Annotated in this window: 109 protein-coding genes, 1 pseudogene and 1 other annotated feature; of the genes and pseudogenes, 54 read left to right on the top strand and 56 right to left on the bottom strand. The window is 62.9% G+C overall.

Features of this window, described 5'->3' with window-relative positions:
- The first annotated feature begins 56 nt into the window (after positions 1-56).
- From V1277_RS21305 to flbD, 8 genes are all read left to right on the top strand, one after another.
- Positions 57-1,775: a flagellar hook-length control protein FliK gene (locus tag V1277_RS21305; RefSeq protein ID WP_334417967.1), complete on the top strand. Its 1,719-nt coding sequence runs from the start codon at positions 57-59 to the stop codon at positions 1,773-1,775.
- Positions 1,776-1,785: 10 nt separating this feature from the next.
- On the top strand, positions 1,786-2,481 hold the full coding sequence (locus V1277_RS21300; protein ID WP_334417966.1) for a flagellar hook assembly protein FlgD: 696 nt from the start codon (positions 1,786-1,788) through the stop codon (positions 2,479-2,481).
- Positions 2,482-2,686: 205 nt separating this feature from the next.
- On the top strand, positions 2,687-2,962 hold the full coding sequence (sciP, locus tag V1277_RS21295) for a CtrA inhibitor SciP (RefSeq protein WP_002714638.1): 276 nt from the start codon (positions 2,687-2,689) through the stop codon (positions 2,960-2,962).
- 169 nt (positions 2,963-3,131) lie between these two features.
- Complete coding sequence (gene fliF, locus V1277_RS21290) at positions 3,132-4,757, top strand: flagellar basal-body MS-ring/collar protein FliF (RefSeq protein ID WP_334417965.1); 1,626 nt, start codon at positions 3,132-3,134, stop codon at positions 4,755-4,757.
- Position 4,758: 1 nt separating this feature from the next.
- Complete coding sequence (gene fliG / locus V1277_RS21285) at positions 4,759-5,844, top strand: flagellar motor switch protein FliG (RefSeq protein WP_028349460.1); 1,086 nt, start codon at positions 4,759-4,761, stop codon at positions 5,842-5,844.
- Entirely contained in the window at positions 5,844-6,470 is a 627-nt protein-coding gene (locus V1277_RS21280; protein ID WP_334417964.1) for a FliH/SctL family protein, read from the top strand. The genes fliG and V1277_RS21280 overlap by 1 nt, the downstream gene beginning before the upstream one ends.
- 40 nt (positions 6,471-6,510) lie before the next feature.
- Entirely contained in the window at positions 6,511-6,861 is a 351-nt protein-coding gene (gene fliN, locus V1277_RS21275) for a flagellar motor switch protein FliN (RefSeq protein ID WP_057847186.1), read from the top strand.
- A gap of 53 nt (positions 6,862-6,914) precedes the next feature.
- Positions 6,915-8,294 carry a sigma-54-dependent transcriptional regulator FlbD gene (flbD, locus tag V1277_RS21270; protein WP_334417963.1) on the top strand — a complete coding sequence of 460 codons (1,380 nt, stop codon included), beginning with the start codon at positions 6,915-6,917 and terminating at the stop codon, positions 8,292-8,294.
- Positions 8,295-8,407: 113 nt separating this feature from the next.
- Here flbD and V1277_RS21265 read toward each other — a convergent pair whose 3' ends face one another.
- Together V1277_RS21265 and V1277_RS21260 are read right to left on the bottom strand one after the other, a co-directional pair.
- Complete coding sequence (locus V1277_RS21265; RefSeq protein WP_334417962.1) at positions 8,408-8,563, bottom strand: hypothetical protein; 156 nt, start codon at positions 8,561-8,563, stop codon at positions 8,408-8,410.
- 65 nt (positions 8,564-8,628) lie between these two features.
- Positions 8,629-9,837 (bottom strand): LLM class flavin-dependent oxidoreductase, encoded by a 1,209-nt coding sequence (locus tag V1277_RS21260; protein ID WP_334417961.1) that lies wholly within the window; start codon positions 9,835-9,837, stop codon positions 8,629-8,631.
- Between the two features lie 199 nt (positions 9,838-10,036).
- On the opposite strand from V1277_RS21260, the gene V1277_RS21255 reads away from it, so the two are divergent.
- Positions 10,037-11,152, top strand: coding sequence for an ATP-dependent DNA helicase (locus V1277_RS21255; RefSeq protein WP_334417960.1), 1,116 nt, complete (start codon positions 10,037-10,039; stop codon positions 11,150-11,152).
- Between the two features lie 104 nt (positions 11,153-11,256).
- Here the strand turns inward: V1277_RS21255 and V1277_RS21250 are convergent, their stop codons facing one another.
- Positions 11,257-12,948, bottom strand: a complete 1,692-nt coding sequence (locus V1277_RS21250) for a caspase family protein (protein WP_334417959.1) — start codon at positions 12,946-12,948, stop codon at positions 11,257-11,259.
- A gap of 258 nt (positions 12,949-13,206) precedes the next feature.
- On the opposite strand from V1277_RS21250, the gene msrA reads away from it, so the two are divergent.
- From msrA to V1277_RS21230, 4 genes are all read left to right on the top strand, one after another.
- Positions 13,207-13,926, top strand: coding sequence for a peptide-methionine (S)-S-oxide reductase MsrA (gene msrA / locus V1277_RS21245; RefSeq protein WP_334417958.1), 720 nt, complete (start codon positions 13,207-13,209; stop codon positions 13,924-13,926).
- A gap of 9 nt (positions 13,927-13,935) precedes the next feature.
- Positions 13,936-14,346: a peptide-methionine (R)-S-oxide reductase MsrB gene (gene msrB / locus V1277_RS21240; protein WP_334370060.1), complete on the top strand. Its 411-nt coding sequence runs from the start codon at positions 13,936-13,938 to the stop codon at positions 14,344-14,346.
- A gap of 156 nt (positions 14,347-14,502) precedes the next feature.
- Positions 14,503-14,667: a DUF3309 family protein gene (locus V1277_RS21235; protein WP_065743452.1), complete on the top strand. Its 165-nt coding sequence runs from the start codon at positions 14,503-14,505 to the stop codon at positions 14,665-14,667.
- 225 nt (positions 14,668-14,892) lie between these two features.
- Positions 14,893-15,174, top strand: coding sequence for a hypothetical protein (locus V1277_RS21230; protein WP_057842144.1), 282 nt, complete (start codon positions 14,893-14,895; stop codon positions 15,172-15,174).
- Between the two features lie 55 nt (positions 15,175-15,229).
- Here the strand turns inward: V1277_RS21230 and V1277_RS21225 are convergent, their stop codons facing one another.
- Entirely contained in the window at positions 15,230-15,766 is a 537-nt protein-coding gene (locus tag V1277_RS21225) for a DUF4112 domain-containing protein (protein WP_213287941.1), read from the bottom strand.
- Positions 15,767-16,267: 501 nt separating this feature from the next.
- Here V1277_RS21225 and V1277_RS21220 point away from each other — a divergent pair.
- The 4 genes from V1277_RS21220 (at position 16,268) to V1277_RS21205 (ending at position 17,542) form a co-directional block, all read left to right on the top strand.
- Positions 16,268-16,465, top strand: a complete 198-nt coding sequence (locus V1277_RS21220) for a hypothetical protein (RefSeq protein ID WP_334417957.1) — start codon at positions 16,268-16,270, stop codon at positions 16,463-16,465.
- Between the two features lie 14 nt (positions 16,466-16,479).
- Positions 16,480-16,680 carry a hypothetical protein gene (locus tag V1277_RS21215; protein WP_334417956.1) on the top strand — a complete coding sequence of 67 codons (201 nt, stop codon included), beginning with the start codon at positions 16,480-16,482 and terminating at the stop codon, positions 16,678-16,680.
- A 339-nt stretch (positions 16,681-17,019) separates the two neighbouring features.
- Positions 17,020-17,253 (top strand): hypothetical protein, encoded by a 234-nt coding sequence (locus V1277_RS21210; protein ID WP_334417955.1) that lies wholly within the window; start codon positions 17,020-17,022, stop codon positions 17,251-17,253.
- Between the two features lie 46 nt (positions 17,254-17,299).
- The gene (locus tag V1277_RS21205; RefSeq protein WP_334417954.1) at positions 17,300-17,542 is read left to right on the top strand and encodes a DUF6719 family protein; all 243 of its coding nucleotides are present in this window, start codon (positions 17,300-17,302) and stop codon (positions 17,540-17,542) included.
- A gap of 80 nt (positions 17,543-17,622) precedes the next feature.
- On the opposite strand, the gene V1277_RS21200 is transcribed toward V1277_RS21205, so the two are convergent.
- The 5 genes from V1277_RS21200 to V1277_RS21180 all read right to left on the bottom strand — a co-directional run bounded on the left by V1277_RS21200 (position 17,623) and on the right by V1277_RS21180 (position 22,967).
- Positions 17,623-18,009 (bottom strand): BA14K family protein, encoded by a 387-nt coding sequence (locus V1277_RS21200; RefSeq protein ID WP_334417953.1) that lies wholly within the window; start codon positions 18,007-18,009, stop codon positions 17,623-17,625.
- A gap of 224 nt (positions 18,010-18,233) precedes the next feature.
- On the bottom strand, positions 18,234-18,887 hold the full coding sequence (locus tag V1277_RS21195) for a response regulator transcription factor (protein WP_334370064.1): 654 nt from the start codon (positions 18,885-18,887) through the stop codon (positions 18,234-18,236).
- Positions 18,884-20,977, bottom strand: a complete 2,094-nt coding sequence (locus V1277_RS21190; protein ID WP_334417952.1) for a sensor histidine kinase — start codon at positions 20,975-20,977, stop codon at positions 18,884-18,886. Before V1277_RS21190 ends, V1277_RS21195 begins: the two co-directional genes overlap by 4 nt.
- A 223-nt stretch (positions 20,978-21,200) precedes the next feature.
- The gene (locus tag V1277_RS21185) at positions 21,201-21,623 is read right to left on the bottom strand and encodes a DUF5413 family protein (RefSeq protein ID WP_334417951.1); all 423 of its coding nucleotides are present in this window, start codon (positions 21,621-21,623) and stop codon (positions 21,201-21,203) included.
- A 222-nt stretch (positions 21,624-21,845) separates the two neighbouring features.
- Entirely contained in the window at positions 21,846-22,967 is a 1,122-nt protein-coding gene (locus V1277_RS21180) for a DUF2336 domain-containing protein (protein ID WP_334417950.1), read from the bottom strand.
- Positions 22,968-23,763: 796 nt separating this feature from the next.
- Here V1277_RS21180 and V1277_RS21175 point away from each other — a divergent pair.
- Positions 23,764-24,033 carry a hypothetical protein gene (locus V1277_RS21175; protein WP_334417949.1) on the top strand — a complete coding sequence of 90 codons (270 nt, stop codon included), beginning with the start codon at positions 23,764-23,766 and terminating at the stop codon, positions 24,031-24,033.
- 164 nt (positions 24,034-24,197) lie between these two features.
- Here V1277_RS21175 and V1277_RS21170 read toward each other — a convergent pair whose 3' ends face one another.
- Positions 24,198-25,799 (bottom strand): hypothetical protein, encoded by a 1,602-nt coding sequence (locus tag V1277_RS21170; RefSeq protein WP_334417948.1) that lies wholly within the window; start codon positions 25,797-25,799, stop codon positions 24,198-24,200.
- A 37-nt stretch (positions 25,800-25,836) separates the two neighbouring features.
- Positions 25,837-27,129, bottom strand: coding sequence for an adenylosuccinate synthase (locus tag V1277_RS21165; RefSeq protein ID WP_334417947.1), 1,293 nt, complete (start codon positions 27,127-27,129; stop codon positions 25,837-25,839).
- Between the two features lie 290 nt (positions 27,130-27,419).
- Between V1277_RS21165 and ybaK the strand changes: the two genes are divergently transcribed.
- Positions 27,420-27,893: a Cys-tRNA(Pro) deacylase gene (gene ybaK / locus V1277_RS21160; protein WP_334417945.1), complete on the top strand. Its 474-nt coding sequence runs from the start codon at positions 27,420-27,422 to the stop codon at positions 27,891-27,893.
- A 22-nt stretch (positions 27,894-27,915) separates the two neighbouring features.
- On the opposite strand, the gene V1277_RS21155 is transcribed toward ybaK, so the two are convergent.
- A complete protein-coding gene (locus V1277_RS21155) occupies positions 27,916-28,389 on the bottom strand; it encodes a hypothetical protein (protein ID WP_334417944.1) in 474 nt (157 codons plus the stop codon).
- 68 nt (positions 28,390-28,457) lie between these two features.
- On the opposite strand from V1277_RS21155, the gene V1277_RS21150 reads away from it, so the two are divergent.
- Entirely contained in the window at positions 28,458-29,387 is a 930-nt protein-coding gene (locus V1277_RS21150; protein WP_334417943.1) for a DMT family transporter, read from the top strand.
- 43 nt (positions 29,388-29,430) lie between these two features.
- Here the strand turns inward: V1277_RS21150 and V1277_RS21145 are convergent, their stop codons facing one another.
- Positions 29,431-30,969: a L,D-transpeptidase gene (locus V1277_RS21145; protein ID WP_334417942.1), complete on the bottom strand. Its 1,539-nt coding sequence runs from the start codon at positions 30,967-30,969 to the stop codon at positions 29,431-29,433.
- A gap of 690 nt (positions 30,970-31,659) precedes the next feature.
- Positions 31,660-31,713: a sequence feature (sul1 is cis-regulatory element that is thought to sense ions involved in sulfur or methionine metabolism; They are found in Alphaproteobacteria), on the top strand.
- Positions 31,714-31,790: 77 nt separating this feature from the next.
- Here V1277_RS21145 and V1277_RS21140 point away from each other — a divergent pair.
- From V1277_RS21140 to V1277_RS21130, 3 genes are all read left to right on the top strand, one after another.
- A complete protein-coding gene (locus V1277_RS21140; protein ID WP_334417941.1) occupies positions 31,791-33,272 on the top strand; it encodes a SulP family inorganic anion transporter in 1,482 nt (493 codons plus the stop codon).
- 375 nt (positions 33,273-33,647) lie between these two features.
- On the top strand, positions 33,648-34,463 hold the full coding sequence (locus V1277_RS21135) for an MlaD family protein (protein WP_334417940.1): 816 nt from the start codon (positions 33,648-33,650) through the stop codon (positions 34,461-34,463).
- A gap of 103 nt (positions 34,464-34,566) precedes the next feature.
- The gene (locus V1277_RS21130; protein ID WP_442894593.1) at positions 34,567-35,721 is read left to right on the top strand and encodes an alpha-hydroxy acid oxidase; all 1,155 of its coding nucleotides are present in this window, start codon (positions 34,567-34,569) and stop codon (positions 35,719-35,721) included.
- Between the two features lie 3 nt (positions 35,722-35,724).
- On the opposite strand, the gene V1277_RS21125 is transcribed toward V1277_RS21130, so the two are convergent.
- The 4 genes from V1277_RS21125 to V1277_RS21110 all read right to left on the bottom strand — a co-directional run bounded on the left by V1277_RS21125 (position 35,725) and on the right by V1277_RS21110 (position 39,093).
- Positions 35,725-36,543 carry a hypothetical protein gene (locus V1277_RS21125; RefSeq protein ID WP_334417938.1) on the bottom strand — a complete coding sequence of 273 codons (819 nt, stop codon included), beginning with the start codon at positions 36,541-36,543 and terminating at the stop codon, positions 35,725-35,727.
- A 232-nt stretch (positions 36,544-36,775) separates the two neighbouring features.
- Entirely contained in the window at positions 36,776-37,366 is a 591-nt protein-coding gene (locus V1277_RS21120; RefSeq protein ID WP_334417937.1) for an amino acid synthesis family protein, read from the bottom strand.
- Positions 37,366-38,232: a fumarylacetoacetate hydrolase family protein gene (locus V1277_RS21115; protein ID WP_334417936.1), complete on the bottom strand. Its 867-nt coding sequence runs from the start codon at positions 38,230-38,232 to the stop codon at positions 37,366-37,368. Before V1277_RS21115 ends, V1277_RS21120 begins: the two co-directional genes overlap by 1 nt.
- A gap of 159 nt (positions 38,233-38,391) precedes the next feature.
- Positions 38,392-39,093 carry a GntR family transcriptional regulator gene (locus V1277_RS21110; protein WP_334417935.1) on the bottom strand — a complete coding sequence of 234 codons (702 nt, stop codon included), beginning with the start codon at positions 39,091-39,093 and terminating at the stop codon, positions 38,392-38,394.
- Between the two features lie 113 nt (positions 39,094-39,206).
- Here V1277_RS21110 and V1277_RS21105 point away from each other — a divergent pair, with 113 nt between their 5' ends.
- From V1277_RS21105 to V1277_RS21085, 5 genes are all read left to right on the top strand, one after another.
- Positions 39,207-40,202 (top strand): zinc-dependent alcohol dehydrogenase family protein, encoded by a 996-nt coding sequence (locus V1277_RS21105; RefSeq protein ID WP_334417934.1) that lies wholly within the window; start codon positions 39,207-39,209, stop codon positions 40,200-40,202.
- Positions 40,203-40,254: 52 nt separating this feature from the next.
- Positions 40,255-41,163 (top strand): VOC family protein, encoded by a 909-nt coding sequence (locus tag V1277_RS21100; protein WP_334417933.1) that lies wholly within the window; start codon positions 40,255-40,257, stop codon positions 41,161-41,163.
- Positions 41,164-41,225: 62 nt separating this feature from the next.
- Positions 41,226-42,236 carry a Bug family tripartite tricarboxylate transporter substrate binding protein gene (locus V1277_RS21095; protein ID WP_334417932.1) on the top strand — a complete coding sequence of 337 codons (1,011 nt, stop codon included), beginning with the start codon at positions 41,226-41,228 and terminating at the stop codon, positions 42,234-42,236.
- Between the two features lie 300 nt (positions 42,237-42,536).
- Complete coding sequence (locus V1277_RS21090; protein WP_334417931.1) at positions 42,537-43,469, top strand: DMT family transporter; 933 nt, start codon at positions 42,537-42,539, stop codon at positions 43,467-43,469.
- Between the two features lie 261 nt (positions 43,470-43,730).
- Entirely contained in the window at positions 43,731-44,657 is a 927-nt protein-coding gene (locus V1277_RS21085) for a Bug family tripartite tricarboxylate transporter substrate binding protein (protein WP_442894592.1), read from the top strand.
- A 121-nt stretch (positions 44,658-44,778) separates the two neighbouring features.
- On the opposite strand, the gene V1277_RS21080 is transcribed toward V1277_RS21085, so the two are convergent.
- The gene (locus V1277_RS21080) at positions 44,779-46,464 is read right to left on the bottom strand and encodes a methyl-accepting chemotaxis protein (RefSeq protein ID WP_334417930.1); all 1,686 of its coding nucleotides are present in this window, start codon (positions 46,462-46,464) and stop codon (positions 44,779-44,781) included.
- Between the two features lie 247 nt (positions 46,465-46,711).
- On the opposite strand from V1277_RS21080, the gene V1277_RS21075 reads away from it, so the two are divergent.
- The 4 genes from V1277_RS21075 (at position 46,712) to V1277_RS21060 (ending at position 51,181) form a co-directional block, all read left to right on the top strand.
- A complete protein-coding gene (locus V1277_RS21075; RefSeq protein ID WP_334417929.1) occupies positions 46,712-47,755 on the top strand; it encodes a C-terminal binding protein in 1,044 nt (347 codons plus the stop codon).
- A gap of 72 nt (positions 47,756-47,827) precedes the next feature.
- Entirely contained in the window at positions 47,828-49,174 is a 1,347-nt protein-coding gene (locus V1277_RS21070) for an ABC transporter substrate-binding protein (RefSeq protein ID WP_334417928.1), read from the top strand.
- 161 nt (positions 49,175-49,335) lie between these two features.
- Positions 49,336-50,292, top strand: a complete 957-nt coding sequence (locus V1277_RS21065) for a carbohydrate ABC transporter permease (protein WP_334366855.1) — start codon at positions 49,336-49,338, stop codon at positions 50,290-50,292.
- Complete coding sequence (locus V1277_RS21060; protein WP_057842177.1) at positions 50,285-51,181, top strand: carbohydrate ABC transporter permease; 897 nt, start codon at positions 50,285-50,287, stop codon at positions 51,179-51,181. Before V1277_RS21065 ends, V1277_RS21060 begins: the two co-directional genes overlap by 8 nt.
- Here the strand turns inward: V1277_RS21060 and V1277_RS21055 are convergent, their stop codons facing one another.
- From V1277_RS21055 to V1277_RS21030, 6 genes are all read right to left on the bottom strand, one after another.
- Positions 51,182-52,015 (bottom strand): energy transducer TonB, encoded by an 834-nt coding sequence (locus V1277_RS21055; protein WP_334417927.1) that lies wholly within the window; start codon positions 52,013-52,015, stop codon positions 51,182-51,184.
- Between the two features lie 4 nt (positions 52,016-52,019).
- Positions 52,020-52,463, bottom strand: coding sequence for a TonB system transport protein ExbD (gene exbD, locus V1277_RS21050; RefSeq protein WP_334417926.1), 444 nt, complete (start codon positions 52,461-52,463; stop codon positions 52,020-52,022).
- 3 nt (positions 52,464-52,466) lie between these two features.
- Positions 52,467-53,228, bottom strand: a complete 762-nt coding sequence (gene exbB / locus V1277_RS21045; RefSeq protein WP_442894591.1) for a tonB-system energizer ExbB — start codon at positions 53,226-53,228, stop codon at positions 52,467-52,469.
- A 55-nt stretch (positions 53,229-53,283) separates the two neighbouring features.
- Positions 53,284-53,799: a heme utilization cystosolic carrier protein HutX gene (hutX, locus tag V1277_RS21040; protein WP_334417925.1), complete on the bottom strand. Its 516-nt coding sequence runs from the start codon at positions 53,797-53,799 to the stop codon at positions 53,284-53,286.
- Between the two features lie 11 nt (positions 53,800-53,810).
- Entirely contained in the window at positions 53,811-54,146 is a 336-nt protein-coding gene (locus tag V1277_RS21035; protein WP_334366851.1) for an antibiotic biosynthesis monooxygenase family protein, read from the bottom strand.
- Positions 54,147-54,281: 135 nt separating this feature from the next.
- Positions 54,282-56,642: a TonB-dependent hemoglobin/transferrin/lactoferrin family receptor gene (locus V1277_RS21030; protein WP_334417924.1), complete on the bottom strand. Its 2,361-nt coding sequence runs from the start codon at positions 56,640-56,642 to the stop codon at positions 54,282-54,284.
- A gap of 262 nt (positions 56,643-56,904) precedes the next feature.
- Between V1277_RS21030 and hemP the strand changes: the two genes are divergently transcribed.
- From hemP to V1277_RS21005, 5 genes are all read left to right on the top strand, one after another.
- Entirely contained in the window at positions 56,905-57,111 is a 207-nt protein-coding gene (hemP, locus tag V1277_RS21025) for a hemin uptake protein HemP (RefSeq protein ID WP_028349405.1), read from the top strand.
- A gap of 19 nt (positions 57,112-57,130) precedes the next feature.
- Positions 57,131-58,081: a heme/hemin ABC transporter substrate-binding protein gene (locus V1277_RS21020; protein ID WP_334417923.1), complete on the top strand. Its 951-nt coding sequence runs from the start codon at positions 57,131-57,133 to the stop codon at positions 58,079-58,081.
- Positions 58,078-59,169 (top strand): FecCD family ABC transporter permease, encoded by a 1,092-nt coding sequence (locus V1277_RS21015; protein WP_334417922.1) that lies wholly within the window; start codon positions 58,078-58,080, stop codon positions 59,167-59,169. Before V1277_RS21020 ends, V1277_RS21015 begins: the two co-directional genes overlap by 4 nt.
- Positions 59,166-59,966, top strand: coding sequence for a heme ABC transporter ATP-binding protein (locus tag V1277_RS21010; RefSeq protein WP_334417921.1), 801 nt, complete (start codon positions 59,166-59,168; stop codon positions 59,964-59,966). The genes V1277_RS21015 and V1277_RS21010 overlap by 4 nt, the downstream gene beginning before the upstream one ends.
- Positions 59,967-60,080: 114 nt before the next feature.
- A complete protein-coding gene (locus tag V1277_RS21005; protein WP_334417920.1) occupies positions 60,081-61,433 on the top strand; it encodes an esterase-like activity of phytase family protein in 1,353 nt (450 codons plus the stop codon).
- Between the two features lie 235 nt (positions 61,434-61,668).
- Here V1277_RS21005 and V1277_RS21000 read toward each other — a convergent pair whose 3' ends face one another.
- From V1277_RS21000 to V1277_RS20950, 11 genes are all read right to left on the bottom strand, one after another.
- Entirely contained in the window at positions 61,669-63,327 is a 1,659-nt protein-coding gene (locus tag V1277_RS21000) for a mucoidy inhibitor MuiA family protein (protein ID WP_334417919.1), read from the bottom strand.
- A 159-nt stretch (positions 63,328-63,486) separates the two neighbouring features.
- Positions 63,487-65,076 carry a phosphoglycerate dehydrogenase gene (serA, locus tag V1277_RS20995; RefSeq protein ID WP_334417918.1) on the bottom strand — a complete coding sequence of 530 codons (1,590 nt, stop codon included), beginning with the start codon at positions 65,074-65,076 and terminating at the stop codon, positions 63,487-63,489.
- A gap of 166 nt (positions 65,077-65,242) precedes the next feature.
- A complete protein-coding gene (locus tag V1277_RS20990) occupies positions 65,243-66,415 on the bottom strand; it encodes a phosphoserine transaminase (RefSeq protein WP_334417917.1) in 1,173 nt (390 codons plus the stop codon).
- A gap of 79 nt (positions 66,416-66,494) precedes the next feature.
- A complete protein-coding gene (locus V1277_RS20985) occupies positions 66,495-66,731 on the bottom strand; it encodes a hypothetical protein (protein ID WP_334417916.1) in 237 nt (78 codons plus the stop codon).
- A 131-nt stretch (positions 66,732-66,862) separates the two neighbouring features.
- On the bottom strand, positions 66,863-67,333 hold the full coding sequence (locus V1277_RS20980) for a GNAT family N-acetyltransferase (protein ID WP_334417915.1): 471 nt from the start codon (positions 67,331-67,333) through the stop codon (positions 66,863-66,865).
- Between the two features lie 17 nt (positions 67,334-67,350).
- Complete coding sequence (locus tag V1277_RS20975; protein WP_334417914.1) at positions 67,351-67,941, bottom strand: glutathione S-transferase family protein; 591 nt, start codon at positions 67,939-67,941, stop codon at positions 67,351-67,353.
- An 81-nt stretch (positions 67,942-68,022) separates the two neighbouring features.
- Complete coding sequence (locus V1277_RS20970) at positions 68,023-68,847, bottom strand: outer membrane protein (protein ID WP_334417913.1); 825 nt, start codon at positions 68,845-68,847, stop codon at positions 68,023-68,025.
- 211 nt (positions 68,848-69,058) lie between these two features.
- Entirely contained in the window at positions 69,059-69,895 is an 837-nt protein-coding gene (locus V1277_RS20965; RefSeq protein WP_334417912.1) for an outer membrane protein, read from the bottom strand.
- Positions 69,896-70,182: 287 nt separating this feature from the next.
- Complete coding sequence (locus V1277_RS20960) at positions 70,183-71,442, bottom strand: MFS transporter (protein WP_334417911.1); 1,260 nt, start codon at positions 71,440-71,442, stop codon at positions 70,183-70,185.
- A 145-nt stretch (positions 71,443-71,587) separates the two neighbouring features.
- Positions 71,588-72,934 carry a phosphoglucosamine mutase gene (gene glmM, locus V1277_RS20955; protein ID WP_334420422.1) on the bottom strand — a complete coding sequence of 449 codons (1,347 nt, stop codon included), beginning with the start codon at positions 72,932-72,934 and terminating at the stop codon, positions 71,588-71,590.
- 207 nt (positions 72,935-73,141) lie between these two features.
- Positions 73,142-73,321, bottom strand: a complete 180-nt coding sequence (locus tag V1277_RS20950) for a hypothetical protein (protein ID WP_334417910.1) — start codon at positions 73,319-73,321, stop codon at positions 73,142-73,144.
- Positions 73,322-73,426: 105 nt separating this feature from the next.
- On the opposite strand from V1277_RS20950, the gene V1277_RS20945 reads away from it, so the two are divergent.
- Entirely contained in the window at positions 73,427-74,563 is a 1,137-nt protein-coding gene (locus tag V1277_RS20945) for an alpha-hydroxy acid oxidase (RefSeq protein ID WP_334417909.1), read from the top strand.
- Positions 74,564-74,669: 106 nt separating this feature from the next.
- Here V1277_RS20945 and V1277_RS20940 read toward each other — a convergent pair whose 3' ends face one another.
- The 7 genes from V1277_RS20940 to V1277_RS20910 all read right to left on the bottom strand — a co-directional run bounded on the left by V1277_RS20940 (position 74,670) and on the right by V1277_RS20910 (position 82,693).
- Positions 74,670-75,296, bottom strand: a complete 627-nt coding sequence (locus V1277_RS20940; RefSeq protein WP_334417908.1) for a hypothetical protein — start codon at positions 75,294-75,296, stop codon at positions 74,670-74,672.
- 128 nt (positions 75,297-75,424) lie between these two features.
- Positions 75,425-76,264, bottom strand: a complete 840-nt coding sequence (locus V1277_RS20935) for a shikimate dehydrogenase (RefSeq protein ID WP_442894590.1) — start codon at positions 76,262-76,264, stop codon at positions 75,425-75,427.
- 127 nt (positions 76,265-76,391) lie between these two features.
- On the bottom strand, positions 76,392-78,440 hold the full coding sequence (locus V1277_RS20930) for an elongation factor G (RefSeq protein ID WP_334417906.1): 2,049 nt from the start codon (positions 78,438-78,440) through the stop codon (positions 76,392-76,394).
- Positions 78,441-78,787: 347 nt separating this feature from the next.
- A complete protein-coding gene (locus V1277_RS20925) occupies positions 78,788-79,852 on the bottom strand; it encodes a DUF6161 domain-containing protein (protein ID WP_334417905.1) in 1,065 nt (354 codons plus the stop codon).
- 222 nt (positions 79,853-80,074) lie between these two features.
- Complete coding sequence (locus V1277_RS20920) at positions 80,075-80,554, bottom strand: DUF992 domain-containing protein (protein WP_334417904.1); 480 nt, start codon at positions 80,552-80,554, stop codon at positions 80,075-80,077.
- A gap of 290 nt (positions 80,555-80,844) precedes the next feature.
- Positions 80,845-81,357: a DUF992 domain-containing protein gene (locus tag V1277_RS20915; protein ID WP_334417903.1), complete on the bottom strand. Its 513-nt coding sequence runs from the start codon at positions 81,355-81,357 to the stop codon at positions 80,845-80,847.
- 133 nt (positions 81,358-81,490) lie between these two features.
- Positions 81,491-82,693: a pyridoxal phosphate-dependent aminotransferase gene (locus tag V1277_RS20910; RefSeq protein WP_334370119.1), complete on the bottom strand. Its 1,203-nt coding sequence runs from the start codon at positions 82,691-82,693 to the stop codon at positions 81,491-81,493.
- 791 nt (positions 82,694-83,484) lie between these two features.
- Between V1277_RS20910 and V1277_RS20905 the strand changes: the two genes are divergently transcribed.
- The 3 genes from V1277_RS20905 to V1277_RS20895 all read left to right on the top strand — a co-directional run bounded on the left by V1277_RS20905 (position 83,485) and on the right by V1277_RS20895 (position 85,731).
- Entirely contained in the window at positions 83,485-84,138 is a 654-nt protein-coding gene (locus tag V1277_RS20905) for a glutathione S-transferase family protein (RefSeq protein WP_334417902.1), read from the top strand.
- A 186-nt stretch (positions 84,139-84,324) separates the two neighbouring features.
- Positions 84,325-84,498 carry a hypothetical protein gene (locus tag V1277_RS20900; protein WP_176721808.1) on the top strand — a complete coding sequence of 58 codons (174 nt, stop codon included), beginning with the start codon at positions 84,325-84,327 and terminating at the stop codon, positions 84,496-84,498.
- A gap of 72 nt (positions 84,499-84,570) precedes the next feature.
- Positions 84,571-85,731, top strand: coding sequence for a PQQ-dependent sugar dehydrogenase (locus V1277_RS20895; RefSeq protein ID WP_334417901.1), 1,161 nt, complete (start codon positions 84,571-84,573; stop codon positions 85,729-85,731).
- A 21-nt stretch (positions 85,732-85,752) separates the two neighbouring features.
- Here V1277_RS20895 and V1277_RS20890 read toward each other — a convergent pair whose 3' ends face one another.
- Entirely contained in the window at positions 85,753-86,103 is a 351-nt protein-coding gene (locus V1277_RS20890; protein WP_334370122.1) for a DMT family protein, read from the bottom strand.
- A gap of 202 nt (positions 86,104-86,305) precedes the next feature.
- Between V1277_RS20890 and V1277_RS20885 the strand changes: the two genes are divergently transcribed.
- From V1277_RS20885 to V1277_RS20875, 3 genes are all read left to right on the top strand, one after another.
- Positions 86,306-87,118 carry a PAS-domain containing protein gene (locus V1277_RS20885; RefSeq protein ID WP_334417900.1) on the top strand — a complete coding sequence of 271 codons (813 nt, stop codon included), beginning with the start codon at positions 86,306-86,308 and terminating at the stop codon, positions 87,116-87,118.
- 105 nt (positions 87,119-87,223) lie between these two features.
- Positions 87,224-87,685: a GNAT family N-acetyltransferase gene (locus V1277_RS20880; protein ID WP_334370124.1), complete on the top strand. Its 462-nt coding sequence runs from the start codon at positions 87,224-87,226 to the stop codon at positions 87,683-87,685.
- Positions 87,686-87,951: 266 nt separating this feature from the next.
- Positions 87,952-88,893, top strand: coding sequence for an aldo/keto reductase (locus V1277_RS20875; protein ID WP_334417899.1), 942 nt, complete (start codon positions 87,952-87,954; stop codon positions 88,891-88,893).
- Here V1277_RS20875 and asnB read toward each other — a convergent pair.
- The 3 genes from asnB to V1277_RS20860 form a co-directional block, all read right to left on the bottom strand.
- Positions 88,880-90,811, bottom strand: a complete 1,932-nt coding sequence (gene asnB, locus V1277_RS20870; RefSeq protein ID WP_334417898.1) for an asparagine synthase (glutamine-hydrolyzing) — start codon at positions 90,809-90,811, stop codon at positions 88,880-88,882. The two genes, V1277_RS20875 and asnB, sit on opposite strands and share 14 nt — an antisense overlap.
- A gap of 96 nt (positions 90,812-90,907) precedes the next feature.
- A complete protein-coding gene (locus V1277_RS20865; RefSeq protein ID WP_334417897.1) occupies positions 90,908-92,575 on the bottom strand; it encodes a hypothetical protein in 1,668 nt (555 codons plus the stop codon).
- Between the two features lie 128 nt (positions 92,576-92,703).
- Entirely contained in the window at positions 92,704-93,435 is a 732-nt protein-coding gene (locus V1277_RS20860; protein ID WP_334417896.1) for a class I SAM-dependent methyltransferase, read from the bottom strand.
- A 322-nt stretch (positions 93,436-93,757) separates the two neighbouring features.
- On the opposite strand from V1277_RS20860, the gene V1277_RS20855 reads away from it, so the two are divergent.
- Genes V1277_RS20855 through V1277_RS20845 form a run of 3 tightly spaced genes read left to right on the top strand, consistent with a single transcriptional unit; the run spans position 93,758 to position 96,135 of the window.
- Positions 93,758-94,540 carry a class I SAM-dependent methyltransferase gene (locus V1277_RS20855; RefSeq protein ID WP_334417895.1) on the top strand — a complete coding sequence of 261 codons (783 nt, stop codon included), beginning with the start codon at positions 93,758-93,760 and terminating at the stop codon, positions 94,538-94,540.
- A gap of 9 nt (positions 94,541-94,549) precedes the next feature.
- Entirely contained in the window at positions 94,550-95,275 is a 726-nt protein-coding gene (locus V1277_RS20850; protein WP_334370130.1) for a class I SAM-dependent methyltransferase, read from the top strand.
- Positions 95,272-96,135 carry a glycosyltransferase family 2 protein gene (locus V1277_RS20845; RefSeq protein WP_334370131.1) on the top strand — a complete coding sequence of 288 codons (864 nt, stop codon included), beginning with the start codon at positions 95,272-95,274 and terminating at the stop codon, positions 96,133-96,135. The genes V1277_RS20850 and V1277_RS20845 overlap by 4 nt, the downstream gene beginning before the upstream one ends.
- A gap of 26 nt (positions 96,136-96,161) precedes the next feature.
- Here the strand turns inward: V1277_RS20845 and V1277_RS20840 are convergent, their stop codons facing one another.
- Positions 96,162-97,406 (bottom strand): DUF1501 domain-containing protein, encoded by a 1,245-nt coding sequence (locus tag V1277_RS20840; RefSeq protein WP_334417894.1) that lies wholly within the window; start codon positions 97,404-97,406, stop codon positions 96,162-96,164.
- A complete protein-coding gene (locus V1277_RS20835; protein WP_334417893.1) occupies positions 97,403-98,971 on the bottom strand; it encodes a DUF1800 domain-containing protein in 1,569 nt (522 codons plus the stop codon). The genes V1277_RS20840 and V1277_RS20835 overlap by 4 nt, the downstream gene beginning before the upstream one ends.
- Positions 98,972-99,069: 98 nt before the next feature.
- Between V1277_RS20835 and V1277_RS20830 the strand changes: the two genes are divergently transcribed.
- From V1277_RS20830 to V1277_RS20815, 4 genes are all read left to right on the top strand, one after another.
- On the top strand, positions 99,070-99,273 hold the full coding sequence (locus tag V1277_RS20830) for a cysteine-rich CWC family protein (RefSeq protein ID WP_334417892.1): 204 nt from the start codon (positions 99,070-99,072) through the stop codon (positions 99,271-99,273).
- Positions 99,270-99,956: an HAD family hydrolase gene (locus tag V1277_RS20825; protein ID WP_334417891.1), complete on the top strand. Its 687-nt coding sequence runs from the start codon at positions 99,270-99,272 to the stop codon at positions 99,954-99,956. The genes V1277_RS20830 and V1277_RS20825 overlap by 4 nt, the downstream gene beginning before the upstream one ends.
- Before the next feature lie 102 nt (positions 99,957-100,058).
- Positions 100,059-100,238: a hypothetical protein gene (locus V1277_RS20820; RefSeq protein ID WP_334370136.1), complete on the top strand. Its 180-nt coding sequence runs from the start codon at positions 100,059-100,061 to the stop codon at positions 100,236-100,238.
- A gap of 1,033 nt (positions 100,239-101,271) precedes the next feature.
- The gene (locus V1277_RS20815) at positions 101,272-101,568 is read left to right on the top strand and encodes an addiction module antidote protein (protein WP_334417890.1); all 297 of its coding nucleotides are present in this window, start codon (positions 101,272-101,274) and stop codon (positions 101,566-101,568) included.
- 10 nt (positions 101,569-101,578) lie between these two features.
- Here V1277_RS20815 and V1277_RS20810 read toward each other — a convergent pair whose 3' ends face one another.
- The gene (locus tag V1277_RS20810) at positions 101,579-101,854 is read right to left on the bottom strand and encodes a hypothetical protein (protein ID WP_334417889.1); all 276 of its coding nucleotides are present in this window, start codon (positions 101,852-101,854) and stop codon (positions 101,579-101,581) included.
- Between the two features lie 11 nt (positions 101,855-101,865).
- A complete protein-coding gene (locus V1277_RS20805; RefSeq protein WP_334417888.1) occupies positions 101,866-102,633 on the bottom strand; it encodes a DpnI domain-containing protein in 768 nt (255 codons plus the stop codon).
- 63 nt (positions 102,634-102,696) lie between these two features.
- On the opposite strand from V1277_RS20805, the gene V1277_RS20800 reads away from it, so the two are divergent.
- Both V1277_RS20800 and V1277_RS20795 read left to right on the top strand, forming a co-directional pair.
- Entirely contained in the window at positions 102,697-104,007 is a 1,311-nt protein-coding gene (locus V1277_RS20800) for a hypothetical protein (RefSeq protein ID WP_334417887.1), read from the top strand.
- Positions 104,008-104,109: 102 nt separating this feature from the next.
- Positions 104,110-105,240: a hypothetical protein gene (locus tag V1277_RS20795; protein WP_334417886.1), complete on the top strand. Its 1,131-nt coding sequence runs from the start codon at positions 104,110-104,112 to the stop codon at positions 105,238-105,240.
- Positions 105,241-105,260: 20 nt separating this feature from the next.
- Here the strand turns inward: V1277_RS20795 and V1277_RS35025 are convergent.
- A pseudogene (locus V1277_RS35025) lies at positions 105,261-105,485 on the bottom strand (hypothetical protein); the annotation flags it as partial.
- 693 nt (positions 105,486-106,178) lie between these two features.
- Here V1277_RS35025 and V1277_RS20790 point away from each other — a divergent pair.
- Positions 106,179-107,165 (top strand): transporter substrate-binding domain-containing protein, encoded by a 987-nt coding sequence (locus V1277_RS20790; RefSeq protein ID WP_334417885.1) that lies wholly within the window; start codon positions 106,179-106,181, stop codon positions 107,163-107,165.
- A gap of 228 nt (positions 107,166-107,393) precedes the next feature.
- Here the strand turns inward: V1277_RS20790 and V1277_RS20785 are convergent, their stop codons facing one another.
- The 5 genes from V1277_RS20785 to V1277_RS20760 all read right to left on the bottom strand — a co-directional run bounded on the left by V1277_RS20785 (position 107,394) and on the right by V1277_RS20760 (position 113,662).
- A complete protein-coding gene (locus V1277_RS20785; RefSeq protein ID WP_334370140.1) occupies positions 107,394-107,582 on the bottom strand; it encodes a hypothetical protein in 189 nt (62 codons plus the stop codon).
- 181 nt (positions 107,583-107,763) lie between these two features.
- On the bottom strand, positions 107,764-110,724 hold the full coding sequence (gene uvrB / locus V1277_RS20780) for an excinuclease ABC subunit UvrB (protein WP_334417884.1): 2,961 nt from the start codon (positions 110,722-110,724) through the stop codon (positions 107,764-107,766).
- Between the two features lie 355 nt (positions 110,725-111,079).
- A complete protein-coding gene (locus V1277_RS20770) occupies positions 111,080-111,292 on the bottom strand; it encodes a hypothetical protein (protein WP_057842216.1) in 213 nt (70 codons plus the stop codon).
- 254 nt (positions 111,293-111,546) lie between these two features.
- Positions 111,547-112,767, bottom strand: coding sequence for an NAD(P)-binding domain-containing protein (locus V1277_RS20765; protein WP_334417883.1), 1,221 nt, complete (start codon positions 112,765-112,767; stop codon positions 111,547-111,549).
- Positions 112,757-113,662, bottom strand: coding sequence for a LysR substrate-binding domain-containing protein (locus V1277_RS20760; protein ID WP_334417882.1), 906 nt, complete (start codon positions 113,660-113,662; stop codon positions 112,757-112,759). The genes V1277_RS20765 and V1277_RS20760 overlap by 11 nt, the downstream gene beginning before the upstream one ends.
- Between the last annotated feature and the right edge of the window lie 2 nt (positions 113,663-113,664).

Here is a 113,664-nt window from a genome sequence, read left to right as displayed (position 1 = left end):
AGCGGCTGGCCCGGTCCTTGCTGAATGGTAGCCGAGAGCTCAGCGCGAGGGTTACCGTGGTTAGTGTCACGTCAGAAGTATCGGCAAATGCATCTTTCCAGAGCGCGGCGGCGAGGTCCGCCCGGCCGGATTCCGATCCGCCGGCCGGGAACGACAGCTTCGCGGCGCTGGTCGACAGTAACACGGCCGCGAGCCACAACGACCGCGCGCAGGACGCAGCGCCCTCCCCGCGCCGCTCCGACGACGCGCAATCAGCTTCCGACAACCGTTCGCGCGACAGCGCCGCCGCATCCGACAAGGCCGACAAGGCCGCGCGCACCGATTCGAATAATCGCGACGCCGCGGCCAAGATGCGCGACGACAAGACACGGGACGACAAGATAAGGGACGGCAAGACACGCGACGACGGCAAGGTCGACACCGACACCAACGCCGATGCCGAGACTAAGTCCGCAAAGACCGGCCGCGCCAAATCGAAGTCCGACGCACCGAAGTCCGAGAAGGCGTCCTCCGACGAAGCGACGCAGGTTTCTTCCGGAGACGCCTCACCCGCGACCGATCAGACCGAACTGGCGCAGGATGCAACGGCCGTGGTAACGGCCGACGCGATTGCCGCCGCCATCCCTGCTGCCGCAACGCCGCCGGCGACGACGGCTTCCGCCGCACCCGCGACCGATAAGGCGACCGCGCCGCTTGCCATCGCGGCGGCTGCGATCGCAGCCTCCGCTTCGCTCGCCGCCGAGACTGCGCCAGCCAGTCTCGCCGGTGAAAGCGCCGAAGCGACCGCCTCCACGACCGCGAACGCTGCGCAAGGGGACGGTACCAAGACCAACGCGCAGGGCATCGGCCAGGCCGTCAGCGCCCAGGCCACATCCGTCGACCCGCCGGTCACAACCGGCATCGCTCAGGCCGCCGCCGTGGTTGCAGCGACACCCGCCGCCACCAAATCGGCCGTGCCGCTCAAGAACCCCGATCTCGCCAGGAAAAGCGCGACGACGGCGGTCACGCCGGAAAACACCGCCGGGACCACGACCACTACCGCACCCGCAGCACCTGCCGCTGATACCGTCGTGCCTGCCGTCACGCCGCCGACCGAAGCCGCAGGCAAGCTTAAGTCCGAGAATGGCATCGCCGAGGCCGTGAAGGCCGACGCATCAGGCAATTCCATCGTGCCGTCGGCCGCCAACACCAACACACATTTTGCGGCCCCAGATGTCGTCGGCCAGACGCCGGTCAACGCGTCCGGCAACGGCCTGCAGGCTCCTGGTGCGATCCAGACGCAGCAACCGGCCGCTCCCACCACGACGGCGGCTGCCGCTACCCAACTCACCGCCACGGCAGCCACAAGCGGGGCAGTGCCGGTGAGCGGGCTTGCGATGGAAATCGCCGCGTCCGCCAAGAGCGGCAAGACCCGCTTCGAAATCCGGCTCGATCCCGCTGAACTCGGCCGCATCGACGTCCGCATCGATGTCGATCGCCACGGCCAGGTGACGTCGCATCTGACCGTCGAACGGCCGGAAACGCTGTCGATGCTGCGTCAGGACGCCAACCAGTTGCAGCGCGCACTCGACAACGCCGGCCTCTCGACCGGCAACGGCGGCCTGCAGTTCAGCCTGCGCGACCAGTCTTCGCAGGGCCAGAACGACGGCAACCAATCCAACCCCAACGCCCACCGCCTGGTGGTGGGCGAAGAAGACAACGTTCCGGCCGTGGTCGCCGGCCGCAGCTATGGTCGCATGCTCGGTTCGAGCGGCGGCGTCGATATCAGGGTTTAAGGAGATCGCCATGGCAGTCGATGCAACCATGCCGACGACCGTCGTTTCGGCGCCGGGGACCGGCACCGCGACGAGCAACAAAACCGCGTCGGAGAAGACGACGGGAATCGCGGATAATTTCCAGACCTTCCTGACGCTGCTGACCACGCAGTTGCAGCACCAGAACCCGCTCGATCCGCTCGACACCAATCAGTTCACCCAGCAGCTCGTGCAGTTCGCCGGCATCGAGCAGCAGCTCAAGTCGAACGAACAGTTGAAGGCGCTGGTGGAGATCGAAAAGAGCGCCCAGGCGACGCAGGCGCTGGTCTATGTCGGCAACACGGTCGCCGTCGACGGCAGCAAGGCGCAGTTCGACAAATCTGCGACCTGGAATTTCAATTCCGAGAAAGACACCAGCGCGACGATCACGATCACCAATTCGGCGGGACAGACGGCCTATACAGGCAACTATACGCTGAAGAAAGGCGGCTCCAGTTTTGTCTGGGACGGCAAGGGCAATGACGGCGTGCAGTGGCCGGCCGGCACTTACACCTTGACCGCCACGGGCAAGGACAGTTCGGGCAACAACGTCGCGATTTCCACCGAAGTCCAGGGCATCGTCGATTCAGTCGATCTCAGCGCCTCCCCGCCGCTGCTGTCGATCGGCGGCCAGAGCTACACCACCGACAAAATCAAGCGCGTGGTCCGTCCGAGCTCTTCCAGCTAAGCCCGGCCCACTCGCCTCGGTTGATCCGCCGCTCCCGGCCCGGCAATCCCTGATTGTACGCAAAAGCGTCACAGGGAACCGGGCCGGAGCCATTTCGATCATTTTCAAGGAGATTCGTATTGAAGCCGCAGGCTTAGGCAAATTTTAAGCCGAGGGGCGTAGGTTACCATGGTGAGTTCAGTGGTTGAGAGTTTGTGAGTACACCATGACAGAACCCCATCGCCCGAGGGTGAAATACGTCATCGGGCCTGACGGCAGTCCGTTAACAATTGCTGACCTGCCCGCGCCCGGAACCAAACGTTGGGTGATCCGCCGCAAGGCCGAAGTCGTCGCCGCGGTCCGTGGCGGCCTGCTCTCCCTCGAGGAAGCCTGCAGCCGTTATACGCTGACCGTCGACGAATTCCTGTCCTGGCAGTTTTCCATCGACCAGCATGGCCTGGCAGGCCTGCGGACCACCCGGATCCAGCAATATCGCCAGTAACTCTGGCGAACCGAAAGATTTGATGAAAACCGGCTTCGTTTTACGAAGCCGGTTTTTTTCATGCCGGAACTATTCGCGGCCGCCTTAAAGGTTGTTAACCATATGGAAACCATCCCCTAGGCAATAATTGCCCAGTCGGTCCCTCGGGCCGAATCCCTGGGGGCGGTTGGTGCAAAGTCTCGTTGCTTTCCTGAAAGGCCTGGGCGCAGCGCGACTGATGGCCATGGTTGCGGTGACGACCGCGCTGATCGGCTTCTTCGCCTTCGTCATCATGCGCGTCACCACGCCGCAGATGACCACCCTGTTCACCGACCTCTCCACCGAAGATTCCTCCGGCATCATCAAGGATCTGGAGCGCCAGGCGATTCCCTTCGAGCTGCGCAACGAAGGCGCGGTCATCATGGTGCCGAAGGACAAGGTCACGCGGCTGCGGATGAAGCTGGCCGAAAGCAACCTGCCCAAGGGCGGCGGCGTCGGCTACGAGATTTTCGACAAGTCCGACGCCCTCGGCACCACGAGCTTCGTCCAGAACATCAATCATCTGCGCGCGCTGGAGGGCGAACTCGCCCGCACCATCCGCGCCATCGACCGCATCCAGGCCGCCCGCGTCCATCTGGTGATGCCGGAACGGCCGTTGTTCGCCCGCGAGGCGCCGGAGCCGTCGGCTTCGATCGTAGTGCGGGTGCGCGGCAGCCTCGAACCCCAGCAGATCCGTGCCATCCGTCACGTCGTTGCCTCCGCCGTCAACGGACTAAAGCCGCAGCGGGTGTCGATCGTCGACGAAGCCGGCCGGTTGCTGGCCGACGGCGCCAGCAAGGACCCCGAGATCGCCGTCGGCGACGAGCGCCGCACCGCCTTCGAGAAGCGCATGCGCAACGAAGTCGAGGCGATCGTCTCCTCGGTGGTTGGCCAGGGCCGCGCCCGCGTCCAGCTCACCGCCGACTTCGACTACAACAAGGTCACCCAGACTTCCGACAAGTTCGATCCCGAGGGCCGCGTACTGCGCTCCACCCAGACCCGCGAGGAATCTTCCCTCACTGCCGAGAACAACGGCCAGGTAACGGTCAACAACGAACTGCCCGGCAATCAAACTAACACCACGCCGGCGGCCCGCGACCAGAGCAAGAAGAGCGAGGAGACCAACAACTACGAGATTTCCCGCACCACCAAGACCGAGGTCACCGAGGCCGGACGGGTCAACCGGATCTCGGTCGCGGTGCTGGTCGACGGCGCCTACACCAAGAACGAAAAAGGCGAAATGGTCTATCAGGACCGCAGCAAGGAGCAGCTCGACCGCATCGCCACGCTGGTGCGCTCGGCAATCGGCTTCGACCAGAAGCGTGGCGATCAGGTCGAGGTCGTCAATCTCCGCTTTGCCGAAGCGCCCTCCGTTCCACCGGTCGTCGAGCCGGGCGGGCTCCTGGGTATGCTGCAATTCACCAAGGATGACGTCATGTACGTCATCGAGCTCGGCGTCATGATGCTGCTCGGCCTCGTGGTGCTGTTCCTGGTGATCCGCCCGCTGGTCAAGCGCATCCTGGCTGCCGAAGTCGTTCCCGCGCTGACCGAACCGACGCCCGCATTGATCGAGGGCAGCGGTCCAAACGGAGAACTCGGGCCCAATCAGGCCTTGATTGCCGGCACTAGCGGCACCGCTCAGTTGATCGACGTCGCGCAGGTCCAGGGCCAGGTCCACGCCCAGGCCGTGCACAGGGTCGGCGAACTGGCCGAACGAAATCCGAACGAGACCGCCTCCATTGTTCGCCAATGGCTGAGCGAACCCGCCGAGAGCTGACATGGCCGCCGTACCGCAAACCTCAAACGCCAACGACATCACCACCGTCATCTCGGCGCTGGCGAGCCGTCAGAGCAACCGGCCCAAAGGCAAGCCGTTGAGCGGCCCGAAGCGCGCCGCCATCCTGATGCTGGCGCTGGGCGAGCAATATGGCGGCAAGGTGTGGTCTCTGCTCGACGACGACGAGGTGCGCGAACTGTCGATCCACATGTCGACGCTCGGCACCGTCGAGGCCGATGTCGTGGAAGACCTGTTGCTCGAATTCGTCTCGCGGATGTCGGCCTCCGGCGCCCTGATGGGCACCTTCGACGCCACCGAACGGCTGTTGCAACAATATCTGCCCTCTGAGCGCGTCAGCGGCATCATGGATGAAATTCGCGGCCCCGCCGGCCGCAACATGTGGGAGAAGCTCTCCAACGTGCAGGAGGAGGTGCTCGCCAACTACCTCAAGAACGAATACCCGCAGACCATCGCGGTGGTGCTGTCGAAGCTGAAGCCCGAGCACGCCGCGCGCGTGCTGGCGATCCTGCCCGAGGACCTCGCGCTCGATGTGGTCGGCCGCATGCTGAAGATGGAAGCCGTCCAGAAGGAAGTCATCGAGCGCGTCGAGCAGACGCTGCGCACCGAATTCATGTCCAACCTGTCGCAGACCCGCCGCCGCGACGCCCACGAGGTGATGGCCGAAATCTTCAACAATTTCGACCGCCAGACCGAGACTCGCTTCATCACCTCGCTGGAAGAGGAAAACCGCGAATCCGCCGAGCGCATCAAGGCGCTGATGTTCACCTTCGACGACCTGATCAAGCTCGATTCCGCCTCGGCCCAGACGCTGATGCGCAACGTCGACAAGGACAAGCTCGGCATCGCGCTCAAGAGCGCCAATGAAGAGGTGCGCGCCTTCTTCCTCGGCAACATGTCCTCGCGCGCCGGCAAGATGCTGCTGGACGACATGGCCGCGATGGGACCGGTGCGGCTGCGCGATGTCGACGAGGCGCAGGCGCTGCTTGTCAACCTCGCCAAGGACATGGCCGCCAGGGGCGAAATCACCCTGACCAAGAACCGCGCCGACGACGAATTGGTGTACTGATGGCCGCGCCCGCAAAATTCCTGTTCGACACCGACTTCGCAGCGCCCGACAGGACGCGCGAGCGTGCCGCCACGGCCGCCGAGATCGCGCAGAAGGTCGCGGAGGCCGAGGCACGTGCCTACCGCGCCGGCTACGAGGCAGCCCAGCACGAGGCCAAAGTCGAGAGCGACCGCCGCTCGGCGCTGGCGCTGGAAGAGATCGGCATCGCCATCAAGGGCATCGCCACACGTGTCTCCGGCATCGAGGCCAGGATGGAAACCGAGGCCGTCGATGTCGCGGTCGCGGTGGCACGCAAGCTGTGTAGCGAACTGATCGCCCGCGAACCGCTCGGCGAGATCATGGCGCTGGTCAGCGACTGCTTCTCGCATCTGGTCGCTACCCCGCATCTCGTCGTCCGCATCAACGACCAGCTCTACGAGGCCGCCCGTGAGAAGATCGAACGCCAGGCGGCCCAAAGCGGCTTCGAGGGCCGGCTGGTGATCCTGGCTGAGCCCGGCATCGCTACCGGCGACTGCCGGATCGAATGGGCCGACGGCGGCGTCGTGCTGGAACGCGCGGCCATCGAAGCGAAGATCAGCGAACTCGTCGGGCGCTATCTGGCGTCCCACGATCAGGCCGCAATGTGAAGGCCATGAGGACTGAACCAAAGGCCATGAGGACTGAACCATGAGTGACACCGACGCACAGGTACCACTACCCGATCTCAACGCCGCGGACGCGCCGCCGGTTGACGATCTCGCCTACAACGAGGACGAACAGGCCTCGCGCATCGCAGCCGACCTCGAGGCCGTATTCGACGTGCCCGTGCAGGTCTCGGCCGTGCTCGGCCGCTCCAAGATGGACGTCGGCGAGCTGTTGAAGCTCGGACCCGGCACCGTGCTCGAACTCGACCGCCGCGTCGGCGAAGCCATCGACATTTACGTCAACAACCGCCTGGTGGCGCGTGGCGAAGTCGTGCTGGTCGAAGACAAGCTCGGCGTGACCATGACGGAAATCATCAAGGCAGAACGCAACTAACAATTTTGACAATACGCGCGCGTGAGGCGCGAACAGACGGACAGGAGACAGACATGCGGCTTCTCATCGTTGGCACATTGAAGGGCCAGCTCACGACCGCCACCAAGATCGCGATGGAAAACGGAGCTTCGGTGACCCATGCCGAGGGGACCGAACAGGCGATGGCCGTGCTGCGCGGCGGCAAGGGTGCCGACCTGCTGCTGGTCGACGTCGCCCTCGACATCCGCGACCTGGTGATGCGGCTGGAAGCCGAACATATTCACGTGCCGATCGTGGCCTGCGGCATCTCCAACGATGCCCGCGCCGCGGTCGCCGCGATCCGCGCCGGCGCCAAGGAATACATCCCGCTGCCGCCGGATCCGGAACTGATCGCCGCCGTGCTTGCTGCCGTCGCCAATGATTCGCGCGATCTGGTCTATCGCGATGAAGCGATGGGCAAGGTGATCAAGCTGGCGCAGCAGATCGCGGGCTCCGACGCCTCCGTGATGATCACTGGCGAATCCGGAACCGGCAAGGAAGTGCTGGCGCGTTATGTCCACACCCGCTCGACCCGCGCCAAGCGGCCGTTCATCTCGATCAATTGCGCGGCAATTCCCGAACACCTGCTGGAATCCGAACTGTTCGGCCACGAGAAGGGCGCCTTCACCGGCGCGGTCGCCCGCCGCGTCGGCAAGTTCGAGGAAGCCACTGGCGGTACGCTGCTGCTCGATGAAATCTCGGAAATGGACGTGCGGCTGCAATCCAAACTGTTGCGCGCGATCCAGGAACGCGTGATCGACCGCGTCGGCGGCACCAAGCCGGTGCCGGTCGACATCCGCATCATCGCGACCTCGAACCGCAACCTCGCAGACGCCGTGCGCGAAGGCACCTTCCGCGAGGATCTGCTGTTCCGCCTCAACGTCGTCAACCTGAAGATCCCGCCCTTACGCGACCGTCCGGCCGACATCCTCGAGCTGGCGCAGCACTTTGCCAAGAAATACGCCGACGCCAACGGCGTGCCGCTGCGGCCCATTTCCGCCGATGCGCGGCGGGTGCTGACATCAAACCGCTGGCAGGGCAACGTTCGCGAGCTGGAAAACACCATCCACCGTTCAGTGCTGATGGCGCAAGGGGACGAGATTGGACCTGAGGCCATCCTGACCCCCGATGGCGACCGCCTCGACCTCGCCAAAACCGCGCCCGCCGTGGCCCACGCCACCTTTGCCGCCGAACAGGTGACCCGGGCTCTCGTCGGCCGCACCGTCGCGGACGTGGAGCGCGACCTGATCCTGGAGACGCTGAAGCACTGCCTCGGCAATCGCACCCATGCCGCCAACATCCTCGGCATCTCGATCCGCACGCTGCGCAACAAGCTGAACGAATATGCCGACGGCGGCATACCGATTACACCGGCCGGCTCCGGCGACAGTCAGCGGTTTGTCGTGGCGGGGTAAAGCGCAAAGCGACGATGATCGCGTCTCTGTCATTCCGGGATGGTCCGAAGGACCAGACCCGGAATCTCGAGATTCCGGGTTCGATGCTGCGCATCGCCCCGGAATGACGGCATCTACGAATAACTCGGCGCGTCGGGCTTACGGAAAATGTGGATGGGGTCGCCGGGCTGCAGGTCGTGCCCGGTGAAAACAGCATAGGCATACAGCGCGAGATAGGCGATCGCGAGCGCGCCGATGCCGTAGAAAACCCAAATAGCCAATCGCTTCATCAGATCGCCGTACCGCGTTGAGTCATCGGCCGAGGCTAACATAGCGCGCGGTACCGGCCCAGCCTCTAACCCGCCGCCACTTTCTGCGCCGGCGCGACATTGATCGCGAGCTTGCCGTAGCGATCCGTAAAGGCCTCGGTGTCGATCTCCTCGAGCTGGATCGCCCCGCTTATCACGCCCTGCTTCCAGGCGTCGTGTTCGGGGTCGTTCTGGAATTCGGGCATCACCTCTTTGGCGAACAGTTCCAGCGACTCGCAGATGTGCTCATGGGTATTCTTGCCCGCCTGATTGAGCAGGATCACCTGGTCGATGTGGGATGAGCGGAAACGTCTTAGCTTTTTGCGGATGGTTTCCGGCGACCCGATCAGGCCGCCGCGCAGCGCCGCCTCCTGCGCCTCGGGATTTTCACGCTTCCATTTGTTGTACTCGTCCCACATGTTGACGGTGCCGGGGTCGGGACGCTGGCGGTTCTGCGAGGCGCCGTAGTAACGCAGCGCGAACTGGAAGAAGGTGGCGCCATCGGCGCGGGCCCGGGCCTCCTCATCGGTCCTGGCGCACATGAAGAACGACACCAGCGCCATGTTCGGATTGATCTCGTAGTCCGCGAGTTTCTTCAGCCGCTTGGTGATCGCATTGTAATAGGCATGCACCCAGGCATGCGCCGCTTCAGCGCTGACGAACTGGAAGCCGAGCGCGCCGAAACCGTTCTGGCCGGCGCGCTCAATGGTCGGGAGCTGCGAGCACGCCATCCACAGCGGCGGATGCGGCTTCTGCACCGGCTTCGGCACCACATTGCGCAGGGGGATGTCGAAATACTTGCCGTGATGCTCGGTGCCGACCTTGGTGAACATCGGGAAGATCGCCTGAACCGCCTCCTCGAACACCTCGCGCTTGGTCTCCATGTCGCGGCCGAACGGCGTCAGTTCGGTGATGGAGGCACTCTCGCCCATGCCGAATTCGCAGCGGCCGTTGCTGAGCAAATCAAGCACCGCGACCCGCTCGGCGACGCGCGCGGGATGGTTGGTCGTGAGCTGGAAAATGCCGTGGCCAAGTCGGATGTTTTTGGTGCGCTGGCTGGCGGCGGCGAGAAAGGATTCCGGCGCGGGCGAGTGCGAATATTCTTCCAGGAAATGATGTTCGACCACCCAGGCGTAGTCATAGCCGAGCCGGTCGGCGGTCTCGAGTTGCGTCAGCGCATTTTGGTAGAGCCGAAGTTCGTCGCCCTCTTCCCAGGGGCGCGGCAGTTGCAGCTCGTAAAAAATGCCGAAGTTCATGACGCCTCCCAGGACCGTTTGTTCAAGACCGTTTGTTGTTTTCGGGGCAGTGTATGCTCCGCAAATCGCAAGTCTAGCCTTGGTCTTGAAGGGACAATTCCGTGTCACGGAAGTTGTCTTGCATGGAACGCGCGAATGGTTAGCTTTACAGTCCGTTGAGTCGCGGCCTTCCGCCCGCTCTTCTCTCCATCTGGACCCCATGACGATTTTTACGCCGCATCAGGATTCCGCGCTGAAGGCCGTTGCCGACTGGCTGAAGGCAAAGCCGGGCCGCAACGGCACGCCGCCGGTGTTTCGCCTGTTCGGCTATGCCGGCACCGGCAAGACCACGCTGGCGCGGCACATCGCCGAGGGCGTCGACGGCGAGGTGAAATATGCCGCGTTCACCGGCAAGGCGGCGCTTGTGATGCGCAACAAGGGTTGCGACAACGCCTCCACCATCCACTCGCTGATCTATCGCGCCAAGGAATCCGGCGTCGAGCAGCCGAGCTTTGAGTTGTGGGACGACGCACCGGCTTCGAAGGCAAAGCTGATTGTGATCGACGAATGTTCGATGGTCGACGCCGAACTCGGCCGCGACCTGATGTCGTTCGACTGTCCACTGCTCGTGCTCGGCGATCCCGCGCAGTTGCCGCCGATCCAGGGCGGCGGCTTCTTCACCAATTGCGAGCCCGACGCGATGTTGACGGAGGTGCATCGCCAGGCCCAGGACGATCCGATCGTGAGGATGTCGATGGACATCCGCGAGGGCCGCGAGCTCGAAATCGGCCGCCACGGCGAGAGTGAAGTGGTGCCGCGCAGCGAGCTCGATCCCGACCGCGTCATGAGCGCCGACCAGGTGCTGGTCGGCCGCAACAATACCCGCCGCGCCTACAACATGCGGATACGGCAGAAGCAGAGCATCGAGGATCCCCTGCCGGTCGCTGGCGACAAGCTGGTGTGCCTGCGCAACAACCGCAAGAAGGGCCTGTTCAACGGCGGACTGTGGCGCGTGAAGTCGCGCACCCAGCCGCGATCGAAATCGCAGATCCTGACCATGCGGCTGTCGCCCGACGAAGAGTTCGGCCATAAGGTCACCAAGGTTTCAGTACGCCATGATTGCTTCCAGGGCGGCATTGAGGCGATCCCGTGGGAGCAGCGCAAACCCTACGACGAGTTCGACTATGGCTACGTCCTCACCGTGCACAAGTCGCAGGGCTCGCAATGGGACGACGTCGTGCTGTTCGACGAGAGTTTTGCGTTTCAGGACAGTAGGGCGAGATGGCTGTACACCGGCATCACGCGCGCGGCGAAAAGGCTGAGTGTGGTGGTGTGACGGTCTCTTCCGTCATTGCGAGCGAAGCGAAGCAATCCAGAATCTCACCGCGGAGTCAGTCTGGATTGCTTCGTCGCTTCGCTCCTCGCAATGACGGCAGCGACCTATTTCCCCGCCACGAAGTAGAAATCCTCGCGTCCCGGCAATGAGCCGTAGGTGAACGGCTGCTGCGTGCGGTTGGTCGCCATCCAGACGTCATCGCGGACGATGTCGAACAGCTTGCGCACCTCGATCTTCGGCTCCTTGATGACGCGCGCGAGCACCGTGGCGAACGGGCTGTTGAGGGAATCGCCGTCAAGCGCGGTCTCGCCATGCTTGGCGGCGTAGACCACCATGAAGCCGGCTTCCGGCTCGATGTTGGAGAAGCCGCGGTTGACCAGTTTTAGCGAAATCGTCCGCTGCATGGACTTTTCGAAGGGATTGTCGCGGCAGGCATCGAGCATCACCAGTCGCAGTTTTCGCGCGCCGGCGACCGCGGCGATCACCTGCTCGAGCGCGACCGCCTGCGTCTCCGCGTCACTGTCGGCCTTCAGCCTGGCGTCGACCGGGATCAGATAATTCACGCCGCCGATCTCCATGCCGTGACCGGCATAATAGACGACGGCCCAATCCGCCTTTTCGGCCTCCAGGCCGAACTGGTGCAGGGCGGCGAAGAATTTGTCGCGGGTGAGATCGGGTGCCAGCGTCACCGTGGCAAAGCCGAGTTCGCGAAAGGTCGATGCGATCAGTTTGGCGTCGCGCGGCGGATTATCCAGCGGGGCGACATTTTTGTAAGCGCCGTTGCCGACGATCAGCGCGACCTTGCGCGGCCCCGCCAGTTGTGGCGTCGACGGCGCGGCGGTGCCCAGCAGGGCTTCCAGCCGCTCCTTGGCGATACCGCGCGCAAGCGTAGTATCGATATCCTCGCGTCTTGCCGCGACGGCGTTGGCTGCCGAGCGATAGTCGGCGCGTGCGGCGGCAAGGTTGCGGCGTTTCTCGAAAAGCTGCCCGCGGCCGACATAGGCGCGGACGTAGTTCGGATTGATCTTGAGCACCTGGTTGTAATCGCTGAGGGCGGCGTCGAGATTGCCCTTGCCGAGATAGGCATTGCCGCGGCTGGTCAGCGCGTAAACGTTGTTCGGCGACTTGGCCAGCGCCGCATTGCAGTCAGCGAGCGCGTCATCGAACCTGCCCATGCTGGCGTAGGTAACGCACCGGTAGCCCGGAACGTGCGGACCGTCCGGATTGACCTTTTGCGCCTCGGCATAGTCGGCGAGCGAGGCGTCGTACAGCTTCATCAATCCTTGCACGCGGCCCCGGTTGTAGTGGTGCAGATAGCGGCTCTGGTCATTGAAGATATGTTTGACCGCCAGGTTGAACTCATCGAGCGCACGCTGCAGCTCTCCCCGGCGCATGAAGATGACGCCGCGGTTGTTGTAGGCACTGCCGAAGCTCGGGCGCAACTGCAGGCACAGATCGTAGTCGGCGAGCGCGCGCTCGTCGTCGCCCTTGTGGCTGTGGGCAATGCCGCGTGCGTTGATGACGTTGATATTCTGCGGCGCGATCTCGTGGGAGGCGGTGAACGCCGCGATCGCGCCATCGTAATCGCGCTTCTTCACCAGGGCATCGCCGCGATACCAGAAGGCGGCTGCCCTGGAGGTCCCCGTGATCTTCTCGTCGGCAATCACGCTTTCGCAGGCTGCGAGCCGGGCTGCCGGTTCCGCCGCGTTATTTCGGCAGGTCTCGACATCGCCCGCGGCCCGCGCGGGACCGGCGGCGACAAGCAAGACGAGACCCAGCAACAAGTGCCGCAACATCAGCGGAACGCTCCGGCGCATGGATTTTGGTCACGGCGCGACCACCGATTCATTGTGGAAAGGCAGGCCCGCACTGGTCAAGTGATCGAGATCACCCCTCCAAATACTTGCGTAGATGGCCCTATTCACGAACTCGTGTGGCGCACGCCGTAACAATCCGCAGCCAGCGCCGTATCATGGGCATCGGCGAGAATTGAGCCGATTGCAGAACGCCGGTCCCGCTCTAGACTGCCCCAACCAACGCCGAAAGAGGAAACCATGTCCCCTCGCCATTTCAGCCGCCTGTCGTTCGCCGCTGCCGCCATCGGCACGCTGGCCATCGCTGCCTTCGCCGCCTCGCCTTCGCGCGCCTCGGAAGAGGCCGTCGTGATTCCGGCCCCGGCCGTCGACGTTCAGGCTGCCGACGGCATCCAGACCGCCGTGATCGCCGGCGGCTGCTTCTGGGGCGTGCAGGGCGTGTACCAGCACACCGCCGGCGTGCTCAACGCGGTGAGCGGCTATTCCGGCGGCAGCAAGATGACCGCGAACTACACCATGATAGGCACCGGCACGACGGGACACGCCGAGGCGGTTGAGATCAAATACGATCCGAAGAAGATCAGCTACGGCAAGATCCTGCAGATCTTCTTCTCCGTCGTACACGACCCGACGCAATTGAACCGCCAGGGCCCGGACATCGGCACGCAATATCGCTCGGCGATCTTCACCACCAATGACGATCAGAAGAAAGTGGCGGAAGCCTATATCGCCCAGCTCAACGCCGCCAAGGTCTACAAGAAGCCGATCGCGACCAAGGTCGGCCCGCTGCAGGCGTTCTACCCGGCGGAAGACTATCACCAGGACTACCTGACGCTGCACCCGAACCAGCCCTATATTGTCTTCAACGACATCCCGAAGATCGAGAACCTGAAGAAGATCTTTGCGGAGAGCTATGTCGAGCAGCCGACGCTGGTGCGCAACGCGAAGGCTACCAATTGAGGAGGGCAAATGTCCGATACCAAGACATCCGGCAAGGTCGTCAAGAGCGAGGCCGAATGGCGCAAGGAATTGACGCCGATGCAGTACGCCGTGCTGCGCGAGAAGGCGACCGAGCGGCCGTTCTCGGGCGAGTATGAGCACGAGCACCGCAACGGCACCTATACCTGCGCCGGCTGCGGCCAGATGCTGTTCGAATCCGATGCCAAGTTCGATTCCGGATGCGGCTGGCCGAGCTTTACGCGGCCTGCGGTGGACAGCCATATCGATGAGGAGCGCGATTTCAGCCACGGCATGATCCGCACCGAAGTGTTGTGCTCGAAATGCAACGGCCATCTCGGCCACGTCTTCAACGACGGCCCCGGCCCGACCGGCCTGCGTTACTGCATCAACTCGGCGGCGCTTAAGCTGCAGCCGAAATAAGCTCCGATCCATTCCGATCGACGAGACGAAGAAGCCGCATCCCGCGCGCCTCTCCACTTCGGCGGATCGACCAAGGACGTGCGGCCCGGAATATGCTTTGATCCAGGCCGCGGGGCGCCATTTTCCGCGTGCCCGCGGGCCTCGGGGGAGCGTGCGATGTCGCTTGGAACGATACTCATCATTATTCTGATTATTTTCCTGCTGGGCGGCTTTTCCGGCCGTTTCGGCGGCTACGGCTATGGTAGGGGCCATTCCGCGATGGGGCTCGGTGGCGTGATTTTAATCGTGCTTCTGATCCTGCTCCTGCTCGGCAAGCTGTAAGTCGGGGAACCCATTGAAATAACTTGATTTAATTTATGGATCCCGCAGCCATGCGTGGATTCATCATCACCCCCGATGTCGGGCTTCAGGGGTCGCATTTTCGTCAAAGAAGCTTATATTGGGCTCTGAAATGACGTGCACGGCGTGGCCCGCCACTGTGGCCCACCGTCATCCAATCCCCATTGCTCATACGAAAAGAGCCGAAAAAGATTGAGGTCACCGTCCATGCGTCCATTCAGCTACAACACCGCCGCCGAACTGTTTCCCGCCGCGATCCGCAAGAAAAAGCGGGCCGGGTTTGCCTATCGGCGTTTTGGCACCGCGGCGGAAGCTGTTCGCTTCGCGATCGAGGAGCTGCCTGCGGACTCGCTGAATGGCGCCTATCTCCAGGTCGAGGAAGCGCGCTTTGACCAGAGCGGCATCCGCTCGCTCTATGAAAGCGAGGCGTTCCCGCTGCCGCGTCGTCCGCGCCCGGCCGCCACCGACGACAAGGCCGACGCCGCCTAAAGCTTCACTTTTTCAAACAGCACGTCCCCGGAAATCATTTCGGGGGCGTTTTTCTTTAGCGCGGCTGCTTATCGAGCCAACGCTTGAGCATGCGCACATTGCGGACGTTGGCGCGGAACATGACGTCGAAGGCGTCGCCCGCGACCGGCACCAAGCCAACCGCGCCGTCAACCGCAACATTGGCAAGCATCCGCGCCGTGATGTGCCAGGGGGCGCCAAGCGCACGCGCCTCGCGCACCACCCACAGCGAAATCGCCGTCGTGATAATGTCGCCGACCACCGGGATCAGGCCGATCAGCCCGTCGATGCCGTAGCGGAAATTGGTGCCGGGCACGATGAAGGCGACATCCAGCAATTTGGCGATGGCATCGAGCCGCGCGATCCGCTGCTCACGCGTCAACTCGCCGAACGGATTGGCGGCGGAATGGCCGAAATCGAACCGCATTCCCTCGAACCGCGTATGCAGGTTCGGCTCGGGGAGTTCGCGCCCCTCCTGGTCGATGACCGGCCCACGTCCGGGCGCGCGCGTCCGGGATGATGGTCCGGAACGCGAACGGGGCGGCGTAAAGATATCGTCGTCTGGCATGGCCATCAGATGGTAACGCGAATGCGAGGCGCAAGTTGCGTCATGCGGTCGCTGCTTGGTCGGATCCGAAAGATCAACGCTGTCATCTCCGCCAACGGGTCGCGCGAATGCGCGCCCGATGACAGGCTCCGGCGGAGGATCCAGTACGCTGCGGCTTCTCGGTTCTATCATTGACGTCTCTGGAATACTGGGTCGCCCGGTCCCGGCTACGCCAAGGCTTCGCCGAGGCTTTCTCTCTTGGCTCGCCGTAGCTTTAGCGGAGGCGGCAAGCCGGGCGATGACGACTGAGTGTGAGGAGCCGATCTCGCGACGTGTCGCAGGCCGCTGCACGAAATTGCACTTGCGCGCGCGCATGCGCGCCTTTGCTCGTGACGGGCTTTTCCTGACATCCCCGAACGAAGCATGATTCTAATATGCGGTTGCGCGCGAAGCAGGTGGGATGCGCGCAGCGGGCCGACCCGCCATTGAGACGCCTTCGGACAAATCAACGGCACGAAGTCAAGACAGATGAAGCGATTCGTCCATCTCGCGACTGGTTTCTTTCTCGCACTGGGAAGTGCGGCGATCGTGGCCTACGCGATGGCGCACCTCGCGCATCATAGCCTGGGCTTTGCCCGATCCGCACTTCGAGAGCAGGCGCTGATCTGCGCGGCTATTCTCCTTGGCCTCGTCACGATCGAACTCCTCGCAAGCAGAGAGAAATAGCAAGGTAGCCGACGATGAGGATCATAGACCTGGCTGTTGCCGTCATCTTCTTTATCGCGAGTGCCGGCGTGACCGCACTCCTGATGGCCGTGTTCATTCACTACGGATTGGGAGTCCCTCCGGCGGCATTGAGGATGAACGCCCTCATCTCGGCCGGCGCCCTCAGCGTTGTGCTCCTGGTAGCGATCGCGGGGGCGCACGAGAGCGAAGACTAGTTGCTACGGGGAACGGGGGCTGGAATGTTCGGTGGCAGGACAATCGATAATCGACCTTTGGCGTATTGCGTTCCTTGCTCGGAAAGGACGCCGCACCGATACGAACGATGGGGCGTTAACCGACGTCTCACATCGAAAGCCATCTGCCTGGTCTGCAACAATGATTCGCGCGGCGGCGCGGGTCACAACAGCGCCACCGAAATCGCATCCGCAAAAGTAGGTACATTGTAAGCATCATTGCCGTTGACAGGTTTTTCCTGACGCGCCGGAGCAAGATTGCATTCTAGGATGGCGATCATTTGTGGAGTCGCATGCGCAATGGGACAGGGAGCAAGAAGGGTGGGTCGAACCAAACGCAAATTGATCAAGCTGTCTCGGGCCGAGCTGCTGCATGAGCGCGCTGTCTTTTGCAAGCGTCTGGCGATTGGCGCGGCCGATCCAGGATTTGCCGAAAAACTTCAGATATTGGTCGACGAATACGAGGCCGAGGCCGCGCAGGCAGCTTTACAAGCCAGCCCGCAGGCTGGATTCGGCGAGGCCCTCAACGCCCAGCCGCAGCATCAGACAGGTTGACGGATTCCAGTGCAGACCAATGAAGGTGCGAAGGATTTCCTGAAAGATGGCAGGCTGGGGTGCGTTCCTGACGGCTTTGTTCATCGTCCAGCCGTGCATGGCCCAGAGGCTCCATTCTTACGAACCGCTGATGATGGATCCATACTCCACCATCTACGTCGATGACGGCTCCTGTTCGGCTGGCAAGGTCTTGAAGGTGCAGGGCGCAGCGAAGAATCATCGCCGGAAAAAGAGCTGCGTGCCACTGAGTGATCTGCAGCCCGGCGCGCGCACAGGGGCGGCAAAGTAGCCGGCTGCGAGACAAAGCCGTCGTCCCGACTTCGAACGCCATGGGCCGCGGACCTTCATCCGCGACCCCAGCGCCTGTCCCTATGGGCAGGGATGCCGATAGCCGTCATATCCGAGATAGGTGCCGGATGCGGGATCATAGGAGCGGTATCGTTGCGCGCAGTAGGCCACTGCATCATTTGCCCGGGCCTGACTGTTGGCGATGGCGCCTCCGATGATAGCGCCAGCGGCCAGTCCGCCGAGCACCGCCGCGCCGGTGCCGTGGTGACGTCGATGCCAGCCGTGGCGGTGATAGTGCGGCCCACGATGCCAGCGACGATACTGCACGGCCTCGACCGGCTGAATCGATGCGGCCAGCCGCTCTGCCCCGGCCACCGCCATCGTCGGCGATGCCGCGGCCGGCTGGAGCGGGATCAAGGGCGACGCTCCGAGCACAATGGCTGCCGAGACAATTTTCCATGATTTCATCTGATTGCTCCTGTCCTGTGCTCTCGTCCAAGCTCGACCGATAACGCGTCCATGGCGGGATCGTTCTGACAGGTTAATCCTGACGCCTGATGTGCCGCGGGCAGGAATTGGGGTTTCGCCTAGAGCGTTTTCAAGCGAAGTGGACACCGGTTCGCGTCAAGAAAACGCGTCAAAACAAGAATCTAGAGCCAGGTTCTGATTCAATCAGAACCGGGCTCTAGCGCTCAGTTTGGAGCAGCGAGCCAGCCCCGCCTGATGCCGTAGCGGACGATATCCGCGCGGCTATGCAGGCCCTTCTTTTCGGATGCTCGCGCCTTGTAGGTCTCGACGCTTTTGACGCTCACCTCCAGCTCGCCGGCGATTTGCTTGTTGCTGAACCCTTGAGCGACCAGCTTGAGCACATCCTCTTCGCGCCGGCTGAGTTCGCCGCCATCGCCGTTATCGGCGGACGTCAGTTCGGGAGCGCTCGTTGACGCCTTGTCGGCGATAGCGGGATCGAGGTAGATGACGCCCTCGTTGACGGCCCTGATCGCGCGAAGCAGTTCGTCTCCGGCGGATCGCTTCAAGAGATATCCCCGTGCGCCAGCCTCGAGAGCCGGATGAATATACGCGCGGTCTTCATGCACGGTCAGCGCAATGATCTTTACCGCCGGGCATCGCTTGCTCAGCCTGCGCGCGAGTTCCAGGCCGCTGATGTCAGGCAGCGAAAGGTCGATCACCGCAATGTCGGGGGAGCATTCGCAAATCGCCTTCAGTCCGGTTGTCCCCGTATTCGCCTCGCCGACGAGTTCGACCTCGGGCACGCCCTGAAGCAGCGCGCGTATGCCGGCGAGCACGACCGGATGGTCATCCACGAGCGCAATCCGAATGGGCGTCATGTGCCGGTCTCCTGCACTTCCATCTCCTGCACTTCCAGCGGGATCTGGACAAAGATCGTGCTGCCTCTTCCCGGCGTGGATTCCACCGCGATCGTGCCGCCGAGCAGCGCGACACGCTCCTTCATGCCGGAGAGGCCAAGTCCGGACGGTTGACCGCCGCGCATCGCATTGCGGCTGACGCTTTCCGGATCGAAGCCAACGCCGTCATCCTCGAGAACAAGGGCCAGCCCGTCCGATTTCTTCTCGAGCACGATACTGACCTTGCTGGCGCTGGCGTGCTTCAGGACGTTGGTCAATCCCTCCTGGACCAGTCGATACAGCACCGCCGCGACATCGGGAGGCAGCGAATTGTCCCGCCCGAACGTCTGGATATCGATACGAACGCCATAACGCTCCTGCCACTCCGCGACGTAGGCTTCGATCGCCCTGAAGATTCCGAGGTCGTCGATCGCGGTCGGCCGCAGGTCCGACGCGGTGCGGTGAATGTCCCGGCCGATCTGCGCGGCAAGCTGTTCGAGCCATCGCACCTGCTCGGTCGCTGCTTCCGTATTGCCGCCTTTTGCCAATCCCTGTTCAAGCGCCTTCAGGCCGAGAGACAATCCCGTCACCGTCTGGCCGATCTGATCGTGCAGTTCTCGCGAAATCCGGCGCTGCTCTTCTTCCTGGGCCGAAGCCAGGCGACGAAGCAAGTGAGAACGCTCGGCCTCCGCGCGCTTGAGGATATCGATGTCGGCGAGCACGCCGTGAATCACGTGACGCCGGTTGGGCGGACCTTCCGCCCTGCCTGCCGCACGCAACCAGTATTCACCGCGATCGTCGGATTGAACCGGAAATTCGACGCTGCCTGATTTGCCGCTTTCGAGGCAAGCGCCGCCGAACGAGGCCAGAGCCGCGCGGTGCGGCGGTTCGAGCAACGCAAAGATCCGGTCCGCGGACCATCTGGTTTCGCCCGATCGGGCGCTCGGCAAACCCAGCAATGCGCCAAAGCGGCTGCAACCACTGAACTCGTTTGCGGTCAGATCCCAGCGCCAGGTACCGAGTTCGGCGGCATCGATGGCAAGCGCGCCGCGTTTTTCGCTGTCCAGCAGCGCTGCGGCCGACTGAAGTGCCTCCATGCGACGCCGCTGCGCGATCTCGCGGGCGATCACCAGTCCAAGCGCGATGGCGAGCCCGACACTCGCCGCCGTTCCTCCGACCAGCAGCCGCAACGAGCGGGATACGGGAGCGTTCAGCTCAACGACGGGAACGCCCACGTGAACCGACCATCCTTCCGTTCCCGCCAAGCCGCGATGGACGGTTTCGACATCCATTCCCTCCCGCGTCTGGGTGCGCAGCGAATTCGAGCCGCCGCGGGCAATGGCTTCCTGCACCGCGGGCGTCTTCGCGCTTGTACTGACGGCTCTGGCATCAGGCGTTCGTGCGACAATCTCGTCCTTGGCGTCAACGACGGTGCCGGCCCATCCAGCGGGCAGACCGGCCTGACCAAGAATGGTACCGATCTGATCGGGCAACAGCCCGACGGTCAGGACGTAGCGAAGTTCGCCCTCTCGAACAACCGGCACACGCAGTGCAACGAGCCGCTTGCCGATGGAGGCCTGGTACGGCCCTAGCCCGCCAAGGACTGGCTTACGTGTGCGGAGCACGGCGTCGAAGCTTTCGCTGTCGGTCACCGGCCCAAGCGGCGCGCCGAGCGGCCGCAATACGTTGAGGACCTGTTCCCGGTCCGGCTTGGTCAGGAAGGCGGTCTCCCACAGCGGACGGGCGGCGACTATTCGTTTCGCCTCGCGATAGAAGTCGCCCAGGTTGCCATCGTCGAGCGCGGCCGAGCTTGCAAGCGTCTCCGCGACTTGTATTTCGTGGGAAATTTCGCCCTCGATCCGGTGCGCCACTTGCGTCAGCGCCTCGGTGGCGGCTTGGCGGGCGTAGCTTCGTTCCTGGTCGGCGGTGATATAGGCCATCCATCCCCCGAGCAGCAGGACTGGAATGGCGGCCGTCAGAACCAGCGCGGTGAAAAGCCAGACAGCTTCCTTGCTTCGGCCCGAACCGGAGGAGAGCCTGTTACTTAACTCCGCGATCATGGACGCGCGCATGTTGGTTCGCCGGCGAAAACTGACAACGCCGTGGGCTCCTTTACGTTGCATTCGCCGATCGGACCAGCCTGACATTCGTCTGCCAAGCGTCAACTTGACGGCGGAGGTCAGGTAATTCCTGACGCTCAACCGGCGGAACGAACATTGGCGCGCCGATGATAGATGGTGGGCACGGCGCAAGCGCGCCTTTGCCCACCCTGCGGAGCTGCGGAGCGCTGCACACTTACGTCGAATGCACTGGCTGCGGCTCGTCCACGTATCGGTGCGCGAGCCACGACGACAGCGCCGCAGGCACCATGCCGACGATGCCGTAGAGCAGAAACTGCACCACGCCGGTATCCGGTCCGCGCGAACCATAGAGCAACTCTGACGCGGCAAATCCGATGGCGCCCACGATCAGGATGCGCGCTACGAAAGGAATGCGCTTGACGTGACACAGAATGTCGTCGATGGCGCCGATCATCAGCGCAGGCACGATGCCGAACAGATAGCTGTATTGCAGCGTCTTGGCGAAAGCGCCGAGGAATTTCCCGATCTCCGACCAGTTGGTGTCGGTCCAGTAGCCCGAGGCCACCGTGGTCGCGAACAGCATCAGGAATCCGCCGACGAACGGGCCGATAGCTCCGAAGATCAGATAGCGTTTCATGGAACTGCCTCCTGGCGCTGGTTACCCAATACAGCAGCTCAAGGGCCAAGTAAATTTGGCCGCTCCACCTTCCCATTGCGCGAGAACTACTGACAGCACCAGCATCTGAATCAGGTTGCGCTGAGGGCGGATGAACAGCGTTCAGCAACATGAAAATGGCTGGACGCAAGAAATGCCTGGACGCAAGGCTGGTTCGGGTAGTCCGATCGGTGAACGACGCGGTTACCTTCTGCCGGCAGCCGCTACAGCCGCCGCGGGCTCATTGTTCTTCCCAAGAATCCGGTCGGAGCCGAAACGAATGGTCCACTGCGCCACCGACAGCAGCAGCGATTCATAGATCGCCACGCACTGCTCGAGTTCCCGGTCGGTGGATGGCGGACAGTTCGGACGGTTGCGGACGATCATCGTCGTTGTCGACCAGCTCAGCAGCGCCGCCTTGCACGCGACGATCAGGCCGTATACCCGGTCGGGCTCGAGCAAGGGTTCGATGGCCTCGACCTTGACGTCGGCCTTCAGGGCGAGCGCTGCGACGACGTGGGTGTATTCACCCCGCACCGCAAACCGGTTCACGATCGAATCGTTGAGCTTGCCCGTGCGATTGAGCGCGACGACTTCGCTTTGCGCCTGGGTATAATCAATCGCCTTCCGGGCCGCGTCACCCTGTCCGGCAGCCCCGGCAGAACCTTGGGTTTTCTTCCGTGCAACAGGTCGCGACGCCGTCAAGAACCGCGCGCGGACCACGTCGGCAACTCTGCCCAGAAGCTCCCGAAGCAGGTTGCCGGGAATGTCCAATCGAAGCCCGAGCTTTTCCGCGAGGACTTCGTCACGCTCGGCCCGCCCCACCAGCGTCGCGTAGCCGCATTCGGAGAAACGCGCGCCGGCGTTGCGCGCGAGCGCGCTGGAGACGTGGACGTCGCCAAATCGCATCAGCGCGTCGGTGAGCGCCTCATTGAGGATCTTTCTGTCCGATATTGCCAGCAAATGCTGCTGGCTGCGGCTTTTGACGATGTCAAGGAGGTCGGCTTCCGACAGACAGTTGGAGCATCTGAGAACCGGTGCCGCCAGCAAGTGGTTTTCGTGAAATGCAAGCTTGCGGATGGTCTGGCGCGGGGCGCGGTCGATGGTGGAAAGGGCCTCGCTGAGCTGGACCACGGTTTTCGCGTCCACCCGCTCGATCAGGTGGGCGAGAACGCCATCGACGGCTGCGATCTGCGATTCACCGAGACGATCGACATTGGACAGGAACAGGTCCGTCACCTCCCCGAAAATCCGGGCGTCGTGCTCGGGTCCCTCCTTTTCGGCGCCATTCAATTCCGCGCGCAAATTCGGCGATGCAGCAGGCATGGCTATGCCGCCTCCGCACCGGTCGTGCCGGCTCGCCGCGTCACCTTACGGTCCGCCGTACGGATGGCCGGCATCTTCGCAAATCCATCGGCAGCGGCATGAACGCGCATTTGAGTGCCATTCGACAGGCTGGTCCCGGCAGCCTTTTTCACTTCAACGACAGCAATGAGGCGGGTGCGAGTAGCCGCTGATCGTACTCAGCCTTCCCTAACGGGTGGTTGTTCCGGAACGCTGATTTTGCGCATTTTTACGGAGTTTTGGGGAGGTGAAGGCGGGCACGGCCATCTGCCGAGCGTTCGGGCCAAGCAGCATCGGCTTCGGGAGGCCTCCCCCGAATCCCATGGTTGCCGTGTCATGAACGGGGCGGCCGCGAATGACGTTTCGGCGCGGAACGCACGGCCGTTCGCCGGCCTGTTCGATCACGGCTGAGACGGCGTCCGGAAGACTCGCATCTGTTCCTTCTCCGGAACCATCAGGCTGACACAAGAAGCGCAGCGCAAAACCGAGTCGTTTTCACTTTCGCGCTTCGCTCGACGTGGCGCGCACGCAACAGTCTTGAGAAGTGTTGGTGCGAGCCATTACAGCTTCGCTGCGAGCCATTGCAGCTTCGCAGCATTGGCGCATAATTCGCGTGGGGCCGCGCAGCACTTTTCGATTCGGACATCGGCAGAAATCGAGCAACCACACCGGGTGAGTTCCCGGTGACGGACGACGTGTGCGGCAGCGCAAACCGCGTGCAGCGCCCCCAATGAAGAGCGGCCAGCACCGCACGCACGCAACCCTTGGGGAACGGCTCATGACTATCCATCGTACAAGCAAGATCGCACTTCTCTTCGCCATCGCTCTCGCGGCGACGACGCTTTCCGCACGCCCAGGCCTCGCCTTCTCGGAGGCGCAGCAGATGTGCACCGGCGATGCCATGCGGCTATGCGGCCATGAAGTCCCTAACGTCCAGCGAATCACCGCCTGCATGGTCAGGAACCGCGCGCATGTCAGCCCGGGCTGCCGCGCCGTGATGGAGCGCGAAGGCGCCGCACGGCGACGAGCCGCCTCCGCAGAGCGATAGGCTGCTTCGCTCGAAGACGAACGCAGAAGGGCCTCGGCAGAGCTGCGAGCAATGCTGAGGCCGTTCTTGTGTTGGAGTGTTTGGCGATGCCCGCGGCAATCGATGGCTTACCGCGGCGGATATCAGCTCACGATTGAGCGCATCGGGGGCGCTCTCCGCAGCAGCTACTCTCCCCACAATGCGAACGCGTCATTGAACGCGCGTTCGCCCGGAGAGCCCTTTTCGATCGCAATGATGGCGCGGCGCTGGTTGACGTAGACCAGCGGCACGTCGAACCAGGAGCGCTCCTTGAGGAGCTGCAAATTGCGGGCGCGGTCGGAATCGACGTTGGAGAGGCCGACCAGGAAGAAGCCGTCGGTGACTTTCACGGCGAGACCCGCCAGCGGCGTGCCGCGCGCCTGCTCGTTGGACTTCATCAAAATGCCCGGCACGTTGCCGACGCCGCCACCGGAAAAATCCTGCGGCAGGATGAAGGTCAATTCCGCGGTGTGGCTCGCCGGCAGCGAGGTATCGGTGTTGCGGCGGAACGACATCGTCATCTTGAACTTGCGGTCGGGAATCTCGATGTCGGCGCGCACGGCAACGTCCGGCTTCTGATTGCCGCTCGCCTTGATCGGTTCGGTGCGCCAGATCACCGAGCCGACATATTGCTTGCCCTTGGGATCGGACGGATCCTCGTCATACAGCACAACGCGCTGCGCCACGGGTGCCACGTTCTCGCTCGACGACGGCTGGCCGACGCGGTCGGGAATCTTCGGGCGCGACTGCGGCGCGGCCGGATCCTTCGGCGCTTCCACCACAGATGAGGATTTGAACAGGCCGCTCACGGCTGTCACGACCGACTTGCCCCACAGGATGCCGGCGCCGACCAGAATGAGCACGATGCCGACCGCAATTGCGCTCTTGAACGGAAACGCGGCGCCCGCGCGGGCGGGCTTTTTCGGCTGGTCGCGATCCTGCGACAGACGCGGACGATCGCGCAGCGGTGGCTGCGGCGCGTAGCGGTCGGCTTCCTCCGCCGACTCGTCATACGAATAGGGCACCTCGGGATCGGCGCCGCGGTCTTCCATGCTCGGCTCAAGCCGGTCGAATTCCGGCGAGGGCGACGGCACGTTGGCATAGGTCTTCCGCGCGTTGCGGTTGGCTTGCGCCGCGGCGCGGCCAAGATCGTCTGCGTCGGCTGCGATGTCGCGGAAGCCGCGCATGCCGGGCGGCTGCGGCGGCGTCGGCGGGCCACCATTATCCGGGCCGCGACGGGGGCCGCGCTCGCGAGGCGGCGGTGGCGGCAGGCCAGCATCCTGCGTCGGAATCTGCGGCGGCTGCGGGCGCGGCGCGCCGGGCGGTGGCGCATCGGCGCGCAGATTGCGCGGCGGGCGTGGCTCCTCGCCAAGCGGCGGACGGCCATCGCGCGAGGGGCCTTGAGATGGCGGACGCGGGCGCGGCGTACCCGGCGGCGTGGCAGCCGCTTCCGGCGGGCGGGCATTGGCGCGGCGGAAGGCATCGCCGCCGCGCGCCGCCCCGCCACCGCCGGGCCGCGAAGCCTCGCGGGCGCGCTGGGCGGCTTCCGATTCGACCTTGCGCACGGCCTCTTCCAGCGACAGCCGTTCGCGCGTGATTTCGGATTCGGAAAGCGGCGGCTGCACGCTGCGCAACTGCGCGATCAGCGCGGTACGCGCCCGCTCATAGAGCGCACGGCGGCTCTCGCCTGGAGCATTGGGGTCCAGGCCGGCGATAGCGCGTGCGATCAGCGGGTAATAATCAGCCATTTCTCTTCAATACTGCAGCCCCGGCGGTAACATCCCGTTAAGCCTCAAACGGGTTCTGCACCAGTATAGTATCCTCGCGTTCGGGGCTGGTGGAAAGCAATGCGATCGGACAACCCACGAGTTCCTCGACCCGGCGGACATATTTGATGGCCTGGGCCGGCAGATCCGCCCAAGAGCGGGCATTGGCGGTCGGCTCTTTCCAGCCCTCGATGGTTTCGTAGACCGGCACCACCCGGGCCTGGGCACCCTCGCCCGCCGGCAGATGGTCGATTTCCTTGCCGTCCAGCATATAGCCGGTGCAGACCTCGATGGTGTCGAAGCCGTCGAGAATATCGAGCTTTGTAAGCGCCAGACCCGTGATGCCGCAAGTGCGGACTGTCTGCCGTACCAGGGCGGCGTCGAACCAGCCGCAGCGGCGCGGGCGGCCGGTGTTGGTGCCGAACTCGCGGCCCCGCTCGCCGATCTTGCGGCCGATCTCGTTGTCCTGCTCGGTCGGGAACGGGCCCTGGCCAACTCGCGTCGTATAGGCCTTGCAGATGCCGAGCACGTAGCCGACCGCACTCGCGCCCATGCCGGTGCCGGTTGCCGCTTGCGCTGCCACCGTGTTGGACGAGGTGACGTAAGGATAGGTGCCGTGATCGACATCGAGCAGCGCACCCTGCGCGCCCTCGAACAGGATGCGCTTGCCCTCGCGTCGCTTGATATCCAGCAGCCGCCACACCGTCTCCGCATAGGGCAAAAGCTTCGGCGCCAGCGCGGTAAGCTCTTTCAGAATGCCGTTGCCGTCGATCTCCTCGAGATTGAGCCCGCGGCGCAGCGCGTTGTGGTGCGCCAGCAGCCGATCGATCTTGTGCGGCAGCGTGTCGAGGTCGGCCAGGTCCATCAGGCGAATCGCGCGACGGCCGACCTTGTCCTCATAGGCCGGGCCGATGCCGCGGCGCGTGGTGCCGATTGCGGTGGCCGTGTTGGCGGATTCGCGGAGCGCATCGAGCTCGCGGTGCAGCGGCAGGATCAGCGTGACGTTTTCGGCAATGCGCAGGTTTTCCGGACTGACGGCGACGCCCTGGCCCTTCAGCCGCACCACCTCGTCGAGGAAGGCTTGCGGATCGAACACCACGCCATTGCCGATCACGGCAAGCTTCGACGGCCGCAGCACGCCGGACGGCAGCAGCGCGAGCTTGTAGGTCTCGCCATTGATGACGAGCGTATGGCCGGCATTATGGCCGCCCTGGAAGCGCACGACGATATCGGCCTGCTCCGACAACCAGTCGACGATCTTGCCCTTCCCCTCGTCACCCCATTGGGCGCCGACGACGACAACATTGGCCATTTTTAAGATGTTCCCTGCAAATCTCTTGGTTCCAGCATGATTTCACCGGAGAACCGGTACCTATGTTTCCGGACCATGCCCTAAGCTCGCCCAGCCAAAATCACGGCCGGGGCCGCTCGCGTGCAGGGCGCCCCACCGGATAAAGGAAGCAGGTGATCTAGGCAAGCAAGAAGGCGGCTTTAAGGGGGCCTTAGAACAGCTCCAACCCATTGATATCCCCGTAAAATCCTGGCCCTCCCGGTCTTGCACGGGCGAGAAACGCATTAATGTTCGGCAATGATGGAAAGGCCATGTCCAAAACCACCCGTGCGACGCTAGCGCTGGAAAAGCTCGGCGTGAAATTCGCCCTGCACGCTTACGACTACGACCCGGATGCAGCGAGCATTGGGCTGCAGGCGGCGGAAGCGCTCGGCGTAGAGCCCGCGCGCGTGCTGAAGACGCTGATGGCCGAGGTCGACGGCAAGCCGGTCTGCGCCGTGGTGCCGTCGGACTGCGAGGTCAGCATGAAAAAGCTCGCGACCGCGTTCGGCGCCAAGTCGGCGAAGATGATGCGGCCGGCCGATGCCGAACGGCTGACCGGCTATCATGTCGGCGGCATCTCGCCGTTCGGACAGAAAAAGCGCGTGCCGGTCGCGATCGAAGAAGCCGCGCTCGGCCATACCAGCGTATTCCTCAATGGCGGCCAGCGCGGCCTGCAGGTCGAACTCGATCCCAACGACGCCGTGAAGGCAGCGGGTGCGATCGCGCGCGCGCTCGTGGCGTGAGCGGCCTTCGCCGCGGCGAAGCCTATTCGGCGAGTTTGGGCTGCGCCTGCGCCCACAGCATCGCCTCGATGATGGCCTGGCGCAATTTCGGGCGCTGCTCTTCATCGCATTCGATGAACGCCAGAATGGAATTGGCGCGAACGGCAAACTGGTGACGTGTTTCGGCTTCGGCTTCTTCGGCCGACATCGGCTTGTTCACGGAATGACCCATCATCTGCAAAAATTCAGTGTCACGGACAGGCGAAACGCTAGAGAGCGGAGTCGCGCAAACCGTGGTCCCAACGATCGAACGAACGCCCAATACTGAAAGTAGCCCGGAATAACTCACTGCATGTGCCCCCGAAAAACAAACCAAGGTTGGGTCACATGAAACAATCGTCCTTTGATTGCAAATTTGCCTGCCTGCTGGCAACCCCAAACAGCCAGCAAGGCGGGCTGCATGGTCGCGATGCATCTGCACCATTGATGAGCGGCGCAAATCGGTGTCTGTGACCAAGGCCGGGCCACATTCCGGCCCGGCGTCGATCGCCGGGCGGGCCGCGGCGCCATGAACCGGTCCCTCGAATGTCGGCTACCGAACAGACTTCACCCGCACGATCCGGGAACTGGCTCGCCAATCAGCCTTATCTGCTGCTCAGCATCACCGCGCTGTGCTGGGCCGGCAATGCCATCGTCGGGCGACTGGCCGCCGGCCACATTCCGCCGGTGACGCTGTCGTTCCTGCGCTGGTCGTTCGCGTTCCTGATCATCTTGCCGTTTGCCTGGAAGCATCTCGTCAAGGACTGGGCTGCGATCCGCGGCCGGCTCGGCATCATGGTCGTGCTCTCGATCACCGGCATCGGCGCCTTCAACACGCTGCAATACTGGGCGCTCGAGCACACCCAGGCGCTGAACACGCTGTTGTTGCAGTCGGCGGGACCGCTGGTGGTCGCGGTGTGGTCGCTCGTACTGCTCGGCGTGCGGCTGACGCTGGCGCAGGCGGCCGGCGTTCTGCTCTCGATGGCCGGCGTGCTGGTGATCATCCTGCACGGCGATCTCACCACGCTGTCGAAGATCGACTTCAATATCGGCGACCTGATTTTCCTGGTCGCGCTCGCGATCTTCGGGATCTATTCGGTGCTGTCGCTGAAGCGTCCGGATATCCACGGCCTGTCGTTCGTCGCCTTCACCTTCGGCGCCGGCGCGGCCTGCCTGATTCCGCTGTTCATCTGGGAGCTGTTCGTGCGGCCGCTGATGCAGATCGACGCGGCGAACCTCTTGACCCTCGCCTATGTCGCGCTGTTCCCGTCGACGATCGCCTATCTCTGCTTCAATCGCGGCGTGCAGATGATCGGCGCAAACCGCGCAGCACCCTTCTTTCACGTGGTACCGGTGTTCGGCACCGTCATGTCGATCATCTTCCTCGGCGAGCACCCGCAGGCGTTCCACTTCATCGGCTTTGCGCTGGTGCTGACGGGAGTGTTTGTCGCGTCACGAAAGCCTCGAACTGCCTAGGACCTGTGAGCGAACATACGGCCTGCGCGCGGCGTGCCGCGTCTCACCACGTCCAGCCCGGTTGCACCTGTTGATAGTACTGCCCGCCGCGCCGGCGCGTAGTGCCAGGCTGGGGGTTCGAATTGGGCGAGAAGAAGGGGAAGAAGCTATCGCCACCCCAGTCGTTGCCGCTTGCAATGACATCGGGCGTAGGCTGGCGCGTAATGAAGCCGCCCTGCGGCTGGTTGCTCAGCACCGCGACGAACTCGGTGCGATAGTTGGTCTCGCGGCTCAACGGCTCGTCCGAGACGATGATCGAGGATCGCGGCAATGCGGTCGGCGCGATGCGATCGAGTACATCCTGCGGGATGGCGATGCGGTCGAGTGCGCTTTTGGCGTCATCGGCGTCGTCGATCGTGACCGCGGTCCAGCGCAAGCCCTTGTCGCTATGCGCCACCGCCGTGAAAACATGCGTGCCGATCCGCTTCTCGGGATTGCGGATCGTGACCGGAACCTCGATGGACGCATCGAACACCTCGCCGCCGCCGTCCGGCGCCGGCTTATGCGTGTTGCGCCGCACGTAAAGCTTCTGTGTCGCGCGGCTGATGTAGACCGAGACCGGCTCGAGCGCGAGCTTCGCCTCGCCCGCCGCCTTGGCGGCGTCGGCCTTCCTGGTCGCGGCAGCCTTGGCTGCGTCCTTGGCCGCGGCGGCGGTGGGCTTCGACTTCGCATCGGCCTGGGCGGTATCGAGCTGCGTCCCCAGGTCCGCGGTCTTGGCGGCGGCCCTTTGCTTGAAGTCCTCGGCTCGCGCCCTGGCCTCGTCCGTCTTTGCGGCGCCGAGCGCCTTGTCGGCTGACGCGAGCTCGGCGTCGGCGCGCTTCTTGAGCCCTTCCAGCTTGCGCAGCGACGCTGTGAGCGATGCTGCCTCGCGTGCCGCTGTCACGGCGGCTTTCTTCGCCTCGTCGGCTGTCCTGGCGGCCTCCGCGGCCTCGCGCGCGAACGTCTCGGCACGCACTGGCGCGGCTGCGACGGTCTGCGCGTTTGGCACGAACAGCGCGGGGTGAGAAAACTCGACCGGAGCCGCGTCGTTTGGCGAGATGATGACCCGCATTCCGATCCGCGTCTTGTCGAACAGCTTTTCCGCAAAGCCGTAGGGCATCCGCACGCAGCCATGCGAAGCCGCATACCCGGGCAGCGGCCCGCCGTGCAGTGCGATACCGTTCCAGGTGATGCGCTGCATGTTCGGCATCTCGGCATCGTCATACATGTTCGAGCGGTGGTCCTTGTTCTTCTCGACGACGGTGAAGACGCCGGCCGGCGTCTCTCGTCCCGTGGTGCCGGTCGACACCGGCGCGCGCAGGATCCAGCCGTCGGCGTCGTAGAGAGTGACCTGCTGGGACTTGATCGACACGATCGCCATGATCGGCTCGCCTACATCGCGCGGCGCTGTCGCCTCGGTGGGTGCCGCGGGGCGCGCTTGTCTCGCCGCGGCGTCGGCGGTCAACGCCGTCAGTGCGGCCATCGCCACGAGCGCCGCATTGGCGGGAGGCCCCCAGCGCCGCATCGCCACTCCGGATTGCGCCGTCGTAAATCGAGTTACCATGCGATGCCCCGGTTGAAATGCCTGCCCGCGCTTACATCGATGAAGTGTCGGATTTTGGATCAACTAACCGCCGCCGCCTCCACGCCGCCAATTCGCTCCTAAAGGAACTATCGGCGCGTTCCGGTGGCAAATCTCTCATATACGACAGCCCGCGCAGGAGGAAGCATGGGCCCAAACGAATTTCGCTGTCCTGTCGGCGAATGTGAAGGGGTTCGGATGCCGGCCCCATGAAGGTAGTGCCGCGCACATCGGGTCGGCGTCCGAAAGCCTCCAAGGGAGGAAACCGCGCTTAGGGAAACGTAAGGCGGTGCGGCAAGCGCTATGGGGATTTGAAGTGCCGCGGGCGACGTCTGTGATGGGGGTCGAGTCGACCCAACGAGCTGGCGGGCGGTGATGTGACCGATGAATGAGCGGCGGGTCGCATCGAACGTCGTGAACTGTCCGCTGATTTGAGAAGATATCTGGATATCTGAGCGCGCGCTGCCGTGGCCGGTCGAGAGGCGGCGAGCGCGATGAGCAGATTTGCGGGATAGGGACGCGGTCATCAGGTGTCGATCCTGATGACGCTCGTTGGAGCTGTCGGCAGAACCTCAATTAACGTCTGCCCTCTGCTCGTCAGATTTCAGTGAAGTCCGCTGATCAAAACTCGCTCTTGATGTTGCGGCGCAGCGAAGGCATTATCCAAGTCTCGTCGGACCCGATTTGATCGGGTGGCTCGGCCGGGCGCCTATCCCCCGGAAACCCCCAGCGCATAGCGATCTACCTATTCAAGGCCGATCGGGCATGTCCCGTCGCCTCGCTGGTCATATTGGTTCTAGAAAATGAGATTCCTCCAATCGTCGCGCCGCGAGTGGCTGACGAACATCCCAACCGAACTGCTGTCAGGCGTGCTAGTCGCACTGGCCCTTATTCCAGAGGCAATCGGGTTCTCTATTGTTGCTGGTGTTGATCCTAAGGTCGGCCTCTACGCCTCCTTCTCGATTGCGTGCGCAACCGCCATTGTAGGTGGCCGACCGGCCATGATCTCGGCGGCAACCGCCTCTACTGCGGTGCTCATGATCACGCTGGTGCGAGACCACGGCCTGCAATACCTGTTTGCAGCCACGGTCCTCATGGGAGTGATCCAGATGGTGGCCGGAGCCTTGCGCCTCGGTCTGCTAATGAAGTTTGTATCGCGCTCGGTGATGACTGGCTTCGTCAATGCGCTTGCCATTCTGATCTTCCTGGCCCAGTTGCCGCAACTGATGCATGTCGGTTGGGAAACCTATGCGATGGTCGGCGTCGGCCTCGCGATAATCTATCTTTTCCCGTACGTCACAAAACGGGTGCCGTCGGCGCTTGTCAGCATCGTGGTCCTGACTGCCTTCACGATCTATTCCGGCATCGAACTGCGCACTGTCGGAGACATGGGTGAATTGCCGTCAAGCCTACCCTTCTTCGCGGTGCCTCAGGTCCCGCTCAATCTGGAGACGTTTAAGATCATCCTGCCTTATTCGCTGACGATGGCTGCGGTGGGATTGCTGGAGAGCCTTCTGACCGCTTCGATCGTGGATGACCTGACCGACACCGGCAGCAACAAGAACAGGGAATGCGTCGGCCAGGGCGTCGCTAACTTCGTCACCGGCTTTCTGGGCGCGATGGGCGGGTGTGCGATGATCGGCCAATCAGTTATAAACGTCACCGCGGGTGCCCGGACGAGACTTTCAACATTCTTCGCCGGTGCATTCCTGCTGTTCCTGATTGTTGTTCTGGGCGATTGGGTCAAGCAAATCCCGATGGCGGCGCTAGTCGCTGTGATGATCATGGTCTCGATCAGCACCTTCAACTGGTCGTCCGTCACCAACTTGCGGTCGCACCCATTGAGTTCAAGCGTGGTGATGCTGTCGACCGTCGTGGTTGTGGTAGCCACCGGCGACCTTTCGATGGGTGTTCTCACCGGTGTCGTCCTGAGTGGTGTCTTTTTTGCCGCAAAGGTTGCCCGGTTGCTCGGGATCATCACGGAGCTGTCGGAAGACGGTCGCGAGATCACCTATTTTGTAACCGGACAGGTGTTTTTCGCGTCGTCCAATAGCCTCGTCGATGCCTTTGACTATCAGGACGTGCCCGAGCGCGTTCGCATTGACGTGAGCGACGCGCATTTCTGGGACATCACCGCAATCGGCGCGCTGGACGACATCGTCCTGAAGCTTCGTCGCCACGGTGCGCATGTTGAAGTGATCGGCTTGAACGAGGCGAGTGCAACCATGGTCGAGCGGTTCGGGACTCATCATAAGCCGAATGTGCGGCAGAAGCCTGCGCACTAACGTGTCTGATTCAAGTATCGAGTGCTCGTAGTCGAAGTAAAGTTGGGACCCGCATGGGACGTTGCCCGGCACCTTGCGACGTCGCCTCTTGTGAAGGGTTTCGGATGCCGGCCCATGACGGTAGTGCCGCGCACATCGGGTCGGCGTCCGAAAGCCTCCAAGGGACTAAACCGCTCGCGCGGTAGGCCTTTTGCCCAAGCCCGACATGCCGGCAGGCTGTCCCAATGTCTGCTTCCGAGGGAAAAGGCGGAATCGCACCGCCTGCATCAGTGCAGCCGATTTATGAGTGCACGTCGCAGTTCCGGGTGGTTCGCGGCGGTGACTTGCCGTCATAAAACCGTTATCTCTTAGGCCTGCTTCGTTAAGGCATCTTCGATGAAAGTCCGCGCCAGCAATGTGATGATCGGCACCTTGACCCTGGCCCTGATCGCCGGGTCGCTCGGTGCGTGGCTCGGCTATCAGAAGCTCGCCGGGATCAAGCAAAGGGTGCCGTTCCGCGTGATCTTCGAAGGCTCGGCCTCCGGCCTGCGCAACGGCGGCAGCGTGAATTTCGCCGGCATCCGGGTCGGCGAAGTGGTGTCGCTGAAGCTCGACCATCCGCGCCGCGTGGTCGCGCTCGCCATGATCGACGGCAACACGCCGGTGAAGAGCGACACCCAGGTCGGCCTCGAATTTCAGGGGCTGACGGGGATTGCCGCGATCTCGTTTACCGGCGGCACCGATGAGGCGCCGCCGCCGCCAAAGGGCGCGGACGGCATTCCGGAGCTCACCGCCGATCCGGAAGGAACGCTCAACACCCAGGAAAAAATCCGTGTGGCGCTGCGCAACGTCGACCGCGTGATCGCCGACAACGAGGTGGCGATCAAGGATACTTTGCGGAATTTCGAGACGTTCACCGCCTCGCTCTCAAACAGTGGCACGAAAATCACGTCCATCATCGCAACCGCCGAATCCGGCATCGGCGCGGTCGACGGCGCAATGGACAAGACCAAGGATTTCCTCGGCAGCCTCGCCAGCGACAAATATGGCGGCGAACTGCTGCCGACGGTGATTTCGCTGCGCGAGCTGATCGAAAGTTTCGACAAGAAGTCTGGGCGGGTGATCGCCGAGACGCGAAAAATGCTCGGCGACGTCAGCGAATCCGTCAACAAGGCCGGCCAGAAATTTGGCGGACCGCCTCCCCGTCGCTAACCTGCCGCTCGCATAACAACCAAAAAATGGAACGCCCGACGTGCTTGACAAATCCACAAGCTTGGCTGCGCCGCCTCCGACCGTGACCCGCACCGAGAGCGCGGTGCCGCGGGCTCTGCAGAAATATCTTTCGCTCGACGATTTCGAATCCGTGGCGCGGCGGCGGATTCCAAAATTTCTCTACGGCTATATTTCCGGTGGCGCCGAGACCGATGCCGCGCTGTGCGACAACCGCAAAGCCTTCGACGAATACGGCTTCGTGCCGCGCGTGCTCAACGACGTCTCCGGCCGCGATCAGACGACGACGTTGTTCGGCAGGACCTACGCCGCGCCGTTTGGCATTCCACCGATGGGCTCCTCGGCGCTGTGCGCCTACCGCGGCGACATCGTGCTGACGCAGGCCGCTAGGTGCGAGAACGTGCCGATGATCTTGAGCGCCTCCTCGCTGATCACGCTGGAGGATGTCCGCGCCGCCAATCAGGCCGCGTGGTATCAGGCCTATCTCGCAGGATTGCCGGAGCGGATCGAGCCGCTGGTCGATCGCGTGGCGGCGGCCGGCTACGACACCTTCGTCGTCACCGCCGACGTGCCGGTGCCGCCGAACCGCGAGAACAACATCCGCAATGGTTTTCAGGTGCCGCTTGCGATCACGCCGCGCGTGTTCTGGGACACGGTCACGCATCCGCACTGGCTGTTCGGCACTTGGGCGCGCACCGTGATGAACCACGGCATGCCGCATTTCGAGAACATGGACGCACAGCGCGGCCCGCCGGTGCTGGCGAAAAACCTGATGCGCAACATCGGCGCCCGCGACCAGCTCGCCTGGAAGCACGTCGAGCTGATCCGCAAGAGGTGGAAGGGCAAGCTCGTCGTCAAGGGCCTGGTCTCGCCGGCGGATGCTAGAATCGCGCGCGAGAGCGGCGTCGATGGCGTGATGCTCTCCAATCATGGCGGCCGTCAGCTCGATTACACGATCTCGGGCCTGCGCACGCTGCCGGAGATCGCAAGCGAGGCGAAGGGCATGACTGTCATGGTCGACGGCGGCATCCGCCGCGGCACCGACGTGATCAAGGCGCTCGCGCTCGGCGCCCATTTCGTCTGGGTCGGCCGGCCCTTCCTCTATGCCGCGATCGCCGGCGGCCAAGCCGGCGTGCAGCGCGCGATCGCGCTTCTGAAAGCCGAGATCGACCGCGATCTCGCGTTGCTTGGCATCCGCAAGCTCAGCGAAATCACGCCGGATCTGGTGCGGAAGTTTTAGGCCCTAATTGCGCAAACCGAAAGTTGGCAGGAACGACGGGGCCGGCAACAACGGTGCTTGCACCGACGATGCCTGGGCATTTTGCACACGCTGGTCCTGTTGCTGGGCTCGGGCGTCCTGTGCGGGCGGGACCAGTACCCGTGCAGTTCGCTCTCGCCGGAGCTTTTTTCGGGAATTGTGCACGGCCCGTATCTCTGCTCGCGCATTATGGACGGCGCGGGCGTTTCGGCGCTTTTGCACGGGCCGGGAAGATGCCCCGGGATTATCCGCAACCTGTGCCAGGGAATTTTGCACGGCCTGTGTCGGGGCATCCTGTATGGAATGCACGGGCGCGACCTGTGCCTGCGCATCTTTCTCGTCCGCCCAAGCCTGGAATTGCTTGAACAGGGCTTCAGTTACCGGCTCACTATTTTCTGCCTGACTATTTTCTGTCTGACTCTGACCGGCGGGTTCAGGGGCGGCAGCAATTTCGTCGCGGGTTGGCGCGTCCGGTGTGGTCGGCGGCAAAGCTTGAGCATCGGCGGTCTGTTGAACTGCCGGCGTCGACTGATCGGTGCCGGGTTTGAGCGCCGACTTGTCGACCAGCGATGCCGTAACGTCTGCAAAGGAAGCCGTCACGTCTGCAAAGAGCGTCGATGGATTTCCCACCGATAGAATTGCGATGCCGATAGCTGTCGCCGCTGCAACCCAAATACTCGCCTTGAGGACCAGCGACGAGACAGCAGCTGTGTCCCAGGCTTTTCCGATACCCTGCTCCTCAAGTTCATCGGCGAGAAAGACAGGCAAAGGATGACCCGGACTAAAACCGTCTTTCGTCGGCATTGGGTGATCCCTCCCCTTGATGTCCTTGTTATCGAGTACCCTCTATCGAAGTCCAAAACGCGGAGGAATCTTGACTTCACTCGGGCCGGGGAACCCTCACTGTCGGTGGAACCGACACGATTTGCTGTTGGTGCCTCGGCTTTCGGGAACTCGCGTTGCGCGCGGTAGGCTTCCGCAGCGCTGTCCGTTTTTGTCGAGTGAAGGCATCGGTTTGGGCGTGAAAGGGCGACGCTCACCGCTGCCCGTCGTGCACTGAAATCTGATCCACCGAGAGGCCGCCGATGCGCGCGTGGGTGCGGCCGCCGGTCGCCATGACAAACCCGAACACGATCTCGTCGCGCCGCGGCGCGTCCCAGATCGTCATCTCGGCGGTGCCGAAATGACTGCGGACGTAAGCCGCCTCGATATGGCCGAGCGGCACCATCAGCCGCGTGCCAATCGCGCCGATGGTCTTGGCCGCCGGCACGATCGCCTTGGCCTGCGCGATCACTTCGCGGATCGCAGCGCCACCCGCCTCATGCCAGACCGCGCCGTGCTCGAGCTCGCCGTCGCCGCCGACGATCGCGCCCTTGCCATAGGCTTCGATGATGTCCTTGCCGCCCAACCGCTCGCACAACGTCCGCGCCAATTGCCGGCCGAGATCGCGCAAGCCGGCCTGAAACGACATCAGGTCCGGCTCATAGCGGCCGGCATAGGGATTGTTGATCACGGCAAGCGCGGTGCCGATCAATAGCGGCTGTGTCCGGCGCGGCCCGCGCTCGTGCCAGACTTCCTCGATCGAGACTTGCGTCTTCCTGATATCGTAAACCGTCCTTTGGGCCATCACTGCGCGGCCTCATCGACCACGGGGTTACGCAGCACGCCGATCTTCTCCACCTCGACCTCGACGACGTCGCCCGGCACCAGGAACATCGGCGGCTTGCGTGTAAAACCGACGCCTGCAGGCGTGCCGGTGGCGATGACGTCGCCCGGCATCAGATCGAAGATTTCGGAAGCGTAGTTGATCAGCCGCGGAATCGAGAAGATCAGAAACGAGGTGTCGGACTTCTGCACGGTCTTGCCGTTGATGCGGGTCTCGAGCTTCAGCTTGGTCGGATCGGGCAATTCGTCCGTCGTCACCATCCACGGCCCGAACGGCCCGGTGCCGACGAAATTCTTGCCGGCCGCAATCTGCTGCGCATGCATCTGATAGTCGCGCACGCTGACGTCGTTATAGATCGAATAGCCGGCGACATGGGCCATGGCGTCGGCCTCGGAAATATAACGGCCGGGCTTGCCGATGATGACGGCGAGTTCGCCTTCCCAATCGAGATGCGTCGACACTTTCGGCCGGATCACCGGCGCGTCGTGCCCGACCTGGGAACGCCACACCCGCAGGAAGATCGGCGGAAACGCCGTGATTTCGCGCTTCATGCCGTGGGCCACCGCCTCCTGGTGGTGGTCGAGATAGTTGCGCACGGCGCAGACGATCTTTTCGGGACGCGGGATCACCGGAAGATATTTGACGTCGGCGAGCTTCAGGTCCGGTTTGAAGCCGGCCACGATATGATCGCGCTTTTCGAAATCGGGGCTTGCGATGAAGTCCTGCAGCGTGGCGTGGGACAGCTTGCTGCCGAGGTCGACCACGCCATCGCCGACGATCGCTCCCCAGGTCTCCCTGCCATTGTTCAGAAATGAAAGCAGCCGCATGGGACGTGTATCCTTCTCGGTTGGGACGGGCTGATGACTGGAATTTCGTCGGAGGTCACTATTTTCGAAAATTTTTCCGAAAGCAACCAAAATCCGCCGCCGGGGCGGCATCCACCGAGCACTTTATGAGGAAGGCCGCTGCCAGCCGGCCGCAGGCGATCAGCCGGCGCTGATCACGCCGGAAGCGTATTTTGCGACGTTGTTGGAGGTGGTCTGGATGTGGCTGGCGATCAGATTGCACGCCTGATCGGCATTGCGCCCGATCGCGGCCTGCATCAGCGCGCGATGCTCGCCGGCCTTGTCGCGCGGGTGCGGCCGGAACATGGCCGACAGATTGCGGTAGCGCTCGGCGCGGTCGAACAGCGAGTTTCGCACGGCAAGCAGCGTCGGCGATCCCGATGCCGAGACCAGCGCCTCATGGAACTGGCGGTGCGCCGCCTTCCATTCGGTATTGCTTGCGTAATCTTCCGGGGCCCGCTCCTCGATCCTGGAGAGCCGGTGAAGTGACGAGATAACCCTTATTTCCCAGTCGTCATCGCCCTTCTCGATCGAGCGTCGCATCAGATCGACCTCGATCAGGATGCGGGCATGCGTCAGGTCGTGCAAATCCTCGAGCGTCACCGGCGCGACCTTGTAGCCACGCTGCTCCTCGGCGACGACGAGCCCTTCCGCCGCCAGCAACGTCAAGGCTTCGCGCAGCGTCGTGAAGCTGGCGCCGAACGACAGGCGCAGCGCATCGAACTTCAGCGATTCATTCGGCTTGAGCTGGCAGGTGACGATCTCGTTTCGCAGCCGGTGTGCGATGTCGGAGGCGAGCGTCTTGCCGAATTCCTTGCGCGCCTTGAGGGCTGTCGTTGTCATTGATTCTCTCGCGACCCCGAAGCCTGCGATCCTAACCAAAAAGAATCCCGTTGCAATGATTTTCGTAATGAGACATATTTTCGAAAATATGTAAAAATTGAGGAGCCGCTCGGATGAAGGCTGTACTGGTGCATCGCCCTGGAGGCCCGGACGCGCTCGACTATGTCGAGGTGCCGATGCCGGCGCTGGGCGAGCGGGATGTTCTGATCCGCGCCCAAGCCTTCGGCGTTGGCCAGCCTGACAAGCTGATCCGCAGCGGTGTCTACAAATGGATGCCACCGCTGCCGGCGAATCCCGGCAATGATGTCGCCGGAATCCTCGAAGCCGTCGGTGCGCAGGTGAGCGGGCTGGTCGTCGGCCAAAGGGTGCTCCTGAGCGCGCGCGACCTCGCCCAGCGCGGCGGCTGCTACGCCGAATATGTCGCCGCGCCTGCGGACGCGGTGCATGTACTGCCCGGGAACGTCGCGTTCGAAGACGCGGTGTGCCTGCCGAACTACCAGGTCGCCTGGGCACTGCTGCACAATTGCGGCTCCGCTACGCCGCCCCACTCCGCCCTCGTCATCGGCGCGGCCGGCGGGGTCGGGACGTCGCTGGTGCAGCTCGCAAAACTGGCCGACATGAAGGTGATCGGCACCGTCTCCACGCCGGAGAAGGCCGCCTTCGCGCGAAAGATGGGTGCCGACGAGATCATCTATTATCGCGATGAGGACGTCGTCGCCCGCACCCGTGCGCTGACCGCCGGACGCGGCGTCAGTCTCGTCCTCGATCACGTCTGCGGCCCCGAATTCTATTCCTATCTCGGCGCGCTCGATAAATGGGGCACCATCGTCTCCTACAACGCGTTTGCCGGACTGCCGACCGAAAACCTGATGGGCGAGATGCGGAAGTATCTCGACATCTGCCCGGCGATCCGCTGCTTCTCCTTTCACATCTACGATAACGACCGCGAAGTCCGGCGCGACATCATGCGAAAGGTGATCGGCTATCTCGCCGAGGGCGCCATTCGCCCGTCGATCTCTAGGCGCTTCAAGCTTTCCGAAGTTCGTGCCGCGCATGAACTGCTCGATTCCGGTGCAGCGTTCGGCAAAATCGTGATGACCCCGGATTGAGCTGGATGCCCGCACAGCCCAAACATTCTGCCTGAATTCAAGAGGTCACGAGATGATCAAGGTCAAGCGGCTGCGACACGTCACTTTCACCACTCCAAACATCGAGGCGCAGCTCGACTACTACCAGTCCATCATCGGGCTCGGCGTCATCCAGCGCAGCGATGGCCGGATCCTGCTCGGCACCGAGTCCGAGGAGCTGACGCTGGTTCTCGAACGCGGCGCAGCCTCGCAACTGACTTCCATTGCCTGTGAAGTTGCGCCCAGCCTCGATCCGGCCGACCTGCAGAAATCGCTGGCAAGCCTCGGCATCAAATCGGAGATCAGGAGCGACACGGCGCCGGGAATAGCGAAGGCACTCGTCTTCGACGATCCGGACGGACACCGGATCGAATTGTTCTCCGGTTGGGAGTTCTGCAAGGCCATCGAGCCGATCCGTGGCCTTGCCGTCGCCAAGCTCGGCCACGTCGCGCTCCATACGCCCGATCCCGAGCGAACCGCCAAATTCTTTGGCGACGTTCTCGGCTTCCGCGTCTCCGACCGCATCGAGGAGAACTTCGTCTTCATGCGCTGCGGCCCCGAACACCACGCGATGAACTTTGCGCGCGGCACCGACGGCCGTCTGCATCATCTCGCCTTCGAGCTGCGCGACGCCTCGCACATGCACCAGGCCTGCGACCTGCTCGGCCGCAACAAGTTTCAGATTCTCTGGGGACCGGTGCGGCATGGACCCGGCCACAACGTGGCGGTCTACCATTACAACCCCGACGGCTACCTGATCGAGCTCTATTACAGCATGGATCTGATGCTCGACGAAGAGCTCGGCTATTTCGAGCCGCGTCCCTGGCATCATGATCGTCCGCAGCGGCCGAAGACCTGGATCGGGTTGCCGCGCGACGTCTGGGGCGTCGGCCCGGCCAAGGAAGCGAACGAATTTTCTCCGGCGATGCGCGGCGTGAAGTAATCGCGCACGCCACCACCAGCCGGAACTGACGTTCAAAAAACGAAACACGAGGGATGAAACAGATGGCTCGATCGTTGAACGTCCTGCGCGGACGGTTGCGTGCCCTGCGTTGCTGCATCGCTGCCGCAGCGCTCAGCCTCACCTGCCTGGCGCCCTCCATCGCCGCCGCGCAGACGTATCCCAATCGGCCGATCCGGCTGCTGCACGGCTTTGCGGCGGGCGGCGCCGCCGACACCATGGCGCGCATCGTCTCCGACGGACTTTCCAAGCGCCTGGGGCAGGCGGTGGTGGTGGAAGCAAAGCCGGGCGCCGGCGGCAATCTCGCTGCGGACGCCATCGCCAAGTCCGCGCCGGACGGCTACACCATCGGCCTCGTCACGGGCGCACATGCGATCTCGGGCGCGTTGTACAAGCAGCTCGCCTATAGCCCGATCGATAGTTTCGATATGCTGTCGACGATGGTCTATTACGCACTGGTGATCGCGGTTCGCGCCGACCATCAGGCGAAGACGCTGGCGGACCTGGTTGCGCTGGCCAAAGCCAAGCCCGATGCCTTGAGCTACGGCTCGGTCGGTTTCGGCAGCACGCATCATCTCGCGGGTGAGCTGTTGAACGTCACCGCCGGCACCAAGATGGTGCACGTCCCCTATCGCGGTGACTCACTGACCGTCACCTCCCTGCTCGCCGGAGACGTTCCCGTGATCGTCGGGACAACCGTGCTGCTCGCAGGCCAGATCGAAAGCGGCGCCATTCGCGGCCTCGCCGTTACCTCGCCTGCGCGCACCAAGCTGCTGCCGAACGTGCCTTCCGTACAGGAAGCCGGCGTTGCGGGTTTCGACGTTCGCACCTGGGCCGGGCTGGTAGCTCCGAAGGGCACGCCGCCCGATATCGTGAAGCGGTTGAACACGGAGATCCAGTCGATGCTGGCCGACCCCGCAACGAAGACGGCGCTGGAGACGGCAACCGGCGGCGAGGTCCGCGGCAGCACGCCGCAGCAAATGCGCGCGCTGATCACGTCGGAGATCGACAAGTGGTCGAAGGTCATCAGCGACGCCGGTATCCCGCGCATTTGAGGGGTTGCGGCGAGGTTGGTGGAAAGCTCTGAGGCACCGCGCTCTCAGCCACAAGGCTGTCGTCACCCGCGAAAGCGGGTGATCCAGTATTCCAGAGACGTTCGCGGTCAATCGAGAAGCCGCGGCATACTGGATACCCCGCTTTCGCGGGGTATGACAGCGGGGGTGCTTCGCGCAGTGCCGTCGCAGTTTCCCAGCGCCATGAAGGAAAAGGCGCAAAACTGATGCGCAAGGCATTGTAGCATTGCGCGCGCGGGACTTGTCGTGCGGCGGAATTTTCGCCCTACTCGCCTCGCGACCATGACCAAGCCCGCACCAGTGCCGCCTGCCTTCCATCCGGTCCGGTGGCTGACCAACCAGCCTTACCTGCTGCTGAGCCTGACTTCGCTGTTCTGGGCCGGCAACATCGTGCTGGCGCGCCATGTCGCCGGGCACGTACCGCCGTTGACGCTGTCCTGTGTCCGCTGGATCGGCACCTTTCTGATCCTGCTGCCGTTTGCCTGGCCGCATCTGAAGCAGGACTGGCCGGTGCTGCGCGCGCATCTGCCGATGATGCTGTTCCTGTCGCTGGTCGGATTTGCCTACAACAATGCGATCTCCTACTGGGCGCTGCAATATACCGAGGCGCTGAATGCGCTTCTGATCCAGTCGGCGGGACCGCTGTTTGTCGCGCTGTGGTCGCTGGCGCTGTTCGGCGTCCGCCTGACGGGTGCGCAGCTTGCCGGCATCACCATCTCGCTCGCCGGCGTCCTGACCATCATCCTGCGCGGCGATTTTGGCGCGCTCGCCGGCATCAGCTTCAACCGCGGCGATCTGATGTTTGCAAGCTCGCTGGTGTCGTTTGGCCTCTATTCGGCGCTGATCCCGCGCCGGCCGGTGACGCGCGCGCTGTCGCTGATTTCATTCACCACCTGCTGCGGCGCGCTGATGCTGGTGCCGTTCTCGATATGGGAATTTTCGACCGGCGCGACGCTGAAGTTCGACATGATCTCGATGGCGACGCTGGGCTATGCCGTGATCTTTCCCTCGACGCTGGCGTACCTGTTCTTCAACCGCGGACTGGCGCTGATCGGGCCCAATCGTGCCGCGCCGTTCTTTCACCTGGTGCCCGTGTTCGGCTCGGCGATGGCGATCCTGCTGCTCGGTGAGCAGTTGCGGTTATTCCATCTGGTGGGCTATGCGCTGGTGCTGGCCGGCGTGGTGATCGCATCAAGGCGGGCATCGGCGAAGTGAGAGATCATGTCCCGTACGCGTTGCAGCGCTACTTCAGCGCTGCTACGCAGAGCCGGGACCCAGCGCAATGGGCCCCGGTTCAGCGGCGCATCACTTTGTGCTGCGCCGCGCCCGGGGCACGCGTGACGTGTTACCGCCTTCCACTTTCGATCCCGGCAGGCTAGCTTGCCGGCCATTTTCAACAGAAGAACAAACCGAGGAAACAACTATATGTTCGCGTTATTGAAGCGGTATCGGCCTGTCGCCGCAGCGGCTCCCCTAATGCTGGCGATGATCGCCACGGCTGCCGCGCAGGCCCCCTACCCGAACCGCAACATCACGCTGGTGCTGCCGTTCGCCGCCGGCAGCGGCACCGATACCACCACGCGCATCATTTCCAAGGAGCTCGGCACCGCGCTCGGCGCCGGCATCGTGATCGAAAACAAGCCGGGCGCCAACGGCTCGCTCGCGGCAAGCCAGGTCGCCCGCTCCGCGCCGGACGGCTACACGCTGATGGTGTCGACCAACACACCGCATTCGGCAAATCCTTATTTGATGAAGAACATGACCTACGACCCGGTCAAGGACTTCACGCCGATCGCGCGCAGCGGCGACCTGCCCTTCATGCTGGTGATCCACCCGGATATTCCGGCGAACTCGGTGGCCGAACTGATTGCGCTGGCGAAGAAGGAGCCGGGTAAATACTCCTATGCCAGCGGCAGCTCGGCTGCGATCGTCTCCGGCGCAACGTTTGCCCGCCTCGCCGGCATCGATCTGCTTCACGTCCCCTACAAGAGCTCGCCGCCCGCCTTGACCGATCTGATCGCCGGCCGCGTCTCAATGATGTTCATCGACGTCCCGACCGGCCTGCCCCACGTCAACGCCAAGGCGCTGAAGGCGCTCGCGGTCACCACCAAGCAGCGCTCGGCATTGTTGCCCGATCTCCCGACCATGAACGACACGGTGAAGGGTTTTGATATCACCTCGTGGCAAGGCTATTTCGGCCCCGCCGGCATGCCGAAGGATATCGTCGCCAGGCTGAACGCGGAAATCCGCAAGGTCGTCGAGCGCCCCGACATCAAGAGCCAGCTAGCGGAGCGCGGCATGGAAGCATTCTCCGGCACGCCGGAAGAGTTCGACGCCTTCGTGAAGGAGCAGCTCGTGGTGTGGGAGAAGCTGATTGCGGGCGCGGGAATCGAGAAGCAGTAAGGCGGCTGCCGCATTGTGTAGGGTGGGCAAAGGCGCCTTAGCGCCGTGCCCACCATCTATCCGTTGGACCGTCTTTGTGAATGGTGGGCACGCTACGCTTTGCCCACCCTACAATTCTGCCTTACGCCACGCGCACCTTGCCTAGGAACTCATCCACCGCGCTGCGCAGCATGCCGGACTGGGTGTCGAGTTCACGGGCGCTCGCCAGCACTTCGGATGCGGCCTTGCCGGTTGCGGCTGCCGCCGTGGTGACACCGCCGATATGCGTGGAGATTTCGTTCGATCCGGCCGCCACCGACTGGATGTTGCGGGCGATTTCGCGGGTGGCGCCGCCCTGCTGCTCGACGGCGGTCGAGATCGAGACGGTGATCTCGCTCATCTGCGCGATGGTCTCAGAGATGCCGCCGATCGAGGCCACGGCTTCGCTGGTGGACGCCTGCATGGCCGCGACCTGCGAGGAGATTTCCTCGGTCGCTTTCGCAGTCTGGTTGGCGAGCGCCTTCACTTCCGACGCCACCACCGCAAAGCCGCGGCCGGAATCGCCGGCGCGCGCCGCTTCGATGGTGGCGTTCAGCGCAAGCAGATTGGTTTGGGCAGCGATCGAGTGGATCAGCTTGACCACTTCGCCGATCTTCTCGGCGCCGGTCGAGAGCGCGCCGACGGTGGCGTTGGTACGCTCGGCGTCGCTGACCGCCTTGGCGGCGATCTCGCTGGAGCGCGTCACCTGGCGGGAAATCTCGGTGACCGAGCTGGAGAGCTCCTCGGCGGCGGACGCCACCGTGCCGACATTGTCGGACGAACGCTGCGACGCCGCGCCGACGGTCGCCGCCCGTGCGCTGGCGTCGCTGGCGGTCGTGGTCATGGATTGCGCGGTGCTCTGCATACCGGCGGCCGCCGTCGAAACCGAGCGGACGATGCCGGTCACGCTGCGTTCGAAGTCGCTGGCGATGCTTTCCATCGCCGCTCGCCGTTCGGCCTCGGCGCGCGCCTGCACCTCGGCTTCCTTCTGCTCCAGCCCGCGGATGCGAACCGCGTTGTCCTTGAAGATCTGCACGGTCGCGGCCATCGCGCCGATCTCGTCGCCGCGGCCGATGCCGGGAATTTCACCGTCGAGCCGGCCCTCGGCGAGGTCCTGCATGCGGGCGCCGAGCTGACCGAGCGGCTTCGAGATACTGCGGCCGATCATCCAGGCGATGCTGCCTGCAACCAGCGCGATGCCGAGAATGGCAAGCCCGAGCACTGCCGCGATCGGCTTCATTTTGGCGTCGAGGTCGTCGAGATAGGCGCCGGTGCCGACGAACATGTTCCAGCCCGGGATCGGAACAGCGTAGGAGAATTTGCGGATCAGCTCTTCTTGTCCGGGTTTGCGGAATTCATAGCGCAGCATGATTTCGCCGTTCGCCGCGATGCCGTCGCGCAGTTCGCGCACCAGCTTTCGGCCACCGGTGTCGATATCCATACGGTTCTGGCCGATCTGGCTGGGAACCGGGGCCAGCACGGCGACGCCATCCATCGTGTAGGCGAACACGTAGCCGTTGCCATTGTCGAAGGTCAGCGTATTGCCGCGCTTGCTGAACTCGGCAATCGCCGCCTCCTTGGTCATCTGGCCCGCGGCAACCTGCTTCTGCAGGCCGAGCGCCATGTTGCGCGCCATGTCGACGATCGCCTTGGTCTGCTCGATCCGCGCATTGAGCATCTCACGCTGCATCAAATAGCCCGCGAGCACACCGGCGGCGCAGAGGCCGAGCAGGGTCACGCCCACCAGAATACCGAGTTTGGGGGTGATCTTGAGATTGGTCAGCTTCACGGGGATCTCCGGAAATAGGCGCGTGGCACGCGATTGGCCGATTGATTCGGCGCACAATATCGTGAGACCCTTTAGCGCTTTGTTACGAAGGCCAGCGGAAATCCGGCAGAAAGCGATGCTGCCGATCAAGCAGCAACCGGCAATTGTAGCCGAAGCAAGTCAAGTCGCGTAAAAGGTGAAAAGTACGATGAAAGTGGCGGCGCCCGCCGCCTCAACCAACACCGAAAAATAAAATCGGGAGCAGGAAATGCCGAAATTCAGGGTGGTGACGCCGAAGGGCGCGAGCTTCACGGTCGCCGGCGGCGGCTATGACTATGAGAAGGAAGCGCTCGATCCGATCGGGGCCGAAATCATCGAGGCGCCGGCCAACGAGGCGGAATTCATCGCTGCCGCAAAAACCGCGGACGCGATCTACGCCAAGGGCATGCCGATTACCAAAGCCGTCATCGACGCGCTCGAAAATTGCAAGGTGATCACGCTCGGCAGCGTCGGCGTCGACAGTGTCGACGTCAAGGCCGCCACCGCCCGCGGCATCCCGGTCACCAACATTCCCGACACCTTCATTGAAGAGGTCGCCGACCACGCCATGATGCTGCTGCTGGCGGGTTTTCGGCGGCTGGTCGAGCAGGACAAGATGGCGCGCACCGGCCGCTGGTCCGAGGGCCGGCCTGCGCTTTTGAAGATCCCGCGGCTGATGGGCCAGACGCTCGGCTTCATCTCGTTCGGCCGGGTGGCGCGCGCCGTTGCCAAGCGCGCCGCCCCCTTCGGCCTGCGCATGATGGCCTATGACCCGTTCATCCAGGAAACGCTGATGTACGACCACGGCGTGATCCCGGCGACGCTGTCGGAGGTGCTGCAACAGTCGGATTTCGTCTCGATGCACGCGCCGGCCCGGCCCGAGGTGCATCACATGCTGACCGAGAAGCATTTCCGCCAGATGAAAAATTCGGCCGTCTTCATCAATACCGGCCGCGGCGCCACCGTGGACGAGGAAGCGCTGATCAAGGCGCTGCAGGAGGGCTGGATCGCGCACGCCGCCCTCGACGTGCTGGAAAAGGAGCCGCCGTCGCACAACAATCCGATACTTTCGATGGAAAACGTCACCCTGACCGCCCATGTAGCGTCGGCCTCGGCACGTTTTGACGAGGCGCGCAAGCGCCGCGTGGGCTACGAATTGTCACTGGTCCTGTCCGGCATGTGGCCGGTAAGCTGTGTCAATCCGTCGGTGCTGCAAAACACCTCGCTCCGCCGCTGGCAACCCGTCAGCATGGACCGAGGGCCCAACAGCTAACACGGCGAAAGCGTTTCGAACGACAGGGTTCACCGGCGATTCAACGCCGGGAACCGATACAGGGAGAGCACCATGAGGAACGACATCACCCGTCGCGATGCGTTGGCTTTGGGCGCCTCGGCAGCGGCTCTGGCCGTGACCGGCGCATCGGCGCAAACCGCATCCACCATCAAAGCCGCCGACGTCCCCGCCCCCAAGTTCGCAATCGAAAAAGGCGCATCCTTGCGCATGCTGCGCCCGGTCCGCTTCGTGCAGGCCGACGAGGACGTGTTCCGCGCCAACGCGGCCAAATTCTCCAAGGAGACCGGCATCGAGGTCAAGGTCGACTTCGTCGGCTGGGAAGACATCAGCCAGCAGACCGCGGTGACCTCGAATTCCGGCGCCGGCCCGGATATCATCATCGGCTTCTCCGATGCGCCGCATATCTATGTCGACAAGCTGGTCGAACTGAACGACGTCACCGATTATCTCGGCAAGCGCTACGGCGGCTGGCTGCCGCTGGCGCAGACGTACGGCAAGCGCAGCAAGAGCGACAAATGGATCGGATTGCCGTTCGGCGCCACTGCCGGCCCGCTGATCTACCGAAAATCGGTGCTGCAATCGATCGGCTACGACAAGGTCCCGGAAGACAGTGCCGGATTTGTGGACCTTTGCCAGAAGCTGCACAAGGCCGGCAAGCCGGCCGGCTTCGCGTTGGGCAACGCCAAGGGCGACGGCAACGGTTTTGCCAACTGGGCGCTGTGGTCGCACAACGCTTCGCTGCTCGATGAAGAGGGTAATATCATCATCAACAGCAAGGAGACCATCGAAGCGCTGAAGTGGGTCAAGGCACTGTACCCGACCTTCATCGCCGGCACGTCATCGTGGAACGACGTCAGCAACAACCGCGCCTACTCCTCGCAGGAAATCTCGCTGACCGCCAACGGCGTCTCGCTGTACTTCTCGCTGAAGAACGATCCGGCGACCAAGGCGATTGCCGAGGACAGCGAGCATCAACTGCTGCCGAAGGGCCTCGCCAAGGTCTCGCCGATGGCCGGCCTGACGCTGAACGCGATGTTGTTCAAGCACAGCCCCTATCCCAATGCCGCAAAGGCGTTCCTGCAATTCATGATGGAAAAGGAACAGTACGAGCCGTGGCTCAACGCCAACTCCGGCTACTGGTCGCAGCCGCTTGCCGCCTATGCCGACGCCGCGGTCTGGTCCAGCGACCCCAAGGTCTCGATCTTCAAGAACACCATGCAGAGCACCTACTACGATGGCTACAAGGGGCCGATTTCGACCGCAACCGGTGCGGTCAGCGCCGACTACGTGCTGATCCAGATGTGCGCCGCGGTCGCGACAGGTGCCCAGACGCCGGAGGCCGCCGCCGCGGAGGCGGAGCAGCGTGCGAAGCGGTACTTCCGGCGCCAGGGGCGGTAGGGCAAGTAGAGCGGCGTCAGCGATTGACACGCCGTCATTCCGGGATGGTGCGTAAGCACCAGACCCGGAATCTCGAGATTCTCAGGTGCGCAATTGCGCACCATAGTTCGATGCTGCGCATCGCCCCGGAATGACACCGACCAAGTCAGGACAAGTATCTGATGTCCGTAACCACTCTACCATCGCGCGGCATCGCGCTCCGGCAACCGGGCTGGATCGCGCGCCTGTTCGACTACAAGCCGTTCCTGATCGTGATGTGCCTTGCGCCAGCGATCGGGCTGTTGACGGTGTTCCTCACCTACCCGCTCGGCCTCGGCGTCTGGCTCGCCTTCACCGACACCACGATCGGCCAGCGCGGCATCTTCATTGGCCTGGAGAATTTCCAGTATCTGTGGACCGATCCCTTGTGGTGGGGCGCGGTGTTCTACAGTGTGTTCTACACGGCGATCGCGACCTTCGGGAAATTCGCGCTCGGCTTCTGGCTGGCGCTCCTGCTCAACAACCACTTCCCGCTCAAGAGCCTGTTGCGCGCCATCGTGCTGTTGCCGTGGATCGTGCCGACGGTGCTGTCGGCGCTGGCGTTCTGGTGGATTTACGATCCGCAGTTCTCGATCATCTCCTATCTCTTGGTCGACGTGCTGCATATCCGCTCGACCAACATCGACTTCCTCGGCACGCCGTGGCCGGCGCGCTTCTCGCTGATCGCAGCCAACATCTGGCGCGGCATTCCGTTCGTGGCGATCTCGCTGCTGGCGGGCCTGCAGACCATCTCGCCCTCGCTCTATGAAGCTGCGATGCTGGACGGCGCCACCGCCTGGCAGCGCTTCCGCTACATCACCTTGCCGATGATGATGCCGATTCTGGCGATCGTGATGACGTTCTCGATCATCTTCACTTTTACCGACTTCCAGCTCGTCTATGCCATCACCCGCGGCGGTCCGGTCAATTCCACGCACCTGCTGGCGACGCTGGCGTTCCAGCGCGGCATCGCCGGCGGCGAGCTTGGCGAGGGTGCAGCGATCGCGGTCTCGATGATCCCGTTCCTCGTGTTCGCGACGTTGTTCAGCTACTTCGGCCTGGCGCGCCGCAAATGGCAGCAGGGAGAAGCCAATGACTGACGTAGCTGCCCAATCCACCAACGCCGCCAGCGCCACGCCGGACACCATGGCGTGGGATTCCCGCGCGCGGCGGGTGATGATGATCTATCTGCCGCTCGCCTGCTTCGTGCTGATCCTGCTGTTCCCGTTCTACTGGATGGCGATCACCTCGTTCAAACCGAACGCGGAGCTTCTGAACTACAAGCAGCACAATCCGTTCTGGATCTCCTCGCCGACGCTGGCGCACATCAAGCATCTCTTGTTCGACACTGCCTATCCGACCTGGCTCAAGACCACGATGTTCGTGGCGATCGGCTCCACCTTCCTGTCGCTGTTCGCTTCGACGCTCGCAGCTTACGCGATCGAGCGCTTGCGCTTCCGCGGCAGCCCCTATGTGGGCTTGGGGATCTATCTCGCCTATCTGGTGCCGCCCTCGATCCTGTTCATTCCGTTAGCCACCGTGATCGTGCAGTTCGGCCTGTTCGATTCACCGATGGCGCTGATCCTGGTATATCCGACCTTCCTGGTGCCGTTCTGTACCTGGCTATTGATCGGCTATTTCAAGTCGATCCCCTATGAGCTCGAGGAATGCGCACTGGTCGATGGCGCCACACGGCTGCAAATCCTGCGGCGTATCACGCTGCCGCTCGCAGTGCCCGGGCTGATCTCGGCCGGCATCTTCTCTTTCACGCTGTCGTGGAACGAGTTCATCTACGCGCTCGCCTTCATCCAGAGCGGCGCCAACAAGACGGTGCCGGTCGCGATCCTGACCGAGCTCGTCACCGGCGACGTCTACCAGTGGGGTGCCCTGATGGCCGGTTCGCTGCTCGGCTCGCTGCCGGTCGCGCTGTTTTATTCGCTGTTCGTGGATTATTACGTGTCGTCCCTGACCGGCGCGGTGAAGGAGTAACTAGCGAAGCCCAAACGACACCGGCATGGTGAAGCTCATCGAAGCCTGCTTCATGTCGGGCGGAAACGGCGGGAATGGTTGCGCCCGACGAAGCGTCGCCAGACTCTCCGCATCGAGCGCCGCATGGCCGGTTGATCCGACCAGTTTGCTCGCCATCACCTGACCGCTGCGACTCAGGGTGAAATTCACCCGGCCAACGCCCTGTTTGCCGGCGGCCTTGGCCTCCGGCGGATATTGCTTGAAGCGACGCAGGTGGGCGAGGACGAGTTGGTTGTAGGAAGCAATGGCCGCCGCTGACGCGCCAGAGCTGACCGCCGACGCAGCCGGTGCCTGACGCTCAGCCCGAGGGGAAGCCGTTGTGCGCGGCGCGGGCGGAGCCTCCGTCGGCTTCTTTGCCTCCGCACGCACTACCTTTGGCTTTACCGGAGCTGGCTTTTTCTCGGGCTCGACCTTGGCGGGCTCGGGCTTCGGCGGGATAGGCTCGGCCTTCTGCTCCGGCGGGGCGACGACCTCCGGTTTCTCCTGTGGAGGTGTCGGCGCAATCTGTTCCGGCACGACCTCCTGCTGCGCCGCCTCGGGCGGCGGCGACGCGTCGGCCTGCTGCATCACCGGTCCCGGCGCGAGGTCCATCGGTGTCGGCTGCGGCGCGGAAGAGACCGGCGCCATGTCGACCATGATCGCCGGCATCGAGACGCCAGGCGTGGGCCGCTGCGTGGTCCAATTTATCGCCACGGCGACCAGCGCGGCATGCGCCGCCACGATCGCAAACGCCGATGCGCCCCAGCGCCGGACGGCGACCTGGTCGGAGACATCGTGGAGCGCGAACGCGTTCATGGCCTTAGCTTCGGCCGTCGAGGCCGACCAGCGCGATCTTGAGATAGCCGGCGTTGCGCAGAAGGTTCATCACCTCCATCAGGTCGCCATAGCTGACCGCCTTGTCGGCGCGCAGAAAGATACGCTCGTCCTTTTTCCCCTGCGTGGCGCTATCGAGCGTAGAGGTCAGCGCATCGCGCGCGATGACGTCCTCGCCGACCGCAACCGACAGGTCCGGCTTCACGGTGACGAACACAGGCTTGTCCGGGCGCGGCGACGGCTCGACCGCGCTGGCCGGGAGATCGACGCCGAGATCAACGGTAGCGAGTGGCGCGGCAACCATGAAGATGATCAGCAGCACCAGCATTACGTCGATGAACGGCGTGACGTTGATCTCGTGATTCTCGACAAGATCGTCGCCACCGCCGCGCGCCCGTCCGCCGACTGTTTGCCCGAGCTTCGCGCCCATTGGCTACTCCGCAGCGCGCGCCAGGCGGAACGAACCGCGGTCGCCCTCGCGGCTGATCAGGAGCAGCACCAGCGCCGAGGCATCGCCGAGCAGCGCGCGATGGGCTGAGATCGTGCGGGTGAGATGGTTGTAGATCACGACTGCCGGGATCGCCGCGACCAGACCGAGCGCGGTCGCGAGCAATGCCTCCGCAATGCCGGGCGCGACCACGGCAAGGTTGGTGGTCTTGGCCTCGGAAATGCCGATGAACGAATTCATGATGCCCCAGACCGTCCCGAACAGGCCGACAAACGGCGCGGTGGCGCCAATGGTCGCGAGCACGCCGGTGCCGCGGGCGATCTGCCTGGACATCGCCGCCTCGACCCGCTCCAGCCGCAGCGCGACACGCTCCTTGAGACCGTCGTCGAAATGTCCGCCGGAGAGGCTGGCTTCGCGCGCGGCGGACTGAATGATCTGCGCCACCGCATCGTTGCCGCCGCGGGTTTCCTGCTCGGCCTTGGCCAGCACCGTATCGGTTTCCAGCATGCTCAAGCGCCGTTTGGCCGTCGCGGTCTTGCGGCGGATTTCGATGGTCTTGGCCAGCCAGATCGTCCACGTCACCAGCGAGGCGAAGGCCAAGCCCACCATGACCGCCTGCACCACCACGTCCGCATTCACGAACATGTTCCAGGGCGACAGGTTGCGCGGCAGCAGCGCAACATCGGTGGCGGCCAGCGCCGCGCCCGGCATTCCAGACACACCGGCAACGCCGCACCAACGGATCATAACGTTCAGCATCGTTCGCTGCATGATCGTCTCCCGGGCTGACAATGCGGATCGGTTACGCCGCGCGGGCGGGCGCGATCCTTTCCGCCAACGCATGAAAGCGCTGCAACTGGTCGCCGCGCAGCGCGCGCTGCTCGTCGCGGCCGACAAACACCTTGAACATGATGCCGCCGTCGACATTGACGAATGCAATGAAGGCCGACGACTTGCCCATGAAGGGCCGCTCGACAAAAGCGATGGCTCCGCAGCGCTCGTGCCGGAGATGGCCGTGCAGCCCCTTCGGCTGCATCAGGTTGAAGTAGCCGCGGCCGATCTCGCCGGCGGGGATGGCGCCGGTAAACTCGAAGATCGCATCGTCGGTGTGGACGATCAACGTCACCTCGCCCCATTGCGCGACGTCGGCCATCGCGCCGGCGAATTCGCCGCCGGGGCCGAGGCGCACCATCGTGTCGGGCAGCGCTTCGAGCACGGCGCGCGGCGTGACCTTGCGCTCCCGCGCCACGTCCTCGATCACCGCACCCGGATTCTCCGCCATATGCGCCTTGAGGTCGGCAAGCTCCGTGCTCAACATTGCAACCTCCCTTACGCAGCAGCGCTGGACTTGCGCTCGCTGAGGATCACTTCAAATCCTTCGAACTTGGGGTGGCCGAGATAGAGGCTTTCGCCGGTCTGATTGTCCGCGCGGGCATGCGCGCGGCGGAACTCTTCCGAACGGGTCCAGGCTTCGAAGGCCGCCTTGTCGACCCAGACCGTGTGCGACGAATACAGCGTGTGATCCTCGGCGACGGGTCCCTTCAGCAGGTGAAACTCGACGAAGCCGGCCATGTTGCTGAGATAGGACTCGCGCGAGCGCCAGACATTCTCGAAGGCCGCTTCAGAGCCAATCTTCACCTGGAACCGGTTCATCGCGATAAACATTTGAAATCTCCTTGCTGGGTTGCTGGGGTGCGCCTGGCGTACCGTTTGAGTTGGTTGGAAACATGGATGCACCGAAGCCGCGCTGGAGCATCAGCGCGGCCCGGTGCAACTTGATCGGTTTGTCAGCTCGTCGAACTACACTCCGCCAAAGTGAATTTTCAATCCGGCCTTGTAGACCCTGCCCGGTCCGGGGCTGGACCACAACACGTCGTTCTGCGGCGTGCCGTCGTTCGAACCGCGAGGGATCGCATAGGGCCGGTAGTACTGGTTCAACAAATTGTCGATCGACGCCGAGAAGACGATGTCCTTGGTCGCATTCCAGGTCAGGTAGAGATTGACCAGTTCATAACCGGTCGAGGGCAGATAGGTTGCGGGCACGTCGTTGTTGGCGCCGAACGAGGACCACTGCGCCGCCAAGATCAGCCTGCGGTCGAGCAGCCGGACGCCGCCGGTCGTGGTGATCTTGCGCGGCGTGATGGTCGAAAGGCCGATATTGGTCGCGACGTTCTTGCCGCGGATCAAATGGCCGGCGACGCCGACATACCACAGGCCGGCATCGTACATCGTTTCGGCCTCGAAGCCCTCGATCCGGGCCTGCGCTATGTTCTGGTACTGGAAGAACTGGCTGAAGAGGCCCGGAGCAGGGACGAGGATGGGCGGCCGCGGTGTCGATCCAACGAGATCGATGTAATCAGAGACATCGTTGCGGAACACGTTGAACTTGGCGCGGAAGCTGTCGCCGGTGGTAAACACGTCATTGTACTTGAGGTTAAGCCCTGCTTCCTTGTTCTTGCCGACCTCCGGCCGCAAATTCGGGTTGGGTAGGAAGCAGAACAGCCCCGCTGTGCCGCTCGGACAGGGAAAGAGCGCCGGACCACCGCCGGTGGCGTGCTCACCAGCGATCAGCGTTTCCGTGATCGAGGGCGCACGATAGCCTTCGGCATAGCTGACATAGGGCGTGAAGCCCGCCACCGGCGTCACACCGATGGTGATCTTCGGTGAGAAGCGGTCGCCGCCACCTCCGGTCGCTACCGTCGGCGAATGCAGATCGTAGCGATCATAACGGATCGCGCTAACGGCCTCGAACCAGGTCGAAAAATTCTGCTTCAACTGGGCGAACCCGCCGGAAACCGTCCGCAGGCCACTCGGCGTGGTGATATTGGAATTGCCGCGGCTGTCGAAGGTTTTCACGTCGTCCTGAAACGCATCGAGTCCGAACGTGACCGCGTTGCGCCAGTCGCCGACATTGAACCGCGTCGTATTGTTGACGTCGATCCCGAGCGTGTCGAGCACATAGCCCCGCCTGTCGCCGACGCAGCCGGAGATGTTGTTGCCGAAAGCGCCGCCACAGATCGCTGGCGCGCCGGTGCTGTTATGATGGGTCTTGATTTGGTCGTTGTCGGTGCGGTTGCCGTAGAGCGACAGGTTCCAGTCCCACAGATTGTCATCCGGCCTGCTGTATTTCCAGGTCAGCGTTCCTGTGTAGTTCTTGACGTCGGAGGCGTAGACCGACGACCCCTGAAACAGCGCGCGTTGCGCCGGAGTCAGCACCGGCCCGCGATTGAACTGGCCGATGCTGTACTGGTAATCCTGGAAAATGCCGCCGAGCTTGATCTCGTGGCCGTCGGCCGGCCGCACCGTGAGCTTCATCAGGCCGGCCGCGATCTCGTTGCCGGTGTTGCCGATCTCGGTGCCGTTGCCGTCTTTGTAGTTGCCTTGCGTGCGGTAGACCGCGCCGCCGAAGACGTCGACGTTGGGATCCGCGCGCACGCCACCGAAGATCGAGCCGAGGCCGCGAGCGTTGTTAGTACCGCCGGAGCCGGTCATGTCGACGCCCCAGCGCTCGCCCGGACGCACGACGTCGTCGATGTCCTTGGTGCGGAATGAGACTACGCCGCCGATCGCGCCGGAGCCGTAGATGTTGGCAGTTGGCCCGCGCACCACGTCGACGCCGCCGACGAGCTCCGGATCGAGGAAGAACGAGCCGTTGGCGTTGTGCCCGGTACGCTGGTAGTTCTGCCGCGCGCCATCGACGACGACCGCAACGCGACCGAAATCCTGCAGGCCGCGGATGTTGATGACGGTCGAGGGATCGTCGCCGCGCTCCTGGAACGACACGCCGGGCACATTGTAGAAGATGTCGGACAATCGGTTCGGCTGCAGGCCCTGAATCTGCTCGAGCGTCACCACGCTGACCGGCGCCAGCGCGTCGATGGCGCGCTCCTCGGTCTTCGACGCCACGACCGTGAGGGTATCGAGCGATTGCACCGGGCCGGTCCCAATCTGCGCGCGCGCATTCATTACAGGCGCAGCGGCCTGCTGGTCCGCTTGCGGCTTCGCCGGCTTGCGCCGCGCTTGCTTCTTCTGCTCAGGCGAAGACGTAGCGGCCTGCGTACCCGCCGTCTGCGCGTTGCCGGCTTCCCCGACCAGCAATGCAATTGAAAACACCGACGCGCCCAACAAGAAGGCACGCGAAATCCTAGCCCCGTCAGCCATACAACCCCAGCCCCGATATCTGTTCTTTTGGGTCTGGCTGGCGGGCGCTACGCGTAACTTGCGAGCTGCTTGCTGGCTGCCACATTCAGGATGCAGGCATTGTGCCAGCATCGCATCATGCTTGGTTACGTGGCGGTTTCCGGGCGGTCAAGAACCGCATTCGGCACTTTATATCAATTGTAAAGTGCAGCGGTTGGATTGCGGCCCCGCCCAACTATACAAGCGTAGATCGATTGAATTTTTCGGGGCACCAAAGCGCAAAATGTCCGCGACAACAGGAGACAAGCTCGGAGCCGCCCGGACGCAAGCCGGCAATCCCGCCTCCGCAGCCAGATCGCTTGCCATCAGCGGCAACCGGATCGACAGCCGCGAACTGTTCGCCACCGAGCGCGAAATCATCATCGCGCATGGCGAGGAGCATTACCGTCTGCGGCTGACGTCGCAGAACAAGCTGATCCTGACGAAGTGACCTACCTGGTGAACCGGAAATGACAGTTTGTCGCACGCTCGCAGTGTCGGCCGCCGCGAGCTGCTTCCTGCTCGGCGGCGTCGCGCTCGCTGCGGGCGTTAAGGTGCATGATGCTCGTAATCGCGACGTCACGATCGCAGACCCCGCGCGGATCGTCTCGATCGGCGGCGCGATCACGGAAATTCTCTATGCGCTCGGTTTCGAGGACCGTCTCGTCGGCGTCGACTCGACCAGCCTCTATCCGGCCGCGGCGCGCGAGAAACCCGATGTCGGCTACATGCGCCAGCTTTCGGCCGAGGGCGTACTCGGGCTCAACCCCTCCCTGGTGCTGGCGGCGCAAGGGTCCGGGCCGAAGGAAACCATCGACGTTCTGGAGGCTGCCAAGGTGCCGCTGGTGCTGGTGCCGGACACGTTCTCGGAAGCAGGCCTGCTCGACAAGATTAAGCTGGTCGGCCACGCCATGGACGCGGACAAGCGGGCCGAATGCCTGACCGCGGCGGTGTCAGACGACTTGGCGCAACTGCGCGAGCTGCGCGCCAAGGTAACGAAGCCGGTGCGCGTGATGTTCGTGATGTCGCTGTTGAACGGCCGGGCGATGGCCGCCGGAAAGAACACCGCGGCGAACGAGATCATCGCGCTGGCCGGCGGCGTCAACGCCATTGACGGCTATGACGGCTACAAGATCATCAATGACGAGGCGATCGTCGCGGCGAAGCCCGACGTAGTGCTCTCGATCCAGCGCGGCAAGGATTCGGTGGTCGCGGAGACGGTGTATCTTCATCCGGCTTTCGCGCTGACCCCTGTTGCGGCGAACAAGGCCTTCATCTCGATGGAAGGCCTCTATCTGCTCGGCTTCGGGCCGCGCACGGCGGCCGCCGCCCGCGACCTCTCGATCAAGCTCTATCCGGCACTGGCGCCGCAGGCCGAGAAATTCAAGCCTGCGGCACTCAACGCCGACTGCCGGAAATGACCGTTCTGACCGAGGGTAACGCCAAGCGCCGCAGCGGATACGCGTTGCGCCCTCCGGCCTCAGTGACCCTCATCTGCCTGTTCGCCGCGCTGGCCGGCGCAGCGCTGATCGCGTTGACGGTTGGCGCCGCCGGAATTCCGCTGGCGCGGCTGCCGGCCGCGCTCGGCCTGTGGGGTGACGCTGGGGCCGGTCCAAGCCTCGCGCGCGACCAGCTCGTGCTGTGGTCGATCCGAATTCCACGGATCGGCGCGGCCGCGATGATCGGAGCGCTGCTCGCGGCATCGGGCGCTATCATGCAGGGGCTGTTTCGCAACCCCCTCGCCGACCCCGCACTGGTCGGCGTTTCCTCCGGCGGCGCGCTGGCGGCGGCGGCTGCGATCGTCTTCACCGACAGCCAGATCGGCCAGAACTTCCGCTTCATGCAGCATCAGTTGCTGCCGATCGCGGCCTTCGCCGGTTCGCTCGCGACCACCGTCATCCTTTATTCGATCGCGAGCCGCTCCGGGCGGACGTCGATCGCGATTTTCCTGCTGGCCGGCATTGCCATCGCCGCCATCGCCAATGCCGGCATCGGGCTCCTCGTCTTCATCGCCGACGATCGCCAGTTGCGCGACATCACGTTCTGGCTATTGGGCTCGCTGAGCGGCGCGACCTGGCCCAAGCTCGCCACGCTGGCGCCGGTGCTGGGGTGCGCCGCTATCGCCTGCCTCTCGATTGCGCGTGGGCTCGACGTGCTGGTGCTCGGCGAGGCCGAGGCGTTCCATAGCGGTGTCGACGTCGAACGGCTGAAGCGGATTTCGATCATATTGGTGTCGGCGATGACGGGTGTGGCGGTTTCGGTCTGCGGCGTCGTCGGCTTTATCGGCATCGTGGTGCCGCATCTGTTGCGGCTGGTGATCGGGCCGGCGCACCGGTTGCTGCTGCCCGCTTCCATGCTGCTGGGCGCGGTGCTGCTGGTGGGCGCCGATACGCTGGCCCGCACCATCGTCGCGCCCGCGGAAATGCCGATCGGCATCCTGACGGCTGCGATCGGCGCGCCGTTCTTTCTGGCGATGCTGCTCCGCCAGCGCGGGCTGGTTTCGCTATGACCGTCATTCTCGAAGCGCAGTCGGCTTCAATGGTCGTTGGCGGCGCCACACTGGTCGATGGCATCGATCTTTGCGTTACCCCCGGCGATATGGTCGCGATCGTCGGCCCCAACGGCGCCGGCAAATCGACGCTGCTGCGAATGCTGTCCGGCGATCTCCGCCCGACGCGCGGCCAGATCAGGCTGAAGCAGCGCGACATTCAAAGCTATCCGCCGCGCCTTCTCGCTTTCCACCGCGCGATGCTGTCGCAGCATGTCAACGTCACCTTCCCGTTCACGGTCGAGGAGATCGTTCATATGGGCGCGGGTGATGCCGGCCGCGCCGCCGCGCAACGGCTGGTCGATGCGGCGCTCGGTGAGGTCGATCTGGCGCATTTCAGCCAACGGCAATTACCGACGCTCTCCGGCGGCGAACAGCAGCGTGCGCATTTCGCCCGCGTGCTGGTGCAGCTCGCCTGCGGCGAGGCGCAGCATGGGCCGGGCCTCTTGCTGCTGGACGAGCCGACCTCGAGCCTCGACATGCGCCACCAGATCGACTTGGTGGAAACCGCAAGGCGGCGCGCGCAGAACGGCACGGCCGTCATCGCCGTGCTGCATGACCTCAATCTCGCCATGCGGTTCGCCGACCGCATCGTGCTCTTGCATCGGGGTAAGCTCGCCGTCGATGGCGGCCGCAGCGATGCGATCACGGCCGAGACCATCCGCCGGATTTTTGAGGTCGATGTGAAGATCGACTATACTGACGCCGGCGTGCCGTTCCTGCTGCCGCAAACCATGCGGCCGGCTGCAGCGCAGTAACACCTAAACCGCAGCCTTATCCAACGCCGTTACGCGGCTTTCACAAAACTGTCAGCCGGCTGTAACAGCCGCTGCGCAAGACACACCGCATCGCTATTCAACAGGAGATCCGCCATGCGCGTGTCATTGCTCTGCTCCGTCGCATCCATGTTTCTGGCCGGCGCTGCCTTCGCTCAAGGTGAAGGCGAGTTTCCCGCCACGCTGAAGGGCCACGCCGTGCTGCCGGCGCAGACCTTTATCGACGCGCCCGCTGATGCGCCTGACGATCTCAAGACATCAGGCAAATACACCACCGGCCGCCGCGTCGACGCTCTGGGCACCGTGACGGGCAAGTCCTACGAACGCCCGACCGGCGTTTCGCTGCCGTTCAAGGGCCAGCCGCTGCAGGGCCATTCCGGCATCAAGGTGATGCCGGACGGCTCGTTCTGGGTGCTCACCGACAACGGCATGGGCTCGCGCTACAACTCGGCCGACTCGATGCTGTATCTGAACCGTCACAAGATCGACTGGGCGAGCGGCAAGATCGAGCGACAGGAAACCGTCTTCCTGCACGATCCCGACAAGAAGGTGCCGTTCCGCATCCTCCATGAAGACACCGCCAAGCGCTATCTCACCGGCGCCGATTTCGACACCGAAGGTTTTCAGATCATCGGAGACACCTTCTGGATCGGCGACGAGTTCGGGCCCTATGTGCTGAAGGCCGACAAGACCGGCAAGGTCCTGGCGGTGTTCGAAACCACCGCCGACGGCAAGCCGGTGCGCTCGCCCGATCATTGGTCGGTGCAGTCGCCTGCAGCTCCAGGCGCGAGCTACACCACCGTCAACCTCCGCCGCTCCAAGGGCTATGAAGGTTTTGCCGGCTCGAAGGACGGCAAGTTCCTCTATGGCCTGCTCGAGGGCCCGCTGTGGAATGCCGAGAAGAAGGACTTTGAGAAGGTCGACGGCAAGGAAGCCGCGCGGATCCTCGAATTCGACGTCGCAGCCGAAAAATTCACCGGCCGCTATTGGCACTATGTGTTCGAGCAGAACGGCCACGCCATCGGCGATTTCAACATGATCAACGCCTCAAACGGCCTGATCATCGAGCGCGACAATGGCGAAGGCACCGCCGACAAGGCCTGCCCGGCCGGCCAGCGCGGCGAGAACTGTTTTCCGGACCTCGCCAAATTCAAACGCGTCTACAAGATCGAACTCTCCGACGCCAATGTCGGCAAGCCGGTGCGCAAGATCGCCTATGTCGACCTGATGAAGATCAAGGATCCCGACAAGAAGGCGCGCAAGCCGCTCAATGACGGCGTGCTGACGTTCCCCTTCTTCACCATCGAGAACGTTGATCGGATCGACGACACCCACATCATCGTCGGCAACGACAACAACCTGCCATTCTCGTCGAGCCGCGATCCCAACAAGGCTGACGACAACGAGTTCGTGCTGCTGGAGGTGGGGGAGTTCTTGAAGGCGAAGTGACGAGTATTCGCAGAGTGTTTGGCTGGGAAGCGAAGTTGCGCGCGAGCAAGAGCAAGCAACTCTTCGCCAGCCTTCGTGTCCCGGACGCGGAGCAGCCTAGGCGATGCGAAGCATCGTCCGGCAACGCTGCTCCGCAGAGCCGGGACCCACTATCCCAACGCATGGACCCCGGCTCAGCAGTGCACCACGCCGCAAGTGCGGCGCGCTGCACAGCAGCCGGGGAACGCGAGTATCGCTAGCCCGCCGGCACCATCACCACGCCCTTGTCCTTGGGCCAGCGTATGCGCCACGCGAAGTTGATATCCCTCACCTCGCCGGGCTTGGCCTCGAACGCCCATTCCAGCACGCCGCGTCTGTCGCGGATGTTGCTTGCGGTCGGCGGCGTCGTGGACGACAGCATCTCGACCTGGATTTCCTCGTTCTCGCTGACCGGCAACTGATCCTCGACCGCGATCCGGATCGGGAAATCATGGCCGTTGCGCACGGTGGTCTTGAACGTGCGCTCGTCGGTCTTCGACGTCGTCACGATCAGGCCGGCCGATCCCTCGTTGCGCTTGAGAACCGCGCGTTCGATCTTGATCTTGTCGTCGGCGCCGAAGCCGAGCCGCACGGTCTCGTCCTTGGCCGCGGCGGCCATCTGCCCGCGGCCGACGAACACGCCATCGCGGTAGATCGAGACTCGGCCGGGCAATAGCGGCGCGTCCTCGTTCTGCTTGAAGTTCGCCTCGAGGAACGCGGTCGAGTCTTTCACCGGGGCGGCGCGGACCGCGAGATCAGGCGCGAGCGTTACGCTAGAGACGCGCAGGCTCTTGGCGCCTTCGCTGGCACCGAGGCTGACGCGGCCGGGAACTTTGAACACCACCTGGAAGCCGCTGACATCAGCCGTGGCCTGCTGTTCGTCGGCACGTTCGGCGAGGGATTCCGCCACCTTCGCGGCAGGCGCTGGCGCCGAGCGGAACCTATTATCTATCGCACCGCTGACGGACGCCTGAGGCCGCGGCGGTTGCGGATACTGCACGATCAGCGGATTGAGTTCGGGCGCGCTGCCGCCGCGCGCCGTGCGCACGGTGGAGACGCTGAGCGCGACGTTCGACCAATCCTCTCCGGTGGCCTGCGTGATTTCGGCGCGGCGCACCAGTTCGAGCGCGGGCTTGCGGTCTTTCGCGCCGGTATCGAGACGGGCGTCATAGAGCGGCGTCCAGCGCGCGCTGCGCACCGCATAGGTCACCCGCAGCGTCGCCTTGGTCGCGGCAGCCGCTGCGAGCTCGATCCGCACCTCCAGCTTGTTCGGCGGCTTCTGCGCCTTGTCCTGCTCGAGGCGCGCGATTTCGCGGTCGAGGTCGCGCTGCTTGCGTTCTGCATCGCGGACCGTGGCCTCGGTGCTGGCGACTTCTTCGCCAACCGCGGCAAAGGCCGCGCGCCATTCGGATATCGGCCGCGCCTCGCCCTTGTCGCCGATCCCGACCGGCGCGGTATCCGCAAATCGCTCGGCGAATTTGCGCCGCGCTCTCGCCGCATCGATCGCGCCCTGCAAATTGACCCGCTCGTCCTTCAGCGCCTCGATGCGCTTGTCGAGTTCGGGCAAATTGACCGGCGGCGCCGCGCGCGGCGGCTTGGCGTCGATCGCGCCGATCGTGAGTTTTGCGGCGGCCTCACCCTCGACCCGCAGCGACGTGGGGTCGAGCGTCAGCGGAAAATCCTTGAGAACAGCGGAATTTTCACCGGCCGGCAGATCGAGCGTGACGAGGCGCGTTACGCTGGCGCCGTCGGGATAGACGGTGACAGCATCCACCGCCGAGCTCGCGGCGATGTCGGCGGCCTGCGCCTCACCGGCGGCAAGCGCCGTCAGAACGACGAGGCTCGTCGTCAAAAAGCTGTTCGCAATCAATCGCATGGATACCCTCCTGAACCGCCCGCCGGATGGCGGCGGACAAAACAACGCCCACCACTCCCGGTCATGAGACGCGGCGAGGAAGGAATCGGTTCGATCGGGATTTTCGCCGCGGCAGCACCGCGGCGAAGGACCTTCCCCGGAAAGAAGGGGATGCGCGTTTTAAAACGCCAACGCCTTGGCCTGCTTCACCTGCGGCAGTGCCTGCACCTTGGCAAGCACATCGGCCGGCACGGGACCGTCGATCTCGACCAGCGCGATGGCGTCGCCGCCCTGCTTGACGCGGCCGAGATGGAAGGTGGCGATGTTGATCTTGGCATCGCCGAGCAGGCTGGCGAAGCTGCCGATGAAACCGGGCTTGTCCTCGTTGGTGACATAGATCATCGACTTGCCGAACTCAGCGTCGACGCGGATGCCCTTGATGTCGACCAGCCGCGGCTTGCCGTCGTGATAGACGGTGCCGGAGACGGAACGCTCCTGCCGTTCGGTGGTGACGGTCACCGTGATCAGGCTTTCGTAGTCGCTCTGCGCCGCGCGCACGATCTCGTCGACCACCATGCCGCGCTCCTTCGCGACGACCGGCGCGGAGACCACGTTGACCTCGCCCAGCATCGGGCGCAGCAGGCCCGACAGCACCGCAGAGGTGATCGCCTTGATCTTCATCTCGGCAACGTGTCCCTCATAGGTGATCTCCGTCTTCAGGATGCCGCTCTCGGTGAGCTGGCCCGCGAACGAGCCGAGCTTTTCGGCGAGCTCGATGAACGGCTTCAGCTTCGGCGCTTCCTCCGCCGTGATCGAGGGGAAGTTCACCGCGTTCGAGATCGCGCCGGTGAGAAGATAGTCCGACATCTGCTCGGCTACCTGCAGCGCGACGTTCTCCTGCGCTTCCGTGGTGGAGGCGCCCAGATGCGGCGTACAGATCACGTTAGGATGGCCGAACAGCACGTTCTTGGTGGCGGGCTCCTCGACGAAGACGTCGAAGGCGGCGCCGGCGACATGCTTGGAATTCAGTGCATCGAGCAACGCCTGCTCGTCGACAAGGCCGCCGCGGGCGCAATTGATGATGCGAACGCCCTTCTTCATCTTGGCGAGCGCCGCCGCGTCGATGATGTTCCTGGTCTTCTCGGTCAGCGGCGTGTGCAGCGTGATGAAGTCGGCGCGCTTGAGCAGCTCGTCGAGTTCGACCTTCTCGACGCCGATATCCTTGGCGCGCTCCGGCGACAGGAACGGATCGAACGCGACCACCTTCATTTTCAGGCCGAGCGCGCGGTCGGCGGCGATCGAGCCGATATTGCCGCAGCCGACTACCCCTAAGGTCTTGCCGGTGATCTCGACGCCCATGAAGCGGTTCTTCTCCCACTTGCCGGCCTGGGTCGAGGCGTCGGCCTGCGGAATTTCACGCGCCAGCGCCAGCATCAAGGTGATCGCGTGCTCGGCGGTCGTGATCGAATTGCCGAACGGCGTGTTCATCACGATGATGCCCCTGGCGGTCGCCGCGGGAATCTCGACGTTGTCGACGCCGATGCCGGCGCGGCCGATCACTTTCAGCTTCTTCGCCTTGTCGATGATCTTGGCGGTGGCTTTCGTCGCCGAGCGGATCGCCAGGCCATCGTAATTGCCGATGATCTCGGCGAGCTTGTCCTTGTCCTTGCCGAGATTGGGCTGGAAGTCGACCTCGACGCCGCGATCCTTGAAGATCTGGACGGCGGCGGGAGATAGCGCGTCGGAAATGAGAACTTTGGGTTTGGACATCTGAATGTTTCCTTCCACCCTCCCCTGCAGGGGGAGGGTCGGCGCGAAGCGCCGGGGTGGGGTGAACTGCCGGTGCGAACTCTGCGTGCGTCGGATGCGGAGAGATCACCCCGCCCCGCCGCACCTACGGTGCGTCGACCCTCCCCCTCCAGGGGAGGGTCAAGCATCAAGCTGCCTTCGGTAGCGCGGCCTTGGTCTCGGCAAACGCCCAGTCGATCCACTGCGTCAGCAGCGCGACATCGGAGGCTTCCACCGTGGCGCCGCACCAGATCCGCAGGCCCGCGGGCGCATCGCGGTAATAGGCGAAGTCGTAACCGGCGGCTTCCTTCTCCACCAGCGCAACCAGCTTCTTGGAGAACTCGGCCTGCGCGTCGGCGGTCAGCGAAGTGATCGCGGGATCGATGAACTTCAGGCACACCGAGGTGTTGGAGCGGATCGACGCATCCTTGGCCAGGAAGTCGATCCACGGCGTTTTCGCCTTCCAGTCCGACAGCACCTTGGTGTTGGCGTCGGCGCGCGCGATCAGGGCCTTGAGGCCGCCGATCGATTTCGCCCAGTTCAAGGCATCGAGATAGTCCTCGACGCACAGCATCGACGGCGTGTTGATGGTCTCGCCCTCGAAGATGCCCTGGTTGAGCTTGCCGCCCTTGGTGAGGCGGAAAATCTTCGGCAGCGGCCAGGCCGGCTTGTAGGTCTCAAGCCGCTCCACCGCGCGCGGTGAGAGGATCAGCATGCCGTGCGCGGCCTCGCCGCCCAGCGCCTTCTGCCAGGAGAACGTCACCACATCGAGTTTTGCGAAATCGAGTGCTTGCGCAAACGCAGCCGACGTCGCGTCGCAAATCGTGAGGCCTTGGCGGTCCGCGCTGATCCAGTCGGCGTTCGGCACGCGCACGCCTGAAGTCGTGCCGTTCCAGGTGAAGACGATGTCGGAAGCCGGATCGGCCTTGCTCAAATCGGGAAGATCGCCATAGCCGGCGTGCAGCTTGGTGACGTCCTTGAGCTTCAATTCCTTGACGATGTCGCTGACCCAGCCCTCGCCGAAGGATTCCCAGGCGATCGTGGTGACGGGGCGCGCACCGAGCAGCGACCACAACGCCATTTCGACCGCGCCGGTATCGGACGCCGGCACGATGCCGATCTTGTAGTCGGCCGGCACTTCCAGCACTTCGCGCGTCAATTCGATCGCGAGCTTGAGCCGCGCTTTACCGATCTTCGCGCGGTGCGAGCGGCCGAGGGCAGCGTCCTTGAGATTTTGGGGATTCCAGCCGGGGCGCTTGGCACAGGGGCCGGAGGAAAAATGCGGCACGTTCGGCCGCGAAGCGGGCTTCGCTACGGTCATGATCTATCCTTCCAGATAGTAAGCCTCCCGTTGGGGGGAGGTGTCCCGCCGCGGTCATTAGGGGAATCGGGCCCGATCGTCAAGAAGCTTCGGGTGCTTCACGCTCGATTGATGGGTCCTCGTCCGCGCAGGGAGCCGGCTCCTGGAGAAGTTCGGCGGCATCGGTGACCAGTTTGGCGGCCTCTCGCCGGCTCGAGACTTTCAAAATGCTGGTGTCCCCGGCCTGCACGACATATTCGCTTCCGATCCGAACAATCGAATATTTTTTCATTGGAAATCCCCAAGCTGCCCAAAGCCCCATGGGAGAGCCCGGCATAGCGGAGACGCTCCTGTCCGTAAAATCACGGACGCATGCGTAGTTTATCGCTTGTTAACTGGATCGAACACCGACGACTACCTCAGGCATTGGTCGCAAATGCGCTTCAACCGCAGACGAAGTCAGAGAAGTCAGAATCGCAACGTCATGCCGACATGGCTGCGCGCAAAACCCAAGCGCTCGTAAAACCGCTGCGCATCGACGCGGGTGTGATGCGTCAGCAATTCGACCAGTTTGCATTCCCTCGCGCGCGCTTCCACAACCGCCCACTGCACCATCTGCTCGCCGATGCCGCGGCTGCGGCAGTGGCTGGCGACGCGGACATCCTCGATCAGGCCACGCGAGGCACCCTGCGAGCTCAGCCCCGGCAGAATACATAGCTGCAGGCAACCGACCACGGCGCCTTCGCCATCCTCGGCAACTATGAGAAGGATGTTCGGGTCGTGCTGCAGCCTTTCAAATGCCGCGAAATAGCATTGTGGGAGTGGGTCTTCGATCCGCTCACGCGCACCGCCGAGCGGATCGTCCGCCAGCATGGCGATAATGGTGCCGACGTCTTCGCGGCGCGCGGGGCGGATGTTGACCTGCGCAATCTCGGTCATGATGCATTCCGGTGAAGTCAGCGCGCCGGCGGAAGGCCGAGAAATTTCTCGGTCTCGCCGATCCAGCGGCGCACCGCGGCGTAGCCGTCGAGATCGAAGCCGCCTTCGTGCGCCACGCGAGTATAGGCCACTAGCGATATGTCGGCGAGCGTGACGGCGTCGCCGACCAGGAACGGCGTCAGCGCAAGCTGGTGCTCCATCCGCGCCAGCGCCGCATAGCCGCGCTTGACCTTTTCAGGGTCGAGATCGGAGGCCGGTTTCTTCAGGTAGAACATCTGGAAGCGGCAGACGGCAATGTAGGGCTCGTGACTGTATTGTTCCCAGAACAGCCACTCGTCCATCTTCGCTTCCGCGAACGCAGCTTGCGGAACGAGACGAGAGCCGCGGGCGAGATAGCGGATGATGGCGTTGGATTGCGCCAGCGCGCGGCCGTCGTCGAGTTCGATCGTCGGCACCTGGCCGGCGCCGTTGAGCTTGAGGAAGTCCGCGGTCCGCGTCTCGCCCTTGAGCGTATCGACCGCTATCCAGGTGTAGGGCAGCGCGAGATGATCGCACACCCACTTCACCTTCAGGCAGTTGCCGGAATTGGTATCGCCGTAGACCTTCATGCGCGGCCCTCGTTGGGGCGGCAGTGCAACAGGCGGCGGCAATTCTGTCAACGGCGCCGGACCGGCGCCGCCGTGGCGGGATCAGAATTTGTAGCCGAGGCCGGCGCGGACCGTGTTGATGCTGGTGTCAATCGAAGAGGCAAAGCGCACGTATTCCCATTCCGCGCGCAGGAACAGGCCCGATATCAGCATCACCTCGGTGCCGATGCCGAACGAGTAGCCGTAGATCAAGTGGCTATACTGGCCGTCGGTAGCGCTGACATCGAACGGTACGTTCTGGAATCCCGGCGCGGCGGCCGGATTGACCTGAGTTCCGAAAACACGGGCGGTACGAATGATATCGGCCTGCCCTAGCGCTATGCCGGCAAACATATAAGGCAGGAACGAACCATACGCGTAAGCGCCGCGGACGCGAAGCGTTCCCATGTCGGAAATATTCATTCGCGCAGTCCCTTCATAAGTCGCGCCAACCGTGTACCCGGAAGGAAGCGTGAAGAACCGCGACATGCTGCCGGTCTGCGAGCCGCCGAACTTGCCGTGCGTGTAATTCAGTTCAACGCCTACGACGACGTCGGTCCACTGGAAGTTGTAGCCGACGAATCCGCCGAACCCCTCTCCGTGGGCCGAAACTTTTCCCATGATCGGCCACTCCGATATTCGCTGGACGTTCTCCATCTCCGTGCCGTCCAACAGGCGCGCCGCGATGGTCCTCGTTGAATTCGCAAAATTCATGTTGGAAGTGCCATAGGCGGCATGTCCACCGATGTAGCCGCCTTGCCAATTCACCGTGCTGGTGCTCAGCCCGTCGGTGAAACCGCCGCGGAGAAACGGCAGGTCCGGCATATCGGCCGCCTGGGCGACGCTCGCCGCTCCGCACAGCACAGCCACCAACAACAATCGACGCATCGCAACGCTCCATCGGAAACTCTGAACTTGCGCTGATCATCGCCTGTTAACCTTAACCAATCGTTGTTCAGGCCTCCGATTTGGCGAGATCTTGTCGAAAAGCCGACGAAGATTTTTCATCTGACGCCGCGTCCGCATCGGCATGCGCAAAAGCAAAACGGCGCGGGAAGCTCCCGCGCCGTTTGCAAATGTTAACGAAAGAAGGTCGCGATTAACCTTTGCGGATCAGCGGCGGCGGCGCGTAGACCTGTGGGCTGGTCAGATCCCAGCGCACGCCGAGCTTCAGGTCGTGCGAGGTGATGTTCTTGAAGGTCATCGGGTTGTTGATGGTGCTGACGCCATCGAAGGTGCGGAGATCGCCGGTCAGTCCGTCGCCCATGTCGAGATAGCGATAGGCGAGCTCGACGGTGAAGTTCGGCGTGACCTGGTAGGCGAGACCGGCATGCACGGCCCAGGCGAAATTCCACTTCGCGAAACTGTCGCCGTGCGCCAGGCCAGCCAGTGCGGGGCCGGGAGGGAACGGGTTGCTATTGATGCTCTGATCGGTGAAGCCGTTGATCGCAACCCGCGCGCCGCCGACGCCGGCGCCGATGAACGGGGTGATGCACCACCAGGTGCCGAGATCGACATAGGCGTTGGCGAGCACGACCCACTCGTTCTTGGTCGCGTGATAAGTATCGGTGCCGACACCGCCGACATAGGTGATGCGATCGGTACCGAAGAACTGCGAATTGCCGCGGTATTCACCGGTCACGTCAGCGCGGAACCAGTTGTTGACCTTGTAACCGACGCCGAGGCCGAAGATGCCAGCGGTAGTGAAATTGTTGGTCTGCACCGACGAGGTAAGGGTGGCATCGAGCGCGTTGTTCAGACGATCGACCCGCTGATTGCTGAAGCCGATATCGCCGCGCAGATACCAGCCGCCGAAATCCTCGACCACCGGGGCCGGAGCATAAGGAGGCGGCGCAATCGCCATGTCGGCAGCAAACGCCGCCGAGGACAACAAAGTGGCCGCTCCTGCGGCAATGAATGACTTAACGCTACGCATGGGCTTCGTCCTTTTGTCCGGTGAGGCTGACTGCGAAAAAATCCTCACTTCAAAAACTCACGGACGGACGATGGCATTAAATGCTTAAGCGGCGCTTAACCCTAATTTTTAAGGTTGACAATCTCTGACTTTCTTCGCGGCGATGTTTGCGACGCGAGTTTCGATGCATTTGCAACACGACAAGCGACAGCGTCATACATCCTAACGATGTATTGAGAATCGGCGTGTTGCCGCGCCGTTAAGACTTTGTTGATGCGGCGAGCTACGCCTCGCCTCGCGATAATTCGTCAGCGCGCGTGCTGCGGCATCTTCGGCAGGAACACCGCGAGCAGACCGAGCGCCGGCAGGAATGCGCAGAGGTGATAGACGAAGGCGATGCCGGTGTGATCGGCAAGCCTGCCGAGCACCGCCGCGCCCAGTCCGCCGATGCCGAAGGCGACGCCGAAGAACACGCCGGAGATCATCCCGAAGCGATGCGGCATCAGCTCCTGCGCGAACACGATGATCGACGACGTCGCCGATGAGATAATCAGGCCGATCAACACCGTCAGCACCGCGCTGCCGACGAGGCCGGCATAGGGCAGCGCCAGCGTGAACGGCAGCGCGCCGAGGATCGAGAACCAGATGACGTATTTGCGCCCGAAGCGATCGCCGAGCGGCCCGCCGAAAAATGCGCCCACCGCATTGGCGGCAAGAAACAGGAAAAGATAGAGCTGGGCTGCCTGCGTCGACACCTGAAACTTTTCGATCAGATAGAAGATGTAATAGCTCGACAGGCTCGATACGTAGAGCTGCTTCGAAAACAACAGCGCAACCAGCACCGCGAGCGCGATTCTGACGCGCCGGGAATCCGGCAGGTCCGGATGACGTTCCACCACAGCCGATTTCTTCGTCGTGATCTGCGGCTTGTACCAAACGCCGATACGCCACAGGATCACGATCGCCAGAAACGCGATCGACGAGAACCAGGCGATCGAGGGCTGGCCGAACGGTACCACGATCAGCGCGGCCAGCACCGGTCCCATCGACGTGCCGAAACTGCCGCCGAGCTGAAACACCGATTGCGCGAAGCCGTAGCGACCGCCGGAAGCCAGGCGCGCGATCCGCGCCGACTCCGGATGAAACACCGCCGAGCCAAGCCCGACCAGCGCCGCCGCGATCAGGATGATCGGATAAAGATGCGCGACGCTGAGCAGCAGCAAGCCGAAAAACGTAAAGCCCATGCCGATCGCGAGCGAGAACGGCTGCGCCTTCTTGTCGGTGAAGTGCCCGACGACGGGCTGCAGCAGCGACGCGGTGAACTGGAACGCCAGCGTGATCATGCCGATCTGCGCATAGTCGAGCGCGTAGGCGTCCTTCAAGATCGGATAGACCGAGGCGATCAACGACTGCATGGTGTCGTTGAGGAAATGCGAGAAGCTGATGCCGGCGAGCACAATGTAAGCCGGCCCTGCCACGGCCGCTTTCGCAGCGAGCCCCGGCGCCGCGTCCGACACAACCACCGGCGCGGTCGCGGTTTCCTCCGTTACGATGACGGGCTTGTTCAACGGCGCATTCCCGAAAAGGATTCGTGGACGCAATGCCGCGTTTTACGCCGCACGCCCGGTTGCGACCAGCAGCAATAGCCGATAGCTGCGATGCGCTCCTGCGCACCGCCGATCAGCAATTGCGCGTCCTTTGGATAAAGCGTGCTTATGCCGCCGCGGCGTGGCCGAGCGCGTTGACGATCTGGTCGACGACTTCCTCGACCAGGAGGCGGTCGTCGCCCTCGCCCATCACGCGGATCACAGGCTCGGTGCCGGACGAACGGACCAGCAGCCGGCCGTGGCCGTTGAGGCGATTCTCGCCGTCCATGATCGCCGATTTCACCTCGGCGTGGTCGAGCGGCTTGCCGGAGCGATAGCGCACGTTCTTCAAGATCTGCGGCAGCGGGTCGAAGCGATGGCAGACCTCCGACACCGGGCGGCGCAGCTTCTGCACCACGGCCAGCACCTGCAGCGCGGCGACGAATCCGTCGCCGGTCGTGGCGTAGTCGGAGAGAATGATATGACCTGAGGGTTCGCCGCCGAGATTGTAGCCCTGCGCGAGCATCTGCTCGAGCACGTAGCGGTCGCCGACCGGGGTACGCACCATGCCGAGCCCCTGCCCTTCAAGGAAGCGCTCGAGGCCGAGGTTGGACATCACGGTGGTGACGATGCCTGGCTTGGCGAGACGGCCCTCTTCATTCCAGCTCTGCGCGATCACCGCGAGCAACTGGTCGCCGTCGACGACGTGGCCGCGCTCGTCGACCAGGATGACGCGATCGGCGTCGCCGTCGAGCGCAATGCCGATATCGGCGCGCATCTCGCGCACCTTCTTGGCAAGCGCCTCCGGTGAGGTCGAGCCGCATTCCTTGTTGATGTTGAAACCGTCAGGCTCGACGCCGATCGCGATGACGTCTGCGCCCAATTCCCACAGCGCTTCCGGCACCACCTTGTAGGCCGCGCCGTGCGCGCAATCGATCACGACGCGAAGGCCGTCGAGCGAAAGCTCGCGCGGCAACGTGCGCTTGGCGAATTCGATATAGCGGTCGTGGACGCCGTCGATGCGGCGGGCGCGCCCGAGGCTGGCACTCTGCGCCAAGCGACGGTCGATCGGCTCGTCGAGCAGTTGCTCGATCTGCTTCTCGACATCGTCGGACAGTTTGAAGCCCTGCGGACCGAACAGCTTGATGCCGTTGTCCTCGAACAGATTGTGCGACGCTGAAATCATCACGCCGAGATCGGCGCGCATCGACTTGGTCAGCATCGCGACCGCCGGCGTCGGCATCGGGCCGAGCAGCAGCACGTCCATGCCGACCGAGGTAAATCCGGCCACCATGGCGTATTCGATCATGTAGCCGGAGAGACGCGTGTCCTTGCCGATGACGACGCGGTGGCGGTGATCGCCACGCTGAAACACCAGGCCGGCCGCCTGCCCCACCTTGAGTGCGAGCTCCGGCGTGATCAGACCATTTGCGCGGCCCCGAATTCCGTCGGTACCGAAATATTTGCGGCTCATGTGACCCCCAGCCATTCCAGGTCTTCAGGCCATCACGGCCACGAATCCCGAACGCCTCCATCGTAGCGTGCTGGGGGTTATAATCCTTCGCCCGCTAAAATGGCTTCAAAAAATATGATGAATCATTACGGCCATTGGCGGCCAAAAGGCAATATAACTATTTGTTATATCTGGATATTCACGCCAGGCAGCCATCGGCCTGCCGGCTTAACCGCGCCGCTTGACGTGCTGGTCGCCTTTCGAAGGCGCCGGCTGGGTGACATTGACCGGGTCGGATGCCGGAAAGGTCTCTTCCAGCCCCTCCTCCAGAGCGTCGTCGAGCCGGCGCTTTTCCTCGCGATCGGCCGGGCCGGTCTCGGTGGGGGCGGCGCTGCGTGGTCCGGTCATGGGATGTTCTCCCGGGAATGGCGCCGCGAGATGCGATTTGGCTGGCCATCCAACCATGCTAGATGACGACGCAGCGAAGAAGTTTCAAGAAGGGCCGGGACGTCCATGAAGCACATCACCTGCATTGAGGATCTGCGCCAGTTGCACAAGCGCAGGGTTCCCAAGGCGTTTTTCGACTACGCCGACCGTGGCTCCTACACCGAGGACACGCTGCGGGCCAATTCCGAGGATCTGCAGCAGATCAAGTTCCGCCAGCGCATTCTGGTCGACGTCTCCAAGCGCGATCTCTCCACGACAATCCTCGGCGAGCCCGCCGCGATGCCCTTGATTCTCGCCCCGGTCGGCCTGCTCGGCATGCAGCATGGCGACGGCGAGATCCATGCCTGCCGCGCCGCGCAGGCCGCCGGCATTCCCTTCACCCAGAGCACGATGTCGATCTGCTCGATCGAGGATATCGCAGCCAGCGTCGACAAGCCGTTCTGGTTCCAGCTCTACGTGATGAAGGACCGCGGCTTCATCAAATCGCTGATCGAGCGCGCGATTGCGGCGAAATGCTCGGCGCTGGTGCTGACCGTCGATTTGCAGGTGATCGGCCAGCGCCATCAGGACATCAAGAACGGCATGACGGTGCCGCCGGAATGGTCGCTGTCGAAGCTGATCGATTTTGCGAGCAAGCCTTCATGGGTCGCTGGTGTGCTGCGCGGCAAGCGCCGTACCTTCGGCAACATCGTCGGCCACGTCAAAGGCACCGAGGATCTCACCAAACTCTCGGAATGGACGGCCTCGCAGTTCGATACCTCGCTGAGCTGGAAGGACCTCGACTGGATCCGCTCGATCTGGCCGGGCAAGCTGATCCTCAAAGGCATTCTCGACGTCGAGGACGCCGAGGAAGCCGCCAAGACCGGCGCGCAGGCGATCGTGGTCTCCAACCATGGCGGCCGCCAGCTCGACGGCGCGCCGTCCTCGATCGAGGTGCTGCCCGAAATCGTCGATACCGTCGGCTCGAAGATGGAGATCATGTTCGACGGCGGCATCCGCTCCGGCCAGGACGTGGTGCGCGCGCTCGCGCTCGGCGCCAAATCCTGCATGATCGGCCGTGCCTATGCCTATGGCTTAGGGGCTGGCGGCGAAGCCGGCGTCGCCAAGGCGCTCGACATCCTGGCCAAGGAAATGCTCACCACGATGGGGCTGTGCGGCGTCAATACGATTGCCGAGATCGACGATCGCGTGCTGGCGGTTTGAGACGTTCATTGTTACGGCGTCATTCCGGGATGGTCCGAAGGACCAGACCCGGAATCTCGAGATTCCGGGTTCGATGCCTTGCATCGCCCCGGAATGACCCTTCGGGTCACATCGGCGGTGTGATCCCGTCGCGGCCGACATTGACGCGGTTGGCTTCCAACATGCCGTCGTCCTTCTTCACCGCGCCGAAGATGATGATCTTCGCGCCCGGCTTTAGTTCGGACTTGTCACCGGCGACGAAGGTGACAACAGGCGTATCCGGCGGCACCACGACTTTCTTTTCGCCGTCCTTGTATTTGACCAAAATATTCTGCCCGTCGGTGCCCTTCACCGTCTGGGCGACGGTGGCGTTGGTCATGGTCGAGTTCGGGCGTTGATCCCACGGCCGAAAACCTTCGGCCGCGCCGCGCTGGTTCTCCGGGAAGATATGCACCGCGACCGCCTTCTGGGTGCCGTCCGGCTCCGGCATGCCGGTGACGCCGATATAGGAGCCTTCCTTGATCTCGGACAGCGCGGTCTTCGCCACGCCGAACACGGCGACATTGTCGGTGAGACGGACCTTCATGTCGGCGCCCTCGCGCGACTTGATCGACAGCATGGACCCGTCGACGGCCTCAATGGTGCCGCGAATGCGCACCGTCGGCGACTGCTGTGCCCAGACCACTGATCCGAGCAGGGTGACAAAGGTCAGCGAGGCCGCGAGCACGCGCGGCCATGAAGAACATTTCGGCATGGTAGTCCTCCCAAAGTTGGATCGGCGCCCAATCCAACGCCAACACCGGGAGGAAATGCCTATTCCACGGCTGGCGCCCCGCCTACCGATCATCAAGGCGTGATCGGGTTCAGGCGCGCCGGCGCCAATCATGTATTCGTGAGATCGGCTTCGACGAGCGCACGAAGCTCCGGCGTCACCTCGGGACGCCGTCCGAACCACAGTTCGAATCCCCGCACCGCCTGATGCAAGAGCATGCCGAGCCCATCGGCGGTCTTCAGCCCCCGCGCGCGCGCAACGGTCAGCAGCGGCGTGTCGAGCGGCACATAAACGAGATCGGCGACGACGGCGCGTGACGGCAGCCGGCCGACATCGAGTTCCAGCGGCGGCTGGCCCTTCATGCCGAGCGAGGTCGTATTCACCAGAAGCCCGGCGCGCGGCAGGAGATCGGCGAGCACATCCCACGCCACCGGCAACACGCTCGCGCCGAACTGATCCGCCAACGCGCGCGCGCGCGCCATGGTGCGATTGACGAGATGAATGCGCTTGACGCCGCGTTCGCGCAGCCCAAACACGACGGCGCGCGACGAACCGCCGGCGCCCAGCACCAGCGCATCCTCCGCCTGGTCCCAACCGCTGGCGCAGGCGTCGAGATTGTTGATAAAGCCTTCGACGTCGGTATTGGTCGAGCACAATTCGCCGTCCGCGAACCACAGCGTGTTGGCGGCGCCAACTGCGCGGGCCCGCTCGTCCGGCTTCGACAGCGCAAGCGCGCGCTCCTTGTGCGGGATCGTGACGTTGGCGCCGACAAAGCCGCGCAGCGACAGGCGGAAGATGAAATCCTGAAACTCGTCGGGCGGCACCGCCTCAATGACGTAGCCGCCCTCGATGCCCAGCGTCCGCAGCCAGTGATGATGGATCAACGGCGAGCGCGAATGCGCGGCCGGCCATCCGATCAGGCACGCGGCGGGGGGTTTAGGCACGGCAATAGCCTCCTCCAAAGACGTCGATGGCCGGGATAAACCCGGCCACGATTATCAATTTATCTTCTGCTGAAATGAGTCAAGCCGCGCGCTGGCCGCCGCAGACGGAGCTGCGGCGGCCAGGCCGGCACACTCACGCCGCGACGCGGTGCGCGGCGATGATCTGGTCAGCGGCGCGGCCGGTGACCTCGGCCATGCGGTCGAACTGGCGGATGAACCCGCCGGCGCCGGCGGTGGCCGAGCGCAGCTCCACGATCAGATCGCCGATCTCCGCCTCCGGCATGGTGGCGCGGACACAGTCCCATCCCGGCCAGCCCTCGCGGGTGTCGAAGCCGAGAATCTGGCCGCGTCGCGCCGACAGGATGGCGTTGATCTTCGCCGTCGCTTCCGTCGGGCAGACGATCTCCACCATGTGGATCGGCTCCAGCAGCACCGGCTGGCACTGCGGCAGCGCCTCGGTCATGCCGATTCGCGCTGCGGTGCGGAACGCGAGATCGGACGAATCGACGCTGTGATAGGAGCCGTCGATGAGCGTGACCTCAACATCGATGACGGGAAAACCGAGCGGACCCTTGGCGAGGCCGTCGACCACGCCCTCTTCCACCGCGCCGATGTAATTTTTCGGCACCGCGCCGCCGACCACCTTTTCGTGGAACTCGAAGCCCGAACCCCGCGGCATCGGCTTGATTTCCAGCACCACGTCGCCGAACTGGCCATGGCCGCCGGATTGCTTCTTATGACGGCCGCGCTGGGTCGTCGGTTTGCGGATGGTCTCCTGATAGCCGATCGCCGGCGGCTGCGATTTGACGTTGACGCCGAAGCGGTCGCGCAGCCGCTCGAGCGCCACGCGCAGATGCATCTCGCCCTGCCCCCACAGCACGATATCGTGGGTGCGCTGGTTCTGGATCATCGTTAACGACGGATCCTCCTCGTTCTGCCGCAGCAGCGCTTGGCCGAGTTTGACATCGTCCTTGCGATCGGCCGCCGACAGCGACATCGCCAGCACCGGCGGTGTCGGCGCGATCTGCACCAGTGCCGCCGGCGCGGTCTTGCCGCTGGACAGCGTGTCGCCGGTCTTGATCGCGTCGAGCTTGCCGAGCGCGATCGTCTCGCCGGCTTCCGCCACGGCACGTTTGGTATCGTGCGCACCGTTGACCGCGAGAATGCCGGACACCCGTCCGGCTTCGCCGGAGGAGGATTGCAGGGTCGCGCCGTCGTCGAGGTGGCCGGCGAGCAGCCGCGTCAGCGACAGCTTGCCGCCGTGCTGCAGATGCAGCGTCTTGAACACATAGGCCAGCGCCTCCTTTTGCGACGATGCGCCGAGGCGTTTCGCCGTTTCAACAACGCCGGGTGATTCATGCCGCAGCGCCTTCATCAGCCGCAGCACGCCGTTTTCGCGGCTCGCGGCGCCCAGCAGAACCGGGCAGATCAACCCTTCGCGCAATTCGCGGGCGAGATCGTCGAACACCGCATCGCGCGGCGGCTGGATGTCTTCCAGCAACTGCTCCATCAACGCGTCGTCGTGATCGGCGAGCTTTTCAAGCATCGAGAAGCGCGCTTCCTTCTCGCGGTCGAGATCGCCGCCTTCCAGCGCGATCACTTCGGAAGGCTTGTGCTCGCGGTAGACGAAGGCGCGCTCCAGTGCGAGGTCGACAAAGCCTTCGATCAAGTCGCCGTTCCAGATCGGAATCTGCCGCAGCACCAGCGGCACGCGCGAGGCCGGCTGCAGGGTCGCCAGCGTTTCGCGGATGCGCTTGTTGGCGCGGTCGATCTTGTTCAAAAACAGAAAACGCGGAATGCCGAGATCTTCCAGCTCGCGCAGGATGATCTGCAGTTGCGGCAGCTTCTTCTCGTCCGCCTCGCAGACCACGACCGCGGCATCGACCGCGGGCAATGCGGCGCGCATGTCATGCGCGAACTCGACCGAGCCGGGACAATCGATAAAGGTGTAACTGTCGCCCATGAAGGTGGTGGTGGCGGCGCTTAAGGCCACGCCCATCTTGTGATGGCGCGCTTCGGGGCTGGCATCGCCGACGGAAGTTCCGGCATCGACGCTGCCGGCACTTTTAATGGCGCCCGTTCGCGCCAGTATGGCTTCTAGAAGTGTGGTTTTACCGCTCTGGAAAGGGCCCACCAGCGCAATGCACCGTGGACCTTGGGGACTTCTGACGTCTTGTCCCATTGCCGCCTCCCTGTTTTGGAGCTCGGCCCGTGATTGGGTCGGCAACCTCTGATGCTCCGCCTGTCGCAACGATTTGGCAAGCGGGAAAACGTCGCTGCGGTGCGAGGTGGGACCAAAGGCCGGACACGTCATTGCGAGGAGCAAAGCGACGAAGCAATCCATTTTTCCCCGTGCGGTGAAGTGGATTGCTTCGCTTTCGCTCGCAAATGACGGGGCGAGGGCCCCGACCACCTTCCCGGCCGGAGTTTCAGGCGTTCCAATCCGGCAGCAATGCTGACCCCGACCTAGCCCAGGACGCTCAGCGGCAGCAACGCGATCAAACTCGTGTGTTTTGTGCCCCGCTCCCACTACTTGCCAGCGGGCTTGAATGCATCTTTCATCAGGTCCATCAGTGAAGACGGCGCCGGATCATCCGGCCCCTGTCCGGGGACTGGTCGGAATATTGCGTTCAGTATCAGCACACGCTCTCCATCCTGCATTTTCGCCTCCGGCGTGCCAACGAGCGTCAAGAACGTTCGTAAGATCATCTCACGCTGGCGCGCATCGGACGCCAGTGAAAAATTGTCAATCACAAACCGACCCAACATCCTAAAAATCCAAGCGAGAGCCACGAAACCGAGCGCGACGATCAACGCAGCCAGATACGTGTATTCACCGGTATGCTCATTCTTCGGAAGTAAGCTCCACATGTTGATCTGGTACACTGAAAAGAACACCGGAAATGCAGAGATCAGCGCGACTATAGTGAGAAAGCCGATCGTATAAGCCCAGGTGTGGCGCTTAGCCTTTTCACTCCAAAGCGAATTTGCACTCTTGAAAATCCCATCCTCACGTGTTTTTGCGATAACCGCTTCAAACTCTTGAACCTTCAAACGGAGCTCCTGCTCACTGGACGCAATCATTGATTCGGCTTGGTGAGCAGTGTCTACAAGACCATGAACGTATTCGAGGTCCGGCGTGGCCGCATCTGCTAGACCACGGAGGACTCGCGGATCCTGAAAGAATGAAACAGACGGGTTAACCGTGAGGTGTCCCGTGCCTATGGCAACCTTGCTTAGCCAGTAAACTATCGTTTCGACGTGAAGCCAGATGTCATCGTTCGAACCTATACTAAGCTCATCACCGTCAACTCCGAGAAGCGGTATTGTCGACGTGACCACGAACGTACCCGTTACGTCATCCTCAACCAGGGTAAAGAGTTCGGCGTCCTGTTTGCGAAGGGTATTTTCATAGCCTCGCATCACTTGCCCATAGTTTGAAATTGAGGGCGTGCTGGGTAGTCGATCATTGATCGAGTTGATAATGTCTGACCAGCGTTGGACTTGCTTGTCTCTAAACTCCTGAGCCTCAGTACCTTGCGTAGCGTTGAAGGATGCTACGAATGGTTGCCATTCACAGCCGAGAATTGGCACAGCGCCTTTCGCAATGAAGTAATTGTCACAAACTGACTTCCCGTTTCGACGGGCAGGATGCGATTGAGCTCGGCTGCTCTGCTAGCAAGCTGGTGGAGACTGCCCCTAGTGCAATCTACGCGCGAGGGATGTCTACCGACAAGGGTTTTTACGTCGTCGGGCGCATGGCACGATGCGATCTTGGATCAGGGCCCGCAGCGTACCCTTGCCGGAAGGGAGCCTTTATCGTCCCGGTCGCAGTTCCAGGGCTTCCAATCCGGCGGCAATGCTCACGCCGACCTGGCCCTGCACGCTGAGCGGCTGCAGCGCGATCGAGTTCGCCGAGCCGCCGACCAGCACGTTGCCGCCGACGCCGACGCCAAGCGTCGCGCTGCCCTGCGCGCCGACATAATCGCCGGAAAGGCCACCGGGGCCGAGCCGCGCAACAGGTGCGAACACGCCCCAGGCCAGCGCCGATTCCTGGGTGATGCCGAGATCGAGTCCGACTTTGCGGATGGTGGCGACATAGCGATCTTCCGGCATCCCTTCTGCGCGCAGCACGCAACCAAGGTGAGTGACGGAACCGACGATGAAACCGACGCTGGCGCCGCCACGGCACTCCAGCACGCCGACCTGCACGCGCTGCTGCTGTGCACCGGCGCCGCCGATGGATGAAGCCAGCGCAGCGAGAACGGCAGCGGCGAGAACGAGAGAACGACGCATGAAGTAAGCTCCGGCTGAAAAACTGTGATGCGAGCAGAGAATCAGGAAAAGGCCGTGCCCGCGGGGCTTGCCGTTCTATGCCACAACATCACAGGTCGTACCAGAATGGCGGAAGCTGAAGCGGGCAGTCTCCATTTGCTCGTCATTCCGGGGCGGCGCGAAGCGACGAACTATGGTGCGCAGTTGCCCACCTGAGAATCTCGAGATTCCGGGTTCGATGCTGCGCATCGCCCCGGAATGACATCAACAAAAAGGCCCGCTTGCGCGGGCCTTTTCCTTAAACGTCATCCTCAACCGCGGCGGTGATGCCGGCGATGGTGCCGGCGCGGGCCGAACTGCACCGGTTGCAGTTCGATGCCGGCGATGCCGGCGGCGACGTTCAATCCGGTCTGGCCTTGCAGGCTGATCGGCTGCAGCGCATAGGCGTTGGCGGGACCGCCCACCAGGAAGTTGCCGCCGCCGCCGACGCCGATCGATGCATTCGCGCCGACGCCACCATAGCTGCCGGCGAGTTCGCCGCGCCCGAGCCGGCTGTTCGGCGCACTGACTGCCCAGGACAACTGGGTCTGCTCGGTGACGCCGAGATCGAGACCGATGCGGTGCACGGTGGCGATGTAGGGTTCAGGCCGGCGGCCTTCGCTGCGGAACACGCATTCGAGGCTGGTCACCGAGCCGACCACGAAGCCGACATTCTGGCCGCCCTGGCATTGCAGGATGCCGGCGCGAACCGGCGGCGCCGCGTCAGCGCTCGCAACCGGCGCGAGCAGCGCAAGCGTGGCGAATGTCAATGTCAGGAAGCGCATGTGTCCCAGTCTCCGCATGTTGATGAACAAATTTAGCGGAGCGGACAGGATGGAAGCGCCGTGTCGAAAACATGGCGCTTCCTCAAGAAGCCGTCAAAACATCGCGCTGTGCTTCACGCGCGATGTGATTTGACTATTTCAAATTGCCACAAAAGCGCTGGATGCGTTTGCAGGCCTCTTCGAGGTCGGAGGTGTTCGTCGCGTAAGAAATCCGGAACGCCGGGCCCAATCCGAATGCGGAACCCTGCACGACGGCGACGCCTTCGCTCTCCAGCAATTCCGTGACGAAATCCTCGTCATTGGCAATCACCTTGCCCGAAGGCGAGGTCTTGCCGATGGTGCCGGCGCAGGACGGATAGACGTAGAACGCGCCTTCCGGCCGCGGACATTCGATGCCCTTGGCCTGGTTCAGCATCGAGACCACGAGGTCGCGCCGCTCCTTGAACATCTTATTGTGCACCGGGATGAAGTCCTGCGGACCGTTCAACGCTTCGACGGAGGCCCACTGCGCGATCGACGACGGGTTCGAGGTCGATTGCGACTGGATGGTCGCCATCGCCTTGATCAGGTCGGCCGGGCCGCCGGCGTAACCGATGCGCCAGCCGGTCATGCAATAGGCCTTCGACACGCCGTTCACCGTCAGCGTGCGCTCGTAGAGTTTCGGCTCGACCTGCGCAGGCGTCGCGAACTGGAAGTCGTCATAGACCAGGTGCTCGTACATGTCGTCGGTCATCACCCAGACATGCGGATGCTTCACCAGTACGTCGGTGATCGCCTTGAGTTCGGCGCGCGTGTACGCTGCACCGGTCGGGTTCGACGGCGAGCACAGGATGATCCATTTGGTCTTCGGCGTGATCGCCTTTTCAAGATCCTCGGGCCGCAGCTTGAAGCCACTCGATGCCGGGCACACGACGGGGACCGACTCGCCGCCGGCCAGCGCCACCATTTCCGGATAGCTGACCCAGTACGGCGCCGGGATGATCACCTCGTCGCCGGGATTGAGGGTTGCCATCAGCGCATTGTAGAGCACCTGCTTGCCGCCGGTGCCGACGATGACCTGGTTCGGCTTGTAGGTCAGGCCATTCTCGCGCCGGAACTTGTTGATGATGGCTTCCTTCAGCTCCGGAATGCCGCCGACATCGGTGTACTTGGTCTTGCCGGCCTCGATGGCGCGGATCGCCGCCAGCTTGATGTTGGCGGGCGTGTCGAAGTCCGGCTCGCCGGCGCCAAGTCCGATGACGTTGCGGCCCGCCGCTTTCAGCGCGCGCGCTTTATCCGTGACCGCGATGGTCGCGGACGGCTTCACACGGGCGAGCGCGGCGGACAGGAAGGGCATCATGATCTCCTGGCAAACGTCGTGACTTCTGAAATTCACGACTCTTTTTGATGGGAACGCTGCACCCTAAGGCGCTGCGCGCTGCATCGCAAGAAGCTTGGCCAAACAACGGCCAAACTTTGGGGAACGTTGCGCGGGCTCGGTACGATCGGAGCAATCCGAACGCAATATTCGCAAAGTTCCGCGGGCCGAATTGACTCATATCTGACAAGCCGCGGGTCAGGCAGAGAGGGCGCAACTCCCGGAGCGGCTGACGGCCGAGCGCCACCCACCCTCAAGGCCAAAGCGAAGCCGCACGGTTCAACGCCAAGCTGTGTCGCCGCGATCTGCATCCGCTCTCGATGATGGCCCGCGAAGTCACTTTCGGACGTATGATGGCCACCCCCCCGATCCTGGGTCCCGGCTCTGCGCCGCGTCCGGAACACGAAAGCTTTTGGGTCAACGACCGATCTCCGTTCCCCGAACGCAGCAGACGCGCAGCGGCGCGCCGCAGGGCCGGTGCCCACGCGCCGGGTCCATGGTCATCACCCCGAGGCGTGACGCAGCCAGCATCGTCGCGCAGGATTGAATCGATCCGCTCGTCCGTTCCCGACCATGTGATGCGTTGCCTGACTGAGTCGTGGCATGGCATGCTGCGCGCGTGCAGTGCAGTAGAGGTTTTCGACTTTTTCCATTCCGCGGGTCTTGCGACGCATTCGTATCGGCATCATTGTTTAGCCGCGTTGCGGCGCGAAGGCTTTCCGCAGTTCGCTCCTCGCGCGCGCCCCTCGACCTCTGTGAACCCAACGACAATGTACAAGCTCTATTCGATGCAGCGCTCCGGCAACAGCTACAAGGTCCGCCTTGCGCTGGCGCTGCTCAACGCGCCCTATGAGGCTATCGAGGTCGACATTCTCCGTGGCGAAAGCCGCACGCCGGAGTTTCTGGAGAAGAACCCCTCAGGACAGGTGCCGCTGTTGGAAGTCGCCGAAGGACGCTACCTCGCCGAATCCAACGCCATTCTCTGGTATGTCTGCGGCGGCACGTCGCTGGCGCCGGAGTCGCGGGTCGAGCGCGCCGAAGCGCTGCAATGGATGTTCTTCGAACAGCACGCGCTGGAGCCCAATATCGGCGCCGCATATTTTTGGCTGTCGCTGGTCAAGGGCGGCCGCGACCTGCAGACGCATGCGCTGGAGGACTGGATGGAGCGCGGCTATGCGGCGCTTCAGGTGATGGAAAACCATCTCAAGGCCCGCGCCTATTTCGCGGCCGGACAACTCACGGTCGCCGATATCGCACTGTACGGCTACACCCATGTCGCTGACCGCTGCGACTACGACCTCGCGACCTTCCCTGCCATCCGCGCCTGGCTGCGGCGGGTCGAACAGACCCCCGGTTTCGTGACGATGGACTGGCAGCCGGAAACCGAGGTCGACGACCAGGCCGGCATCGCTGCAGGCGCATAGCCAGCCTCGCCCCTCTCACTTTCGCGCGAGCACCCCGCCAAAAGTTAATAATAGCGGGCATAACGTTAACCTTTGCCGCGATTCCGCCATTTTCAGCCTCTGATCGCCGCAATATTGCCGGTGATCGTTGCAAGATTTTCCTGATGAGGAGCGGGTGATTCGTCCCGCGTTACAAGGATTTAGACCATGATGCGGTCACCCGGCGCGGTCGGCTTCGAGAGCAGCCGCGCGCCCGTCGCTTCTTCCCGATTGCTTGGTGCCATCGCCACCTCGCTTGCGATCGGCACACTATCGCTTTGCCTCGTGGTCACCCTGACGGTGCTATCGATCAAGGCCACCGTCGCGATGCCTATTCCGTGACAGGTCCAGCCTTTTTGTTTGCATCATTGGACTAGCGAACGCGCGATGATCAGCATCGCGATGTAGACCAGAATGAAGACACCCGTCGGCCTTGTGACCGTCGCCTTGACGGTAGCGATCCTGCTCGCCGTCTCCTTCCTGATCGCCACCGGCACGCGCGGCGAAGAGCCGGCGTTCGACTCGTCGGCGGGCGAACTCGAGGTTCGCACCATTGCGAGGGGCCTCGTCAATCCGTGGGCGCTGGCATTCCTACCCAATGGAACGATGCTGGTGACCGAGCGTCCCGGCCGCATGCGCCTCGTCAGCGCGGAGGGCCAGGTCTCGCCGCCACTCAAGGGCGTGCCTGACGTGTGGGCCTCAGGCCAGGGCGGCCTGCACGATGTCGTCACCGACAAATCCTTTGCGCAGAACCGGACCATCTATTTCTGTTACGCCGAACGGACCGCGGGCGGCGGCCACACCACGGCCGCGCGCGCAAAGCTGAGCGACGACAATGGCCGTCTCGACGAGGTCAAGATCATCTTCCGCCAGCAGGGCCCGCTATCGTCAGGGAATCACTATGGCTGCCGCATCGCGCAGGCCGACGACGGCAATCTGTTCGTGGCGCTCGGCGATCACTTCACCCATCGCGACCAGGCGCAGAATCTCGGCAATCATCTCGGCAAGCTGATCCGGATCGCGCCCGACGGATCGGTGCCCCCAGGCAATCCGTTCGCCGGCCGCACTGATGCCAAGCCGGAGATCTGGAGCTACGGGCACCGCAACGTGCAGGCGCTCGCGATCAATCCCGCGAGCGGCGAGCCCTGGGAAATCGAGCACGGACCGCGCGGTGGCGACGAGGTCAATGTCGTCGGCAAGGGCAAGAATTACGGCTGGCCGGTGATCGGCTACGGCATCGATTATTCCGGCGCGAAAATCCACCAGAGCACGGCCAAGGACGGCATGGAGCAGCCGCTCAAATACTGGGTGCCGTCGATCGCGCCGTCAGGCATGGCCTTCTACACCGGAAAGCTGTTTCCGAAATGGAACGGCAGCCTGTTCACCGGCGCGCTGCGCAGCGCAATGCTGGTGCGGCTGACGCTGAACGGCAACACGGTGACGTCGGAGGAACGCCTGCTGCAGAACCTGCACGAGCGTATCCGTGATGTCCGCCAGGGACCCGATGGCGCGCTGTGGCTGCTCACAGATAGTTCGAACGGACGGGTATTGCGGGTGGCGCCGGCGGTGAAATGACGACGATCTGAACAAAAGCGTTCACCATTTGTGGAAGATCAGAAACGCACCCGCGGCGATGAGGAGAAAGCCGAGTGCGTGATTCCACGCTAGCGGCTCCTTCAGGTAGAGCACCGAGAAGCAGGCGAATACCACCAGCGTGATCACTTCCTGCATGGTCTTGAGTTGCGCCGCCGAATACACCGCGCTGCCCCAGCGGTTGGCCGGCACCGCCAGCCAGTATTCGATGAAGGCGATCCCCCAGCTCGCCAGCACCACCATTGGCAATGGGCTTTCCTTGAATTTCAGATGGCCGTACCAGGCAAAGGTCATGAAGATGTTGGAGGCAAACAGCATCAGGATCGGCAGCAGCGTCGGCGAAACAGTGGGCATCGATGTCCTCTTGCAAAATGTCGAGCAGCTCAATGGTCGGGTGCGGTACCCCGTTCCTCAACTCGATATCATTTGATTTCAAAAATGCGAAAGTCTTACGCATGCCCGCAACGCTCTCTTAGGACTGGCGGCAAAAAGGCGTGCACAATCGCAACAATCAGGCATGCTCGCGTCTTATTCCCGGCAAGTGGCGAGAACGGGTATGCAGTTAGACTGGCGCGCAATCTCCGGTCCGGCTCTCACGACAGCGACGGCGATGATCGCCTTCGTCGTCGACCGGCACTTCGTTGCAGTCCCCAATCCTGCGCCGCTATTCGTCTGCATCGTCGCCTTTGCCGCTTCCATCAGCGGCATCGTCTCCGGCATGGCCAGCGCCATCATTGCGGTGACGTCATCGGCGCTGTTCTTCCTCAACCACCGCGCTACGCCCGGTTACGACATGTCCGACCTGGCGCGCATGCTGCTGCTGGCGGCGACCGCCGGCGGCACCGCGCTGATCACCGGCTTGTTGCGGAAAAGATGGGTCGATGCGTTCGCGTGGGAGAAGAAGCATCACGCTACCGCGGAGCGCCTGTCGGCCGCGCTCGACCAGGTCGATATCGGCATCGTGCTGCTCGATTCCGCCACCCGCGCCGAATTCATCAACCGCGCCTTCCGCGACTATTTCAAGCTGTCCGACGAGCAGGCCGACAGCAAGCCGCCCTTCATCGCGCTGATGTATCACGGCCGCGACACCGGCGCCTGGCAACTGCCGGAGGACGAGTTGAGCACCTTCATCGCCAAGCGCACCGAGATGATACGAACAGGCGATTCCACGCCGATCAACGTCGATCTCGCGGACGGACAGGTGCTGCGCTTCACCTGCACGGCGCTTCCCGACGGCGGACGCATGCTGAGCTACACGCCGGTCACCGACCTCGTTCGCCACACCGACGATCCCGGCAGCGCGGAGTATTATCGCGCGCTGCGCGGCAACCATCGCAGCCTCGCTGGGCACCTCGGCGCCGCGGAGTAGCGAAGCGATAAGTTGATCGTCTGCAGCCACATCTGTAATAATCAACAGACATCCCTCGTTGCCGCGTCCCTGGCGCGCCATCTCTTAACCAAAACGGAATCGCGCATGCCTGGCGACCTCACCATCCGCTTCGTCACCCGCCAGGACTACGCGCAATGGCTTCCGCTATGGGACGGCTACAACGCCTTCTATGGCCGTTCGGACGCGACCGCGCTGGCACCCGAGATCACGGCGATGACATGGGCGCGCTTCTTTGATGCTTATGAGCCGGTGCATGCGCTGGTGGCCGAGAGCGGCGGCGAGCTGCTCGGGCTGACGCATTATCTGTTTCACCGCTCTACGACCATGATCGAACCGAACTGCTATCTGCAGGACCTCTTCACCAGCGCCGCAGCGCGCCGCAAGGGCGTCGGCCGCGCCTTGATCAACGGCGTCTACGAACAGGCAAAGCTCGCCGGATGCTCCCGCGTCTATTGGCAAACGCACGAGACCAACCACACCGCGATGCAGCTCTACGACAAGGTGGCGGACCGCTCCGGCTTTGTCGTGTACCGCAAGATGCTCTGAGGCACGGCTTTCGGCCGACCTGTGGATAAGTTCAGCTGTCACGCGCGCGTAACAAAGCGCGGCTAGCCTGCCCCTGCGTCTGATCAGGCCCCCCGTCTCAGATCACGCGCCCCAGCGGTCCCCGTCAGTCGCCGCGTCTGACCGGGGCCGCATCTTTTTGTGCCGCATAGCTGCCAAGCGCAGGCGCTGGTCACCCCGCTGCTTGCGGGTCGAAGCTGCGCGCGCCACAATGCGCCCTCTCCCCGCTCTTCCCACAGGATCGATCCATGCAAATTCGCAACCTCGGCGGCTCCGGCCTGCGTGTTTCCGCCGTCGGCCTCGGCTGCAACAATTTCGGCCAGCGCACCGATCTGGAGACCTCGCGCAAGGTCATCCACAAGGCGATCGACCTCGGCATCACCCTGTTCGACACCGCCGACATCTATGCAGGCATGGGCGGCTCCGAGACCGTGCTCGGCACGGTGCTCGGCGACCGCCGCAAGGATATCGTACTGGCAACGAAATACGCGAAACCGATGGCGACCGACGGCACCAAGCAGGGCGCCTCACGCCGCTACATCATGTCCGCGGTCGAGGCCAGCCTGAAGCGGCTGAAGACCGACTACATCGATCTCTACCAGCAGCATGAATACGATCCCCTGACGCCGATGGAAGAGACGCTGCGCGCGCTCGACGATCTCGTGCGCCAAGGCAAGGTCCGCTACATCGGCAATTCGAACTTTCCGGCCTGGCGCATTGCGGAGGCCGAAATGATGGCGCGGCAGATGAACGTCAACCGCTTCGTCTCCTGTCAGGATGAATACAGCCTCGTGGTGCGCGGCATCGAGAAGGATTTGCTGCCGGCGGCGCAGGAATACAAGCTCGGCCTGCTGCCGTTCTTCCCGCTGGCGAGCGGCCTCCTCACCGGCAAATACAAGCGCGGCACTGATGCCCCCGCCGATTCCCGCTTCGCCAAGGCCCCGGCGCTGAAGGACCGCTACGTCACTGCGCGCAACGAGGACATCGTCGAAAAGCTCCAGTCGTTCGCACTCGAGCGCGGCCACACCATGCTCGAACTCGCCTTCTCCTGGTTAGCCCAGCGCCCGCAAGTCGCAAGCGTCATTGCCGGCGCCACCCGCGTCGAACAGGTCGAGCAGAACGTGAAGGCGATCGGCTGGACGCTGAGCGCCGAGGAGATGGCGGAGATCGATCGGATTACGAAGGGATGAGGGCTTGCGTCCTCTCCCCCCGCAACTGAACGCCTTCCAGGCTGGACCTGTAGAGCGCAAATGTCAGCAGCGGCCACAGCGCGTAGGCGTGATTGGCCTTGCGGTCCGCATGGTCCCGCCAGAGCTCGCGGATCGCGTCGGGTTCAAGATACGGCTCGAAAATGTAGCGCGACCGCTCGAACGCATTTTCGCACAACGGACGCAACGGACCGCGCAGCAATCCGGCCAGTGGATTATTGAAACCCCGCTTCGGCGCATCAGTGATCTCCGCCGCCGCGCCCTTGCCGCGCAGTGCTTTCCGCAACAACGGCTTGGTCGGCCCGCGCAGCGGTACCAGCAGGTCGAGGGCGCAGCGCCCGGAAAATTCCATGATGCGCCGGTCGAGAAACGGCACACGGATCTCGACGCCGTTCGCCATGCTCATCGCGTCCGTCTTCATCAGCAAACCGGTCGGAAGGTGATAGGTCTGGTCCGCGATCAGGCAGCGATCCAGAAGCGTTGGCCCGTCCGCCTGCTCGATCGCGGCCCTATAGCCGGCCATCGGGCTTTGCTCCGCGAGGTGGCGGAGCGCGGGGCCGTACAGGCGGGGAATGAGGAATTCCGGAACATAGCGCCGCCATTCGGCATGGGCATAGGGACCGCCGGAGGCGATCCCGAGCAGGAAGCGCGACAGCAGCGCAGTTGCCGGCAACCGCGTCTCGTTCGCTCCCGACGAGGCGTAGGTCCACCTTCCGGCCGTTCTCGCGACGCCCCCCGGAATCATACCGCCGAAGCGCTCGGCCAGCCGCGATGCCCGGTAGGTCGAGTAGCCGCCGAAGAACTCGTCGGCGCCGTCGCCGGAAAGCGCCACTGTGGAATTGCGGCGCAGCTCGGCGGTCAACAGCAACAGCGGACCGGCGCTTTCGTCCGCGACTTGGCCATCGAAATGGTGCACAACACGGGCAAGCGTAGCGTCGGGCACCGGATCGTCGCTCACCTGCACGATCCGGTGCGGCAGCGCGGTCTGCCGCGCCACCATCGAGGCGATTTCCGTTTCGTCGTGGGATTGCTCGGCAAACGCGGCGGTGACGAGCGGAAATTTGCCGCGTCTGGCGACGGAATAGGCCACCAGCGAACTGTCTATGCCGCCGCTCTGCAGGATTCCGACCGGCACGTCGCTGATCAACTGGTCGCTGACGACCTGATCGAACAGGGGCAAGAACGCATCGACGGCGTCGTCGAGATTCTTAAAGTCTCTGGTCCGCCGCGGTCGCCAGAAACGCCGTAACGCCTCGCTGCCGTTCTCATAGACCACGATCGAGCCCGGCTCGACCTGGCGAACGTGCCGCATCGTCGTCGTCGTTGGCCCGACATAACCCATCGCGAAGAAGCGATGCAGCCCCTCTGGTTCCATCTCGCGCGGGTGCTCCGGATCGGCCAGCAGTCCCTTGATCTCGCTGGCGAAGCGAACAACGCCGCCCACCTTCGAGAAAAACAGCGGTTTGGTTCCGATCGAGTCGCGCGCCAGGATCAGGCGCTTCGCGCCGGCATCCCACAGCCCGATCGCGAATATTCCCTCGAGGCGCGAGAACAGCCCCTCGCCCCAAGCGAGATAGCCAGCCGGCAGGATTTCGGTATCGCAATGCGAGCGGAAGGTGACGCCGAAATCCCGTTCGAGTTCGGAACGCAGTTCGGCCTCGTTGTAGATCTCGCCGTTGTAGGTAACGGTTATTCGGCCGCTCGGGTCGCTCATCGGCTGCCGGCCAGCCGAGGAGAGATCACGGATGGCCAGACGCCTATGTCCGAAGCCGATTGCGCCGTTATGCCATGTTTCGCCAGCGTCGGGGCCGCGATGCGACAGCACGGCGGTCATCCGGGCCAACACGGCCGGATCGACGCTGCGACCATCGAAATTCAGGATACCGGCGATACCGCACATGGACTGGATCGGATCAGGACTGCGTGAGGAGCGAGAAACGGGAGCAATAACGCATGGGCACCGAGGATAGCGCGCATGCGCGGCACGAACAATGAACTAGCCCGGACAATCGATCGCCTTTCCCGGATATGAGGCAAACCTGAGCAGCCGGATGCGGCCGGTATCGATCACCTCCGCGGCTTCGCGCGACGCGAACACGCCTGGCTCGCTCCCTTTCGGCAACGCGAGCACGACATTGAAATCGCCGCATACACGCGCCACGACCTTGTCGACATCGTCAAAATTGTCCGCATGATGGACCAGCTTGAAGGCAGTGCCTACATGCACGGAGATCGGGTCAGCTTGAAGAACCGGCGATACGACGACGTCCTTGTAGGCCGTGTTGCGGCCAATATCGCTCCACATCAGGTAGGCATCGCGATCGACCCGTCCTCTCAAAGCATAGCTTTGGTAGTCTGTCACATCCACGGCGTAGTAGAGCGCGGGTCCGGCTAAAAGCAGGCCCATCACCGCGAGGCCAGACCGCCGGGACGGGTCACTGGACTCGCCAATCGACTGTCGAACCAATATGAAAGCCGCGATCGGCAGCAAGGCGAACGGAACCATGGAATAGGCGAACAACGCCTTCGAGATCGCCCACCGGTGAATGAACGTATGCTGATAGATCACCAGCATATGCAGATAGAACGGGACGGTGATCAGCAGCAGAACTGACATCGTCGCAAAGATCGACCGGCGTTCGAAGGGGTCACGGGCCCGCCGAAACGCGGTGATGAGCAATCCCAGCGTCACCAGCGTGGAAACCGCGATCAGCGGGAACGCAAACTGCGAATAATAGTCCTGGTGCATCTCTTCGAAGAAGGCCTTGGCAAATCCGGTGATGGGACTATCAGCGGTCATGTTCATCCGCTGCAGGATTTTGTAGAATAGGTGCTTGATCGAGGCAGAGGCACTCATCGCGCCCGGCGCCAGAAACCGCCAGGCAAGGAAAATCGAAAAGGCCGAAAACGGCAGCAACAGCAGGCCGAAAAACCGGCGCAGATTCATCCGCTCGAGGACGCCGGCATATCCGGCGACGAAGCGGCTGACCAGCCAGAAGATGAACAACGTGTAGGACAGCCAGTCGACGAAAAATGCCAGATAAATTGTGGTCAGTTGCAGGGCAGTGATGACCCATTGGTCGCGTCGCGACCTCGCGCCGTAATACAGCACCTCGAGCAGCAGGAATATAGCGGTGAATATCAGGACCGCGGTCACAACGTCGTAGATCTGCGAAAATGCGTAGATCAAGCCGCGCGAGAGCAAAATCGGAAACGCAACTCCGAGCGCAAGCAGCCCGCTGGCCACGCTGCCGAGCCGGTTCATCAGCGCGAGATTGTAGACGGCGAGCGCGGCCGACAGGGCGATCAGCCCGTGCATGATGACGTTGATCCAATTGATCAGCGGGATGCTCGGCTGGATGCTCAGAAATTTTGCGGCAAGGTAGACGATGACAAAGGCGCCCGGCGGCCAGGAATCGTAGATGCCGCGCAGCTCCATCGTCGGCGTTTCGATGGAGAGCGGCGCGCGCGGGGTGGCGAACAACAAATGCCGCGCGCCCTCGTCCCACCAGATCCGCGCCCACATACTCGCCGCCGCCGTGGTGACGTCGGCGTCAAATACAGGGATTTGGTCCATATAGGGAAGCCGTTGCCGGAAGGTATAAAGCCACACCACCAGGACGCCAAATGCGACCAGCCCACCTACCAAACGTCGAGAACGCATGGAATCTTCCTAAGCGCCAATCCGCTCCGCGGTTGATATCGCGATTGCGCGGAGTTATGCAATGAATGCCGATTCTGCTCAACCTGCGAGGCTGGAAACCCCCTATTCAACTTTAGGGAGCACGCACGCTAGGCCACTTTCGCCGGTCGCGTTCCGACCACCGTCCAGCTGTATCCGTAGCGAAAGTGCGTTTGAATGTCGGCAAAGCCGTTCAATTCGAGCAGGGCGCGCGCCTCGGCTTCGCAATAGTACTTCGCATACGCCGGTCTCAATTGATCGTATATTACCAGATAGCGCTTCGAACGCGAAAACCGGCCCAGCACGTTCTTGACGTAGTCACGGAGAGGCAATCCAGGCATGAGACGGCAGGCCAAAATATAGAGGTCAAGCGCCAGCAACAGCACATGCGCGATTGCCGCTACTAAAAAATGTGGAAGTCGCGTGGTCAGGACGCGCAATGCACGAATGCCGGTTACGATGACGCCGCTGCCCTCCTTCCCATAAAGCCAGACAATCATCTTCCCGCCCGGGCGCAGCGCATCCAGCGAAGCGGCGATCACGGGGTCGGGATCCGGGATATGGTGAATTACGCCGATCGAGACGACAAGATCATACGCACCTTCCGCGGGAATTTCGTGTCCCGCCCTATTGAGGAGCACCACCCGGTCTGCATCGTCCGAGAGATTGCGCGTCAGCACCTCGAAAGCCGCCGACGGTTCTATCGCGGTGACCTCTTTCGCTCCGGCCTGCAGGAGCATTTTCACAATACGACCCGTACCGCTGCCGATCTCCGCAACGCGCTTCCCTTCCAGGTCCTCGAGCCTGACCAAGGGCTCGAGGGTTCCCTTCAGAATGCCCACGTCTCCGTAATATCCTTCATTGTCCGTGTAACGCAGCCATTGATCCCCGAAATCAGATATTGTCTCATTTGAGAGGCGGGACTGGGACGCTGTAGTGCTCATCGTGCTTCCTCAACGACATCGCGGAATCCGCCACCGGGGTCCGAACGTTCAGCACAGCCGATTGGCGAAGTTCCTCGTGGACGGCCTGGCTGGGATGGAGGATCGCTGACGGCTGTTGATATTGCGACGGTACGAAGCTATGCAATAAATCTGCCTTTTGCGCAACTCTCGCGGGAGCGGCGGAAGGCATTGTAACTAAAATCATTTTGCGAATCGGATGATGGATAGCTCCCGTCAGAAACAACATTACGCCGACATCCACGATGCCTACGAGGCGCACTATTACGATGCGTCATCGATGAGATATCGGTCGCGTTTTATCTATGACTGGCTGTTCGATCGCATCGATCTGAGCAACGCCAGCATCGCCGATCTTGCCTGCGGCAGCGGGCACAATTCACTGGCCGTCATGGAACGCTTCAGCGGCGTGCGTACCGTCGGGTTCGACATCTCCGAGCCGGCCTGCGCATCGTACCAGCGCACGACGGGAAACGCCGCGCAGCTGCTCGACCTGACGCGGCCCGCCGAGATCAAGGAGCAGTTTGACGGCGCGATCGTCGTCGGCGGGCTTCATCATTGCGTCATGGACCTCGGGCAGACGTTGCGTAACATCGCAGCGATGGTGAAGCCGGGCGGCCACCTGCTGATGATGGAACCAAGCGCCGATTTCGCACTCAACGTGGTACGGGACAAATGGTACGCCTCGGATAAATATTTCGATGCGCCGACCGAGCAGGCGCTGTCGCACGATGCCATCCTGAAGCAGGCTTCGCCCTACTTCGAAGGCGAAGCAGTCCGCTATTTCGGCGGGCTGGCCTATTTCCTTATCCTCAACAGCCTCATCATGCGCGTGCCTCTCGGCGCCAAGCCGGTGCTGTGGCCGATCGTCAAACCGATCGAAGTCGCGCTCGGCGGCATTCCATGGTCCGGCATGTATCCCTGTTTCCTCGCCAAATGGAAGCGCACCGCCGTGCCAGTTTCCGGCGCCGCCACCGTTCGATAGGGCTTTCCGTTGAGCAAAGACATATCCGCAACCCAGCAAATGGCGCCGACCTTCTCCAGCGCCATTGCCGATGCACACAACTACATGGACTGGATCATCGGCACCATGCACCCGTATTTCGGCCATGACGTGCTCGAAATCGGGATCGGCCACGGCAGCTATTACGAATATCTCGGCAAGCTCGGCCGCTATCGCGGCGTTGACATCGATCCGGACAACGTCGCCAATTCGCGCGCGCGATATCCTGACGGCAGCTTCGAGCTTGCAGATATCACCTCAGACGAGTTCAGGTTGAGCCTTCCGCCGGGCAGCGTCGACACCGTGGTGTGCTGCAACGTCATCGAACACATCGAAGACGACAATCGCGCGGTCTCCAACATGGCCAACGCGCTTGGCCCTGGCGGTCATCTATTGATCCTTGTGCCGGCGCTGCAGCAGCTTTACGGCGACCTCGACCGGCTCGCCGGCCATCACCGCCGATACAACAAGCCGCTGATGCTGAAGGCCTGCGCCGGGGCGCCGATCGAGATTCTCGAACTGCGCTATTTCAACCCGATCGGTGGGCTGGCGTGGTGGATCAACAGCTTTGCGAAACACGAATCACTGGATGATTCCGCGGTCAACGCGCAGATCCGGATTTTCGACAAATATGTGCTGCCGATTTCGAGGCTGGTCGATCCATTGACCCGCGGCTTCTTCGGCCAATCCCTGATCTGCATAGCGCGCCGGACATGATCTCGATCGTCATCCCCGCATTGAACGAGGAGCGCGGCATCGGCGCGACCGTCGCGAACATCACCAGCGTGCTGGCTGCCGCCGAGCTGGTGCCGTTCGAGATCCTCGTGGTCGATGACGGATCATCGGACGGCACCGGGAAGGCCGCGGCGGAAGCCGGCGCCCGGATCATCCGCCATCCCCACAACGTTGGTTATGGCCGGTCCCTCAAGAAGGGGATCGAAGAAGCATCGTACGACATGATCGCCATTTGCGATGCAGACGGCACCTACCCGGCAGCGGCCATTCCCGACCTTGTCCGGCTTTACAACGAGGGCTTCGATATGGCCGTCGGCGAGCGCCACGGCCCCCACTATCGGCAATCCGCACTCAAGATGCCGCTGCGTGCGATATTGCGCTTCCTCGTGGAGTGGACCGCCGGCCGCCGCATTCCGGACATCAATTCGGGCCTGCGCGTGTTCAGCCGCACCGCGGCGATGAAGTACTTCCCGCATCTGTGCGATACGTTCAGTTTCACGACGTCCATGACGCTCGCCTATATGATGACGCGACGCTTCGTCACCTATCACAAGGTCGACTATTTCGAGCGAACTGGCAGCAGCAAGGTGCGCCTTTTCAAGGATTCCCTGAAAACGCTGCAGTACATCATCGAAGCGATCGTCTACTACAATCCCTTGAAGCTCTTTCTGCTGTTCAGTCTGATCTGCACCGTCATCGCCGCGATCACGATGCTGATCTCCCTGTACTTCTCGATCGTGACGGGAATCATGCTCGCAGTCGGCACCGCGATGGCCGCGATCATCATGTTCGGCATCGGTCTGCTGGCGGTGCTGCTCAAGCAGATCATGGACAAGGCCTGAACGCGGCGAATTACCGGTGCGTGCGCTCAGCTCACCAGCCCCTGCATCGGCTTCACCGTGGCACTCTCCGGGAACACGCTCTCCGCCAACACCTTCTCAGCCAGCCCGAACTGATCCTTCAGCACGCCTTTCATGACCGCGCGCAGATCGGTGGTCGGTGCGAGGTCGCGGCCCTGATAGAGGCTCGCCGGCTTCAGCCCCGGCCAGTCCGCGATCACCCGCCCGCCGTTCACGGCGCCGCCGGCGAGCAGCGCGACCGTGGCGGTGCCGTGGTCCGTGCCTTGCGTGCCGTTGATGCGCGCGGTGCGGCCGAACTCCGTGGCGACCACGATCACCGTGTCGCGCCAGCGCGGCCCCAGCCCGGTTTCGAATTCGGCGAGTGCGCCGTCGAGCCCACCGAGCAGTTGCGCCAGCCGGCCGACCGGGCCGCCTTCATTGGCATGCGTGTCCCAGCCGTCGAAGGCGAGCGCGCCGATCCGCGGCCCGTTGTCGGCCGCCATCAGCCGGGCCACGCCGCGCGCCGCCAGCCGCATCGCGGCTGCGCCGCCAGCGCCGGGTTTCGGTTTCATGTCGTCGCCCTGCGCGGCCTTGTCGAGCGCGAGGCCCTGCTTCAGCGCCGAGCCCAGCGCAGCGTCCCGGTGCTGATAGAGGTCGAGCAGCCGCATGGCGGTGTCCTCGCTGGCCTGCGGCAGCGCGAGCGGCGCCCAGCCAACGGTCGGTGCCGCGCCGCGCAGCACCAGCGGCGTGATCGGGCCGACAGCGAGCCCGCTCGTCACCCGCTCGCCTTTCGGCAGGCCTTCCAGCGCGCGGTTGAGCCAGCCGGACTGCACCCGCCCGGGGCCGGCAAAACCGCTTTCGAGCACGTCCTGCCCGTCGAAATGCGAGCGGTCGCGATAGGGCGTCGCCACCGCGTGAATCACCGCGGCTTTCTTCTCGCGATACATCCGCGCGAATTCAGGCATCGCCGGATGCAGTGAGAAGAAACTGTCGAGCGGCAGCGCCGCGTTCGGCCCGCCCGACGACAACGCGATCGCGCCGTGCAGGCCGGCGTAGTCAGGGTCGCCCGTTGGAGCGACGGTGGCGAGCCCGTCGAGCGCGCCACGCAGGATCACGAGCACCAGCCGCGGATCGCGGCCGTCGGCCGCGCGCGCAAATTTCGGCAGGTAGGCCCACGCCGCAAAGGAGGCGCCGCCGAGCAGCACGGCACGCCGCGTCGTCGGCAATGACCGCACGTCTTCACAGCAGCCCATTGTCGTTTCCATGGACGTCATCTCCTCTGGAATTCCGGCGACATCAACAACAGCGCCAGCGCCTGCTGCCGCGATTCCGCGCGCTCGATGGTCCGCCGCGTCTCCACCGACGCGGTGTCGGCGGCCGCGAGCTCGAGCAGGTCGCGCGTATCGACGCCCTCGGCGAGCCTTGATGCAATCTGCGTGGAGATATCGAGGCGCAATTTCATGCCCTCCGGCGCCAGCCATGCGGCGTTGCTATCGGGAAAGCCGTTCGGCCCGGCCGGCGACCATAATGGCTGACCGAGCGCCCTCAGGCCGGCGAGATAGAGGTTTGGATTGTTCGGAATCTGCGCCAGCAGCCGGCCGGCCGCGACGAGAAATTCGTAAGGCGAGCGGATCTTGGTGAGCGGCGCGCTCCAGGCCTCGTCGGAATCGACCAGCGCCAGCGCCAGCGCCTTTAGATCGCCGTCGGTTTTCGTGAAGACATCGGCGAGCCGCGCCACCAATGCCGGTGGCGGATCGTCCGATACGAAATGGCGCGCAAATTTTCCTGCGATGAATTTCGCGGTCGAAGGATGCCGCGCGATATCCGCCAGCACCGCCTCGCCCTGCGCCACGCCTTCGGCATCGTAGACCTTGCCCATCACCCGCTGCGCGCCCGGCTGGTGCGCATTGGCATTGAACACGAAGGTGCCGGGCGCGCCGAGCTGGCCCAACCTTCCCGCATAGGTCCAGCCCGTGATGATGTTCGCCAGCGACGTCACGTCATCCTGCGAATAGCCGCCGCCGACGCCGAGCGTATGCAGTTCCAGGATTTCGCGCGAGAGATTTTCGTTCAGTCCGCGGTTGCGGTTTTTCCCGGCGCGCGAATCCGGGCCCAGCGATTGCTGGTTATCGAGGAAGAACAGCATCGCCGGATGCTGCTCGACCGCCTTCAGCATATCGGCGAAGCGTCCGAGCACGTGCGGCCGGATCGCCTCGCGCTCGAACGAGCCGGCCCACATCCGCGCCGGCCCGCCCTTGTTGGCGGAAATGCAGAAATGATTCGACCAGAACACGACAAGCCGCTCGGCAAATCCGCCATCGGCGATGACGGCCCGCTGCAGCCGCGCCAGCGCCTCGGCGCGAAAGGTTTTCTGGATGATGTTGAGCGGTTGTGGCTGCGGCTTTGGCGCATTGGGCTGCATCGCTTCCGCCGGTACCATCGCGCCGGGATTCTCCGCAGGCTTGGCCTGTGGCTCCCTGGGTGACTCCTTGGGCGCCATCTCCATGGCGATGCCGTTGAGGGACAGGTTTCGCCGCTGACCCTTGACTTCGGGCCGCGGTGAAGCGCCTTCGCCTGCAGCCGGCGGGGCGGCCGATTTGGCGGCGGCCTGGCGAGCCTGCTGGATTTCGAACTGATACTCGAACACCGCCTTGCCGAGCGCGGGCGTCGACTGCAGCCCCGGCGCTTCGAGCAGCGCGCGATTGGGACGGCCGAGTTCCGCCTTGACGAAACCGCGCGGATCGGACGCGGCGTCGAGAACATCGCCGGATGCCCCGCCGCGCGCGCCGAAGCCGAAGCGATTGAGCGCAACGAGAGCTGCTTGCGAATCGCGGGCCATCGGATTTCCCTTAGAATTTCCCAGGCGTATAGTGGCGAAGTATAACGCGCCTCAGTGTGAACCCGGGATTAATTCCGCGTCAGGATTCTGCCTCGTTGATGACAGATCGTTTGGAAAATGCGCCCTCGCGCCGCCTCGCCTGCGCCGGCTGCGGCAACGAATTCGGCTGCAACCTGTCCGGCCCCTGCTGGTGCAACGACGAGACGTTCCGCCTGCCGATGCCGGTGGACGGCAGCGATTGTCTCTGCCCGGACTGCCTGCGCAAACTCGCCAGCCAGCGCGCCGGCGCGGGTGCGGCATGAGCGGGAAATGGAACGTCAGTGCCGTCCTGCTCGATATGGACGGCACGCTGCTCGACACCGAGCGGGTCTATTTCGACAGCCTGGTCGCAGCGCTCACCGCGCATGGCTACACCGACGACGCGGTAACGCTATGCCAGGCGATGGTCGGCCTGCCCGGTCCGGAGTGCGAGGCCCTGCTGCAAGCGCGCTACGGAGACGGCTTTCCGCTTGCGGAGGTCAGCCGTTCCTTCGTCAGCAACCGCAATGAAATTCTCGGCGCAGGCTTGCCGCTGAAGAGCGGCGCGATCGAACTCCTGGATGCGCTGCGGGCGGCGGAATGTCCGATGGCGATCGTCACCTCCTCGTCGCTGCGCACGGCGAATGCGCATCTTGAGCTCGCGGGTATCCGCCACCGTTTCGAAACGCTGCTGACCCGCGACGACGTCGCCCGCGGCAAGCCCAATCCCGATCTCTATCTGCTCGCGGCATCGCGGTTCGGCCTGAAGCCGGAGGCTTGCGTGGCCGTGGAGGATTCCAACCACGGCGTGACCGCCGCGCATGCCGCAGGCGCGATTACCATCATGGTGCCTGACATGGTGACGCCGACCGAAGAGTCGCGCGCGCGATGTGCGGCGGTGGTGCCGGATCTGAATGCTGTGCTGGCAATGCTGCGCGAGCGCGGCGCGTTAACGCGAAGCCGCTAGCCATAGCGCTACAAGCGGAGGCATCGATGGCGCCGCCGTTCCTCGCGGAACGATTTCGCCAAGGCCAGCGTTGTCTTTATTCCGTTGATAACGGAGACCATGATGACAAAGACCGCGCCTCCGATTCCCCCGGACAATCGGAGCCCCAAGGGCCCCGGCAGCGCGCCCCGCGTGCCCCTCGACACCACCAAAGGCCATCGCGACGACGAGAAGAACAACATCCGCGAACAGGGCGCACACGGCAATCTGACGCAGAACACCAGCCACCGGCGATCGGGGTGAGAGCGTTCAATCGCGTTCTTCAGATTCGAATTTCAAACAACCAGTCCTCCGTTGTCGTCACCCGCCAACGGGTCGCACAAATGCGCGCCCGATGACAGGCTCCGGCGGGTGATCCAGTATTCCAGAGACGCCTGTGCTTGAGCGGAAAGGCTGCGGCGTACTGGATGCCCCGCCTTCGCGGGGCATGACAATGGAGAAGACACGCCTCTACACTCTCGCGGCGCGAAGTGCCCGAGGTCATGCGATCGGCGATGCCCTCGAAATCGAAGAGGGCGCAGGGAAAGCCGGGTGCCCAAACACCCGCAGTCGTGCGCAAAAATGCACACGGCGGACTGCAGGTGTGCCGGAACACCCGGCCTTCCCTGCGCAATGGTTTTACGGCTTATACCGCGCTCTCCTCGGAGCCGAATTCCTCTGGCCTCCGTCGCTGACGGATTGACGATCGATCGAGACCCGGTTGTGTCAGATCAATCTCCGTCAGCTTGACACCAGCAACGGGTGCCAGGACCACACGGCTTTGCCGTCCGCGGCTTCCCCGACCAGAATGTTTCGATCGGCCCGTATGCTGCCAAACCGAAGTCCTGGTCGAAGCGTTTAAGCGCCGGTCGTCTGCGCGCCGTTCTTTTCGCTCACAGGCCAAGGCCCGCCCTGCGATCAACTTGCGCGCCCGACGCTGCCGCGTCCATCGCCTCCCGCGCCCAACGTCCGTGACGATCGCGATACGCCCCTCTAGCGGGTGCGGGATGGCGGGAGTTGTAGGAGTGATTTGGGGTAATCGCGAAGCGGTTTATTTTTGCTGGCAAGACTGGACCAAGCCATGCGTGATTTGCCCGGTCAGCAGCGCAATCGGTAGTAGTGGCCTCCTGTAAGCGTCGCTTCGGTTCGTCGATTTAGTGGCGCGAAGCGTACCGAAGTCACCTCGCCCTGCTCTTGCGGGAGCCAAGAGCAAGCCTCTCGTCGACAAGAAACGCTTTGTAGCGTATAGGCTACAAGCATCTCGGCCTTGGTAATCCCGGTTACGTTGAGGACTGAAATGACCAAAGCAAAGCCGTTCGATGCAGCCGAATATCTCGACAGTCCCGAGATGATCGCAGCTTACCTCAACGAAGCATTCGAATCCGAGGATGCATCCGCAATCGCTGTTGCCATCGGCACGGTAGCCCGCGCGCGTGGAATGAGCGCAGTGGCGGAGAAGACCGGGCTCTCCCGCGAGAATTTGTACCGGGCACTCGGCGGAGAAGCGAAGCCGGAATTCGGCACCGTCATCAAGGTGCTTCACGCGCTTGGCATCGATCTGGTGGCACAGCCTCAGGGGTCGAAGGCGGCATAGGAGCCGAAAGTCAACCGTCCGCCGCCAGAAACTCCAACGCCTTCTCACGGGTAGGAAAGCGGCCCAGTTCGCGATAGTCAGCGTCGTGCTCGGCTGTTTCGGGCGACCACAGGACGACGAACTCCTTGCCCTCTTGCTCAATGAGCGTTGTCAGTTTCTCGCTTTCATAAGGTGTCATATCCCGCGCGCCACAATGCGGGCACGTGTCGTCGCACATGCAGGACCATTCATCGGCCCATCGACGTCTGCAGCGGTCGCACTTGTAGTGATTCAGGAACCACGCCATGGCCGACCTCCCTAATGCCGCAAACGATAATTCCCGCGCGAAACGAATTCAATAAACCCGCGGTCACGCAAATATTGAAGCTGTTGCCGCATCTTCGGCCTGACGTTCTGGTTGCCGGGATAGAGATCACCGAGGTGCCGTTCGAAAGCATAGACCTCGTCAAGGGTGAAGTCTCGCTTGCCAAGCGACTCCACGCACTTCATCACATCCAGCAACCAGCCGCGCGTTTCCGGGGATTCGTTTCTGAGGAAAAGTGTCTTCTGCCAATCGGCGAGGACGAGTTCTTTCGCGCGAACAACGCTGTTCTGGACGATATGTATCTTGCCGGAGTCTGGAATTCGACTAAGCAGGATGTTGGAGCCGATCCAGCCGGCCCGTCGCGCAGTGGGTGCCAGCGGCTTTCGCTCCTCGATGATCTCCCGGACAAAGAAGTGCTTCGGCACGATGAACAGGTTCACGACCGCAAGCGATTTGAGGTCGTAGTTCATCAGGAGCAGATTCGGATTGTTGCTGACGGCAAGGCGTTCGCATTTGGTCTTGAACGCTCCATCGACGACTCTCGTTCCGAACCTGCCTTTCTGGCTCTTGAGTTCGAATTCCTCTTTGCAGGATGGGCAAAAGAAATCTGCTAGCGGCGAGTTGTTGGGGAAGGATGAAATTTTGGTGTTGCCGCAGTGCGGGCAATAGGCCCAAGCCTTTACCCAGGCTTCGGTCCATGCACGGGCGCTTTGTGAGCCGCTGGTGTAGGCGGATTGGGATTCTTCGAAGCCGAGTTTCATGACGGCGGAGTTGATGTACAACCACTGAGGGAACTATGTTATAGTGCGCCTGGGGGAAGGGCAATGAGCTATCGATATTTACCACTGGATTTACTTGTAATTAATCGAGCAAATGATCGGCATGGTGAACTCGAAAATGAGACAGCCGCGATTGCATGGCTGTTCAACAACTTCGAGTCGCACATGCGAAATCTGGCAAAGGATATTGTCGCAAATGGTCAGGTGTTTGAGCCGCCGTTAGCCTTTCCGGAGGGAGACCAGTTTGTACTGTTCGACGGCAATCGCCGGATGACATGTTTGAAGCTGTTGGAGAAACCGAGAAGGGCTCCGACGATAGAACTGCAGGACTTCTTTTCCGAACAGCGGTCCAAATGGAAAGGGCAGTTCCCTTCAACGGTCCAGTGTCAGGTGGAGACCGATCGGGACCGAATAGACGACATACTGTTCCGTAGACACACCGGCAGTCAGGCAGGCGTCGGTCAATCGACTTGGGACGATCGGATGAAGGCAAACTTCGTCAATCGAACCGGAACAGGTGGTGGATTCAACGCAGCCGATGAAATTGAGAAGCGGCTTGCTGAAGCAGAGATGTTGCCTCAGAAGAAAATTCCGAGATCAAACCTGAACCGACTCCTGTCAGCGGAGGCTTTCCGAAATAGAGTAGGTTTTACTGCCGCGAAGGGAAGATTCGAATTCACCCATGATGAGCCAATTGTCCTTCGAGCGCTTCGTCGCATAGCGGACGATCTCGCAAATCGGTACGTCGTTCTCGGAGATATTTGGGATATTGATGCGAAACGCGCTTATCTAGATCGTTTGGAGGGCGAGGGACTCTTGCCGACTGCCGCGCACTCTCTGGCATCTAAGCAAGACCAGAATCCTTCTCAAAAGCCAAGTAGTGCGCTTTCTCGTCCGACGCGTGTTGCTCGACCGCAAACGAGAACGACTCTCATCCCCAACACAATTTACGCAATCGCTTGGGCCGGAAGAATTCAAAGGCATCGAGCGATATGGGAAGAGCTTCAATTCCACTTGAATCTTAGCGATCATCCGAATGCAATTTCAGTTCTATTTCGTGTGCTCGTTGAACTCGCAACTGAAAATTACATTGAGCAAACTAAGCTAGCGACGATCGTTCAGAGCGATACTCTTGCAAGGCGAGTCCTGAAGGTTGCTCAAGACCTCGAGGTCCACGGCAAAATCGATCAAAGATATCTACAGCTTCTCAGCAAGTTTCCTCAACATGATCAACTGCTCTCTGCTGATACCCTAAATAGGTATGTTCATTCCCCAAATTTCGCTCCATCACCGGATCATTTGCGAGCGATGTGGGATTGGATGGCTGACTATCTTGTTCATTGCCTCAACGCGTAGCTACCGCTTCATCCACTCTGTCTTCCCAGCAGTTCGTCGCTCAACCGCAACTCGTGGCCGCACATTATGCAGCACATAATAAAATTTGTTGTAAGGAATGAGTTGAGAATTTCCGAAGTGTGGCCGATTAAGGCTCGACACAAGTATTTCATTGAAAGGCGAGAGGGCGTTGTATCGCACGTTGGTGTAATTTTCGACGCAGTTCCGATTGATGAGGCGCCGACGTTTTTCAAAACATCAGAATCGATTTCAAAGGGCACCATTTCTCTGAAGGGCAATCGCGTTCAAGAAGCTGTTCAAGGCGTTCGCGCCTGGCAATCTTTATTGGCTGCATATGTGATTATTGACGTGGATTTCGACAACATATCGCAAGAATTTAAGCCTGAGACGGATGCTGAGCGCGAGCGAATTCATATTCTTTCGTTTAGTTCAAACAAGAATGATCCAAACGCGAAGATCATGCATGATTTCTCGATCTTTGGCAGAGCGTTTCTGGCCATTGATCGAGGCGTCGATCTGATCGAGCCAATGGCATTCTTCATAGAGGGACGAAAAGCCCTAGCGGCTGATAGGGTGATCGATTCCTATAACTATTTCTTTCTGTTTCTCGAATCTCGGTTCAAATTGAAGCATCAGAACCGTTTAGCTGCTGAGCAACTGGTGGAAAGACGCGAGTTTCGCGAGGCGGTAGGGTCCATTCTAGATGACGCTATGTCGTGTAACCTCGCCAAGGGAACAAAACTCGCGCTTGACAAGTGGAAGGATGACCAAGGCGCAGTCGCGCTTGAGATCGTTGAACTTCGAGGACGGCTCCGACATCACTCAATTGGAAATCCAAACCGATGGAATCCCAATGAGCAGCAAAAGTATCGAGCGGAAGCCGTATTTCTGGCAGCAGTATGCAGGGAAATCGCTAAGCCGAGCTTTGATGTCACGTGGGCGGATGAGTACGTTCAGGAGTTTGTGGAGCAAGCCAAAGCAATGGGGATGCAGGTGGACGTTTCGGTGGTTCTAACGATCGATGATGGAGCGTTGCCGCGAGAAGTTGGAATGAATTTCAAGATTCCTCAGTTTGAGCCGTCACCGATGTTAGCAAAGACCGTGCTCGAAAATGCGCTAGCCGAATTTGACAAGCACATGCCGGGCGCGCAATTGCTCGGCATTAGGGCGCGGGTCAGACCCAACGGGCCTGAATTGTTCAGGTACGACCTGGGGCCAGGTATTCGCCGCTAATATCGCGCGCTTGACTATACCTACCTCTTCTTCCACCCGCCGCGATGCCCCGGCGCGCCGCCGCTCGATCGCGGCGCCGGCCCCGACCGCCGCGAGTCCGTTGGCTGGAAGATTTTGCTGCCGCTGCCGATCTCCGGCTTGCGCGGTTTGGCGCCGCTGCGGCGGTGGGGCAAGGATTCCGGGCCGTGCATTTCGTCGAGATGGGGCTTGTGGTTGTGGACTTTGGAGGTGGAAGGACCGCCGCTGCGGCTCACCCCGCCCCGACCGCCTGCGGCGGTCGACAGCGCGGAAGCTCGATGCCGCCGATCAGCCCGGCGATCTTCCAAATATCTCGCAAGCCGGATATTTGGGTGCGCTCCCGAGCAGGGCGCCCAATCGCGCGATCGATGCGGTCGAAAGGTTGGCGTGCTCCTGCTCGCCAACCGCGCCGAATTTTCGCACGAAATCGCGCGCTATCGTGCACTTCCAGCATTGTCGCGCATTGCAGGTGCCGGCAGGTGATCGCGAGGAAGGGCGCCGGCGGCGGCGGGACGGGTTGAGCGAACATTGAAGCCGATATTCACCGCGTCACCGCTTCTCGGGAGCTGACCGCGTTCCGGCGCGTTGGTTCCGCATCGGGCCGAGCCGGTCGGCGCCCCGCCTGATGACGAAATGCCGCCAAATAGCAATGCTTCCGTCGGCCGATCTCGAAATGTATCAAGTTAAGGTCCGCTATGAGTTCGCTCGAGGAACCTCCGGCAGTCCCGCACCGCGGCGCATATGACGGGCTGGATTTCGCTCCCGAAGCCCTTAGCCAGTTAGAGCGTCGGGCCTCGCAAGGCGAACCAGCGATTTCGTCACTTCGACCGGTCCTGCTATGCCTTCTGTCGCTGGCGGTGCTTGCACTCGGCTGCAACGCCGTTCGAGCTCAAGGCACAGTCCCTGACAGAGAATTGGTAGTGGCGACCAAGGAAGCCCCGCCCTTCGCGATGAAGCAGCCGGATGGGAGCTGGGGCGGCATCAGCATCGAGCTCTGGGGAAAGATCGCTGCCGGAGCACATCTGCGCTTTCGTTTGGTTGAGACCCAGAGCGTGCAGGACCTGGTGAACGGCGTCGCGAATGGCACTTTCGACGCCGGTGTCGCAGCAGTAACTGTGACCGCCGGGCGTGCACGCAGTGCCGATTTTACCCAACCTTTCTACAACACCGGACTCGGGATTGCAGTGCCGATCCATGAAAACGTCTGGGTCTCGATCGGGCGGGCGCTGCTTTCCTTCGGCTTTTTTCAGGCTGTCGCCGTGCTGCTATGTTTTGCGATGGCAGTCGGATTCCTCATTTGGTTGCTGGAACGCCGGAAAACGGAACATTTCGGCGGAGGAGCCAAGGGACTCGGCTCCAGCTTCTGGTGGTCGACCATTGCCATGACACAGGCGGGAGCCGCCCAGAATGCGCCGACAACTCTCCCCGGGCGAATCGTCGCAATCGGCTGGATGATCGCTTCCATCATCGCCATAGCCGTGTTCACCGCAGGGATCACCTCCACCCTCACGCGCCGAGGGCTTGAAGGCGCCGTTCACGGCTTCAACGACTTGCGATCCGTGCGCGTCGGCGCCGTCGCGAACTCTACGACAACCGACTACCTCACTCGTCAGCAACTTTCCTTTCGAGCATTTCCAGACCCTCAAAGCGGCCTATCTGCATTGAGCCGCGGCGCGATCGATGCCTTCGTCCATGACAAACCGCTTCTGACCTGGATCGTTCGGAAGGATTTCTCGGCCTCGGTTCGTGTTGTCGACACCAGCTTCAGCAGCGAGAGCTATGCAATCGTGCTGCCGAAGGGCAGTACCTTGCGGCCAATGCTCGATCTCGCCGTGCTCGATCAGATCGAAAGCGATTGGTGGCGACAAACGCTGTTCCAAACCCTTGGAAATGCACGATCTCCCTAGCTGACCGTTGCGACTCCCATCCGCTTTTGTGGCGCGGTTCGGCCGAAGCCAAAGGTTTGATCGATCGAAGGTCGCCTGATTGAGATACTCTCCGGGATGCAATTTCCGCATTGGTTGATGCTAGCTGGTGCTGTCTTGGTGGTGCTCGGCCTTATCGGTTTGGTAGTCCGCAATCATCCTATGCCATTCATCCGATGAGTGGATGATTTGATTGGGGTTGCGAAGTCGTTAGAAAAACGATTTGACCGTTAGCCCTGCCGCCCGGGCATCCTGTATGAATGTATGTGCTTCCTCATTGGACATGGTGAGGTCAACGCCGCCGAGGAATTCCTCTCCCTTGGCGGTATTCGCACGGAATGTCGTCTCGTGTCTGCCGACATGAACTGTATAGTCAATGTCGCTTTGTGCTTCGGGCATGGCATTCTCCTCGATCCGAAGCCTGTCGCCGATGCAAAGAGCGAGCTGAATCCAGGCGAAGAACGTCCATGACCAGCTCATCAGGCCAAAGAAGCGCTAGATTGTTCTCAAGCCGACTTTCGATGCGACAGTTCTCCCGTCTATTGCGAACGACGGTTTCCGGGCGCCGATCGTTGATCGACTACCGCTTCTTCCACCCACCCCGGTGCCCCGGCGCGCCGCCGCTCGACCGCGGCGCGGGGCCGAACTCGGGCCCCGACTGCCGCGAATCCGTGGGCTGGAAGATTTTGCTGCCACTGCCGATCTCCGGCTTGCGCGGTTTGGCGCCGCTGGGGCGGTGGGGCAAGGATTCCGGGCCGTGCATTTCGTCTAAGTGGGGTTTGTGGATTTTGGAGGTGGAAGGACCGCCGCTGCGGCTCATCCCGCCCCGACCGCCTGCGGCGGTCGACCCTCCCCCTACAGCGGAGGGTGAAGAGGCACCGCGCTTCTTCATCGCTGATGTCGGCAGGTTGGCGGCCTCGCCGTACTTCTTCGTCCCGGCATAGGCGCCGGCCTTGCCTTGCACGGCGCGCTGTTTGGCGGTGGGGTCGTCGACCACGGCCATTTCCGTCGCGCGCAGGCGTTTGACTTCGTCGCGGAGTCTGGCGGCTTCCTCGAAGTTCAAATCGGCGGCGGCCTCGCGCATGCGGGTTTCGAGGTCGTTCAGAACGGCCTCGAAATTGTGGCCGATCGAGATGACGTCGTCCGCCATGCCGCCGTCGCCGATCTCGACCAGCACGTGGTCGCGCTCGTAGACGGAGTTGAGGATGTCGCCGATCGATTTCTTCACGCTCTCCGGCGTGATGCCGTTGGCGGTGTTGTATTCGACCTGCTTTTCGCGGCGGCGGTTGGTTTCGGCGATGGCGCGCTCCATCGAGCCGGTCATCTGGTCGGCGTAGAGGATCACCTTGCCGTCGACATTGCGCGCGGCGCGGCCGATGGTCTGGATCAGCGAGGTTTCGCTGCGCAAAAAGCCTTCCTTGTCGGCGTCGAGGATCGCGACCAGCGCGCATTCGGGAATGTCGAGGCCTTCGCGCAAGAGGTTGATGCCGACCAGCGCGTCGAACGCGCCGAGACGCAAGTCCCGGATGATCTCGATGCGCTCGATGGTGTCGATATCAGAGTGCATGTAGCGCACGCGAATGCCCTGCTCGTGCAAGTATTCGGTAAGGTCTTCCGCCATGCGCTTTGTGAGTACCGTGATCAGCGAGCGATACCCCGCGGCAGCGGTCGCGCGCACTTCGCCGACGAGATCGTCGACCTGCGTGCGCGCCGGACGGATGTCGACCGGCGGATCGATCAAGCCCGTGGGACGGATCACCTGCTCGACGAAGACGCCGCCGCTTTCGTTCAGCTCCCAGCCGCCGGGCGTCGCCGACACCGCGACCGATTGCGGGCGCATCATGTCCCATTCCTCGAACCGCAGCGGCCGGTTGTCCATGCAGGAGGGCAGCCTAAAACCGTATTCGGCGAGCGTCGCCTTGCGGCGGAAATCGCCGCGGAACATGCCGCCGATCTGCGGCACGGTGACGTGGCTTTCGTCGGCGAACACCAGCGCATTGTCGGGCACGTATTCGAACAGCGTCGGCGGCGGCTCGCCGGGGCGGCGCCCGGTGAGGTAGCGCGAATAGTTCTCGATGCCGGCGCAGCTTCCGGTCGCTTCCATCATTTCGAGGTCGAAGGTAGTGCGTTGCTCCAGCCGCTGCGCTTCCAAGAGGCGGCCCTGGTTGTTGAGCTCGTCGAGCCGCAGCTTCAGCTCGGACTTGATCGACTTGATCGCCTGCACCAGCGTCGGCCGCGGCGTCACATAGTGCGAGTTGGCGTAGATCTTGATGAATTCGAGATCGTCCTGCTTGTGGCCGGTGAGCGGATCGAACTCCTCGATATTCTCGACGGTGTCGCCGAACAGGTTCACGCGCCAGGCGCGGTCCTCATAGTGCGCCGGGAAGATGTCGATGACGTCACCTCGGACGCGAAACGTGCCGCGGGTGAAATCGGCTTGCGTCCGCTTGTACTGCAGCGCGACGAGGTCGGCGATCAACTGCCGCTGGTCGATGCGCTCGCCCTTCTTCAGCGCAAAGGTCATCGCGGTGTAGGTTTCGACCGAGCCGATACCGTAGATGCACGACACGGACGCCACGATGATGACGTCGTCGCGCTCCAGCAGCGCGCGCGTCGCCGAATGGCGCATGCGGTCGATCTGCTCGTTGATGGACGAGTCCTTCTCGATGTAGGTGTCGGTGCGCGGGACGTAAGCCTCGGGCTGGTAGTAGTCGTAGTAGGAGACGAAATACTCGACCGCGTTGTCGGGAAAAAAGTTCTTGAACTCGCCATAGAGCTGCGCGGCCAGCGTCTTGTTCGGCGCGAGAATCAGGGCCGGGCGCTGCGTCGCCTCGATCACCTTGGCCATGGTGTAGGTCTTGCCCGAGCCGGTGACGCCGAGCAGCACCTGGGTGCGGTCGTTGCGGCTGATGCCTTCGACCAGTTCGGCGATCGCGGTCGGCTGGTCGCCTTTCGGCTGGTATTCGGATTTGATCTCGAAGCGCACGCCGCCTTCGGATTTCTCCGGGCGCGGCGGCCGGTGCGGCGTCCAGACTTTGAGCTGGCCGTTATCGCCGCGAAATTCGGGACGGCCGTCCCGGATCAGGCTTTCCAGCGCATCGGCGGTGGCTTTGACGCCGAGCGCTTCCATCTTGTTGCGCGGTGGGCGAGCGAGGGATTCCTCGTCGTCTTCCGCGGTCGGCAGGCCGAGCTGGCGCGCGAGCTCGGGGTCGAGCGTGGGGATAGTGGCCGCGGTGCCGTAGTTGGCTTGGGGGGATTCGTTGAGGCCTTGCCTGGCATCGCGTTTCGCGACGTCATCGCTCGTCCCTTTGGTCGACGCGCGCGCGCGATGCGCGGCGGCCTCGCCGCCGGCGCGGCGGTCCCAGGAATTGTCGGGCGGCGGCTGCAGGCCGGTGCCCGAGCCCATGCCGGCGTCGCCGCGGTTGAGCGCGGGATTGAGCAGTTCCGCCAGCGCCGGTCCGATTGGTTGCACCTCGGACCGGTGCGCCTTGGATTTCGGGATTTTGCCTGATTTTCGGGGAGCGTCCGGTTTCTTCGCCATGCGGCGAATATGGGACGAGTCAGCCGGTGAGAAAAGGGCAAATGGCAGCGCGAAAGCGCGCGCTTCCGCCTGTCAGCAGATGTCAGCAAGACCGCAATCGGGAACCGTCGTGCGCCTCAGACGCGAAGATCGCCATTATCCGCTCGGGCCGGCGCTGCCTTGACGATATCCAGATGAATCCCGCCGCAGCGCGTGCATCGCATGGTCCAGTACTCGGCACCGGCGCGGCCGGGGATGATACGCAAGACCGCGAGCGCGGCCGAGCAATCCGGACAGGTCGAAAGCAGCGGCGTGGCCTGCAGGGTATGTTCGGGGCGGGGAACGGAGATTCGGCCGGCCAGCGCGCCGACAGCGCTTACCGATTCGCGAACCGCGGCATGAAGCGATCGATATGGGCTTTCGCATCCGCGATCGCCGCTTCCGGATTCGACCAGGCGAAGCCGACCTCGAGCGTCGGAAACGCCAGGCCATCGATCACCACCGGCTCCTGGTCGGCCCGTTGAATCCTGGCGTGCCATAGCCCTCTCCCTGCTTCGAACGACTGGATTTCAAAGCCGCCATAGATCATGGCGCGTCCCCCGGAATTGCGCATGCCGCGAGCAGAGCACGGCGCGATGGAGGCAGATGTGAAGCGGTTCACATGTCGCGGAGTTTTTCGGAAGACGTCGCCCGGGCCGGCGTTCCCCGGATGCTGCGCAGCGCGCCGCCCCTTGCGGCGTGATGCGCTGCTGTTCCGGGGTCCATCGGTTCGGGCGAAAGTCGTGTGGGTCCCGGCCCTGCGGAGCAGCGTTTCACGCTGCACCGCGTCCGGGACACGAGTGCTCAGCGTCGGGAAGCAATATGATCCGCGAGCACCACGGCATCGTCGCCGACGCCTGACAGGAACGAGGAGTTCATCTTCGACAGCCATTGCAGGCCGAGGAAGTACAGGCCGGATACGGCTGAGATGCCGTTGCGATGAACCGCTTCGCCGCGGGCGTCGAGGACCGGGATATCAATCCAGCCGAAATCGACGCCGTAGCCAGTCGCCCAGATGATCGAAGAGATGCCCTCCGCGGCGAGGTCGAGGCGCGTGAGCGGCGCGGTGACGCAAGGCGGGTCGGGAAGCGTCGCGCGGGCGCCGGGTTCTTCCGGCAGTTCCAGGCGGCGCCGTTTCACATATTCATCGATGGTGTCGAGGAAGGTGGTGAAGGCGATGTCGCCGTCGCCAAGGCTCTTGTCGAGGCTAGGTGCGATGTCGAGCACGCCGCCATCCGCGGCGTCGAGGCGTCCGAGCAAAATCATGCCGCGGGCGGCGAAGTCGCGGAAATCGATAGTGCGGCCGCCATAGGCGCCCGAAATCACCGGGCCGAGGCGCGCGGGCCCGCGCTCCTCAGGGGTGATCTGGTCGAACTGCATTTCGGCGAGCCACCAGATCAGGTCGCGGCTGCGGTAGCGGCGCGGCAGGCGGCGATGCCGTCCGACCGAGAGATAGACGCGCCGCCCGGCCTGCAGCAATTCCTCGGCGATCTGCGCGCCGGACGCGCCGGCGCCGGCCACCAGCACCGCGCCCGGCGGAAGCTGTTCGGGATTCTTGTAATCGGCGGCACGCACCTGAAACACCGGATGATCGCGCAACAGGTCCGGAATCACGCTGCGCTGATAGGGTCCGGTGGCGACGACGACATTGTCAGCTTCGATCGTGCCATCCGTGGTCTCGGCGACAAAGCGCCCGCCGTCGCGCTGCGACAGCCGCGTCACCGCGACGCCGCAGCGGATCGGCGGCGCGACGAAATCCGCGTAGGCCTCGATAAACTTGATGATGGTGGCCGTATCCGAAAACCCATCGGGATCGCTGTGCGGAAACGGAAAGTCCGGCAGCCGCACCGACCAGTTCGGAAACTGGAATATCAATCCGTCCCAGCGTTCGCTGCGCCAGCGTTCGGCGATCCGGTGGCGCTCGAGCACCAGATGCGACAGTCCGCGCTGCTTGAGGCGGTGGCTCATCACGAGGCCGGCCTGGCCGCCGCCGATCACCAGCGTTTCGATCTTCTCATCCGGCATGTCTGTGGCCCCTGCGGCGCGTGGCGGGCTCCGCTGCCGCGCGAACGATCCAGCGCCGGAACGCGGCGAAATCGCGCTGCCCCGTGCTGAATCCCCGATACACCAGATACCAGCGCATGCCTTTCGGCACACTTAACGCAAACGGCGCGACCAGCCGGCCAGCGGCAAGGTCGTCGTCGATATAGGGGCGGATGCCCATGGCGACGCCAAGGCCGTCGACGGCGGCCTGCAGGGCCTGGCCGTAAAATTCGAACTCCGGCCCGCGGGCGCTGATGCGGGCGGTGCCGGCGGCCTCGAGCCATGACGGCCAGTCGTCGGGCGAATGCGCCACCCGCAGCAGGGTCGGCCCCTTCAGATCGCCGGGACGTTTGAGCGCGTTCGCAAGGCGCGGCGCGCAGACCGGCAGCAGATCGGCGGCGAACAACGGCTCGACGATCAGGCCGGGCCATTCGCCATCGCCGAGCTTGATGCCACAACTCCAGTCCTCGCCGAACGGCACCGCGGCGCCGCCGGTGGTGATGCGCACGTCAATATCGGGCTCCTCTTTCCGGAAATCCGCCAGCCGCGGGATCAGCCATTTCATCGCAAAGGTCGGACCGACGCCGATGGTCAGCACGCGCACGCTTGCAGGCGCGGTCACCTGCGCGGTCAGGCTCGCCAGCGCGTCGAAGATCGGCGTCAGCCCGTTCTGATAGGCGCGGCCGGCGGCGGTGGTCACGAGGCGGTTGGCCTTCCGCTCGAACAGCGCCACCCCCAGCCGCTCTTCCAACAGATGCACCATCCGGCTGACGGCGGCGGCCGAAACGTTGAGCTCGGTCCCGGCGGCGGCGAAGCTGCCGGTGCGCGCTGCCGCTTCGAACGCCTTGATGCCGTTGAGAAAGAGCAGCCGCCGCACAT

This window comes from Bradyrhizobium sp. AZCC 1588, from assembly GCF_036924735.1.
Taxonomy (GTDB): domain Bacteria; phylum Pseudomonadota; class Alphaproteobacteria; order Rhizobiales; family Xanthobacteraceae; genus Bradyrhizobium.
This window is presented reverse-complemented; position numbering and strand designations above follow the sequence as displayed.

Coding starts and splice junctions, on each gene's coding strand:
- V1277_RS21300 (WP_334417966.1), top strand. CDS start 1,786: ATGGCAGTCGATGCAACCATGCCGACGACCGTCGTTTCGGCGCCGGGG.
- sciP (WP_002714638.1), top strand. CDS start 2,687: ATGACAGAACCCCATCGCCCGAGGGTGAAATACGTCATCGGGCCTGAC.
- fliG (WP_028349460.1), top strand. CDS start 4,759: ATGGCCGCCGTACCGCAAACCTCAAACGCCAACGACATCACCACCGTC.
- V1277_RS21280 (WP_334417964.1), top strand. CDS start 5,844: ATGGCCGCGCCCGCAAAATTCCTGTTCGACACCGACTTCGCAGCGCCC.
- fliN (WP_057847186.1), top strand. CDS start 6,511: ATGAGTGACACCGACGCACAGGTACCACTACCCGATCTCAACGCCGCG.
- flbD (WP_334417963.1), top strand. CDS start 6,915: ATGCGGCTTCTCATCGTTGGCACATTGAAGGGCCAGCTCACGACCGCC.
- V1277_RS21265 (WP_334417962.1), bottom strand. CDS start 8,563: ATGAAGCGATTGGCTATTTGGGTTTTCTACGGCATCGGCGCGCTCGCG.
- V1277_RS21260 (WP_334417961.1), bottom strand. CDS start 9,837: ATGAACTTCGGCATTTTTTACGAGCTGCAACTGCCGCGCCCCTGGGAA.
- V1277_RS21255 (WP_334417960.1), top strand. CDS start 10,037: ATGACGATTTTTACGCCGCATCAGGATTCCGCGCTGAAGGCCGTTGCC.
- V1277_RS21250 (WP_334417959.1), bottom strand. CDS start 12,948: ATGTTGCGGCACTTGTTGCTGGGTCTCGTCTTGCTTGTCGCCGCCGGT.
- msrA (WP_334417958.1), top strand. CDS start 13,207: ATGTCCCCTCGCCATTTCAGCCGCCTGTCGTTCGCCGCTGCCGCCATC.
- msrB (WP_334370060.1), top strand. CDS start 13,936: ATGTCCGATACCAAGACATCCGGCAAGGTCGTCAAGAGCGAGGCCGAA.
- V1277_RS21235 (WP_065743452.1), top strand. CDS start 14,503: ATGTCGCTTGGAACGATACTCATCATTATTCTGATTATTTTCCTGCTG.
- V1277_RS21230 (WP_057842144.1), top strand. CDS start 14,893: ATGCGTCCATTCAGCTACAACACCGCCGCCGAACTGTTTCCCGCCGCG.
- V1277_RS21225 (WP_213287941.1), bottom strand. CDS start 15,766: ATGGCCATGCCAGACGACGATATCTTTACGCCGCCCCGTTCGCGTTCC.
- V1277_RS21220 (WP_334417957.1), top strand. CDS start 16,268: ATGAAGCGATTCGTCCATCTCGCGACTGGTTTCTTTCTCGCACTGGGA.
- V1277_RS21215 (WP_334417956.1), top strand. CDS start 16,480: ATGAGGATCATAGACCTGGCTGTTGCCGTCATCTTCTTTATCGCGAGT.
- V1277_RS21205 (WP_334417954.1), top strand. CDS start 17,300: ATGGCAGGCTGGGGTGCGTTCCTGACGGCTTTGTTCATCGTCCAGCCG.
- V1277_RS21200 (WP_334417953.1), bottom strand. CDS start 18,009: ATGAAATCATGGAAAATTGTCTCGGCAGCCATTGTGCTCGGAGCGTCG.
- V1277_RS21195 (WP_334370064.1), bottom strand. CDS start 18,887: ATGACGCCCATTCGGATTGCGCTCGTGGATGACCATCCGGTCGTGCTC.
- V1277_RS21190 (WP_334417952.1), bottom strand. CDS start 20,977: ATGCGCGCGTCCATGATCGCGGAGTTAAGTAACAGGCTCTCCTCCGGT.
- V1277_RS21185 (WP_334417951.1), bottom strand. CDS start 21,623: ATGAAACGCTATCTGATCTTCGGAGCTATCGGCCCGTTCGTCGGCGGA.
- V1277_RS21180 (WP_334417950.1), bottom strand. CDS start 22,967: ATGCCTGCTGCATCGCCGAATTTGCGCGCGGAATTGAATGGCGCCGAA.
- V1277_RS21175 (WP_334417949.1), top strand. CDS start 23,764: ATGACTATCCATCGTACAAGCAAGATCGCACTTCTCTTCGCCATCGCT.
- V1277_RS21170 (WP_334417948.1), bottom strand. CDS start 25,799: ATGGCTGATTATTACCCGCTGATCGCACGCGCTATCGCCGGCCTGGAC.
- V1277_RS21165 (WP_334417947.1), bottom strand. CDS start 27,129: ATGGCCAATGTTGTCGTCGTCGGCGCCCAATGGGGTGACGAGGGGAAG.
- ybaK (WP_334417945.1), top strand. CDS start 27,420: ATGTCCAAAACCACCCGTGCGACGCTAGCGCTGGAAAAGCTCGGCGTG.
- V1277_RS21150 (WP_334417943.1), top strand. CDS start 28,458: ATGTCGGCTACCGAACAGACTTCACCCGCACGATCCGGGAACTGGCTC.
- V1277_RS21145 (WP_334417942.1), bottom strand. CDS start 30,969: ATGGTAACTCGATTTACGACGGCGCAATCCGGAGTGGCGATGCGGCGC.
- V1277_RS21140 (WP_334417941.1), top strand. CDS start 31,791: ATGAGATTCCTCCAATCGTCGCGCCGCGAGTGGCTGACGAACATCCCA.
- V1277_RS21135 (WP_334417940.1), top strand. CDS start 33,648: ATGAAAGTCCGCGCCAGCAATGTGATGATCGGCACCTTGACCCTGGCC.
- V1277_RS21125 (WP_334417938.1), bottom strand. CDS start 36,543: ATGCCGACGAAAGACGGTTTTAGTCCGGGTCATCCTTTGCCTGTCTTT.
- V1277_RS21120 (WP_334417937.1), bottom strand. CDS start 37,366: ATGGCCCAAAGGACGGTTTACGATATCAGGAAGACGCAAGTCTCGATC.
- V1277_RS21115 (WP_334417936.1), bottom strand. CDS start 38,232: ATGCGGCTGCTTTCATTTCTGAACAATGGCAGGGAGACCTGGGGAGCG.
- V1277_RS21110 (WP_334417935.1), bottom strand. CDS start 39,093: ATGACAACGACAGCCCTCAAGGCGCGCAAGGAATTCGGCAAGACGCTC.
- V1277_RS21105 (WP_334417934.1), top strand. CDS start 39,207: ATGAAGGCTGTACTGGTGCATCGCCCTGGAGGCCCGGACGCGCTCGAC.
- V1277_RS21100 (WP_334417933.1), top strand. CDS start 40,255: ATGATCAAGGTCAAGCGGCTGCGACACGTCACTTTCACCACTCCAAAC.
- V1277_RS21095 (WP_334417932.1), top strand. CDS start 41,226: ATGGCTCGATCGTTGAACGTCCTGCGCGGACGGTTGCGTGCCCTGCGT.
- V1277_RS21090 (WP_334417931.1), top strand. CDS start 42,537: ATGACCAAGCCCGCACCAGTGCCGCCTGCCTTCCATCCGGTCCGGTGG.
- V1277_RS21085 (WP_442894592.1), top strand. CDS start 43,731: ATGCTGGCGATGATCGCCACGGCTGCCGCGCAGGCCCCCTACCCGAAC.
- V1277_RS21075 (WP_334417929.1), top strand. CDS start 46,712: ATGCCGAAATTCAGGGTGGTGACGCCGAAGGGCGCGAGCTTCACGGTC.
- V1277_RS21070 (WP_334417928.1), top strand. CDS start 47,828: ATGAGGAACGACATCACCCGTCGCGATGCGTTGGCTTTGGGCGCCTCG.
- V1277_RS21065 (WP_334366855.1), top strand. CDS start 49,336: ATGTCCGTAACCACTCTACCATCGCGCGGCATCGCGCTCCGGCAACCG.
- V1277_RS21060 (WP_057842177.1), top strand. CDS start 50,285: ATGACTGACGTAGCTGCCCAATCCACCAACGCCGCCAGCGCCACGCCG.
- V1277_RS21055 (WP_334417927.1), bottom strand. CDS start 52,015: ATGAACGCGTTCGCGCTCCACGATGTCTCCGACCAGGTCGCCGTCCGG.
- exbD (WP_334417926.1), bottom strand. CDS start 52,463: ATGGGCGCGAAGCTCGGGCAAACAGTCGGCGGACGGGCGCGCGGCGGT.
- exbB (WP_442894591.1), bottom strand. CDS start 53,228: ATGATCCGTTGGTGCGGCGTTGCCGGTGTGTCTGGAATGCCGGGCGCG.
- hutX (WP_334417925.1), bottom strand. CDS start 53,799: ATGTTGAGCACGGAGCTTGCCGACCTCAAGGCGCATATGGCGGAGAAT.
- V1277_RS21035 (WP_334366851.1), bottom strand. CDS start 54,146: ATGTTTATCGCGATGAACCGGTTCCAGGTGAAGATTGGCTCTGAAGCG.
- V1277_RS21030 (WP_334417924.1), bottom strand. CDS start 56,642: ATGGCTGACGGGGCTAGGATTTCGCGTGCCTTCTTGTTGGGCGCGTCG.
- hemP (WP_028349405.1), top strand. CDS start 56,905: ATGTCCGCGACAACAGGAGACAAGCTCGGAGCCGCCCGGACGCAAGCC.
- V1277_RS21020 (WP_334417923.1), top strand. CDS start 57,131: ATGACAGTTTGTCGCACGCTCGCAGTGTCGGCCGCCGCGAGCTGCTTC.
- V1277_RS21015 (WP_334417922.1), top strand. CDS start 58,078: ATGACCGTTCTGACCGAGGGTAACGCCAAGCGCCGCAGCGGATACGCG.
- V1277_RS21010 (WP_334417921.1), top strand. CDS start 59,166: ATGACCGTCATTCTCGAAGCGCAGTCGGCTTCAATGGTCGTTGGCGGC.
- V1277_RS21005 (WP_334417920.1), top strand. CDS start 60,081: ATGCGCGTGTCATTGCTCTGCTCCGTCGCATCCATGTTTCTGGCCGGC.
- V1277_RS21000 (WP_334417919.1), bottom strand. CDS start 63,327: ATGCGATTGATTGCGAACAGCTTTTTGACGACGAGCCTCGTCGTTCTG.
- serA (WP_334417918.1), bottom strand. CDS start 65,076: ATGTCCAAACCCAAAGTTCTCATTTCCGACGCGCTATCTCCCGCCGCC.
- V1277_RS20990 (WP_334417917.1), bottom strand. CDS start 66,415: ATGACCGTAGCGAAGCCCGCTTCGCGGCCGAACGTGCCGCATTTTTCC.
- V1277_RS20985 (WP_334417916.1), bottom strand. CDS start 66,731: ATGCCGGGCTCTCCCATGGGGCTTTGGGCAGCTTGGGGATTTCCAATG.
- V1277_RS20980 (WP_334417915.1), bottom strand. CDS start 67,333: ATGACCGAGATTGCGCAGGTCAACATCCGCCCCGCGCGCCGCGAAGAC.
- V1277_RS20975 (WP_334417914.1), bottom strand. CDS start 67,941: ATGAAGGTCTACGGCGATACCAATTCCGGCAACTGCCTGAAGGTGAAG.
- V1277_RS20970 (WP_334417913.1), bottom strand. CDS start 68,847: ATGCGTCGATTGTTGTTGGTGGCTGTGCTGTGCGGAGCGGCGAGCGTC.
- V1277_RS20965 (WP_334417912.1), bottom strand. CDS start 69,895: ATGCGTAGCGTTAAGTCATTCATTGCCGCAGGAGCGGCCACTTTGTTG.
- glmM (WP_334420422.1), bottom strand. CDS start 72,934: ATGAGCCGCAAATATTTCGGTACCGACGGAATTCGGGGCCGCGCAAAT.
- V1277_RS20950 (WP_334417910.1), bottom strand. CDS start 73,321: ATGACCGGACCACGCAGCGCCGCCCCCACCGAGACCGGCCCGGCCGAT.
- V1277_RS20945 (WP_334417909.1), top strand. CDS start 73,427: ATGAAGCACATCACCTGCATTGAGGATCTGCGCCAGTTGCACAAGCGC.
- V1277_RS20940 (WP_334417908.1), bottom strand. CDS start 75,296: ATGCCGAAATGTTCTTCATGGCCGCGCGTGCTCGCGGCCTCGCTGACC.
- V1277_RS20930 (WP_334417906.1), bottom strand. CDS start 78,440: ATGGGACAAGACGTCAGAAGTCCCCAAGGTCCACGGTGCATTGCGCTG.
- V1277_RS20920 (WP_334417904.1), bottom strand. CDS start 80,554: ATGCGTCGTTCTCTCGTTCTCGCCGCTGCCGTTCTCGCTGCGCTGGCT.
- V1277_RS20915 (WP_334417903.1), bottom strand. CDS start 81,357: ATGCGCTTCCTGACATTGACATTCGCCACGCTTGCGCTGCTCGCGCCG.
- V1277_RS20910 (WP_334370119.1), bottom strand. CDS start 82,693: ATGCCCTTCCTGTCCGCCGCGCTCGCCCGTGTGAAGCCGTCCGCGACC.
- V1277_RS20905 (WP_334417902.1), top strand. CDS start 83,485: ATGTACAAGCTCTATTCGATGCAGCGCTCCGGCAACAGCTACAAGGTC.
- V1277_RS20900 (WP_176721808.1), top strand. CDS start 84,325: ATGATGCGGTCACCCGGCGCGGTCGGCTTCGAGAGCAGCCGCGCGCCC.
- V1277_RS20895 (WP_334417901.1), top strand. CDS start 84,571: ATGAAGACACCCGTCGGCCTTGTGACCGTCGCCTTGACGGTAGCGATC.
- V1277_RS20890 (WP_334370122.1), bottom strand. CDS start 86,103: ATGCCCACTGTTTCGCCGACGCTGCTGCCGATCCTGATGCTGTTTGCC.
- V1277_RS20885 (WP_334417900.1), top strand. CDS start 86,306: ATGCAGTTAGACTGGCGCGCAATCTCCGGTCCGGCTCTCACGACAGCG.
- V1277_RS20880 (WP_334370124.1), top strand. CDS start 87,224: ATGCCTGGCGACCTCACCATCCGCTTCGTCACCCGCCAGGACTACGCG.
- V1277_RS20875 (WP_334417899.1), top strand. CDS start 87,952: ATGCAAATTCGCAACCTCGGCGGCTCCGGCCTGCGTGTTTCCGCCGTC.
- asnB (WP_334417898.1), bottom strand. CDS start 90,811: ATGTGCGGTATCGCCGGTATCCTGAATTTCGATGGTCGCAGCGTCGAT.
- V1277_RS20865 (WP_334417897.1), bottom strand. CDS start 92,575: ATGCGTTCTCGACGTTTGGTAGGTGGGCTGGTCGCATTTGGCGTCCTG.
- V1277_RS20855 (WP_334417895.1), top strand. CDS start 93,758: ATGGATAGCTCCCGTCAGAAACAACATTACGCCGACATCCACGATGCC.
- V1277_RS20845 (WP_334370131.1), top strand. CDS start 95,272: ATGATCTCGATCGTCATCCCCGCATTGAACGAGGAGCGCGGCATCGGC.
- V1277_RS20840 (WP_334417894.1), bottom strand. CDS start 97,406: ATGACGTCCATGGAAACGACAATGGGCTGCTGTGAAGACGTGCGGTCA.
- V1277_RS20835 (WP_334417893.1), bottom strand. CDS start 98,971: ATGGCCCGCGATTCGCAAGCAGCTCTCGTTGCGCTCAATCGCTTCGGC.
- V1277_RS20830 (WP_334417892.1), top strand. CDS start 99,070: ATGACAGATCGTTTGGAAAATGCGCCCTCGCGCCGCCTCGCCTGCGCC.
- V1277_RS20825 (WP_334417891.1), top strand. CDS start 99,270: ATGAGCGGGAAATGGAACGTCAGTGCCGTCCTGCTCGATATGGACGGC.
- V1277_RS20820 (WP_334370136.1), top strand. CDS start 100,059: ATGACAAAGACCGCGCCTCCGATTCCCCCGGACAATCGGAGCCCCAAG.
- V1277_RS20815 (WP_334417890.1), top strand. CDS start 101,272: ATGACCAAAGCAAAGCCGTTCGATGCAGCCGAATATCTCGACAGTCCC.
- V1277_RS20810 (WP_334417889.1), bottom strand. CDS start 101,854: ATGGCGTGGTTCCTGAATCACTACAAGTGCGACCGCTGCAGACGTCGA.
- V1277_RS20805 (WP_334417888.1), bottom strand. CDS start 102,633: ATGAAACTCGGCTTCGAAGAATCCCAATCCGCCTACACCAGCGGCTCA.
- V1277_RS20800 (WP_334417887.1), top strand. CDS start 102,697: ATGAGCTATCGATATTTACCACTGGATTTACTTGTAATTAATCGAGCA.
- V1277_RS20785 (WP_334370140.1), bottom strand. CDS start 107,582: ATGCCCGAAGCACAAAGCGACATTGACTATACAGTTCATGTCGGCAGA.
- uvrB (WP_334417884.1), bottom strand. CDS start 110,724: ATGGCGAAGAAACCGGACGCTCCCCGAAAATCAGGCAAAATCCCGAAA.
- V1277_RS20770 (WP_057842216.1), bottom strand. CDS start 111,292: ATGATCTATGGCGGCTTTGAAATCCAGTCGTTCGAAGCAGGGAGAGGG.
- V1277_RS20765 (WP_334417883.1), bottom strand. CDS start 112,767: ATGCCGGATGAGAAGATCGAAACGCTGGTGATCGGCGGCGGCCAGGCC.